Genomic DNA, 97,242 nt, shown 5'->3' with positions numbered 1-97,242 from the left:
GTGAGGTGGTAGGCATGTACTGCCCGCCCAGGAAGAAGGCCCGGCCAGGGAGAGAGGTCGAAGAGGAAGAGGGGGATTTTGAGCCCCTCGACGCCGTTGAGGAGGCCTACGAGGACTGGGACGAGGAAGAGGGGTGGGACGAAGAGGAAGAAGAGTGGGAGGACGAGGAAGACTACGACGAGGACTGGGATGACGAAGACTGAAATCCTCCCACTCTTTTTTCATGCTGTCAGGATTCGTCCTGTTGCTTGGTGATGCTGGCTTCAGGATGTGATATGACCAGAGGGTTTCCATCGACTTAACACCTCAAGGGCGGTTTTTGAAGGATGCCTTACGGTGTCAATCCTCTAAGGTGACGTGGTAACGTTCACGATTGAGTGACCTCCACGAGATATTACTACACTATAGAGTTTAAAAGGGTTCGGTGGACCCTTGGATGGTTAGGCCAAAAAGTATATAAACGAGTGAGATATATAGCAGTCTGGTAGTTATTATGAAAGTTCGGTACTGGCAGGTTGCAGTGCCGCTGGCGTTTGTAGCATTTTTGATAGCGGCACACTACTCTACTGCAGTGCCTCATTCTAGTACCGGCCCAGAGTATGTGGACTCAATGATGCCGGAGAGCCTTTTGAAGGAGGTACACTCCTTTAAGCCCCCGAACACCACGAAGATAATTGACCCCCCATGGATCAAGGAGCGTCTTAAGAATGGAACTCCCATAGCCCTGGAGTCCCTGACACCTGAGCAGATAGTAGAGAGGGGCCTCGGGATAATAAAAATCTCGATAGTCAGCCCAAAGGAGAGCACCATCTATGCAAAGCCCGGGGAGAAGATACCTGTTGAGGTCAGGATAACCTACCTGGGGGGTTCCAAAGCGCCGAATGAGATACAAGTTTACGTAAACAGCCCACATGGGATAAGGGAGCGTATTTTCGTTTGGAACGAGTACGTTAATAAGAAGAAGCTTCCGAAAGCCCTCGACACGCCCGATTTCAGGTGCCCGGCTGGATACGATGTACCCGTGGACATGCTGTTTGAGTTTGATAACAAGCCAATTACCCTAAAAAAGAACTCCAGCGTGGTCGTGAAGGGATACCTCAAGATTCCCGAGTTCATAAAAGGCGGGCAGTACTATATTTCACCAAGTGTCTCAATACCCCACGAATACTACGGCAGGAGTGTAGTGGGAACCGTCGAGGACTCTCGTCGGGTTACTGTAACTGGGGGTGGGGATGAATGAAAAAGCCCCTTGTACTTCTTGGAGTGATTTTCATTCTAATTTCCGCAACGGCGGGAGTAGTTTACAGCAGTAACGCCTACATAGGGGGTTATTATACTGGAGCTGTAACAACTACAAAAGTCGTGGAGATGCACACTACCTTTCAAGTAAACCCTAACGATATACCCTCTGGAAACAGGGTTTCTTCAGTGCTATCTGTCGCTGGAGGTTATTCAAGCCCCGATGGGATCGTTATTTCTAATTTCGTTTATCAAGCAGACTGGGAAGTCCATTCAGATGGAAAGTACATAATGCAGTGGAATATATGGGATTTGAGAACTGGGAGAGTATACTACTCATTTGGAGAGTACCTAGGGGAAGCCCCAATAGACCTTGCGGTGAGAATATCTATGTCTAGTACCACAGTAACTTTTACATTCATGGCTGACGGGGAAAAAGTGTGGGAAGTACCCATATCGAAGGGGGATATTGGTACACCAGATCAATTTTTCTTAGTTGGTACTGACGGCACTGCAAAGTTCTTCCAGTTCGGAACTGAGTCAATAGGAGAACCGGTAAGTGCTCCGTGGTCTGTCTATCAATACAGCATATACTACGATTCGACTTACGGGTATACATGGAGAACCACATACAGCACTCAAGGGAACGTTGCTGAGATAGTACCAGGTTATGTAATTGGAGGTTTAGAGTACCCAGGCGTTGACTTCAAGTATTATCCCTCCTCGTACCCATACGAGATGGGAACGCTGGAATGGTACTGGAAAGGCGGGAATTATGTACTGCCGCCAGACACATATCTGTTCGCCGGTCCATAGCTAATTTCTCTTAGATTTTGTATTATTTTGTCTTTCTTCTGGTTCATTTAATATCTGGCTTAGGGTTTAAAAAAGTTGTATTTAGATTTCACCATATAACCTTTAGTGGCTCAGGGCATTTTCCCAAAGTACTCATGAACGCACATCCTACCTATTTTACCCAAACAGTACCTCTTTTTTAACCACAACTTTTTAAACCCCTCTTCTTCCCCCACACGGGGTGAGAGTTTTGAAGGGCCGCCCGCGGAAGAGGAGACAGACAACCCTTAAAACCCTGGAAAAGGGGCGGCAGATGAAGCACAGGCCCGACCCGGGCAGGTGGTTCTACTCCTTTGTTCCTTTTAGGGCCTCAACGGGCGGGGCCGCGCCCTTGATCCCGCTCCTCACGATGAGCGTTGGCGGCGGTCCGGCCGATGTCGGGGCCGTGAACGCGGTGGGGAGTACGGCCTCAATGCTGGGTGGCCTCTTCTGGGGTAAGCTGAGCGACAGGCTGAACAGGAGGAAGGCCTTCCTCTTGGCGGGTTTTCTCGGCACCGCCGTGACCTCTATCCTCTTTGCCCTCGTAAAGAACGTCCCCCAGGTTATGCTTGTGAACGCCCTCTACACCTTCTTCATAGCCGCGACGATACCGGTTCCCATCCTCATAATAACCAAGGTCTTCCGCCTTGAGGACTGGGACTACGCGATAGGGAGGTTCAACGAGATAGGCGGCTGGGCGTGGGTGGCCGGCATGATCCTCGGCCTGGCGATGGCCCAGATCCTGAGCCTGAGGGAAATATTCGTTGTCTTGGGGATCATCGGTCTGCTGTCCTTTCCCTGGGGGGCCAAGACTATAAAGGAGGTTCCCCTGCACCTTGACAGGCGGGTCCTTGGAATGTACACCGGCTACGTGGTTGAGAAGTTCAGGTACCTGCCCAACATGATAACCCACCTGCCGAGGTTCTCCACAGGGGGCTTTGGGAGGCTCTACATTTCGACGGTTCTCTTCTGGGTCGGGGCTATGCTCTACTTCACCCAGTTCCCGGTTCTTCTGAAAAGCAGGGGACTGGGCGCGACTGAGCTCTACGTCATGAGCATAGCCAACTCCGCCGTTTCAGCCTACATGTACACCCGCGTGGGACTGAGGCTGAGGGAGAGCGGGGGCTATGGGGCTCTCAGGAGGGGCCTGGGCCTGAGGGGAGTTGCGTTCCTCTTACTGATGCTGTCGGGTTTTACTAAAGGATCCCTCTTCCTCATCTTAGCGTTTATCTCCTACTTCATAGCGGGCTACACGTGGTCGTACATAAGCGTCTCAACGTCCTCGATAATCTCCCACAGGGCACCGCCGGAGAAGCGCGGGTCTCTGATAGGCGCCTACAACCTTGTCAGCTCCCTGGGAGCTATAATCGGTAACCTGATGAGCGGGCTGATTGTTGAGGAGTTTGGATTTACCCCCAACTTCGCGCTGGCAGCGGGTACGGTACTCGCGGCCCTCCTCCCCATCCTCCGAGAACGTTAAAAGCCCTAACGCGCAACCGCAGATGGTGGGGACAATGTTCTGGCTGAAAACAAGGATAGTTGAGGGGAAGGGGAGTCTAAGCTCCCTATCAGGAGAACTCCGGGGGCACGAGCGCGTTCTTATCTTGGCTTCAAGATCAATGAAGAGACACGGCTTCCTGAAAGAGGCGGAGGACTACGTGGAGGAAGCGGGAGCGGAGGTCTTCTCAATCCCCGGAGTTCCATCCGAGCCGAGCGTTGAGACTGTCGAGGAGCTCCTCCCCAAGGTCCGGGGAGAGTTCAGGCCCGATGCCCTCGTTGCCCTCGGCGGCGGTAGCGTCATCGACACCGCCAAGGCCCTAAAGGTCTTCTACGACGCTCTGGAGCTCAGCTTTGATGAGATAGCTTTCATAGACCGCTTTTCGAAGCCCAAGCCGGTTCCCAAGCTCAGAACTCCGCTCATAGCAATACCCTCGACGAGCGGCGCGGGAAGTGAAGTCTCTGCCGCGGCAGTCCTCAAGAGGGGTGGCGCAAAGTACAACATCGTGAGCCCGGAGGTGGCACCGGAAGCAGCGATCCTCGACCCGAGGCTGCCCGAGACGATGCCTGCAGAAGTTGCCAGGAACTCGGGGTTAGACGTCCTCGTTCACGGGGTGGAGGCCTACACGACGAAAGTTGCCAATCCCTTCAGCGACGCAATGGCAATAAGGGCGATAAAGACGGTTTTCGAGTGGCTTCCTAAGTCGGTTGATGGCGATCCGGAGGCAAGGGAGAAAGTTCACTACGCGGCAACAATGGCGGGAATAGCCTTCCTGAACGCGCGCCTCGGCCTGGCCCATGCAATGAGCCACAAGGCGGCGTGGATAGGGCCCCACGGCCTCCTCAACGCGGTTCTCATACCATACGTGATGGAGTTCAACGCGGGCAGAAGCGAGTACGCGAGGAGGCGCTATGGGGAGATAGCGGTGGAGCTCGGACTGAAAGGTGCCGAAGACCTAATCCAGGCGGTTAGAGAGCTCAACAGGAGGCTCAACGTCCCGAGCCTGGGGGAGCTGGTTGACGAGGAGAGGTTCACCTCAAGGCTGGAGGAAATGGCCGAGAGGGCCTACCGCGACGGGCTGATGGCCTTCAACCCTGTGGAGGCAAAGCCCGAGGAGATAAGGGAGCTCTATCTGAAGGCATTTTACGGCGAGTGAGCCTTGTCTTTCTCATGCTTTCAATTCTTCCAGCCCGGGGCTTGTGCAACGTTTAAAAAATCGGCAGCGATGTACGCGTGTCATTTCAATTCTCTTAGAGTCTTATTGCAACAGGAGCAGAAGAAGGGGAAGCAGAAGAGCTTAAGCGAGGTTTCAATTCTCTTAGAGTCTTATTGCAACAGATTGTCGAGTACATCAAGAAGAAGGGCAGAATGGGAGTTTCAATTCTCTTAGAGTCTTATTGCAACGCACAAGTGAAGCTCCCGGTCAAGGCGCCAAAGGGGTTTCAATTCTCTTAGAGTCTTATTGCAACAAGGGCGTTGCAGACGAAGAATGGGGCACTGTTTATCGTTTCAATTCTCTTAGAGTCTTATTGCAACGTCAGCAGGTAAGCGTATTGCAGCGGTATCGCAAAGGTTTCAATTCTCTTAGAGTCTTATTGCAACCTGCTGTGCAAACTCGACGAACTTCTGCACGTAGTCTGTTTCAATTCTCTTAGAGTCTTATTGCAACGCACAAGTGAAGCTCCCGGTCAAGGCGCCAAAGGGGTTTCAATTCTCTTAGAGTCTTATTGCAACATTTCCTGCCCCACGTGGTCGTAGCAAACCACGCCTGTTTCAATTCTCTTAGAGTCTTATTGCAACGAATTCCCTTCCCTTTTATTTCAAACTCTGTCGGTTCGTTTCAATTCTCTTAGAGTCTTATTGCAACCATCTCCATAGCCATCTTCGTCTTCATCAGCTCCTTCGTTTCAATTCTCTTAGAGTCTTATTGCAACAGCACGTGAAGAAGGCGTGAGCGTCGCCGAACTCGTCGTTTCAATTCTCTTAGAGTCTTATTGCAACTCTGCTCTTCCGCTTCTTGCGTTTCTTATTTTTCTCGTTTCAATTCTCTTAGAGTCTTATTGCAACGGCGGGGATTAGTGCGAGTTTGATGAAGCCTCTGATGAGTTTCAATTCTCTTAGAGTCTTATTGCAACCCGCCGTGGCAAGCTGCATGTGATAAGTTTGAGCCGCGTTTCAATTCTCTTAGAGTCTTATTGCAACCTGTATAAAAGTAGACCAGAAGGTAGCTATAGTGTAAGTTTCAATTCTCTTAGAGTCTTATTGCAACATGTGGACTTCGCCGTTCACTTCTTCTGGAGCATCTGTTTCAATTCTCTTAGAGTCTTATTGCAACAGAGCCGAGAGCTTGTTCATCACGATGTCTAACTCGGTTTCAATTCTCTTAGAGTCTTATTGCAACAATGCTGTTAGAGAAAAAGGCAGTAGAATTAGCCCAGTTTCAATTCTCTTAGAGTCTTATTGCAACAGGGCGGCTTTTTCCTCCTTTCGCCCTACAAAACAATAAGAACCCTCGGATCTTATAAGCTTTTCCTCAAAGGGGCCTCGGAAAAGCCCTGAGACAGCTGGATTTCCACCCGCTAAAAGACCGGGCTCGGCAGATAGAGCTACCCCGTAAGGGCCTTCCCCGAGTGCTCTTTTATGTGCGCGGGACTTCCGGGGGAAAGAGAGGCGCTTAAACCGATTGAAACAAGATTTGAGCTCTTTAATTCAAAAATATGCCGGTTTCCACAGGGATAACAGGTACTTCGCCCTTCCCCACTTCCCGTCCAGAACTTTGAAAAAATTTCGTTACATTTTATCCAGGATCATGTAACTTGTTATCAAATATTAACCGAGGGTTACTAAAGACCTCCAGAACCTCCACGGGAGAAGTTTTTCAGAAAGCTGTCTCCATAGGTGAGGTTTTGGGATGTGGGGCCATCTAAGCGTGATGCGGAAAGACCTAAAACCTCTGGGCCCTATCTCCAGTGGTGGTGGCATGTACATAGTCATCGTCTACGACGTCTCCGCCGAGCGGGTCAACAGGGTGAAGAAGTTCCTCAGGCAACACCTCCACTGGGTTCAGAACAGCGTCTTTGAGGGGGAGGTAACCAGGGCCGAGTTTGAGCGCATAAAAGCCGGACTGAGAGAGCTCACAGACGAGGAAGAGGACTCCCTTGTCATCTACAAACTCCGCTCGATGCCCGAGAGGGAGGTACTCGGCGTGGAGAAGAACCCTCTTGAGGACATCATTTAAACTCCCCTCACCCAACTCCCCCCATGAACCCCCTACTCCTTGCCGGTATCACGGGCCTCGCCTTCCTCGGCGGTTTCATCGGCTCCATGATGAGCGGGGGCAGTTTAGTGGTCTTCTTCATCCTCACGCTCCTCGGTCTCCCCGTTAAGACCGCCGTCGGGACGCTGAAGATGGTCATAGCTGGCTTAACCCTTGTCTCCTCCCTCGAATACCTCAGGGCGGGCGTTCTTGAGGTGAGGTTCGCCTCGGCTTTGATAGCCTCGGCCTGTACCGGGGCCCTAATCGGGAGCTCTGTTCTCCTCACGGTTCCCGATAAAGTTGCGGGGCTCATCGTTGCTGTTTTCCTCCTCATGGGTTCCTACTTCACGCTCCGCGGGAAGGGCACCGAAAAGCCCGTCCTGAGCGGTCTGCTTTCCCAGATCACCGTCGGCTTTGCTCTCGGCTTCTACATCGCCATCCTCGGCGAGGCCTCAACCCTCGTCACGATAACGGCCCTGGGCCTCTTCTTCAGGCTCGATATCCTGAGGGCCAACGCCACCGCGAAGCTCCTAATCTTCTTCACGAACCTGATTGCCTTCACTGGATATGCCCGCGGTGGGTCGGTTGAGTTCACCCTCGGCCTGCTCCTCCTCGTCCCAGTTGCCCTCGGCTCGTGGCTCGGCGCGAGGACTGCGGTGAGAATAGGTGGGCGGGCCTTGAAGGCTATCTTCCTATCGCTCGTCATTGCAACTTTCATCGGCCTTTTAGGAACGCTCCCCTGATTACTCCTCCTCGACGAGCCACTTCCTGTCTATTGCCCCGCATATCGGCCTGAAGGGACAGGAACGGCAGACCCACTTCTTGTTCCCGACGGTTGAAATCCACGTCGGAAACCTTCCGCGCTCAAGTTCCTCGACGGCCTCTATGACCCTCTCTGCCCGCTTTATGAACCTCCTGAAAAGCCCCTCATCGAAGGCCACCTCGAAGACCCTGAATTCGAGCCCGTTCCTGTCGAAGATGTAAATGTAGCCCCTCTCCTTCTCTAACATGCCCATGTAGGCGTTTATCTGCTCCACCCACTCCTTTGAGGGCTCCGCGTGTTCGAGGTCATGGTTCTTCTTTACTCTGGGGGAGTCGCGGTCTTTCTTCTCGAAGCCCATGAACTTGAACTCAAGGACGTAGGGCCCTTTAACGGCGTCCACCCTGCCGACGAGCTTCCAGCCGTCCCTCAGCTCGTACTCAACCGGAACTTCAAACTCCGCCCCTTTCACGACCTCCCCGAGCCATCCGTGAAGGGCTGAGCCTATCCTGGCCTCCCAGCTCTTCGACGGGCTGTAGGTGTTGAGGTATATTGAGAGGGCCGTCTTTCTGAGGCAGCGGCTGAGCGACGTCACCCATATCCTCCGCTCGACGGGAGGGTTTCCCGAGACCGCCCTGCGTATCCTCTCGTTGAACTCCTCTATCTCGGCTGGGTGGGGCATTTAGGTCACCTCAGAACCACGCCACCAGAGGCTCATAATCCTTAACCCCAACGAGGTGCTTTATCAGCTTGTAGGCCTCAAGTCTTACCAGCCTCTGCTTCGTGACGTTCTTCTTCAGGCCGGGATGCTTGACGCTCTTGGCCAGCTCGCGGTTGTAGTGCTCTAAGACGAGCCTCATCCCCTCTTTCGTTAGCAGGACGCCGTTGAGCTCGCTCCGGAAGTGCTCCCTCTTGATTATCCCCTGCTTCACGAGGCGAGTTGCTATTCTGTCCGCTATAATCGGCTTGAAGATTTCGCTCAGATCCAAAGCTAAGGAAAACCTTCGCTCACCGGGCTCGTGGAGGTAGCTCACCGTCGGGACCAGCTGGGTGTTGTAGAGCTCGCTCACGATGGTGGCATACAGGCGGGAGTTGAGGAAGCTTACCAGCGCGTTCATCTCGTTCCCCGGTGGCCTTCTGGTGCGTTTGACTATCTTAAAGCCCTCGGGCAGGTGCTCGTCCCAGCGGGTGTAGTACTCCTGCCTGATCCTCGCCTCGACGTTCATGACGTCGGTTATCTTTCCGGCCTCCTCCAGCTCCCCGAGGAGTCCCTCAAGCTCCTCAGCAAATCCTTTTGCGACCTTCCAGCGCTTCAGATTGCGCTCCATGTTGAGGGCCGAGCCTTTGACGAATAGCTTGGCGAGCCTCAGCCTCTTCTCCCCCCTCAGATAGTGCTCGGCCTGCTTTATCACGAGGTCTCCGGAGTGGAGCTTTTCCCTTGGATAAAACGAGCCGTCGTAGTAGCCGTAGTGGTTGAAGAAGTGAACCGCTATCCCTTTCTGGGCAAGGAAATGCAATGCTTGAGAGCTTATGTTCACGTGACCGTAGATGTAGATGTCGTATATCCCCTCAATTGCCAGGGGCTTCCTCCCGTTGGCGTTCTCGAAGTATAGGGTGTTCTCCCTCCGGAAGAGGTTTCCGTCCGAGAAGAGGGTGAGGGAGCGTTTTCTCATCTTCTTTCACCGTTGTGAGCGTTCTTTGCTTTCTTCTCTTTCTCTGGTCCTTCTTTTGGGAAGCCCTCAATTTCCCCAACGCATTCGTCAAAGCCCTCTATTATGGATTTCTCGATATCTTCGGGGAAAAGACGCTTTCCCAACCGTAGAGTTCTTCTTTTCACTCCCACCACCTCATACCCAGCACAGCTCGTAGTAGGCGCATTTTTTGCACTTCTTTGATTTGACCGGCTCCGGCGGAGCGGGCAGTGATTTCACCCTCTGGACCTCGCGTATGGCAGCTTCCACTTCCTCCTCGCGGCCGTCCAGCGTTATCTCCTTCGTCTCGTTGAGCTTCGGGTAGTGGAGAACCGCTTTCGCTTTGATGCCGAGCCGCTTGAGATAGTAGAGGTAATAGAGCGCCTGCATCTCGTGGGCCCTCTCCATTGATTTTCCGAGCTTGACCTCGTGCACCTCTATGACGTCCCCCTTCCGGATGAAGTCTATCTTTATGCTTCCTATCTGGACCTCCTTCTCCTCGTTCCCGTAACGTCTCTCGTGCAGGAACTTCCCGAGGTCGACCCACTCGTTCTCCCCTTCCATAGTGATGCCGTGTGAGAAATACCAGAGCTTGGTGGGGCAGATGAAGAGGTAGTTGATTTCCGTGCCGCCGATGAGGAGTTGGTCAAGGGGGTATTCCTCCATCTTTCAGCCCTCGCTTATCCTGAGTATCCAAAGCTCAAAGAGGGGATTTTCTATCAGGTATTTTCCGTTTTCCCGCACTATCAGCTCCTTTTCTTTAAGGGCCCTCAACGCCGCTTGGACCGTTGAAGTCCTTTCAAATCCATATCGGTTAAGGAAATCCCTTGAGTAAAGGTCGCTCTCGTTCCGCGCTATCGCAACGAGGAGCCTCCGCTGGTTAATCGTCAGGGAGTCCCACATTTCCTCAAAGAACTCTGCGGTTTCGTTGAGTATCTCTTCAAGGGCCTTCTCCAGGTCTCCCTCTGATATCTCTTTCTTCTTTGAGAGGAGGGCGTTCAACCACAGTCGGTAGCACAGCATCTGCGTGTAGTGGGGGTGTCCTTTGGTTATCCTCAGCACGGAATCTATCAGCTCGCTGTCGACCTCAAGCCCGCTCTCCCTGAATTTGTTTTCAATGAAGGGTCTGAACTTCTCCTCCGGGATTCTCCTGAGGACCATGTGCATCCCAAAGTTGTAGAAGGGACTGCTGGGAGACTGGAATATCTCGCGCATCATCCCCTGCTTGCTCCCCACGAAGACGTAGGTTACTTCCTTATGCTTCTGAAACTCGGCGCGCATCTTTGGGAGAACGTCTTTTCCGAGGTTACTCACCTCTTGGAATTCATCGAAAACGACCACGATTCTCTTCCCCGTGATCTCCGCGAGGCGCTTTGGTAACTTTAGAGCCTCTTCGAAGGCGGCGTTTTCCTCCCCCACTACGAACTCCACACCGAGTCTTTTTCCGATGATGATTCTGGGCGTCGTCGTTTTAAACAGTTTCCTCAGGAACTCCTCTACTCGGCCTTTCCACGTCCTTATCGCCGCTGAGCTTATTCTCTCGGCGAGCTCTTTCTTGGTGAGGACTCCCGAGCAGTCAACTTCTATCGGATACACGTTCTCCCCAAGTTCCTCCAGGGCAATGCTCACGAGGGAACTCTTCCCATAGCGCCTCGGTGAGTATATGATAACGTTCTGACCGCCCATTATGGCTATTTTGAGCTTTTCGAGCTCCTCTTCCCTGTCTGCGAAATGCTCCCTGCCCACTTTTCTCCCATAGACGAAGGGTGGCTTCATTACACCTCCACCTGTAACAGTATTTAGTGTAGTGAATTTTATAGTTTTTGGTATAATTACAGGATGTCCCCCGCAGACAGGGGCTCCTTTGAGAGGCCTGTTTCCGGGCTATACTCAAGCTCGGCAACGAGGACATGTTTTCCTATGCCCTTATCGCTGAGCCTGTGGAAGTTCTCTTTCTCAGCCCAGTAAAGCCAAATTGGTATTGGGACGAGATAGCGGTATGCTTCAATTCCCATTCCCCTGTTGAGAAGCTTGAGCACTTCACCAGCGTAGGTGCTTGGAATGGCCTCTACTCCGTTGAACATCTCATAGAATTTCCTCTCATCTTCTCCCCCCTTAAGAGGTTTCACGCTGTTAAAGACTTCCTTTGCAAGCTTTTTGTAGCCCTGAACCTTTTCGGTCAGTTTCTTCGAAATTTCTGAGTATGCAGTGCTGACGAGTTCTGGAATAAGCGATTCCTTTAGTTCCTTTCCATCGAGTTCTCTTAGAATCTTGACGCTCTCCTCTACCACTTGGTAGTCTTTGTAAATCTTCCTGTCGGCCTCAGAACCCTGAGTTAGGACGTAAACGTCCTCTATTTTTCCCTCACTCCATCCCCCTCTGTTCACCCTTCCAAAGCGCTGTATAAGTGCATCGAGAGGGGCGGGTTCCGTCAGTATCGTTGAGAAGCTCACGTCAAGCGAGACCTCTACTACTTGAGTAGCAACTACGAAGTCGTAATCCGTCATCCTCTCTAAGAGCGCCCTCTCCTTGCTCTCCCTGTCGCCGTGAGTGAACCTGCTGTGAAGTAGCAGGACTCTGAACCCGTTCTCTCTGAGGGCTTTGTAAGTGGCAACGGCTCTATCAACGCTGTTACAGGCTATGAGAGCAGACCTTGAGGTATCCTTTACCCTCTGATAGAGCCCCAGCTCTGGAATAAGCTCTTCAATGGAGTCCATGCTTCCATCAATGACGTGAACCCTATGGCGGGTGAATTGATCTGCCTCCTCGGGAGGAGCTTTTAACTCCCCAAAGGGCAGAGTTTCTTTAATTAAATCCTCCAAGAAGTCCGGCAGTGTAGCCGTCATTACCATGACTTTTGACTTCAGTGGGGCAACTTCCTCAAGCATTGCCAAGATTATGCCGAGGACGTTCGGTTCGTAGGCGTGTATCTCGTCAAAAATTAGGAGTGAGCCTGCCAGTTCCGTTTTTAGCATTTCGTGGAATCCGACACCAAAGAATGCCTTCATAAGCTGAAACGGCGTCGTGACTTTCAGAGGGGTGTATATTTTTCTGTAGAGGGAGCCGAGTCTCCTGTATTCCAAGGAAGAGGAGTAAAGATAGAAACCTGCTGAGCTATGGAGAACTCCTACTAATGAAGGGTCTGAGAACAGCCCTATGAGTCTCCTGTGCATTGCATTTATACTTGCCTTGTAGGGGAGGATGTAGAAAATCCTGCTCGCTATCTTTCCTTCACTTCTGAAGGCGTTTTTATTAGCCCATAGTAGCCCAGCCTCGGTTTTTCCATAGCCAGTGGGAGCCCTCAAAATGAGGTTTCCTACATGCTGTGAGGCCTTTATCTGGAGAGGGCGAAGCTTTTCGATTGGAATCTTGAGTTCAAGTCTTTCCCCGATGTCCGGAAGGAGCGCAATGGAAGTTTCACCCGCTGAAGCAAGGTGATCGGAGGCGTTTAAGAGACCCCGCATAAACGTCAGGGTGAGCCTTTCGTTATTGGTGTGCTCTTCGTACCACTCCTTCAGGGCCTGGAAGTCGAAGTCCCGGAGCCTTTCCCGCCAGTCAAGAGGGAGTTTAAACCTCTTGGGGGGCCGTTTAGTGCCGAAGTAGTACGCCTCCATGTTCGGAATCCTTGGTATGAACATCCGCTCCAGATATTCCGCCCTCTCCAGAAGCTCCTCTATCTTTTCGTAGAACTCCGGGGAAAGCTCCTCACCACCCAGCGGGAGAATAGGGTCGAGCTCGTCGAGGGTCTTGTGGTGCGTGAGTACCGCCAGCTCTATGATGTTCTTCTCCCGCTCCCCATAGTCCAAAAACTGGACGAACGGGACTGAGAGAAGCTCGTGGCGGTAGCCCCATCGCTTCCTCTGAAGTCCTGATTTCTGAAAACCTGAGGCACATTTACCGACATCGTGAAGGAGAACTGCATAGAAGGAAAGTTCAAAGATTCTTGGAGAAAGCTCTTCGAGCCAGTGAAATGAGTTTTTCAAGCTTTTCAGGACGTTGATGGCATCGAGGGTATGGCACTCAAGGAACTGGTGGGGATTGAACTTGGCGTAGCAGAGCTTCATTAGCTCCACCTGTGCAGGTAAACTCCGATGTCCAGCTCCGGATCATAGAGAGCCCTGGCAGTTTGTCTCCTTCTTTCCACAAGTGTCCCTGGAAACGGGAGAACTACGAAGGGCTTAACCAGCTTTGCCCTCCTTGGAACGCTGGAGTAGTCGTATTCGACGACGAGCGAGTGGATCATTCCGGGAAGACCGAGGTTTATCGGGATGACTGTGCCTCCCAGCGGGGCCTCTTTCTCCTCAAGTTCAACCGCTTTTATCTCCTCAACTGTTGCAACGTCGCTTGACCTTCCTAGGAGGAGCTGATAGCAGGGCCTCTTGAAGTGTTCTTTCCAGTAATCAGTGAGATACAGGTAGAGTTCCACGTTGTAGTGGAATTCACGTTTCATTATGTCCGTTTCGACTTTTCCGAGGGCGTATATTTTCTCAAGATCAACTCCTCTGCCACCGCTTTTGAAGACGTAGCCAACGTAGGGAAGCTCGCTCAGATATACTGGTTCTCCCTTTGCAGCCGAGAGTATCCCTTGAATTGTGGACGGCGGTGGAACTGGGAGTGTAGGCTGGTATCCCGACTGGAAAGTGGGAAAGCGGAAGGACGCAGTCCAGGCCTTAAGCTTCACCCTTATCATCGGCTCACCCGTAGTAGGCTTCGATTTCCTCCACGAACCCTTCGATGGCGTCTTTGACACTTCCCTTAACGATATCCAGTCCGTTGGCCTTAAGCTTCTCTTCGATGTCATTTATATCCCAGCCGAGGGACTTGATAAAGCCCTCATCATAGCCAATGTAGAGCTTTGCACCCTCTGGAATAACCTCTTTGAGGTCTTTGAGCCTCTTTGCAAGTGCCTCCGCGTCGAACTTTACCTCCCCGCTTTCTTCAAAAACGACGTCGCTTATGAAGGGGTTTATTCCTGCGTTGATGTTGAGTAGGAGGATGAACTTGGGAGTTACGTCGGTGTGGTACTGCGTCTGCTTTGCCCCGCCGGTGAGGAAGCGGAGGGCTTTTATCGTCTCGCTTGCGCGCTTCTTCCTAATGGGGGAGGGCATTATCCATTCCTTTTCTCTCTTCTCAACTCCAAGTTCTCTCGCAAGTTTTTCCATTTCTTCTATTTCCTTTACGATTTCTTCAGTTCCCCTCTTGGGTTTGCCGTTCTTATCCTTTGGAACGTCATCCCTCGTCAGCAGGTTCTTAAAGCCTGCCTTGCTGATTATCGTGAACCTTCCAACAGCGTCAAGGTCGAGGGAAAAGGCACCTTTGAGGACGGTGGAATAGAACTCCTGGCTGTAAGGAACAGGGTCGCCTTCGTGTCTGGATGCATAACCCTCATCAACTGTAAGGGAGTTCCTGTCGGGTAAGACGGAGATAAGCGGAGTGTTTTTTAACGGCGAGACCCTCGTTACGGTAACGTTAACTCCACCCTTCTTGAAGGCCCTCATGTAGCCGAAGACGTCATCGTCAGGATACTTGAGGGGATTTGCTGCGGTGAACACCTGTTTCTGCTCGCGGTAGAGCGGGGAAAGTTCCCAGTTAAAGTGCTCTCTCAACGTTGAGCGCCACCAGTACCTCCAGGCCTGTGGAGAAACATAGGGATAACGCCTTCCACCGCGCTTGAGAGTTTTCACCCTGGTAACGTTCCTGTCCGCGAGGCTCTCGTCTATACCGAGCATGTTAAGCGCCGAGTGTGGCGCGTCTATCAAAACCAAACCTGTCGCAAACCTCATTCTTCAACCCTCCTCAAATTCTTCTTCCTCTTCAGATTCTCCGGTCTCCTCGGGGGAGGCCTTCATTAGCCTGTCATGGAGCTTTTCGTAGATGCGGAAGAGGAGCAGGTTCTTGACAGTCTTCCATGATACGTTTAAGTCCTCGCCGTAGCTGGTGAGTATCCGTGCGAAGTCGTCGAAGCTCATCAGGGCTTCCGGTATTCCAAGCTCCTGCCTGTCCTTTTCAACCCTGATGAAGAAACTCTCAAACTGGTAGAGCTTCTCGGCCCTTTCAAGCTCCCTGACGCGCCTTGAGAGCTTGTTGTCTGGCAGTTTTTCTATCGTTTCTACAATCCTATCGGCAACTCCCTTAACAAACTCCAGAGCTTCTTTATCCAAACCCAACACCTCCGAACAGTAAAAGGAGAGGAGATTCCAGCTTGCGTTTGTCCGCCGGTTTGGACGGTCAATGAAGTAATTCAATATGCTCTCACCGTTCAGAAGCCTGCGGTACACATCGTTTTGACAGCTCTTTTCGATTTCCTCCGGTTTTTTGGCAAGCCTCTTTGCACAGCCCCTGTTCCAGCCCATTGAGACTATTCTGGCCCATCCATCTGAGTCACGCTGACTTGCCAAAGCAACGAATCTCACGACAGGGTTTGGGATATAAATAACATCTATCTCCTGCCCCTGATTGTTGTTGACAAAGTAATAGAGTGTTATTGAGGCCCCGCTTAGTTTACCTAACTCTATGTTCCTGCCTATTTCACTAAGCTTCTTGAAGAGAAAGTTCTCCGGCCTCTTAAAGTTCCTAGCAACTGAAGCAAGTTCACTCTTTTTCACATCATCAATGGCCTCTCTGTGGAACTCTAGCATAAGTTCGTAGGGGTAGGCATGGATTATCAGAATCCTTGAGAGGCGGTAAGCCACTAAAGGCATCATCTGGGCAAGGAAGAGACAGTGAGAGCATATGTTTGCACCATCTTTTCCCGAGGGGAAGTAGTTTGGGACACCTCCAGTTCCAACTAGGGGAAAGTCTGACCTATACACAGGTTTTGAACGTGCGTGTCTTCTTCCGCAGATTTCACACATTGGTGCATTTGGATCTTCATTCTCATAGAGGAGGGAAAGCAGATTTGTCTTTATAGCTTCTGGTGTGCGTTTCTTGGACATACTGGGATTGGCCATGAGGATCCCGCTGTTTGGAAGCATCATGGCGTGGATGTAACCTGAACTCCATTCTTTTCTTGAGTAGAGCCTTGAAGCGAATTTAATTGCTTCCTCAATATCCTCTTCTGTTAGCTCTTCCGGTCTGTTCTTCCCGCTGAGCAGAAGAAGAGCAACGAGGCCTGCGTCCGTAAAAGGATGCCCCGTCCAAGTAAATAACGGAGAGTGCTTGTCCCTCGGTGTAGAGATTTCTCCTGTCTTGGAGTTTTCCAGAAACGCATCAATCCTTCTTTCTTTCCCGATCTTTTCCACCTCCTCTCCAGCTCTTCTTCACCCTCGGCTTCCTCCCATCAACCTTCACCATCCCAAACCCAATTGAGTTCTTCTCCCCGAAACCGGCTAAATAACCAACCCTCAGAAGGCCCTCATCCCCCCTAACGCGGAAGACCAGATGCCACGCCCTCTGGTAGATCCCGGGCTTTACCTCGAAGCGCTTCGGCTTGGCGAGGTAAACCTTAACTTCAAGCTCACCGCTCTCGGGCGTTTTTCCCGTTAAAGCTGTGTACTTCTCGATGAGGTTCTCCCTGAGGTGGTCGTAGAACTCCGGGTCTGTAGGTGCCAGATCATAGCTCCTCGGCTTTCCAAAGAGTGGCCTTGTTGTTGAAACCGCTATCGGCGAAAGGGTAACCAGCTTCTTGCCGCTCAGCCTTTCGGGCTCGTAGAGGGCCCTGATCTCCCTCAGGATGAACCGCTCGCCCCATAGCTCAACCTCGGGTTCTTCGAGGAGTCCGCCTATGAAGGCCTCCGCTATCTCCGGGACAGCTGTGGAAAAGTAAAGGTAAGCCCCGCCGCGGCCGAGGAAGTAGGCTCTTCCCTCCAGGAACTCCCTCTCCTCCGTCATGAAGAGGGAGTACGTGAAGAACTTCGGGACTTTGGGATTGTGGAGCTTTAAGCTGAGTTCGGGGTCTTTCCGCTGGATTCTTTGGTAGATGAGTCCCTGGAGGTAGTGCAGGTGGTTGAAGGGAACCCTGTAGGGCTCTCTTCCCGGTAAGAGTCTTATTGCAAAACGCAAGGTCTCACCCCTCATCAGGAAAGTTACAGAATGTATTGGGCTCATTCCTTATAACGCTTTCTCCCGTCCGGAGTAGCGAAGGGCACACGAAAAAGGGTTGATTAGAGGAAAGAAGGCTGAGTAAAAAGTGAGAGCCTGAAATAGAAGGTTAGAGGGCTCAGAGGAGCATCCTCGCGTCAACGGCTATGGCCGAGTCCTCGTAGGCAAATATCGGGTTGATGTCGAGCTCCTTAATCTCGGGAAGCTCAAGGGCGAGCTCGCCGACCTTGACGACGATGTCCGCCAAGGCTTCTATATCCACCGGCTTCTCGCCGCGCGCGCCCGCTAAAATCGGGTAAGCCTTTATCTCCTTTATCATCTCAAGGGCCTCTTCCTTGGTTATCGGAGCGACGCGGAAGCTTACGTCCTTGAGGATCTCGACGAAGATTCCACCGAGACCGAACATCACTGCCGGGCCGAACTGCGGGTCGCGGATCATGCCGACTATGACCTCCTTCCCGAGCGGGAGGAGCTTGTAGATGATGACGCCCCAGAGGTCTGCGTCCGGCTTGTACTTCCTGGCGTTCTCCATTATCTCCCTGAAGGCCTTTCTTGCCTCTTCGTCGCTCTTGATGTTTATCTTGACGCCGCCGGCGTCGCTCTTGTGGATTATCTGCGGGGAGACTATCTTCATAACGACCGGGTAGCCGATCTCCCTTGAGAACTGAACCGCCTCTTCCTCGTTTGTCGCGACCTTGAAGTCCGGGACGGGGATTCCGTAGAGTTTGAGTATCTCCTTCGCCTCGGGCTCAACAAGGGACCTGTCTTCGGCCTTCGCCTTCTCAATTATCTCCTTGGCCTTTCCAACCCTGTCCATAGCAATCACCCCGTAAGCCTGACGGTTGTGAGTAGCCGGGGCCGGTTAAAAGGGTTTCCATCCGGAAACCGGGCCATCACTTCAGTTGAGATTGAAGCTGTCCCGGGGGTATAAATAGGTTGATGAACAAAGGAATTATGGTGGTGTGCCGTGAAGAAGGGTATTGTTGTTCTGGCCGCCGTGGGGGTAATCCTCCTCATGGTGGTGTTTCAGGGCTTCGAGCGGGGGCGCGCTGCGAAGGTCGATACGACGTTGGCGCTCTACGATTCAGCCCAGATAGGAGTTGTGAGCAGGGTTCTTAACCTGAGCCTTGAAAAGGGGGTCAACAGGGTTCCCTTAGAGGAGCTGGCCGGCCTCAACGTTGAGGAGATAACCATAAGGCCGCTCAATTCGAGCGTTGAGTTCCTGGGCCTCTACAGCTCCCAGTCGAGCGAGAACCTCTACGACTCCAACGTCGGCTCCAACGTGGAGGTGAAGCTGAGCTCTGGGGACGTAATAGACGGGAAGTTCCTCGGCCTGAAGAACGGAAAGCTGATAATTGAGGGGGAGAACGGCCTCTACGCCGTGAATCCTGAGGAGTTAGTCTACTTCAGGGCGTCGAGACTTGAGAAAAAGGGCGGGGTCTACGCAAGCTTCCTGGCGGAGAGGGCCGGCACCTACCCAGTTGAGGTGATCTACCGCGTTGGCGGGATGAGCTGGGAGACGAGGTACAAGCTTTACCTCAACGGGAGTACCGCGAGGCTTTTAGGCTTCGTCGTCATCAAGAACCCCACATCCCATGGCTTTGAGAACGCAAAGGTCGTGCTCGTGTCTGGAAACGTGAACCTCTACCAGGGCTCCCCAAGGGAGCTCTACGCTATGGGGGCCAAATCTGGGGAGGTCCAACCATCGCAGGAGCCAGAAAAGGTCGAGGCCTTCTACACTTACCAGTTCGGGGCCATAGACATCCAGCCCGCGAGCACCATGATGTTCCCCTACATATCTGCCCGGACAGGATTCCGGAGGGAGTACCTCTACGAGAGCTGGGCCTACGACAGGAGCGGGCCCGTTTACGAGTCCGTCTCATTCAAAACGGACAAGGTTCTCCCCGCGGGCGTGGTCGAGGTTTACAGCGAGGGCAGCGGTGGAACCATTCTGATAGGAGAGGGACGCATAGGGCACACGCCTAAAGGGGACACAGTGAGGATAGGAATCGGGAAGGACTACGACCTCAAGGGGACGACGAAGATCCTGAGCTACCAGAGGGGCAACGGATGGGCCCGCTACAAGGTTCAGATCAAGATAGAGAACTTCGGCGATGAAAACAGGACCGTGATCGTCAGGCACTACAAATACGGGGGGAAGATGCTGAGCTCAAGCGTGCAGCCCGCGGACGAGACGGGATCCTACGTTGAGTTCAGGCTCGACGTGCCTGTGGGGGGCTCCGCGGAGGTAACCTTCGAATACGAGACCGGCTGGTGAGCCGGCCCTTTTCTGTTTCCGATGGATAACCTTAATAAGCGTCCCCGCTTTTTAGCCTTAGGGTGAGAGATATGGCCGATGGTAAGTTCAAACAGGCTGAAGTCAACATAGGCATGGTCGGTCACGTTGATCACGGTAAAACCACACTGACGAAAGCCCTAACCGGAATCTGGACCGACACCCACAGCGAAGAGCTCAGGAGGGGCATCACGATAAAGATAGGCTTCGCCGACGCGGAGATAAGGAAGTGCCCGAACTGCGGCAGGTACTCAACTTCACCGATCTGCCCCTACTGCGGGCATGAAACCGAGTTCGAGAGGCGCGTTTCATTCATTGACGCACCGGGCCACGAGGCGCTGATGACCACGATGCTCGCAGGAGCTTCCCTGATGGACGGGGCGGTTCTGGTAATAGCCGCGAACGAGGGCGTAATGCCTCAGACCAGGGAGCACCTCATGGCCCTGCAGATAGTCGGCAACAGGAACATCGTCATAGCCCTCAACAAGATCGAACTGGTTGACAGGGAGAAGGTCATAGAGCGCTACCACGAGATTAAGGAGTTCGTTAGGGGAACGGTCGCCGAGAACGCCCCGATAATCCCGATTTCAGCGCTGCACGGTGCGAACGTTGATGTCCTCCTTGAGGCCATAGAGAGGTTCATACCAACGCCGAAGCGCGACCCGAGCAGGCCACCAAAGATGCTCGTCCTGAGGAGTTTCGACGTCAACAAGCCTGGAACCCCGCCGGAGAAGCTCGTCGGTGGCGTCGTGGGCGGCTCCATCGTCCAGGGCAAGCTCAAAGTGGGGGACGAGATCGAGATAAGGCCAGGTGTTCCCTACGAGGAGCACGGGCGGATAAAGTACGAGCCCATAACGACCGAGGTGGTCTCGCTCCAGGCCGGTGGAAGGTTTGTTGAGGAGGCCTACCCCGGCGGCCTCGTTGGCGTTGGGACGAAGCTCGACCCCTACCTCACGAAGGGCGACCTGATGGCCGGAAACGTCGTCGGAAAGCCCGGCCAGCTCCCGCCTGTCTGGGACGAGCTGACCCTTGAGGTTCACCTCCTTGAGAGGGTTGTAGGAACCGAGGAGGAACTGAAGGTCGAGCCGATAAAGAGGAAGGAGGTGCTCCTCCTGAACGTCGGGACGGCCAGGACGATGGGCCTCGTTACAGGCCTCGGAAAGGGCACCGCCGAGCTGAAGCTCCAGATACCAGTCTGCGCCGAACCCGGGGACAGGGTAGCGATAAGCAGGAAGATCGGTTCGAGATGGCGCCTCATAGGCTACGGCTTCATCAGGGACTGAACCCTTTCCTTTTCTTCCTTGGTGGTTCCTATGGAGAGGAAGGAGTGGCTCGTTATCCCTGACACGAACTTTCTCCTCGTGCCCGGTCAGTTCGGCGTTGACGTAATCTCCGAGCTTCACAGGATCCTGGACGTCCGCTTCAAGATCGCCGTTCCGGACGTCGTTCTGCGGGAGCTCGATCTCGTAGAGAGGAAGTCCCGCGGGAGGGATCTGCTCGCGGTGAGGATGGCGAAGAAGCTCGCGGAGAGGTTCGAGACCCTCAAGGTTGGTGAGTTCGGGAAGAGACCGACGGACGACCAGATCTTCGACTTCGCGGCAAAAAACGAGCACGTCATAGTCTGCACCAACGACAAGGATCTCAGGAGAAGGCTCCGCGAGAGGGGAATTCCGGTGGTTTACCTCCGCTCGAAGAAGGTACTGGAGCTTGAGGGCATGTTAGAGTGAGATGCTTACCTCCCGGAACCCCTCGGCGCCATGGGTCTCATCATGCCCCCCATTCTTGCGGCGTTTATTGTGAGCTCGCCAAAATGTTGCCTGCGGCAAGCTCCCCTTTCCCTGCTCAAGTTGCCCCAACGCCTGCGCTCTCCACTTCTTTTCGTTGATCCAGATGTAAGCTATTGCCTTTGTGCCCATGTGCCCTATTAAGCTGGGCGTTGGTTGCCTCAAGGGGCTCCAGCGGGCCCTGCCTTTTAGTCCCCTTTGATTTGGTTTCCCCGGTTTTATCACCGATGGTTAATAGAGAGGTTTTTAAGTAGAAGTGCCCTACTTTAATCTTGCCAGTTTGGTGGTGATCCCATGAGGAAGATAGTTGGCATGGTACTCCTGCTGGTTGCCCTTCTGTGGGGGGGGTACTTTGACGAGCGCCCTTAGAGTCCAGCCGGACGTTATCCTGAACCCCGACGTTGAGGTCAGGGACATAGCCTACCCGGACAGGATATGTGGAAACAGCGAGACCGCTTTCACCGTGCAGCTCTACAACGCCGGCCAGTTTACGGGCATCGGGACGGTTGAACTTTACATCGACGGCAATCTCGCGGGCTCTACCATCATCGATATCCAGCCCGGTGAACTCCTCAACGTACCCTTCCAGGTGAACGTTCCTCCCTCCGGCAACCACCAGGTAAAAGCAGTTTATGAGGGCAAGTTCTCGACGAGAACCAGGACTGAGACCTTTGAAGTCAACGACAACGACTGCGACGGCTGGCTCAACGAGATTGAGGAAGAGTACGGGACAAACCCCGACAACCCGGACACCGATGGCGACGGCGTTCTCGATCCCGACGACATGGATCCGCTGGGCAATCTGAAGGTTGAAATCGACATCTTCAGAATTCGCGGCCTGGACGCCCTACCGGATTCCGGCCTGGGATTCAGGATACATGGAAAGGCCATTGAGGGAATCGACGAACAGAACTTTTCAAAGACGATCTTCCTCAATCAAAACGAGAACGACTTTGAAAAGTACCTGCCCGCTGGGGAGAGTCCCCTGAGCAGCATTCAGGACCAGGTAATAGCAACTATAGAAGTTGACGTTCCCGACTACTGGGATTCTGTCACGGTGACTTTTAATGCCTCCATAGTTATGAGCGATCTCTCTGAAGTTCCCCTCGATATATCGCCCCAGCCGGACAAGAGGGAGGCCCTCCTATATTTCAACGTCCTCAAAGGAACATGGTCAGGAGACGATGCCCCGAACGATCACAACGTCCGCTACGGCTACGGTCACCTGAGCGGTGCCGGCGACGGCTCAGGCTCCTACAGTGAGGGATCGGGGGGCTATACGGAGCCCTTCTCAAAGTACTACGGTGACCTTGAGGCCCTCGGCTACAACCTGAGCGTCGTTAACATAACCAGCGTTCGCGGATGGGACGGATTGGACGAGATCGATTACCGCTCATCTAAGGGCCCGGTTAGAGTTTTAAAGCCCACCGAAGTCGTGGAGTTCACGCTCAAGCTCCCCGACGGGTCGATTAGGAGGGTTCTTCTGATAAACAAGCACGGGGCGAGGATAGTTCCGTTCAAGCCCCCGAGGGCACCGCAGGGGATAAAGACCGACGCACCGCTGGACGATCGCTTCAAAGCCGAGCTCGAGAAGATCAAAAACGGCTCCTTCCTGGTTAAGGGCAAATTCCTCACGGGGGCTCTGCCAGTTCCAAAAACCGCCGAGGTCTACACGGTTGACAGTCCCGATGAAGACGACGCGGAGATATGGTTCTTGGTTCGGATCATAGATGAGGACGGCGACAGCATACCCTACTACAGGGAACTCGGGCTCAACTACGATCTTGAGCAGAACGGCTACATCAAGAGGTTTGACCCGAGGAAGAACGACATGTACGGCGACTACGATGGGGACGGCGTTCCGAACAGTGCGGAGCTCTTCATAGGTAAGGACCCTGCAAAGCCCGACGTTCTTGGGATAAAGCTCAGCGTTGCAGTTGGCTGGGATGCCAACCAGACTTACCTTACCCAGCTCGTTAAGGGCTTCCAGAGGGCGAGCCAGGTTATCTACGATTATACGGACGGCTACGCGATGATAGCCGAGGTCAACATAACGAACAACGCTCCGGAGGGAAGCGAAAAGTGGAGGGAGTCGATGGTGAGGCTAACTTTGAACAAAACGAATCCCGTCACATATAACGGTTTCTGGTACTGGAAGTGGGTGAAAAACCTTGACGGAAAGGAGAACGGGTACATAATCTTCCCGTGGGACTGGTTTAACGATCCGTTGAACAAGGGCTGGTACGGTGGCATGGCTCACGAGCTCGGCCACTTCGTGTTTGGCATAGATGACGAGTACGGTGCGCCATTTTCATGGGATCCGAATCAAGATGGCAAAATGGATGGGTTCACCTACAATGACTTAAAGAATCTCCTCGCCAATGAATATGGTATAAAGTTCGAGAAGATGAAGACGGTAATGGAGGCCGGTGACTTGTGGACTGAGATAAGCACGCCAAGGGACTACGAGGTTTTCAAAGAACAGCTCGAAAACGTTTCAAGAGAATTAGAGAACAAGACCGGATACGGATTGCTGGAACTAATCAAAAACTACGGCGGACCCAAAGACCTAGCCTCCATTGAGGAGATAATGCCCACCCACTGGCAGAGTAACTACACAATTGATGGTCTCAAGCAGAATCATAAATCTGCTTGGGAGGTCGTGTTCGCACTTCTCGCAAAGGGACACACCTTAGGGCATAACTATGTCTACGATATAGATGCGGGCTTGTATTTGGATCTAGACTTTGACGGAAAAGAGGACGATCAATTACCAGCCAACTATACAGCCAAAACCGGCCCGTACACGGGAGTTGGATACTACATGATCGCCCGGTGGGGGTGAGAGGATGAAGCGTTTCCTTCCCTTGCTTTTTGTCTTTTTAATATTCCTCCAGCCGGTTAGTGCGTTTAATGCTCTCGAAAAACTCAACCAAAACCAGACTTATCTCTGCGTCTGTATTAGGGGAGAGGCGATTGCGAGGAATGGAACTCCTCCAATGAATCCATTTAACGATGTGTCAATATACAAGGCTTACATTATACTACCCTACAACGAGACACATGTGTGGACAATCTACTATTCCTCAAACGGGAGAAAAACCGAAGGACCAGACAAATATTACCCTCAAACTCCCAGAGTGCCTTTCAAGCTCTCTGAGTGGAATCTTTCGAAGATCCTTGAGGAGTACCAGTGGGGGGTTGAGAACTATCTCCCGAACGTTAGTGGGGGACACTGGTATAAGGGTTACTGGAACAGTACGATAACAAGGTGGTACGCGGAGATTAACGCGACTACGTTCAAAGTGATCCTCCACGGTGCTTATTGCGGCGAGTGTGAACAGTACATTACCTTCGAATGCTGGAGAGATGGGACTAATGTAACTTGCCAGTGGGGCAAGCCAGTGCTTAAGGTAATAACTCCTCCGTGGGCGCCGAAGGACACGACAACCAGTACAAGCACTAAAGCCAAGACCACGAGCACAACATCAAGAACCACAAGTGCACCGTCAAGCACTCAGAGCACTACATCCACCAAGGAGAGAAAACTCTGCGGGCCGGCCTTGATAGTTGGGCTGGCTTTGATTCCAGTACTCGTGAAGAGAAGGTAACCAGATCAGGGCTTTCTTTTTTATTCCCCTGTACCCTCATATCCTGGAATCTTCAAACTAAGGCCTCATCCTAAGACGTTGGCAATACAAAAACTTGTGTAACCCCGAACCTAAGAATTGGAAGAGTTTAAACCCCAACATTCAAAACCCTTAAAACCCCACTCCCCTACCCCCCTGGGTGAAGGCAATGTACACCGAGGAGGGACTGCTTGAGGAGATAAAAGCTATTCTCGAAGACGATGAGCTCTTTGAGCTTTACGAGAGGGCCTTTCGCGAGTACCACTACTACTTCGAGACCACCAACTACATAGTCCTCAACGTCTACGGCTTCAACGACCACGGGCCGGTGCACGTTCTCCTGACTACGAGGAGGGCCCTTGAGCTCCTCAGGATCGTCAAGAATGCCGGGATGAGGACAACCGCTGAAAAGCTCGGAAAGCCCCTACGCTGGAGCAAGTTCATAGTGGCCTTTGGCGCGCTCTTCCACGACATCGGCAACATGATACACAGGAACATACACTACGAGTTCAGCGTCTTCCTTGCGGAGCCGATAGTTGAGAAGCTCGTGAATGAGTTTGAGGAGCGCGACCCACTCCTTCTCAAGGCCCTCACTTTAAACGCCATCTACACCCACGACGAAGCGGTTCCGTGCACGACCATCGAGGGCTCGTTGGTCACCATAGCCGACGGCTGCGACATGGAAGCCGGTAGGAGCAGGCTGGCCTACAAGAAGGACAAGGTTGACATCCACGCGGTCTCGGCCCTAACCATAGAGAGGGTTGAGATCGGAGAGGGAGACGGGGAGCACCCGATACTCATAGAGATCTGGATGAAGCATCCGGCAGGGATCTTCCAGGTGGACGAGATACTGACGAAGAAGGTCAAGAGCTCGCTCCTCAGGGGGAGGGTTAAGCTGAGGATACACACGGGGATGCAGGGGGAGGTCGTGGAGAAGATCGTTTGAAATTTCACATTTTTTCTGAAAACCTTTGCATTTTAGGGAGGGAGGAGGTCAGTTTGCGATTATCGCATCCCGCCGTCTCTTTAGATCGCGCTTGGGTGATCTTAGGGAAAAGGTTATTTGATGGACTCCCAAGGTGATGCATGCTGCTTGAGGCGTACCTGGACCTGAAGTACCTCCTCAACAGGGGCTACCGAAAGAAGGGCGCCCTCGAATTCGTTGCCAACCACTACAGGCTGACGGGAAAGGAGAGGCACCTTCTCGCCAGGTGCGTTTTTCCAGACTCCTGGATAGAGGAGGTCAGGAGGAAACTGCTGAAACCCGGGGATCTAAGGGGCTTGGAGCTCGCCGTAGACGGCTTCAACGTTCTCATAACCACGGAGTCCCTCATTGAGGGGAGGGCCGTACTCTGCGAGGACGGCCTCCTCAGGGACTTAAAATATCAGGGAAAGTACCGGGTAAGCGGGAGGACTGGGCAAGTTGTAGAGACCGTTCTGAAAGGGTTGGCGGAGCTCAGGGTGGGGAGAGCGGTCTTCTTCTACGGAAAGAACGTGCCGAAGAGCGGACTCGTCAAAAAGCTCACCTTGGAGAAGATGGCAGAACTCGGACTGAACGGAGAGGTCGTTCTCGTGAGGAGCCCTGACTTCAAGCTGAAGTCCTTTGAGAACGTCGCCACGGCCGACGTTGGAATAATCTCAAAGGTCTCAGGGGTCTTTGATGTCCCGCTCTACCTCAGCGGGAAGGTCGGTAAACCGGTGGACTTCAGGGAGCTCATCTCCACATCCTGAAACCCACCTCTCCCCGCTTATACGTTTTTCGAAATGCTGCAGATTCATCTGAAACTTAGGAAAGGTTTAAGAGGATGGGCTTCATAAATTGATTAGTAAAAACTACCTCAAAGGTCGGAGGGAATAATATGAAAGAAATTGGAGGTATAGTGCTGGTTTTACTCTTGTTCGGTCTGGTCTTTGCCAGCGGTTGTCTCGGTGGCGGCTCTACCACCTCAACTTCTCCCTCGACTTCAAAAGGGGGAAGCTCAACGACCCATTCATCCGTTTCAAGCACGGGAACCGGCCAGACAACGAGCCCCACTCAGACGTCCACGGGAACATCATCGGAAACTACCGCCTCTTACACCACGACCACCACAACGGGAACCACCGGAACCGCCGGGGGCACGACGTCTCAATCCACAACGGGCACGGTAACGACCACGACAACTGCAACAACGACAACGAGCACGGCTCAGAGGGCCTACTGGAGCAGTCCCTGGGAGTACAGCCCCGTACAGGTCGGAAGCAACGTTTACAACGTCACCTACTATAAGATACGCTACAAGGTTCAGCCCAACCAGAGCGCCCCCGTCTACGAGTACATTGTGGAGAAGAGCTTTGGGAAGACCAAGGTTCGCGTGTACGGGATGGACATTTACGGCAGCAAGGTCGACTTGGGGGAGCACGAGGTCTACGAGTACAGGAGCGTTGTAACGCCCGTGAAAGCGAAGACGGTAAACGGAACGCTCATCCTGAAGGTGTGGTACAAGAAGAGCGTCGGGGACGCCTTCATCTACCCCTGGGACGTTGAGTGGGCCTCTTATATAAGCCCCTCCGGATCGCCGAACGCCAACAACTTCGTGGGTCTTGAGATCGACTACGAGGATAGGAACTTTACCCTTCTGAACGGGGCCGCCTTCCGGAGCGGTCTGTTCCCGTACTTTGAGGGTGATGGCAAGCTTATGAGCGACCTGGGCGGCGACCTCTCGAACCTCTACCTCGGCCTCTTCGCCGTTGTGCACCTCACGATATGGGATAGCTTCAAGTCCCACAACGTCTTTGAGCCGCAGAGCGGTTCTGTGACCGACAACAGCGGCCACACCATAACCTGGAGCTCAGAGCCGGACGGAACGGTAACCTTCTCAGGCATACCCTTCGACCTCGTTCAGTTCAACTGGAAGTACAGCGGGGTTCCCGAGGGGACGAGCATAACCGGGAGCGGAAAGTTCTCGCCCTCCCTCTTCCTGCCCGTGGAGGTTTCGGGCCACGTGACCTACAGGGACAGCAAGACGGGCAAGAGCACAACCGTGTACGGCTACATCAAGCTCGAAGACCTTAAGCTCGAAAAATCCGGCTGAGCCTTTTTTTCTTCCTAATAACGCAAGGGGATGGGCATGAGGGTAGGGGCGGCTTTGATCGTCCTGCTGCTCCTGTCGGCGGCTGCAGCGGCCGGCTGCTTGAGCGGTGGGGCGGGAGAAGGAAAAACAACCTCCCACGGGATGGTTCAGAGTACCGGCCCTTCGACATCAGCCTCACCGTCTGGGACTTCCGACTTTCCCTCCCACACGACGACTTCCAGTGCATCCACCGTCGCGCCGAGCTCAAGTGCAGCGGGGGGCAACGCCACCGAGACCCAGAGTACCCAGGCACCTGAAAGGTGGAGCATGGAACTCGTCTGGAACGCCTCGACCTCGGGCGTTCCCTTCATGGACATGAGCCCCGACGGGAGCCTTTCAGCGGCGGTTGACTTCGAGGGGGCGAAGCTATACCTCGTCAAACCCGACGGTGAGAGCGTCGCCTTCGACGTCCGGGGGGAAGACCCGGTTAAGCCGGTTATTGATGGCGTTGCCGTGAAGGACGGGGAGGCCTACGTCCTGGCAGATTACACTGAATTCGCCGGCCTGAGGATATATTCCTGGGAAGGAGAGAGGGGGGAGGAGAGGCACGGCTGGGCCGGCAGTGTGGCCGATGATATCGCCCGCTCGCCGAGCGGAAACCACGTCTGCTACCTCGTAACCCCCAACGCGGGAAAGCAGGAGCTCTACTGCGACGGGAAGAAGCTGACCCTGGGCTCCGACGAGTACGAGCTGCACTCGGTATCCGATTCGGGAGTGGTTGTCCTTGGAATCGGCGATAAGTCCCTTGTGGTAAAAGAGGGCGAGAGGCTCTTAGAGATCAACAGCGGGAGCGTTATAGCTTACAAGGACAGGCTCCTCGCGAGCGAGGACGGGAAGCTCAGGGTTTACTCGCTTAACGGGGACGTTCTGGCCGAGAAGGAAGGGTACACCTTCAAGATGACGACGCTGATGCGCTGGACTCTTGTCCCTACGGGGAAGTACCTCTTCAGGTACGAGCCCCTCGAGGAGGCCTCCGTCCTCACCTGGAACCTCACCGAGGTCAGAACCCTTCCCGGCTTCCCCTACTTCGCCAACGAGAACTTCGTCGTCATGGGCGATGGGAACACCCTCCACTGCTACTCCCTTAAGGACTTCCACGAGGTCTTCAGCGTTGAGGTGCCCGATACGGTCGGCTACGTCAGGCTCAGCAACGATGGGAAGGTTCTCCTGGTATCGGGAGACACCGGCGGCTTTTGGCTTTACCAGGCCGCCTACGAAAGCTGAAAGGGTGGTGGTAGTATGGGAAAACCCGGTTTGGCGATATTGCTGGTTGCGGTTGTTGTTTTCGGAGTTGTTGCCAGCGGATGCCTTGGCGGTGGCAATGGGGGCACATTCCGGAGTCCCTCTACCTCCAGCAGCTCTGAAAGTGCTTCTTCCACCAGCGGAAGCGGCGGGAGTTCTGGAGCTGGCGGAGGCAGCGAAACCACTGAATCCAGCGGTGCTGTGTCGGCAACCTGGGAGACCCCCTGGGACGCTTACGATCCGGTGATGGTCAACGGTGAGGGCTACTACATCACCTACATCAGGTACGCCTTCACAGTCAAAACCCCGGAGGGCACTAAGACCTACGAGGTAGAGAAGAGGAGGGGCTACGTCAAGACCCACATCTATTCGGACGAGAACGGGCAGAAGAAAGACCTCGGGGAGTTCAACCTCTTCGCCTACTACGAGAGAATGACCCCCCTGAACGGCAGCAATATGACGGGGCCCTTTGAGTATCTGATAGCCGTCAGGGGTAGAACCAAGGAGACCGATCAGTGGTTCCTCAACCCGCTTCCCAACTTGGGTGCCCTGGGAACAGGGGGGGCCGTGATCGCGGAGGCCCGGAGCGGCAGCAATTACTTCTACTGGAGCAATCCAGCCGCGCTGGGCCGCTATTCGGAGCTCCCCTACAAGGAGGGGGATCTGGATTCAGTCCTCGGCGACATCGGGGAGTACATCGGGCAGGCCTGGACTGCACTGTTGGGCTCGGGAGCCTGGAGCGGTTTGGAGGGCCACGACCTCATGAAGAAAGACCAGTACAGCTTCTCCTTCATGGGAATGGAGTACAGCTACAAGATAGAGCCCGATGGAACAGTTACCCTCGACGGGAAGACTTTCCGGGTGAGCAACGTGAAGTGGAGCTATTCCGCTATGGGGGCTACCCTCCAGGGGAGGGCAACGATAGCGCCGGCGCTGCCGGTTCCAATAGAGACTGAGGGCACTTTCGCCAGCTTGAGCACGGGAGCAAAAGGATACTCCAGGCTCAAACTCGAAGGTATAAAGTTAGAAAGGGAGTTCACGGGGATAGACGTCAGTATAGAGAAGCCGAATTCAGCCGGTGAGGGCGGGGGCGAAACGGGCAGTCAGAGTAGCACCGAGAGCCAGACAGAGACGGAAAGCCCCTCAGGAGGTTCTAACAACTGGAGGCTCGCCTGGGACGCTTCAAAGCCGCTGACGATAAACGGAAAAAGCTATACCGTCCGGGAGGTGACCTACGACATCACCTACAGACTGCCCGGGAACGACTTCCACTACACCCTCACGAAGGGCTACAAAGCTTTGGACAAGGGGTACGAGGTTTACGCCCTTGCAAAGCTCGATGACGGCTCAGAGTACGACTTCAGGGTCTACACCAACGAGCTTGGAGAGTACACCGGCTGGGTTCTCTGGGTCCCCTCGGTCTTCCAGCTCCTTGAGAGCGGTGAGGACTACACGAAGGAGACCATCAGTGGGCCGAGCTGCAGCTACGAGATCGACTCAGATGGAAACTTCCAGGGGGATCCCAACTGCGGCGCCCAGATACGCGGCCATCCCCTCGACGGGATATGGGACGTCTTCAACGGCTTCGCCGGCGGTGTCTACGGGGACGTCGTGGAGGTAACATCCCTGAGCGGCTCGGGAGGCGGCTATTCTGTCTCGAAGGACGGGAGTACGAAGCTCGGTTCCGTTACCTTCCAGCTCTACAACGTCACCTGGAGCGGCAGCTGGATGGGAGGGCCGGCCAACGGCTACACCCTCCTGGCCGAAGAGCTCCCGTTCCCGGTGGAGATAGCCGCTTCCTTCGGAAACTTTGAAGGGGGAGCGTACCTCCACGTTAAGCTGATCGACATAAAGTTAGAAAGCCAGTGAGTCCTTTCTCATTTTATGTCCTCGTCCTTCACAAGTCCCTTCGCGTAGGGACAGAGCTCCCTGAGGGGACACTCGTTGCACCTCGGTCTTATCGGCTTGCAGATGCTCCTCCCGTGGTCGACCATCGCGTGGTTCACGTATATCCACTTCCCCCGCGGGATGAGCTCTCGCAGGTACTCCTCGACCTTCTCGGGCTGAACCCTCGGTGGAGCCAGACCGAGGCGCTTGCTTATCCTGTTGACGTGCGTATCAACCGGAATCGCCTGTTTCCCAAAGCCATACGCTAAAACTATGTTGGCGCACTTCCTCCCTATTCCGGGCAGCTTCATGAGCTCGTGAACGTCGTCGGGAACCTTTCCGTTGTACTTCTCGAGGATTATCCGCGAGGCTTTAACGATCCACTCGCCCTTCGTCTTCCAGAGGCCGACCCCCCTCTTCCTGAGGAACTCCTGCATCTCCTCGACGGGCGTTTTTACTATCGTTTCGATGTCCCTGTATTTCCTAAAAAGCTCATCCCAGACGCGGTAGGTGACCTCATCGCGCATTCTCTGGGAGATTATGCAGTGAATCAGGGTCCTGTACGGGTCGCCTATGAGGAGCTTTTCTCTGGGGTGCGTCTTCATGAGGATTTCGACTATCCTCTCGGCCCTCCTCTTCTTCTCCTCCCAGCTCTCCTCGAAGGTGAAAAGGCTAAGGTCTAATGATTTTGACGCCCGAGCCATGGATTACCACCACCGAATCTTCGGTTACCCTAATTCCTTTAAGGGGCTTGAACTCCTCGCTATAAAGTTTTTGCCCCTCCTTGGAGAGCACGACGACCTTGTTTCCGAGGACGACGACAAAGCCCTTCCCGAAGGGGATGACGTCCTCAACTTCCTTCTCGAACTCGACGTTGACGGCATCGAGGTTCCCGGTCGAGAACTCGATTTTCGTCGAGCTCGTTACCTTGAGCGGAGAAGGCTCAGCTAAGAGAACCTTGAAGCGGAGCAGTTCTCCAATCAGCTCAATGACAACTTCCTCGCTGGTTTTAACATCCTTCCCGAGGAGCTTGCCCTTTATCACTTCCGCGAAGTCGGGGGTCAGTTCGGCCTCAAAGAGTGGCTTGAGAACCAGCCTCATGCCCATCACCTGAGGGAGTTGGGCGGGACCTTAATAAGGGTGGCGACCCAAAGGCTTTTAACCGATATGTCGCCCGATATATTGGGTGGTTCGATGGAGAAGCCCAACGTCAGGGGCACGCTCAAGCTCGTCATCCTCGACCTGCTTAGAGAGCCAAACCACGGCTACGGCGTGATGGCCGAGATGGAGAGGCTCTACGGAGTAAAGCTGAGCGCCGGGACGGTTTACCCAATCCTTGCATCGCTCAGGAGGAGCGGACTAATCGAAGTTGCCGGGAAGGGGAAGCGTGAGAGGAAGACCTACGTGATAACGGAGAAGGGGCTCGAATACCTTGAGAGGCACAGGGCTGAGCTTGAAGAGGCCAGGGGGAAGATGAGGGCCTACAAGCTCTTCCTTGAGCTTGGCGGTGAAGAACTCAAGGAGGCCTTCAGGGAGCTCTTCTCAAGGATCGAGGAGCTTGACGATAGCCAGCGGAGGGAGCTTGAGGAGCTCTTCAAGGACTGCGCCAGGCGAATAAAGCTCGTCCTCCTCGGTGAGTGAGATGGAAGTCCCGGACTGGAAGGACTACTACGAAAGAATGAAGGAGGCCTCCCCGCTGGTCATACACTACCCGATATGCGGCGGGGGCGACGAGTGCATTTCAGCGTGTCCTTTCAGCGGGGAAATATGGGAAGTCGTCCCGATGAAGGTGAGCCTCTTCGGGGTTGGATACAGGGTTCGCCTCAGGCCCTTCATGAAGAACCCGGAGGCCTGCAGAAGGTGTTACATCTGCGTTCAGGCCTGTCCGACCGGGGCGCTGAGACCAGCCGAAAGCCCGGTAAGGCATCCCGCTCTGACCTTCATCAAGAGCGCTTTGACGTTGCCCTTCAAGAAGAAGTATGGCCTTAGCTTTGTTTTCCGGAAGGAGCATGTTGAGAGGTTTAAAAGGAACAACTTCGGTGGCGGTAAGATTGAGGGCGGCACCGGGCTTCAGGATTAGGGAGAGCAAGAAAAGAGACGACTACCCGCCGAGTTTCCTGCCAAAGGTCTCGTAACTTATCCTGAAGGCCTCAAGGACTGGAAGCTTTTCACCCGCGAAGAAGCTGAGCATGGCCCCTCCACCAGTGGAGACGTGGCTTATCCCGGTTATGTTGTACCTGTAGATGCTCGCTATGCTGTGCCCCCCTCCGACGACGCTGAAAGCTTTGCTCTCGCCGATCGCCTTAAAGACCCCCACCGTCCCGAGGGCGAACTCCTCCCTCTCAAAGACCCCCATCGGGCCGTTGGCAACTATGGTTCCGGCGTTTAGGAGTATCCCCCGGTACTTCTCGACGGTTCTCGAACCTATGTCGAGGATAGGATATTTATCTAAGAGCTTCTTCTCGTCGCTGAGGAGGTCAATTTCAATCCTCTCACCCCTGTAGTCAACCGCGAAGTCAACGGGGGTTCTTATCATAGGATAGAACTCGTCGAGTATCCTCTCGGCCCAGTCAACGAGCTCAAGGAGGCCCTTTTTAGCCATGAACTCTATGTTCGCGTCGCCGAGGTTGAAGCCCTTCGCAAGGGTGAAGACCTGACCGACGAGACCGCCGGTTAGGATTAAGTCGGCCTTCTCCTTCCTCAGGACGTTCTCGACCACCCTCAGCGAGTCCTCGACCTTCGCTCCTCCGAGGACGTAAACCCTGGGGCTTTCGCCGTGCTCGTAGGCCCTCGTCAAAGCGCTGACCTCCTTCTCCATCAGAAATCCCATCGCCATCGGCTTCAAGCGTGCAAAGCCAACGAGAGAGGGCTGTGAGCGGTGAGACGCCGCGAAGGCGTCGTTGACGACGTAGTCTATGAGGGGCGCGAGTTTCCTCACGAAGAAAGTCCTCTCGCAGTCCTCAAGTGGCTTGTAGAAGACCTCCTCAGCTGAGAAGCGGAGGTTTTCCAGCATTATCGCCTCTCCCGCTTTGAGCGAGCTTATCCTTTCCCTCGCGAGCCTTCCAAAGATGTCCTCGACGTACTCGACTTCCTGACCGAGGAGACCGCTCAGTAACTCCGCGTGCTCCTCGGTGGTTACGTAGTCCCCCTTGTAGGGCCTGCTCTGGTGGGTGGCTATGACGAGCTTCGCGCCGTTGTCGAGGAGGTATTTGATCGTCGGAAGAACCGCCCGGAAGCGGGCGTCGTTGGTTATCCTGCCGTTCTCTACCGGTGAGTTGAGGTCTGCCCTCAGGAAGACGGTTCGGTTGGAGAAGTCGAAGTCGGTGAGCCTGAAGGTGCTTTTCATCCTGTTCCACCCGTAGTTTTTAGAGCAGGGTATGTTAAAAAGAGTTCCGAACACCCGGGGTGATAACCAGGGAAAAGAAAGAGATTTATAGGACGCCGCCGGATTAGTTACAACGTGGTGATTACGATGACGTGGAGCCAAAAGCTCGTGATGGCCGCATCCCGCGACGCTCTCATGGATGGAATCATCGGGCTTCTCAAGGAGATGGGCTTCAGGGACTACGAGAGGGCATCGGGTGCTGATTTTGACCTCGTAGCTATCAGGGTTGACCCAATAGCCGGGCCGGAGAAGCTCATCGTAAAACTCCACATGAGGGGGCTCGCCGGCCCCAAGGACGTTAGCGCCCTCGCCAGGCTCCTGAAGGAGCAGAAAGCCGATAAAGGGCTTTTGATTTCCCCAGCAGGTTTCACGCGTGATGTAGGGCCCCTCGTGAGTGAGAACTACCGGGGGAAGGTGACGGTCTGGGACGGCGAAAAGCTCGCCTCCATCTTCAACAAGTACTCGATAGGGGTCCCGGAGGGGCTCAAAGAGGCCGCCGCGGAAGTTGGAGGGGAGGAAAAGGGGGAGGAGAAGCCGGAGGAGATAGAGCTTGATGCCCCGCTGCTCTTCGATTTCTCAGCCGATGAGCTTATGAAGCGGGTCTCCCGGTACATCGCCTCCAAATACCCCGTGGAGCCCAGGGAGGTTGAGCTTGAATCACTGAAGGTCGAGCTCAGGGAGGCCTACGTGATCTCCTGGAGTATTGATGGGAGCGAGGAGAGGGGCAGGGCAGTTGTTTTCTCCCCCGATGATATCGTTCTGAAGGGGAGTGAGGACGAGAAGCTCTCCCGCGCCGTAAAAAAGGCCCTGATCAAAGACACTTCAAGGGTGAAGGCAACCGGGGTTGAGGTGAAGAGGCCCATCTCCGCGACCGATGCAGTCGTGCTCCTGAAGAACCTCGCCTCAAGAACTTTCTCCGTGAACGAGAACAGGGTGACAATCGTCGAGCTCAGGAAGGTCTACATCCCGGAAAGGGCCCTTCTAAAGCTTAAAATCGGCGACAACGAAGCCGAGGGCGAGGTAGATCTGAAAAAGATGGAGATGAGCGTCGAAGTTGAGCCCCTCCCCGAGGCCTACTTCATGGGGAAGGCAAGGGAGATACTCAAGGAGGAGACGGGGGAGGGGCCGGTTGAGGTGGAGATGGAGAAGGGCCAGAAGAAGATCAAGCTGAGGGGGCGGACGGAGAGGTTCTCCTTCCTGATGGCGTTTAATCCCTACACCGGGAGGCTCCTGGGCGTTCAGACCGAGATGACGGAGGAGGCCCTTGAGGCCCTTCTCAGAGAGGCTTTCCCGACTGGGAAGGTGCTGGGCGTTGATAGGGATAAGAAGACAGCCACGGCTGACGTCCTCGTTGGCGGTGCTGTAAAGGTCGTGAAGGTAGATCTGAGGAACGGAAAAGTGGAAGAGGCCGGCCGCCTTCCCGCCCCGAACATAGCCTTTGTGAGGGCGAGGGAGACGGTTATTCGGAACTTCCCGATATCCGACGTCACGCTGGACTCGTATCGCGTCGTCAACCACAAGTACCTCGAACTCGAACTGACCGGCGAGGACGGCAGGGCGGTTGTTAAGATAGACGGAAAGACCGGGGAAGTCCTCGACTACCTCGTTGAGGTATCCGAGAAGAAGGCGCGGGAGCTCGTTAAGGAGAGGTACCCGGGATATGAGATCGTCTCGATCTCGGAATCGAAGGACGAGTACATCGTAAGCGCCATAGACGAGACCAGTGAGGTTAGGTTGAGGCTGAGCAAGGACGGAAAGACGATTGAGGAGGAGGACAGGATACTGCGGCGTCAGCTTGCGGAGAAGATAGCTGAGGAGAGGGCGAGGGAGATCGACCCTGAGGCGAGGGTCGAGGGGATCGAGCTGAGGAACGACTGGGTCGCAACCTTCATCGGCGTCCGGAAGGTTGGGAAGCTCGTGCTCGCAAGGGGCACCGGGGAGCTCCTGAAGGTGGAGTCGGAGCTGACGGAGAGGGCAATAGAGGAGGAGTACCACAAGAGGCTGAGGGAGAAGTACAACGAGGAGAGCCCGCGTACCGAGAGGCTGACCCATTACAAGGACAGGAACTACGTTCACATAAAGGTCTCCGGGAGGGACAGGCTCTACTACGCGAGGATAGACACGAGAACCGGCGAGGTTCTGAGCGAGGACACCGTCCCCAAGAGGGGCCTGACCGCGAGGATAAGGCAGATGCAGCTCGAGGGCAGGTACAGGTAGTTATCCAATTTTTCCCCGTTTTTTCGTCGGGCTGTGGGGAAGCTTTATATGGCCTTTGACGAAGGTTTTTCGGTGGTACCATGAGCGGAAAGGTGATACACGACACGATCCACGGGAGCATGAAGATAGACGGCGTCATCCTCGACCTCGTTAAGACGCCCGAGTTCCAGAGGCTCAGGAACATAAGGCAGCTCGGCCTCGCCTACCTCGTCTACCCGGGTGCAAATCACACTCGCTTTGAGCACTCCCTCGGGGCGTGGCAGACCGCCAAAAGGCTTGCCTCAGAGCTAGAACTCGGCGACGAGGGGGTTGTCCTGGAGGTGGGCGCCCTCCTGCACGACATAGGGCACGGCCCCTTCAGCCATACCTTCGAGACCATCTACAAGCATTACACGGCGGAACACGATCACATGAGGCTCGGCCAGGAGATAGTACTTGGAAAGACGGACATAACAGACGGAAACGGTGGGGGCAGGATTCCGGAGATCCTGGAGGGGTACGGCATAGAACCCCGGGAAGTTGCGGACCTCATACTCGGGAAGAGCGGGGAGCCCTACCTCGGTCAGGCCCTCCACGGGGACGTTGACGTTGATCAGCTCGACTACCTGAGGAGGGACGCCCACTACACCGGCGTTGCCCACGGCATAATCGACCTTGAGAGGCTCCTGAAGGTTCTGACGATCCACAACGGTGAGCTCGTGGTCGAGGAGAAGGGCATAGAGGCCGTCGAGGGCATGATGGTGGCCAGATCGCTCATGTACTCCCGCGTTTACTTCCACCACACGGTGAAGATAGCCGAGGGCATGCTCACGAGGGCGCTGGAGTTCGCCATGGAGGAGGGGCACCTCTGGGACTTCTGGAAGATGATAGACTGCAGGGTGCTCGTTGAGCTCGAAGACCTCGAGGGGCTTCCCGCTGAGATGGTTAGGCGGATAAAGTACAGGGAGCTTTACAAGGCCGCTGTTTTGGCAGGCGCCGATGAACTCAGCCCGGACGAGAAGAGGGAGCTCCTGACGGCGTACAGAAACGTGAAGAGAAGGCAGGAGATAGAACGCGCCCTGGCGGACGCCGTTGGGGCGCGGGAGGGTGAGGTGATCCTCGATTTCAGCATAGCCGACCTGATGCTCAGCGAGCCCCGGCTTAAGGCGACCGAGATAAATGTCCTCATGGAGGACGGCCGGCTGGAGCCGCTGACGAAGGTCACCCCCCTGGCGAACGCCCTAAAGAGGCGTCAGACCCCCCGCTGGGCCGTTCTCATCGCATCCCCCGAGAGGTACGTGGAGGCAATAAGGGGGAGCTGGAGGAGGGTGCTCTTTGGGTGAGGCCGGTCCCGCTTTGCTTCCCCCTTTTAGGTTTCAAACCTTGCCTCAGATGGCGCCAAAACAGTCCCAAACCGGCCGTCCCACAGGGGAAATGCTTATAAGCCCGCCCACGAGCTTTCAAAAAAGGAAAGACGGGTGGTCGGCTTGCTGATAAAGGAGTGGACCTTTGCTAACGCTTTTATCCTTGCGGTGCTGATAATCAGCCTGTATCCCGGCTTTGGGGGTAACATGGTGGAAGCTAAAGGGACAGGGGGAATTACTTACGTAACGGTGCCGGCGGAGCTTTCGAGGGTTCTCTACGGATTCTGGCCCTACTGGACTTCGAGCTCTTACGCGCCTGACTGGAGGGAAGTGACGCACGTTGCTTTCTTCGACATCCCCGTGAGTTCAGATGGGAGCATAGACACGAGCCACATAGGGGACTATTACTACTCGGTCAGGAACGAGGCCCACTCCCACGGGGCCAGGGTTCTGCTGACGTTCACCTGCTTTGACCACGACACCCAGGACCGCGTTTTGGCCTACCACAAGGTTGCCCTCGTGAGGAACATAGTCTCGGCCGTTGAGGAGTACGGGGCCGACGGCGCGGTTATAGACTTCGAGTTCATAAGGAGCACGAACTCCCTGACCGGAAAGTCCAACTCATACTATGTCGAGTGGTTCTTCAACTACCTTCATGATGAGCTCAAGAAGGTGAACCCAATGTACGAGGTCGCCGTGGCGGTTACGGGGAGCGTGGAGGACGTTTTCAGGAACTCCCGCCTGGCGAGGTACCTCGACTACGTCTTCCTCATGGGCTACGACTATCACTGGGCCGGGGCGCCCAATACTGGCGCCGTCGCCCCCTTCGACGACCCGAACCAGTTCGACGTCCTCGACTCCATCGGCATTCTCCTGAAGTACTACCCGAGGGAAAAGATAGTGCTCGGTGCACCGCTCTACGGCTACGACTGGCCCGCGTCTTCGGCCTCCCCCGGGGCCTCAACCCTCGGTTTGGGGAGCGCCGTCCTGGTCAAGTACGCGGTTCCAAACGCCCAGAAGTACGGCAGGCACTGGGACGGCAGCTCACACAGCCCCTACTACTATTACAAGGGCTCCGACGGTCACTGGCACCAGTGCTGGTACGACGATGATCAGTCCATAGGGATAAAGTTCGACTACGCCAACAGGGCGGGCCTGGCGGGCGGCGGCTTCTGGGCCCTCGGCTACGAGGGCACCTCAGACGTCTGGACCAGTATCTGGGAGACGGTGAACCTGAGTTTAGCGGTTCCAAGGGGTCTGAGGGTAACCGAGGGAGACGACGGCATGGGGTACTCCATAGGCTCCCACTCCGGGTTCTCTCCTGCTGGAACAGGGGAGGTGGACGTCAGGGTGAGCAACCCTGGTGATGAGTCAGAGGGAACGGCCCTCGCGGCACTGCTGCTTCCCGTCGGCGCAGGCGGGAAAGTTAAGGCCTACGGCTGGGGCTTCAGCGATGCAGCCGTACCCGCTGGCTCAACGACGACGGTGCCTGTGAGGGTTAGGGTTCTCGGGAGCATTGGAGCTGGCACCTACAACCTCACCGTTTACAGGCTCTGGGACGGTCTCAACCGCTCGGAAGTCAAGGCCACCCCCGTTGCCTGGACGCTCGTGGACGTCTCCCCGAGGTTCTCCTACTCGATCAGTGTGCCACAGGTTGTTACCGAGGGCTCAAGGTTCGAGGTAAACGTAACTGTCTCAAACACGGGCGACCCCGTCATCCACAACGTAACGGTGACCCTATCCCTCCCTGGGGAGCTCTCCACTGACAACCCGCCGGAGGAGTCCCTCGCCTACCTCGACCCCGCAACGGACCACCTGCTCTACGGGCTCGGTGTCAACCACACCTTCTCCTGGAACGTCACCGCGACGACTCCCGGGCTGGGGGTTATTGAGGTAACTGTTCACACTAATGATGGGGGCTCCGTGACGATCTCCCGCCAGATCTCAGTCCAGCCTAAGAACCCTCCGCGGGTCGTCATAAACGAGATAATGTACTGGCCTTCCCAGGGGGACGACGGCTACGGTGAGTGGGTCGAGCTCTACAACCCCAACGACTTTGAGGTTGACGTCAGCGGCTGGTGGCTGGGGAGCGGGAGCGGGGGCTACACATTCCCCACTGGAACCGTGATCCCAGCAAAGGGCTTTCTCGTCGTTGCCAAGGACTCGGACTGGCTCATCGGCAGGTACTCCACCGAGCCGCGCTTTGACGGCTCCGCGGTATACGGGAACGCATCCTTTATCCTGGACGACGGCGGGGGGAGCGTGAGCCTTAAGAGCGCCGGCGGCGCGGTGGTGGACTCTGTAACGTACAGCCCGTCCTGGGGAGGAAGCGGAGACGGAAAGAGCATCGAGAGAAAGGACCCTGCAGGGGACTCAAACGACCCCTCAAACTGGGCTGAGAGCGCCGTTGACGGGGGCACGCCGACCTATCAGAACAGCGTTGCGGTGCCCTTCTTCGGAGGTCTCTGGATTGTCGGCCTGGCCATCCTCGCGGCCCTCACCCTCTACCGGAGGAGGTGAGCCCTCCCATCTCCCTCAGCCTCTTTTTGAGCTCGCTGATGAGGTTAATGAGCTCGTCAACGTCCCTTATCTCGTCCAAGCTCTCCTTGGGAATCAGCGGAACCTCGCCGACAATTTCGGTCCTCGTCTTCTTGAGTATGAACATCCCGTCGGAGTTGACTATCCTCCCGACCTCGGCCACCATCTCGGCTCTCTTAACCGTTGAGCGCGTTTTCCTCTCGTCTATACCCGTCAGTATGGTGAGGTGGTTCTCCTTTGAGAGGGCGTTGAAGGGCGCCCGCTTAACCTTGACGACGCCGAGGCCGAGGTTCTCAAGCCTCGTGAAGACCTCCTTTTCAAGGGGATTCTCGGGCTTTGAGCTCAGGTCAGCCTCGACCTCCGCCCTGAGGACGTTTATGGGCTCGGCCACAGGTTCGTCGAAGAGCTCCTCCATCCTTATCGCTACGTCGAGCGATACCGCCTGCTCGCCCCTTTCGTAGTTGAGGAGGCTCTTCCTTGAGACGCCGAGCAGGCCCGCGAGCTCGTTCACTGAATAGCCGTGCTTCTCCCTGAGGCTCTTCAGGAGCTCGCCGTTCACGCGGACGTAGAGCCCGCCCCTCTCGGCGAATATCGCGGGGAGCTCCCCTTCGAGGAGAACCCTGGAGAGCGTCCTCGGACTCAGTGTGTAAACCCCGAAGCGCTCGTAGACGACGCCCTCCTCCAGCTCCGCGTTCTTCGTCTTCAGGCCGACTATCATCGGTGTGGCGTTGAAGAGCTTTGCGAGCCTCTTCAGGTCTTCCGCCTGCTCCTCACCCACCGTGTCTACGTTGGTCACGACCTTGACGAAAAGGAGGAATAGGCTTGAGCTCGCGGCGATATCGAAGCAGCCGCCCCTGAGCTCCACGCGGCTCGTCTTAAAGCCCGCCGTACGGAAGATCCTCTCGACGGCCTTCACGAGTTTTTCCCGTTCCATCAATGTTTAAATAGGGAAACGGGCTTTTAAAGTTACGGTGGTGGGATGAGACCTGCGGTTATGGAGGGGCAGAGGGTCTCCCTGGCGGTTCTGCTTAGGGACGACCTGCCGGTGGTGTGGCGGTGGTACAACGACAGGAGGGTGAGGGCATATCTCAGCCGCCCGTATGACGTGCTGTTCTACGAGGACGAGGTCGAGTGGTACGAGAGAATAAGGAGGGAGAGGGAGAGGCACAGGGTCTTCGCGGTCGTCACGAGGGAGCAGAAGAGGCTGGTCGGTGTCGTCGGGCTGCACGACATCGAGCCCACCAGCGGGACGGCGGAGATAGGCTACTTCATAGGCCCTGAGTACTGGAACAGGGGCTACGGGACCGAGGCCGTTTCCTTAGCTGTGGATTACGCCTTCACATGGCTCAATCTTCGAAAGCTCTTCGCCCGCGTTTACGAACCCAACAGGCCTTCCATAGCGATCCTTGAGAGCAACGGCTTCAGGAGGGCCGGGAGGTTGAGGAGGCATCAGTACGTTCCGGGGGAGGGGTTCGTCGATGTCCTGATCTACGAGCGTTTTAGGGACGGCGAGGGCGTTGTGTGATGGTTTTCGCCAGGAAGTACATGGGTGAGGGGAAGGTTTAAGCCCGGTCAGTTTCACTCTTTTTTGGGATAAAGATGGCAGAGGGAAAGGTGAGAGTGGGGTTTATAGTCAATCCCATAGCTGGTATGGGCGGCAGGGTGGCCCTCAAGGGGACGGACGGCGTCGTGGAGGAGGCCATAAAGAGGGGTGCAAGGCCCGTTGCCCCCGACGTGGCGCGCCTCTTCCTGAACGAGCTGAGCCACTTTGAAGAATCAGAGAAAATGCGGTTCCTCACCGGTCCGGGGCCATTGGGGGAGGACTACCTGCGGGAGTTCGGTTTTCCCTTTGAGGTCATCCGGCATAGAAAGATCAGCTACCGCGAGGTGGAGGACCTTAGAATACCCGACACGACATCGGAGGACACAAAGAAACTCGCGGGCAAAATGGCGGAAGAAGTTGACGTATTGGTCTTCGCCGGGGGGGATGGGACGGCCAGGGACGTTTATTCAGTTGTTGACGGGCGCGTTCCAATCCTCGGCGTTCCCACAGGGGTTAAAATGTTCTCCGGAGTGTTCGCCGCGTCCCCTGAGAGTGCCGCTTTGCTCCTCGTTGAGTTCGCCCGCGGAAGGGCAAGGCTTGAGGAGAGGGACGTGATGGACCTCGATGAGGCTGCCTTCAGGCGGGACGAGATAAGGCCGAAGCACTACGGCAGGGCCATCACCCCCGTGGTCGAGCTCCTCGTCCAGGGTGCAAAAGAGGCCCAGAGGGTGGACGAGGGCGAGACCCTTGAGGCCATAGCGGATGCCGTTGCGGAGGAAATACTCGAGGAGGATGGCGTGTACTTCCTCGGCGCCGGTTCTACCGTAAAGCGGATAAAGGACCGTCTCGGCATAGCCGGAACTCTATTGGGCGTGGACGTTGTGGAGGTCGAAAATGGAAAGGCGAGACTCCTCGTCAAGGACGCGGCGGAAAAGGATCTCCTCCGCTTTGTTGACAGGAACCCAAAGATAGTGGTCACCATCATCGGCGGCCTGAACTTCCTCTTCGGCAGGGGCAACCAGCAGTTCTCCGCGGAAGTCCTGAGGAGGATTCCAAAGGAGAACATCGTCGTCGTGGCGGCTCCCTCCAAGGTCGAGAAAGGCCTCATAAGGGTTTATACCGGGGATAAGGAGGTGGATGGGAAGCTCAGGGGCTACATCCGCGTCCGCGTCAGCCCCTGGATGGAGAAGATGGTGAAGGTCGTTTAGAAAGGCCTTTATACCTTCCCTCCCAAACTCCCGTGGTGGTTGGATGAAGTACAGCAGAATAGCCGTCGGGATTTTGAAGAATGAGGAGGAGATCCTCTACGACCCTGTCTACCACGGGAGAACCCTGAAGGTCTTCGGGATGGACGAGTGGCCGGTAAAGTTCATGGAGTACATATCCGGGAAGTACGGCGAGATAGGCTACGAGAGGGTTGTGTTTGACACAACCGGGAAGCTGAGGGTTGGAGAGGTTATAACCGTAGAGGACGGGAAGGAGGCCGGCCTCGACCCGATAAAGATGGCCCTCAAAGGCTACTTCGACCCCTACACCGCCGCGACGGTGATCGAGACCATCTACGGCCTCGACAGGTTCCTGACGGAGAAGCTCTACGCGGACATCTTAAGGGATCGGATTGAGAGCGTTGAGGACGCCCTGAGAAGAAAGGAGAAGTACTCGGAGGTCATTGCTGAAACGTACACGGAGCTGGACGAGGCGCTCTACTCCGGCGATCCCCCTAAGTTAGGCGGCAGCTTCACCCTGAACCTCGGGAAGGTTTACAGCATAACAACCGCCAGCAACGCCTTCCTGATAGTTGCCGCGGCCGTTGAGAAGAGGAGGGAGACCATGGTGGGGGTAAGCGACGCAGGGGTTCTCTCGTACACCGACACCGCCAGCGCAGCGCTTCCCCTCCTGACGAAGCCGATGAGGGCGAGGGTGACCGTTTTAGCGACCCAATACGCCCTCGACAGCGTGATGAAACTCGGAGGGCCGAGCCTGATACTCTACCACGACCCCGACGTTCAGGCTGCCATCTATGAGGCCAATGGAGTCCCCCCTGGCCCCATGAGGAAGCACGTGCACAAGGAGGAGGGGGCCTTCGTATACCGCACCCCCGAGACCGTGGACGTTAGAACCGGCCTCCTCGAATTCTGACTTTTTCCTTTACACATTTATGTCCCGTAATGCTTAAAAGATGTCCCATTAACGTTGCCCACGGAGGTGAGCTAATGCTCAAAGTTGAGAACCTTCACGTTTCGGTTGATGACAAGGAGATCCTGAGGGGTGTTGACCTCTCCGTGGGGCAGGGGGAGTTCCACGTCGTCATGGGTCCCAACGGCTCGGGGAAGTCGACGCTGGCCCTCACCTTGGCAGGCCACCCGCGCTATAAGGTCACAAAAGGCACGCTGCTCTTCGATGGCGAGAGCATACTGAACCTCGGGCCGGATGAGAGGGCAAGGAAGGGCATCCTCTTAGCTTTTCAGGTTCCGCCCGAGGTGGAGGGGGTGAAGATAATCGAGTTCCTCCAGCAGGTTCTCGTCGAGCTTAAGGGAATCGACCCGGCGGAGGCTTACGATGCCATCGTTAAGAAGGCGGGGGAGCTGTGGTTCAAGGAGGATGACCTTCACCGCTACGTCAACGTCGGCTTCTCCGGTGGAGAGAGGAAGAGGCTTGAACTTCTCCAGGCCCTTCTCATAGAACCGAAGCTCCTCATACTCGACGAGCCGGACAGCGGCGTCGACGTTGACTCGCTCAGCATCATAAGCAGGAAGATAGAGGAGCTGAACAGGGCGGGAACCGCCGTGCTCCTCATCACGCACTACGGCAGGATCTTAGAGCACCTCGACCCGGGGACGTTCAGGGTTCACGTCATGAAGGACGGCAGGATAGTGATGGAGCGCGGCGGCGAGTTCGTGAACGAAATAGAGGAGAGGGGATTCCAGGCCATATTCGAGGAGTGTGGTTGCGATGAGTGAGACCATAACCCTTGCCGACGCCAAGGCGGTGATCGAGAACCAGATTGAAGAGCTCGCGAGGAGGAACAGGGAGCCGGAGTGGATGACTAAGATAAGGTACAGGGCCCTTGAAGCCTTTGAGAGGGCACCCCACAACGACCCCGTCATAAGCGAGGAGCAGCTTCTCCACTTCATAGCCAAGCCCGAGGTGGAGGGCATTCCAGAGCACATAGAGAGCCTCGAAGACCTGCCGGCCGAACTGAAGGCCCTCCTCGACAGGCTTGGTATAGAGGAGGTCGAGCAGAAGTACGTCGCTGGTTTAGCCGTTCAGACCGATACGGGGGTCATCTACAACCAGTTCCTCCAGGAGTGGGCGAAGAAGGGGTTAACCGTCCTCCCGACTGAAGAGGCCGTCAGGAGGTACCCGGATCTCGTGAAGGAGCACTTCCTTCGGCTCTTCCGCGTTGACGAGAGCAAGCTTACAGCATACCACACCGCAGTATGGAACGGGGGAATCTTCCTCCACGTCAAAGAAGGGTTGAAGGTTCCCTTCCCCCTTCACCTGTTCTTCCTCATCCAGGAGAGCGCTTTGGCCCAGGCGCCGCACATAATCATAATCGCCGAGCCGAACACGGAGTTTCACCTGATAGAGGGCTGCACAGCCCCGATACTCGTCAGACACTCGCTCCACCTCGACATGACGGAGGCCTACTTCGGCGAGAACGCTAAGGGCCAGCTGACCGTCCTCCAGAACTGGCCGGAATACGTCCACACGAGGCCTATGACGAGGGCTAAAATAGGGAAGAACGCGCGCTTCATAAACACCACCGTCGGGCTGGGGACCGGGAAGAGCAACACCGCCAACCCGAAGTACTGGGTTGATGAAAACGGCTACGTTGAGCTGAACGGAATCCTCCTCGGCCAGAAGGACTGGTACGTCGACCTCGGCGGTGAGATGTACCTCCAGGGTAAAGGCGCAGCCGGGATAAACGCGAGCAAGGCGGTGATAATGGACGAGAGCACCGTCATAACACGCGGCATCATAACGGCTGAAGCGCCGAAGACGAAGGGCCACATAAGCTGCGACGCACTCCTCCTGAGCGATAAGTCGAGGATGGAGACGTATCCGGGGCTGGTGAGCAGGGTTGACGACGCCGAACTGAGCCACGAAGCAGCGATAGGCAAGATACGCGAGGAGGAGCTCTTCTACCTCATGAGCCGCGGCCTGAGCGAGGAGAAGGCAACCCAGCTGATCGTCAAGGGCTTCCTTGAGCCGATGCTCAAGGACATACCGATGGAGTTCCTCGTGGAGATAAGGAAGATAATCGAGTTGGCCGTCAGCGGGGGCATGTGACCCCCTTTCGGTGGTTTTTGTGTATCGAAAGAAGTACAACCGGCTGGCGAGGCACTATGACCTGCTTGAAAGGCCCTTGGACAGATTCTTCGAACCCCTCAGGGAGAGGGCGGTTTCCTTAGCCGAGGGCAGGACGCTGGAGGTCGGCGTCGGGACTGGCAAGACCCTGAGGTACTATCCACGGGGCATCGAACTGTACGCCGTTGACGGCAGCGAGGCCATGCTTGAGGTCGCCCGAGAGAAAGCTAAGAAGCTCGGACTGGAGGTCATTTTCCAGCGTGCTGATGTCGAGAGGCTGCCTTTCCCGGATGGGTTCTTCGACACGGTCGTTTCCTCCTTCACATTCTGCACGGTGCCTGATCCGGAGAGGGGCATGGGGGAGCTCCATCGAGTCCTCAAGCCAGGGGGTAGGGCGGTTTTCCTTGAGCACACGAGGAGCGAGAGCCGGACCATCAACGCCCTCTTCCTCCGCCCCCTCGGTTTGCTCCTCGGTTTCCTTCTAAGCGATAACCCTCTGAGGGACACCCACCGCCTGATAGGAGAGTTCTTTGAGGTGGAAAGGGAGGAGACCTACTACCACGGTATCGTCAGGCTCATAGTCGCTAAAAAACCCTCCGCCACCTAAACCATGGGTTGGCAACCTTTGGATTTAAAAACGGATAAAAGAGCCCCCCGGGAACCGGTTATCATGGGGTCGAGAAAAGCACTGGTCTACCTCACCGTGACGGTTATCATCTCGGTGGGCCTCAGCTCGGTTTTCCTGGCCCTCCTCGGAATGCCCGATTTCATCCCAAAATTCCTCGCCCTCTCGTTGAGCGACTCCATAAACCCCTGCACCTTTGCCGTCTACACGATGCTCCTGATAGCACTTTCGGTTCGCGGACTCGGGGGCAGGGCCTTCTACCTCGTCGGCATCTCCTTCATCTCGGCCGTCTACATCTCCTACTACACCCTCGGCCTCGGTCTGGCCTTTCTCGCTGGAAGGGTCCCGCTGAGGTGGGCGGCCTACTTCGCCATCGCCTTCGGCGCCTACACGGTTCTGACAGGCATATACGAGAGGTCAAGGGTCGGGGGAAAGAGAACCCTGAGGAGGCTGGCCTTTTCAAAGGGAGGGAGTGTAGTTGGGGCCATGCTCCTCGGGTTTTTCGTTTCTACAACCCTGCTCCCCTGTTCGGCTGGCCCGTACATAGTCTACGCGGCGATAATCTCCAGGAGCCCCGGGATGGTTCCGGTTCTCCTGGCGCTCTACAACGCGGTTTTCATTCTCCCCCTCCTTCTGATACTGCTCGCCTTCGGGAGCCTGAGGGAGAGGAAGGATGTTTCGAGGGTCATGGTGCGGCACTCCGGGGAGCTGTCGGTGGTTTCGGGGGTTTTGATAGCGGCTATCGGTTTCTGGCTCCTCCGCTGAACGAAAGGTTTAAAAATGCCCCCAGGGAGGTATAGGTCGAGCGCTCGGGCAGTGCCGGGGTAGCTTAGCCTGGTCAGAGCGCTCGGCTCATAGGGCCGCTTCCCCTCGGGGGAGCCTGAGAAACCGAGAGGTCCGGGGTTCAAAGCCCCGCCCCGGCACCATCTAAACCTCCAAATACGGCCCTTTTCTCTCCGCCGCCTTTCTCTTCATCTCCCTGAAGGCCCTGAAGTACTCGTCCTCTTCGATCCACTCCCTTATGAGGTCGTCGAGCCGCCTGCCCAGCGAAATCGGTGTTGTGGAGACGAAGATCACCCTCCCGAGTTTCATCGGCCTTACCTTCGAGATCACGAACTTTATGGTCTCGTTGTCGCCGTGGATCACGAGGAACTTCCTCTCGTGCCAGTTCCCTCTTCCGAGGGGCTTTTTCTCGATTACCTCCCCGAGAGTCCAGTTAAGGCAGTCCTTCGGGATCTCGTGGACTCCTATCCCAGAGAGGGCTGAGCGGAGCAGTTCAACCTCCTCCCCGCTGAAGCCGATAAGGAACACCTCGCCATTCATCCCGAGCACCCAAGATAGTGGGTTGGGCTCCTTAAAAGCCTCCCCCGAAAACTTTTTAAGCATGTAAAGGAAGCTTTACGTAAAGGAAACTTTACGCGGTGATGGGAATGAAGCGTTGGAAGCGTGAAGTTTTCTTACTCATCCTCCTGTCCGCTGTGACCTATGTTGCATATCTCATATGGCTCTACCGGGCGAGCGGGGGGAGCATGGTCGTGAGCTATGAAATGCCGGAGTGGACGTTCCCGTTTTTAGTTGGAGCGGTAATCTTCGCCATCGCTTTCGGTGGGGGTTTTGCTGGGCTCGCGCTCACGAACCCGGATCTGTCAAAGGAGAAAGCCGGTGTTCTGCAGCTGTTCCTGATATCTCTCCTTCTCGGCGCCGCATCGACTATTATAGCCTTCTGGATGACCGGTTTTCTGTCCATACAGCTGACTCTGGTTCTCTTAACAGTAGCACTCGCCCCTATATTGCTCGTGGCGAGGGCAAAACGTGAAAAGCTCACGCCCAGCGTTCCGGTAACGGATGAGAGGGAGAAACTGATAGACATAAAGAGCAGGGCCCTGGCCGGGGACATCCTGATGACCGCGGTGGTGATACTCATGCTGCTCGCCACCTACGATAAATCCTGGGAACCGGGTCTCCAGGGCCTCTTTTTGGGCCTCCTGGCCCTGTGGGCGGTCTCGTGGCTTGCCGCGAGGGTTTGTCACGGGAGGAGGATGTGAATGAGCTGGACGGCTCTCGTGGCACTCGTTGCTGGCTTTTTTGGAGGTATTCTCGGCTACCTGCTCACAAGGGGAGTTGTGAAGAGCGTAGGTGTCCCCATGGACGAGAGGGGCAACGAGATAGCCAAGCTCGCTGCCGCGAGAACCCTCGAACTAGTCCTTCTGACAGATGTTGTCTTTCTTTACTACTCCATCATTGCGGCAAAAGATGCCCCCTGTACTGAAATTCTCTCCGCTCTGCTGGCCCTGATGATCTTCGGCAATCTAACGTTGAGGGTCTACTATGGGCAAAAAATGTGAGGTGTCATCATGAAAAACAGGCTCCGCGAGCTCAGGGAGGAGAGGGGCTTAACTCAGGAGGAGCTTGCAAAAGCGCTGGGTGTTACCAGACAGACGATAATAGCCATCGAGAAGGGCCGCTACAATCCCTCCCTAAAGCTCGCCTTCAGGATGGCAAGGTTTTTTAACGTCGGGATTGAGGATATCTTCATCTATGAGGGCGAGAACGATGAGGGCCGCTGAGGGGCCCGCCGGCCCGGTTCGTTCTGGCGGTGCTCCGCTGTTTACGGGAGAGGGGTGATGGAAGTGCCGGCGGTCAGGGTCGAGGGGCTTGAGAAGGACTACGGTAAAGTCAGGGCCCTGAAGGGGATAAGCTTCCAGATTGGGGAGGGCGAGATCTTCGGGCTCATCGGGCCGAACGGGGCCGGAAAGAGCACCACTCTCAAGATACTCGCCACGCTTCTGAAGCCGACCGCGGGAAAGGCTGAGGTCTTCGGTCACGATGTGGTCGAGGAGGCCGGGAAAGTTAGGGGGATGATAAGCTACCTGCCGGAGGAGGCCGGGGCCTACAAGAACCTGACGGGGAGGGAATACCTTGAGTTCATGGCGAAGCTCTACGCAAAGGGGGGAAGAAACGCTGACGAGATGCTGGAGCTCGGAGTGGAGCTGAGCGGCCTCGGAGAGAGGCTCGATGACAAGGTCTCGACCTACTCCAAGGGCATGACGAGAAGGCTGCTCTTGGCGAGGGCCCTGATGGTGAAGCCCAAACTGGCCATACTCGACGAGCCCGCAAGCGGCCTCGACATAATAAACGCCTACACGATAAGGAAGACGATAAAGGCCCTATCGGCGAGTGAGGGGGTTACCTTCCTCATATCGAGCCACAACATGCTGGAGGTGGAGTACCTCTGTCACAGGGTCGCCCTCATCAGCGGGGGCAGGATAGTCGAGGCAGGCACGCCGGCGGAGCTGAAGGAGAGGTACGAGGCCGAGAACCTCGAAGAGGTGTTTATGAGGGCGATTGGCTTGGAGGGGGGTCAGAAGTGAGCGATTTCTGGGTTCTCTTTGCCAAGGAGCTCAAAAACCTCCTCAGGGATAAGAAGCTAATCTTCGGGCTCGTGGTAGTGCCCCTCATCATCTACCCCGCCCTGGGGAAGGGGATGGGCATTGGGATAGAGAAGGCGCGGGGGGAGACCCACGTTGCGATAGCCAACTTCGACTCCGGCGACTACGGTTCACTCCTCATAAAGGCCCTGAACAGCTCCCCGAACGTTACTGTAACGTTAGTGGAGGCGGGGGATGTGGCGGCCGCGCTGGAAAGGGCCAGTAACCTGAAGCAGAACGTTCTCGTGGTAATCCCGCCAGGCTTCAGCGAAAGCATAGCCGAGAACAGGAGCGCTATCGTCTACGTCTATGGGATATTCAGCTCCCTGGGCACGGGGATGAAGGAGAGCGTCAGCGAGGGCAGGATAAACGCCATCATCCAGGCCCTGTCGAGGGGTATAGCCGAGATAAAGGTGAGGAAACTGGGCTTCAGCGAGCCCTCCGCCCTGCTCAGCCCCATCCAGGCGAGGAGCCTGTCCTACGTCAGGGGCCGGCTCGTGAACGTCTCCCCCTCAGCTGTGTCCGCTATACTCGCCTCCCAGTCCGTGACCCTTCCGATAGTGGTCTTCCTGATGGTCACACTGACAGCCCAGATAGCGGCCGGGGCAATAGCGAGCGAGAAGGAGAACAAGACCCTTGAGACGCTCCTAACCCTCCCCGTAAAGAGGACGACGATAGTTGCGTCGAAGATAGGCGGAACCGCGGTCATGGGGCTCATAGCAGCCCTGACCTACACCTTTGGGATGAGGAGCTACATCGGCTCCTCCTTCGGGGGCTCGAATGTCAGCCTCGGCGACCTCGGGATAAGGATAACCCCCCAGGGGATCCTCCTCTTCGGGGTGGTGGTATTTCTGACGGTGGCGTTCGCGCTCTCGCTCGCGATGCTTCTGGCCATATTCTCTGAGGACGTCCAGAGCGCCAACACGGTGGTCAGTTCAGTCATACTGCCGCTGGCCTTCCCATCTTTCATCCTGATGTACACCGACCTCTCCTCCCTCCCCAAGGCAGCCGCCTACGCCCTGCTCTCTGACCCCTTCACCCACCCCATTGTGGCGTACCAGTGGATGCTCGCTGGCGAATACGCGAGGATTGCGTGGAGCATAGGTTACCTCTCCGCCGCTGCCCTGGCTCTCCTCTACCTCACCGCGAGGGCGTTCTCAGGCGAGAAGATCCTGACGGCGAAGATGGGTTGGGGGAGGAGAAGGCGGTAGTCACTCTATCGGCACGCCGTCCTTAGTCCTCGGGGCGAGCCACTTCATAAGTCTCTGGGGGTCTTTCGTTTTTATGACGATGGTTATCGGGCCGAGGGGGCATTCTTCATTGAAGTTCACCACCCCAGCATAGGCGGCCTGCTTGTTCACCCTGATTATGATCTCCTCGCCGAAGTAGCCCTCCTCAAGAAAGTCCCTTGCCGTGTCGAGTATCGCCTGCCCCCGGAAGAGCTCGTAGAGCCTCTGCAGGGCTTTTTTACTCCTCGTCTTTCCGGTGAGGAGAACGCGGTCGCCCTTCTCAAAGGCCTCGAACTCAAGCTCTGGGATCAGGTTGAGCATGGCCCTCTTCACCTTCTCCACCTCCTCGGTCGGGTAAACGTAGGCCTCGACCTCAACCTCCTCGAACAGCTCCATCTTTCACACCGCTTTCGCTTGGGCCGAGGGCTTATAAGGGCAGCGGGTGCGGCGTTAGCTCAGCCGCTTGACACTAGGAGTATCCCGACCACCGCTAAGGCCAGGCCTTCAACTATCCGCCTGCCCGGCTTCTCCCTAAGAAAAGCCACTGCGAGGCCCGATGCCAAGATGGGGTTTATCGCCGAGACCGGCGCCGATATCTGGGAGCCAACTTCGGCTGTGGCGTAAACGAAGAGTATCTGGCCTAGGTAGAGCCCGCTAAAAGCCGCTCCGGCAATTATCAGGATCTCCCTCCGGGTCACGCGCATGATCTCCCCGAGGTTGCCCGGGACGAAGACGGAGACCCCCACCGTCGCCGAGAACATCCTGAGCGCCGAGAGGGTCAGGGGGTTGAAGTAGGGGGTGAGCCAGTCCATTATGATTATCCCCATGCTCCACGAAAGGGGGGCGAGAAGAGCGAATATAAACCCCTTAAGATCCGCGTGCTCGGCTTCTTCCGCCCTCTTAACCACCACAACCGCGAGCACGATCAGGCTTGCCCCAAGGTAGACCCTGTAGTCAGCGCTCCTTCCGAGGATGGTGACCGCCCAGACAACCGTCCAGAGGGGGTAGGTGGAGGTTATGGGCACGGTTCTTGAAACGCCCATCCTCTTAAGTGCATGGAAGTAGAAGTAATCCCCTACCACGAACCCGAACTGGGAGGAGAGAAAGGCCATCAGAATCCTCCAGGGGCCGGCGCTGGTAATCCCTCCAAATCCGCCCGTCACCACGAGGGTCACGGCGTAGAAAACTGAGACGGTGTACAGCCGGAGCACGTTGGCTGAGGAGGGGCTTAGGGAGCGCATACCCGCTTTTATGAGTACCGTTGCGAAGGCCCATCCAAACGCCGAGAGGAGGGCCGCACCAATGCCGGCCACGGTGTCCATGGCCCTTGGGATGCAGTTCAGCTTAAAAACTTAGCGTTTCGATGGTCATTGGAACTGGGAACAGGTATATAAGCCGGGAATCCATTCCCTGAACGTGATGACCTCGGCAGTTGCTGACGGCAGGATGATGACGATCTTGAGTGCTGATTGAAAATGGAAGGGGCTATGAGCACGGTGTTGCAGACGCCTGGATGGCAGGGGTGCTCGTGGGGGTTTGGCCTTCATTGCTGCTGAGGTCTCAAAGAAGAACCCAAAAGGGATGGCAACCGGGGCGCTGGCCGGCTTAGGCAGGCAAAAGTCAGCCCTTCAGAAAAGCTTCCACGAGGTTCCTCGCCTCGTTCAGGGCTTCAAGTGGAATGCCCTTCGGGAGCCCGCCGATTTCCCCCTTGACATCCTTTAGAACGCCCTCACCCGCACCCAAGAACATGCCCTCGCTGACTATGCCCCTGAAGCTGACTGGGGGCAGCAGGGCCACCGCCACACGGTTCCCCTCCTTCACGCTCAGGTCGTTGGTGACCACCGTCACGGCCCTGTCGCCGATGTTGACGTTGGTAACGAGGAGCCTGTCGGCGTTGGGGTGCCTTCCGACGCTCATAACTTCGCCGACTTTGATGTCCACCCCTATAACCGGGTCGTTTATCTTGCCCAAGGCGAGCCTCCTATCGAGGCCGAGTATCGTGTTGAGGAAGAACTTTATGCGCGCGACCGCCTCCTCAACCCTCTCCTTCTCGCCCCTATCGGCCAGGCTCAGGAACCTTTCGTGCCAGTCCTCACCCCCTAAGGCCTCCACTATTCCTTTAGCTCTCTCCTTCAGCTCCCTCATCTGGGGCGTCTCGATGAGCTCCTCGGGCCCGATGTAGGAGTAGCGCATGGCCTCTATCTCCGGTATCATCCCCTTGGCGAGCTGAACGGCCCGTTTCTTGTCCCACTTGCCCTTGAACCTTGCGCCCTCCAAGGTCTTTAAAAAGAGCTCAACGCTTTTCTCTGCCACCAGCAACCTGTAGTCCCTGCTCGTATCCCACATGAGCCTCACCGCCAATCTCCTGGAGAACCCTGCTCTTAATGGTTTCGCTGGGTATCCCCATGGCTATCGTCCTGGCTAAGAACTCCTCACCCGACCTGTAGTAGGCAACTGCTATCCTCGCCAAGAGCCCTGAGATCAGCCTTTCGCTGGATATGAGGTTCGCGAGGCGGGAGGCAAGCTGGGGGTAGCCGAGCTTCACGAAGTCCACGGCGATGCTGAAGAGCTCTTCCTCCCCAACGCCGGGGAAGGCCGTTAGCAGGGAGTAGGCGTCCTCGAAAACCTGCCTTCCAGCCTCCGAATGGCCGTTGGCGTAGAGCCAGAAGGAGACCTCTAAGAAGGCCATGCCCCTGAGCTCCTTGGGGAGGTACCTCGCTATAAGAACCGCGTCGTCAACCCTGTTCTCCGCGAGGATCCGGCGGAGGATCCTGACGTCCCCTTCAATAGCGCGCTTTATGAGCTCCGCCTTTCGCTTGGAGATCGAGGAGGACAGGTTTCTTCCAACGTACTCGTAGACCTCCGCGGCGAGATGGAGATGGGCAACCGCCCACTCGGGATCGTCTATTCCCTCCACCCCGCCCGTGATGAGGTCGGCGATCTTGGATAGGAGGGGCATTGTGTTGGTTTCGCCACTCATAAGGGCTTCCACAGCCTTAACGAAGAGATCGTAGGCGTCCTCGTAGAAGCCGGCCCGGAGCAGGTTAAGGGCAACCCCCGAAAGGGCCTCCGCCCTGGAGGATGGAAGGCCTATCCTCTCCGCTGTCTCCATGGCCTCCGAGAACATCTTCACGGCTTTACCCTCTTCTCCCCGCTGGAAGAGGGCTTCAGCTATGAGGGACAGTATTATGGCCTTTTCCTTTCTGTCCCTCGCCAAGTACCTCGCGGACAGGAGTTCGTCCCTCACGATGTTGTAATCCATTCCCCAGGGCACGAGCTTGAAGAGCTCACAGAGCAGCTCGGTACGTATGATCGGGTCATCCTCCTCCCGGAGTACTTTGATGGCCCTCTCAACCTCACCCCTTCTCACGTAGTTCTCGAGGTTCTCCACCAGGATACGCCTCACCCCCCTTGCTCTGATTAGAAGGGGCGCTTATTGGGGCTTCCGGGGGTTCGGTTTTAGAATCACTCCGAGAGCCCATTCCATCTTCAATCCTCTTGATAGTTCTAAGGGCCTTATCCCTAATAAGGATATCGCCTATCCTCCCGGCTATCTCAGTTGCTTCCTCCACGCGCCCCCTCTTGGCCAGCTGGACCGCGATGTTGCCTATGAGCTCCGAGCTCCTCTTTTCGTCCTTGATGAGGCCCGAGAGCACGAGGGCCTCCTCAAACCGCCCTATCCTGAGAAAGCGGTAGGCTGTGGCCTCAAGCTCCCCATCGCTCACAGGGAGCTTTCCGACGAGGATCATTTCCACCCCGTCGTTGAAGACCTCCCTCGCGAGGCCTTCCATCTCGTGAACCACCAGCCAGTAGGCGATCCTAAGCATCGAGACGGCCCTGTCCGGGGACGAGAGAAATCGGGCCATTCTGACTGCGTTCTCTATGTCGCCTTTTTCGAGGAGCTCCCATACGGCCGCTGAACCCCTCCTGAGCACGTCTTCCGCAAGTTTCATCCTGTCGCTCACTTCCCTTCCCTGGAGCTTGAAGCCCGCGGTCAGGTACACATCCCTCGCAAGGGCGTAGAAATCGAGGGCCCTCTCGTTGTTGACCTCTTCCGCCGACTCCTCAACAGTCTTCGCGAGCTTGACGAGGGCCGAGACGACCTCAGAGTACAGGGCCCTGGAAGACTGAACCGCCTCGAAGGCCTCCCTCAGGGCTTCCAGCCCATCGGAGTACCTGCCGGAGAGGGTAAGGTTCCTGCCGATCACCATAAGAACTTCTCCCCTCAACATCGGCGAGGGCATCGAGCCGGCGAGCTCTAATGCGAGCGAGAAGTACCTCTCAGCGTCCCTCTCCTGCTCCAGGGAGTAGAATGCCATGCCGACGTAGGAGGCTGCTATAGCCCTTCCGTAGGGGGAGCGAACCTGGGAAAATGAGTCGAGGAGCGCTGGCGTAAACTCCTCCCGTCGGGACTTTGATACGATCTCAGCAATCATTATCGTGCGCTGAAGGGGGTCGTTGGCCTTCAGGGCCTCGGCAAACGCCCCTCGGTAGTTCCCAAGTTTCAGGAAGTCCCTGAACCTCTTCACGCCCATCTCCAGAGCCATAACGGGCTTATACTACAAAAACGTTTCGGGGATCAGCGCCACAGGACGGCCCCCTCAAAGTTTGCGATGACCTCGTTCACAACGCTCCAGGTCATTAGGGGCTCCCCGTAGATGCTGACCTTTTCGCCGGGTACCTCACCCCTGAAGTCCCCGTGGGGAAATGCCCCCACGATCACCACAGGATTTTCCTCCCTTGAGAGGGCCTCCCCGAGCTCCCGGGGCGTCATAGCCCTTCCACTCTCGTGCATAACGAAAGCTCTCCCCCCTATTCCTTCGACAAGCTCCTTCAGTCCCATTCTCTCTATCCGGAGGAGCTCAAGACCCCTTGGAACCGCCCCCTTGGAGAAGAGGTCCTCGATGAGGCCCACGAAGCGGTTGTAGTTCCTCGGTATCCTCGTCTCCCCTTTGATGTGGATCACCTCATCGTTTCTCGTGTGCACGTACACCCTCAGAAGGCCCTCCCTGTTCGCTATGCTCTCAAGGGCGTTGAGGAGGGACACGTGGACTATGTCGGGCCTGCCCCTTCTGTCCCCCTCCGGAAGGTCTCTGAGGGCTGCTTGGTGGTACGTGCTGTCGAGGAGAACAGACGTGGGTTTTTTGCCTCTCCTTCGGGCGTGCCTCAGCACGGCCGGGTGGCCGGCTATGGTAGGGGGGACGAGCTCAAGCTCCGCCTCCGCCAGTATCAGATGGAGCACCCTCCCACCTCCTCAGCTCCACTCCCCTCTCGGAGAGCTCCCCCTCTATCCTCGTGAAGGTGTCTATCCTCATTCCCAATACCTCGGGCGGGATCACCCCGAAGATGCAGCCCTTCTCCGCGACTATCCGGGCTGTAATGGCCGCAACCGAGCCAGTGAGCCGGGCCATGGAGGTAAGGCCGTCTCTCTCCTCATCGTAGACCGTGTACCCTATCTCGTACGGCCTTCCCTCGAGAGCCCCCCTTCCCCTGACGAGGAGCACCGAGAAGTCGGGGCTGTCGTACTCCATCAGCGGCGATATCGTGTCGAGCGTGCAGTTCAGGTGCTCCCCCTTTAGGAAGCCGAGCTCCCAGAGGACTCTCATCCTTTCTAAGTGCCCGGGCCAGCGCAGCGTCCACTCCTCAAGTTTCTCGGCCCTGACGCTCTCCAGCAGGCTCCGGAGGCCGTCGCTGGGGAACGCCTCGAACTCAAAGCCGAGAACATTCATCCTCCTTATCTCGGAGAGGGGTTCAACGCTCGTGATCTTTCCGTCCCTGATGAGCCTCGCCGGCCTCGTGTACTCCGCGATCAGATCCTCGGGCGACCAGGTGAGCCGATAGTAGAGGGGCGGCCTCGGATCCTTTGGGAGCCCGCCGACCGCGATCTCCCCTTCTTCGAGTGTGTCGAGCTCGTTCCATACCCTGCCCATGAGGATGTGACTCAACCCCGGGGCGAACCCGGCGTCGAATATCACCGTGACCTCGGCTTTCTCCGCTTCATCCCTGAGTTCGAGGGGATCCCTCGGCGTAAATGAGACGTCAACCATGTCAACTCCCGCCCTTATGGCGGCCCTTATCGAGTCGTAGCCGAGCTTCCCGGGGAGGACCCCCACCACGAGGTCAAAGCCCTTCATGGCACTCACGAGCCCGTTAAAGTCCCGCGCGTCAACTCTGAGAGTTTCCACGATGCCGCTGAGACGTTTAAGGGCGCTTTCACTCGCGTCCGCCACGTAAACCTCAAACTCATCCCTCATGTCCAGAGCCACGGCCCTTCCGACGTTCCCGGCCCCGAGTACGAGAACCTTCATCAAAACCACCGAAGCCATTAAGACGCCAGGAATAAAAACTATTCCATGAACTCCCCGAGCCTGTCGTCTATATCGAGGACTTCCCTGATGTTTCGTATCTTGAGGAAGTTGTCCCTCTCGAAGAGGAGCGCGACGTCGTGCTTGTACGGGGAGGCTTTCTGGACGAGGAGGGTGTTGTCGTCGGTTACGTAGGTGAACCTGCTTGGGCTGTCGTCTATCCACACGATGGGCTCGTCCGGGTGGAGATCCCTCACGCTCTCGAACTTCTGGAGCATGTCCCCGGTTCCCTTGAAGGTCACGATGGAGTCGAACTCGTCGTACCAGTTGGTTTTCTTCAGGAATATGACCTTCCCCCCCGGGTAGGTGTGCTCGCCGGAGAAGCTGACCACCAGCCTTCCCCTCTTCCGCAGGGTTCTGACAACCCTCCTCGCGTTCGGGAAGTCCTTTATAAAGGTCGGCATCAGGCGGTAGTACTCGTGTATCGTGCCCTGGGCGACCAGCTCGTGTATCACGCCGAGGTGCCTGTAGGTGAGCTTTCCCTTGATGAAGAGGAAGAGGGCGCGGTAGTACTCGTCGTACAGCTCGCTCTCGATGACCGCCGGTATGGTCCGCTCTATCGCAAGCCGGAGGGCCTTTTCAACCGCCTCGTGGCTGTCCACCAGGGTGCCGTCAAAATCGAACAGGTACACCGTCATTTCCGATTGGATTCTGGCGAGCGCTTATATAACGCTTTCCCTGTGCAAAAATTTTAAAAGCCCGTGGCTGTGCATTAATTACGGAATTTTTGCAAGGGGCAGGTTTATAAATCGGGAGGCCCAATGGGGGGAGGTGATGCTCAATGGTTTACCGGAAGAGAACTGGACGGAAGAATCAGAACGATCACGGGGAGGAGATAATCCGCGTGCCCTTACCGGACAGGAGAAGCGGACAGCTCTTCGGGGTCATAGAGCAGGCCCTCGGCTCAGGCTGGATGGACGTCCGGTGCGAGGACGGGAACGTGAGGCGCTGCAGGATCCCGGGGAAGCTCAAGAGGCGGATGTGGATGCGCGTCGGGGATGTCGTTATAGTCCAGCCCTGGCCCGTCCAGAGCGACAAGAGGGGGGACATAGTCTACCGCTACACGAGGACACAGGTTGACTGGCTCCTCAGGAAGGGCAAGATAAGCCACGATTTCCTGACCGGCGGGGAGTCCCTCTTCTGAGCCATCTACGTGATGTAAGATGCGTGGGGACTGGGTTGAACGCGAGATCGAGAGGATGATGGGGCTCAGGGAGAGGCGCAGGAAGGACAGCGAGCTTTACAAAGTGCTCAACGAAGTCTTTGACAGGACTACGGTGGAGAGCCTGGCCTTCCTCCACAGACGGGGAAAGATATCCGAGCTCCAGGGTGTCGTGAGCACTGGAAAGGAGGCAAACGTCTTCGCCGGCTTCGATTCCCGCGGCAGCAGGATAGCAGTGAAGGTATACAGGACTTACACAACGGAGTTCAGGAGGATGTGGGAGTACCTAGCCGCCGATCCGAGGATGGGCTACCTGCCGAAGGACGTTCGGAAGCTCGTCTTTCAGTGGACGAGGAGGGAGTTCAAGAACCTCCAGAGGGCGATAAAGCACGGCGTCCGCGTCCCCAAGCCTTTAGCCTTCAGGAACAATGTCCTCGTCATGGAGTTCATAGGCGATGAAGGCCCCGCTCCAAGGCTGAAGGACGCGGAGGGAGGGCTTTCAAAGGCCGAGCTGGAGGGGCTGTACTCCCACCTTATTGAAGTCGTGGAGCGCCTCTGGAGGGAAGGCGAGATGGTGCACGGTGATCTGAGCGAGTACAACGTCCTGCTCTGGGATGAGCCCGTCGTTATAGACTGGTCGCAGGCCACGGTCAGGAGGAACAGGATGAGCGTGCAGCTTTTGAAGCGGGATTTGAGGAACATCATAGGTTATTTCGCGAGGAAGGGGATTGATGTTGACGATTACGATGAAAAGCTCCGCGAGCTCCTGGAGGTGTGATGGGATGGATGAGTTTGAGAGGCTCCTGAAGAAGTACGAGCGCGTTGATGAAGGCTCCGAAGGGAGGGGGGAGCACGGGATAGACAACTTCAGCCCCTCCGACCAGGAGGAGTTCCTCCGCATTCCAAAGGAGAGGATAGGCGTTCTGATTGGGAAGAACGGCCAGACCAAGGCCGAGATTGAAAGGCGAACCGAGACGAAGGTTGAAGTGGACAGCGAAACCGGTGAGGTGTTCATAACCGCTAAAAAGGATAGCAGCGACCCCCTCTCAGTGTGGAAGGCGCGCGACGTCGTGATGGCTATAGGCAGGGGCTTCTCCCCGGAAAGGGCCTTCAGGCTGCTCAACGAGGGGGAGACCCTTGAGGTGATCAACCTGACCGACATCATCGTTGGCAACGAGCGGAACGCCCTCCCCAGGGTGAGGGGGAGGATAATCGGGAGAAAGGGCAGGACCCGGGAGCTCATCGAGGAGCTGAGCGGAACCGAGATAAGCGTCTACGGGAAGACCGTCGCAATAATAGGGAACCCCATTCAGGTTGAGGTTGCCAAAACGGCCGTTGAAAAGCTCGTTAGGGGCTCCCCCCACGGGGTCGTCTACAAATACCTCGAAAGGCGCAGGAAGGACCTCGAACTTGAGAGCTCCGCCTATTACGAGCTCATAGAAAGCGGTCTTCCGCCCGAGAAGGAAAAGGATGAGGAGGAGTGAAGATGACCGAGGCGAGCCAGCTCTTCAAGGAGTTTAAGATACAGAGCGTCAGCGAGTTCTTCAGACGGAACGCGGCGATGTTGGGCTACACGGGCAAGGTCCGCTCCCTGACGACCCTCGTCCACGAGGCAGTGACGAACGCCCTCGACGCCTGCGAGGAAGCTGGAATTCCCCCGTACGTGCGCGTTGAGATCGAAGAACTCGGAAGCGAGCACTACAGGGTTGTGATCGAGGACAACGGACCCGGCATTCCTGAGAAGTACATAAGCCACGTCTTCGGAAAGATGCTCGCCGGGACCAAGGCCCACAGGAACATCCAGAGCCGCGGTCAGCAGGGCCTCGGTATAAGCGGTGCCGTCATGTTCGCCCAGATAACGAGCGGGAAGGCAACGCGCGTCGTGACCTCAACAGGCGGTGAGATAGTCGAGGCATGGGTTAAGATAGACGTTGACCGAAACGAGGGCAAGATCATCAAAAAGGAGAGGCACCCGAACCCCAAAGGCTGGCGCGGGACGAGGATAGAGCTTGAGGTGAAGAACGTCCGCTACATCCGCTCAAGGCAGGGCGTTTATTGGTACCTGAAGCTGACCGCCATAGCGAACCCCCACGTCCACATAGAGCTGGTAGAACCGGACGGAAGGCTCATAGTCTTCCCGCGTTCGAGTGAGGAGATACCAGACCCGCCTGTCGAGATGAAGCCCCATCCTAGGGGCGTCCTCACGGACGACGTCTACAGGATGGCCAAGAAGACGAGACGCGCCACCGTCAAGAGGTTTCTCGTGGGCGAGTTCTCAAGGATAAGCGACAAGAAGGTGGACGAGCTCATCGAGTACATCGCCGCGCTGAGGCTCATCAAGACCGAGAAGGATCAAAAGGTGAGAGAGCAGCTCTACGAGAGACTTGTGAAGGGGGAGGTAAAGGCTGTCCTGAGGTCTTTCAGGGGGTACACCAAGGTCGTTAAGAGCGTGGCCAAGATCATGGAGAAGCCGCCGGAGAAGCTCAGCTGGCACGAGGCCGAGGAGATAGTCACGGCCTTCAAGTACATGAAGTTCTTAGCCCCGCCGACCCACGGCCTCAGGCCTATAGGTGAGGAGAACATAACCAAGGGACTGAGGGGGATCCTGAAGCCGGAGTTCGTGACGGCAGTGACGAGGTCTCCGAAGGTCTACTCCGGTGGAATTCCCTTCCAGGTGGAGGTCGGGATAGCCTACGGGGGCGAGATCCCGAGCGGTTTCGATGTTTTCAGGTACGCCAACAGGGTTCCACTCCTCTTCGACGCGGGTTCGTGCGTGACCACCATAGCGGCGCGCTCGATAGAGTGGAAGCGCTACAAAGTGGACGACCCGGACAGGACTCCGCTCATTCTGATGGTGAACGTGATCAGCGTTCACGTCCCCTACACCGGCACCGGAAAGCAGAGCATAGCCAACGTCGAGGAGATATACAACGAGATACGCCTGGCCATAATGGACGCGGCCAGGAGGCTCCAGACCTACCTGAGCGGCAAGCACAGGAGGCTCCACCAGGCCAAGAGGAAGAAGACATTTCAGAGGTACGTCCCGGAGATAGCCAAGGCCCTGAGCATCCTGACCGGGGAGCCCGAGGAGAGGGTGAGTGAGTACTTCATCAGCTTTATAGAGAACCACTTCTCGACCAAGGAGGGAACCGCGGAGGTGAGCGAGAATGCCTAAAGGCAGGGCCATACACCGCGAGAAGCCGAAGGAGCGCTTTTCCTACGACCCGAGGAAGGTGCTGGCCAGGCTTGAGGAGTACGGGCGGAGGATCCTCCAGGACATCAAGTCGGGCAAGAACCCGCACTTCGACATCCCGATGAGGGGCCTCAGCAACGTCTACTTCGACGAGAGCAAGGGGCTCATACGGATGGGGGAAAAGCTGTCGAGGAGGTACTTCCTCAACGTGGCCCACGCGAGGAAGTTCATGCAGACCCTCATAATAATGGCCTACGTCAAGAGGCTCGTTTCCGAGAGGAAGCACGCGAGCCTCCGTGAGGCTTACTACGCCAACAAACACACCATCCCCGGAACAAAGGAGAACACCTTCGAGGATCAGAGCGAAAGCGACCACATTATAGAGGATTTAGAGAGGATGATGGGCGTACTGAGGGAGGAGATGCACATAACGGCGGACAGGCGCGGCTACATCTACGGGGACATCGTCATAAGGGACGGCGAGGATGAGTTCAACGCGAGCAGGTTAGGGATGGGCGGCTGGGCCGTTCCTGGAACCGTCGAGCACATCCAGTTCCCGGAGATAAACGTGGACTACGCATTGGTGGTCGAGACCGCGGCAATGGCAGACCGCCTTATCGAGGAAAAGTTCCCGAAGAAGGAAAACGCCCTCATAATAGCGACCCAGGGTCAGGCATCGCGCGGCGTCAGAAGGCTGATCCACAGGCTCCACTACGAGGAGGGCTTACCGATTATAGTCTTCACCGATGGCGACCCGTACGGTTGGTACATCTACTCCACCATCAAGCAGGGCTCCATAAACCTCGCCTACCTCAGCGACAAGCTCGCCACGCCGGAGGCCAGGTTCGTGGGCATGACCATGGGCGACATAAGGCGCTACGGCCTTGAGAACGTCACCGAGAAGCTCAAGGGCATCCCCCCCAACAAGAAGGGCGGGCCAACCGGCGACTACAAGAGGATAATAGAGGAGATGAACTACCCCTGGTTCCAGAACAGGGAGTGGCAGGGACAGCTCAAGATGGCCCTGAGGATGGGTGTGAGGATCGAGCAGCAGGCCCTGGCAAACAAATCCCTTGAGTTCGTGGCGAAGAGATACCTCCCTGAGAAGATAAACAACGGTGATCTGCTCCCATGACAACGACCGAAGAGCTCGTCGCCCAGGTCAACAAGCTGCTCGATGACGTTGGTATAGACATGGCCGGCCTATTCGAGGATTTTGACGTAGTCCAGGTTTCCCGCGTCCTGAACAGAAACCTTCACGTGCTCAGAGACCTTGAAAGGGAACTTGGGAGGCGGGTTGGGGAGACCCTGCTGCCGGCCGCGGGGATAGACAGGAAGAGCAGGGATCCGCACATCCAGTGGCTGTACCGAAAGAAGCGCAACAGATTGCTGGCCATCGAGAGGCTGCGCTCCGCGATAACCGCACACAGAATGGCCCTCGCCATAATATCAACCAACTACGAGTTTATCTCAGGAAAGGAAAGGCTAAGGGCAGAGGATCTCGGTAGGGTCAAGTCCGGTGATGTCAGGACCGTTCCGAGGAAGACCGCTATCGGGAGGCTTGCCGTGCTCCCCCATCTCGCCTATTCCGGGGACGTTCTGAGGCTCCTCGCGGGGGAGAACTTGGAGGTTAGGGAGGCGTTCAAGCTCATCAAGGGAAAGCTCCGCGAGAGGGGAACCGTTCAGATGAAGGGCATGAGGATAGAGGTCGAGTACTGGGAGGGCAACAGGCTGAAGAGGGACCGCCTCGACCTGCCCGCTGACACGGACGTTGAGCTCGAACTCAGGAGGAGGTACGGGAGGAGGTTCAGGTGGAGGGTTCTCAGCTTCGTGAAGACTAAGGGCACCTTAGTAAACAACCACTACACAGTGGACAACTTAGCCCTCGCCTACGCGACCCTTGATCCTGGGAAGGGGGCGGAGAAGCTCGCCCTCGACATCTTCAGGTACTACTTCCTAACATCACCCAATGAGAGGGAGTCACTCGGCCTCTACCCCGGTATAAAGAGGTGCGTGGACTGCCACTACTCCCTGCTGGATCTTCCCTTCAAGGGGGAGCCCGACTACAGAACCGGCTACGGGAGCATGTTACTCATCAGAAAGTGCGAGATGGAGGGGATGCTGACCGGGAAGAGGGCGGACATCGGCGGGATCCCCAACTACCTCTTGGGGGGAGTTCTCCTATACGGGATGACGGAGTGGGACGAGGGGAAAGTCGCCAAGATCCTTGAGATACCGGAGGACGAGCTCGTTGAGGCCATAAAGAGGTTCGTGCTCTCGGGCCTTCAGAGGGTGCTCTTCAGCGATGCCGGCAAGTTTGAGAAGTTCCTGCCCAAGAGTGAGAGGGCCAAACGCTTCCTCGCCCTCCTGCAGGGGTGATCCCATGAGGGTGGAGATAAAGGCCCGGGACAACTTCGAGCTCCTGAGGAAGATCGATGAAAGCCTGGACGAGGATGTGATGGAAGTCTACATAAACAGGAGGCCCACCAAGGAGATAGTGGTCCACATCCTTGAGAGGGCCCCGAACGTCAGGAAAATATCCTGCCCCCCGAGCCTCTACCCAAAGGTCTCTAAGAAGATAGTTGACGCACTCTCAAAGGTTGGTGTTGAGCTCGTGCCGGAGGGCTATCCGAGGGGGCGTCCGAGGAAGTACGGGAGGAAGACCCTCGACGAGATAGAGAACCTCCTCAGACAGGGGAAGGGGCCCAAAGAGATAAGCAAACGCCTAAGGATACCCCTCAGAACCGTGTACTACCTTATTGAGAAGAGCAGGGCCTGGGAGTCCAAGTAGATCGCGCTCGTTTGGAGCTGAACTGGAGGGATGGAGATGGAGTTTGAGACACAGGAGGAAGCTCCTCTCATCAGGGAGCCGCTCAGGCGCGTCGGGATAACCAACCTGAGGAGCGTAGCCAAGATAAACTGGAAGGGGAAGGTTTACACATTCCTGCCCCTGTTCGAGGTCACGATAGACCTCCCGGCCGAGAAAAAGGGCATACACATGAGCCGCCTCGTTGAGAGCATAACGGGGGCGATAAGCGAGGCAGTCGAGGAAGAGGTCATGGAGGCCCACACTTCCCTTGAGGAGCTCGGAAGGTGCATAATCAAGCGCCTTGAGGAGAAGCACCCTCACAGGCGCGCGGAGGTCAGGATAAAGACCCACCTCATAATCCCGAGGAAGACGCCCGCGAGCGGTAGAACCAGTTACGAGCCTTACGACGTCGAGGTCGCCATCATCAAGAACGAGGACGGCTCCTTTGAAAAGCTCCTCCGCGTTAAGGTTACTGGCAACACGGTCTGCCCCCACGCTATGGCCAACAACAACGGAAAAACCCACATCCAGCGCGCGATAGGTGAGCTGGAGGTCAGGGCGCCCTTTGAGGTGGAGATACCTCTGGAGGAGATGGTGGACGTTGTCGAGGGCTCCTTCAGCAGTCCAACCTACACCCTCCTCAAGACCCCCGACGAGAACGCCGTCGTTCGGAGGATGTTTGAAAACCCCAAGTTCGTAGAGGACGTCGCGAGGGAGATCTTTTCCAAGGCCAAAGAGCGCTTTAAGGGGAAGATCCACGTCAAGGTGGTAAGCCAGGAGAGCATCCACAAGCACGACGTTATAGCCGAGACTTGGAGTTAGCCAGAGTTTTCCATAAATTTAAGCACGTCCCCACTGGTTTTCCGAGGGTCCGGGGATGGGCGCCTTAAGCCCCTCCCCTGGAGTACTGGGCCATGTAGGCTATCCTCTCAAGGAGCTCGTTGAAGCCCTCAAAGGTCACCAGCGAGAGGGGTATTGCGTCCTGGCCGAGCCTCTTCTTTATGAGCCCCCTCAGCTCCTCGACCCTCTCCCTGGGGACGAGGTCCACCTTGTTTACGACGACTATTATAGGCTTCCCATAGCGCATCTTGAGGAGGTGGTGGAGCTTCTCCATGCCCCTGTGCAGGCCGACGGTAGCGTCCACCATGTGGATCACGATGTCAGCTGAGGCTATCTCCCGGATGAGCTCTTTAAACCTCTCCTCGCTCAGAACCTTTCCCCTGAGCTCCATCCTCGGGTCGAAGAGACCGGCCGTGTCCACGAGGACGAACTCGTCCGCACCGCCCAGCGGGTTCTTCATGCCCTTCGGTATCCTCAGCTTTCCGAAGTACCTCTTTATCGTCCCCTTGGTCGTCCCGGGCAGGCTCTCGACCTCGCTGACCCTCGCTCCCACGAGGGCGTTCATGAGGGTCGATTTGCCGACGTTCTCAGCCCCTGTTATAACGACCTTTATCACCCGCACCACCCAAAACCTTTATTTTCCCTACGTCGATAACCACTCCCAGGGATATAAAGGTAGTGCGGGTGGGAGCATGGTTAGAAGGGTCAAATTCGGCCATCATTTTTACTATGTTGTTACAATTGAAGACCTAAAGGACAGCAAAATGAGGGGCAAGAACATCGTCCTTGAGGGGGAGATAGAGACTAAACCCCTTATAGAGTTCCTCCCTATGGAGCTCCCGAGCTGGAGGACGACCTTTAAGCTTCACGGCCTCTCCATCGAGTTCGCGGGCAGCCCCTGCCTCGGAAAGGGCGACAGGGTGAAGGTCTACGGTCGCTTCGTCGGGGACGGCATCATAGCCACGGCCATAGAGACAGAGAGGGCCCTCTTCACAACGGAGGAGTGAGCATGCTCGACCTTTTCCTCGAACTCGGAAACCTGAAGAGACTCCCGAGGGCCGGGTGGCTTCTCAGGGGTATTGTTAGTCCGGAGAGCATAGCCGACCACTCCTTCAGGACGGCAATCATAACCCTCTTTCTGGCCGATGAGCTCGTTAAGAGGGGGGTTGGGATAAACGTCGAGAGGGCGGTTAAGATAGCCCTCCTCCACGACATCGGGGAGGCGAGGATAACCGACGTTCCGCTGACTGCCCAGGGCTACCTCGATAAAGGGAAAGCCGAGAGGAAAGCAGTTAGGGAGCTCCTCCTTAAGAGCCCCCTCCCGGGGGAATACTTCAAGCTGTGGAGGGAGTACGAGGAGGAGTCAACGCCAGAGGGAAGGCTCGTGAAGTTCGCCGACAGGCTTGAGATGCTCATTCAGGCCTACGAATACGAGAGGGCCGGCTTTCTCAATCTCGATGAGTTCTGGAAGGCCGTTGAAGGGTTAAGGGAGAGCGAGTTCTATTCCCACTTCAAGGACATCGTGGAGGAGCTTGTGGAGAGGAGGAATCTTGTGAAACAGCAATGTTTACGTTAAAACAATTTGTTTGCTGAAAACATTTAAATGTACTTTTTCCGTTCTCATCAATGGTGGTTCCGGTGAAACTGGGCGCGTTTTTCCTGCTCATCCTGCTCGGTCTCTCGGTTGTCTCGGTAGGTTGCATAGGGAGCCCCTCCCAAAAAGGAGCCATGAAGGAGGAAACCCTGATAATTTTCCACGCCGGCTCGCTCAGCGTTCCCCTCCAGCAGCTTGAGAAGGAGTTCTCCAGCTACACCGAGAAGAACCTCGGCATTAGGGTTGCCTTCCGGGACGAGGCCAGCGGAAGCGTCAAGGCCTGCAGGAAAGTCACAGACCTCGGAAAGAAAGCAGACATTGTGGCGACTGCTGACTACACCCTGATTCCCCAGCTTCTCGTTCCGAACTACACTGACTTCTACGTCCTCTTCGCCACGAACGAGATAGTGATAGCGTTCACGGACAAGAGCAAGTACGCGGATGAGATAAACCCGACCAACTGGTACGAAATTCTCGCAAAGCCAGGCGTAACCTTTGGCTTTTCTGATCCAAATCAGGACCCCTGTGGCTACCGCTCTGTCATGGTGATGAAGCTGGCAGACCTCTACTACGGAAAGCCCGTATTCGAGACCCTTGTCGAGAAGAACACCAACATATACGCCAACGGAACCCACATCTACGCCCCCAGGGAGATCGAGATAAAGGGCGACAAGGTTGTCATAAGGCCGAAGGAAACCGATTTAACCGGCCTCGTCGAGAGTGGCAGCTTGGACTACTTCTTCATCTACAAGAGCGTCGCTGAGCAGCACCACCTCCGCTACATCACCCTGCCAGATGAGATAAACCTCGGGGACTTCGGCAAGGCCGATTACTACGCTCGGGTAAGCATAACCCTCGGCTCTACCGGAAAGACGGTAAGGGCAAAGCCCATAGTCTACGGCGTCACCGTCCTTAAGGACGCCCCCCACAGGGATCTGGCACTCAAGTTCCTCAAGTTCTGGCTTGGCAAGGAAGGTAAGGAGGTCTTCGAGGAAAACCACCAGGACTTTCTCAACCCGCCGGTGGCCTTTGGGAACGTTCCCGAGGAGATAAAGCCCCTGGTGAAGGTGAAGGAGTGAGATTTTTATCCCAATTCCCCGTTAATTTCCCCTATTTTCCCTGCTCTACAGTGAAGACCCGATAATCAAAGAGCTTTCGGAGTCTTTCCCTAACTTCATCCGCCTTCTCCTCTGAGAGGACTCCGACCTTGAAGTGAACCTCCCTCTTGGACACAGAGAACACCATGTAAGGCTTTACAAGACTGGGACGCATGAAGGCATCGCCGTAAAGGCACACATCACTGGGCTCTATGAAAACGTTGTACTCCCTGAACCCGCTTGAAAGGTTGGAAGTTATCTGGCAGACGACCACGCTGTTGCTAATCCGGTTGAAGTCTGAGTTCGAGAGCACCAGAACGGGCCGGAGCTTTTTCTTTGACGAGTCCGAAAAGGGAAACTCGAGAAGGACTACCTCCCACTGTCTCAGCCCTCTTGGAGCCTCACACCTCGGGCTCATACCTCACACCCGTGATTTTATCCCAGTACTCATCCGCCTCGCTCTCCCAGTCTTCAGCGAGAAGGGGCTCGATAGTCCTCTTTGCAAGGCGGACGAACTCCTCATCTGAGGCCTCCTCGATAAGGGCCCTCTTCCTTACGAGAAAATCGCGGAGGGCCTCCTTGATGACCTCGCTCCTGTTTGAGTAGTATCCTGCATTGACTAGGCGGTCTATTTCTGCCGCGAGGGCCGGTGGTATCCTCGCGGTAATCTTAACGCTGGTTCCCATATGGCTCACCGATGGTTCCATATGTCCGACAAACATAAAAGTTTTGCCCCTACAAAGGTCCCGATACCACCCATGGCAATGGGGAGGAAATCTTGTTGAACATTCTAGTTTAACACCCCCGAAAATCATAAATAACTTTCCTCAAAGCGTTTAGGGATGAGGCGCGACTACATCCTCTACCTCTTCGCAACCCTCGGGACTTTCCTTATTCTCTACATAGCCCTGCCCATAGCGGTCATCTTCCTCAAGCAGGCCTCTGACGCCGGTATGCTCGTAAAGACCCTCCACGACCCCCTCGTCCTCGAAGCCCTCAGGAACTCCCTCGCAACGGCGACGGCGACAGCTTTAATAGCCCTTCTCTTCGGTGTTCCCCTCGGCTACGTTCTAGCTAGGGAAGAGTTCCCGGGAAAGAGCTTTGTGCAGGCCCTCATTGACGTCCCCATCGTTATCCCCCACTCGGTCGTGGGCATAATGCTCCTCGTGACCTTTTCAAGGGCCATCCTCGACAACTACCTCGGCATAATCTCCGCCATGCTCTTTGTCTCCGCCCCCTTCACTATAAACGCCTCAAGGGACGGCTTTTCAGCGGTAGACGAGAAGCTTGAGGGCGTTGCCAGAACCCTCGGAGCGTCCCGGCTGAGGGCCTTCGCCTCGGTAGCCCTGCCCCTCGCCTTCCCGAGCATAGCGAGCGGTGCGATAATGACGTGGGCGAGAGCGGTCAGCGAGGTCGGTGCAATACTCGTTGTTGCCTACTACCCGAAGACGGCCCAGGTTCTCATCCTTGAGTACTTCAACAACTACGGCCTCAGGTCATCGCGCCCAATAGCGGTTTTGATGGTCTCACTGAGCCTCGGAATCTTCGTGCTCCTGCGCTGGCTCGTCGGGAGGGCCAAAAATGCTTGAGGATAAAGCTTTAAGTGGGCTAAACATTCAATAATAAAAGGGGATGCTCATGATAACATCTCTTACAATTGAGAATTTTAGGGGTATAATGGAATTGAAACTCAACAATCTTGGCCAAGTTAATGTTATTGCTGGTAAAAACAACGCGGGCAAGTCGAGTGTACTTGAGGGGTTATCCCTTCTTTTGGGTGCCTTCGGGGGAATTCAATCATTCAGGAGTCTCCTTCAGGAGATTCTGATGTGGAGGGGGTGGTACGGGCCTCAGGCAGTAGAAGATTTGTTCCACATAGGGGCCGAATTTGTGAGGATTGAGGCGGTGCAGAATGGTATCCCCTGGATACTCACATTAAAAAAAGAGGTCAAAGGCATTAATGCATTACCAACTTTTCACATTGTGCTGAGAGAGGTTGATGAAAAGTCACCAAAATTAGATACCGGATTTCAAATGCACAATCTCGTTGATTCGAGTGTGCTGTCTTCGTTCCTGCTCTCCTCAAAGTTTGACCCCAATCTAAATTTTGAGTTTGTAACTCCCTTCACCCTTCGTAAGTTTGGATACGTTGAGAGCCTTTATTCTTACGCATACGAGAAGAAAGTCGTGAAGGACAGCTTGAGAATTCTTAGAGAGGCTTATCCAGAGGTCGAAGGTTTCAGCCCATTATTTAAAGCAAATAAGTGGATACTTCACGTTGAAACAGAATACGGCGTTTATCCCTATTACCTGATGGGGGAGGGATTCAAAAACGCCATGATTATAGCCTTCCTGTCGTCACTTTTGAGAGGGGGATACCTCCTCATAGATTCGGCTGAGGCCTTCCACCATCCCAAGTCTTTGAGGGTCATAGCTAAAACCCTCCTTAAAGGGGCAAAAGAGAACAACGTTCAGGTATTCCTAACGACCCATAGTCTTGAGTTAATGGACCTCCTCCTAAGTGAAGGCCTCAAGAAAAACATTGATGGGCGAGTCATTTATATGAGACGGGAAGACGGGGACGTTAAGGCGTCAATAGAGACCTTCGAGGAGTCAAGGGAGCTTAGGGAAACCCTTGGAGTCGACTTGAGGGGATGAGATATGGAAGTGAGGATTTTGCTCTTGGAAGGCAGGACTGATGTTAGCTTCTTTCTTCCCCTGATAGAACACTTCTACAGGTTCAGAGAAAACAGAGAGGTATGTGAAATCCTGCCCTTTTCGAGAGATAACGACATCTCAAGACCCATCTGCCTAACTAAGGGTGAAACCCTGTTAGTCGTATTACATGCCAATGGAAAAGATAAAATCAAAAGGGCTCTTAGTGCAATCTTTAAGGGCTTGAACAGGTTCGAGGAGTTGCCTGCTCTCATGGGGGTAGCTAGAGACGTTGATACCGAGGAGGATGTCTTAAACTGGGCCAAGAGCACTTTAAGAAAGTTTGAGTCGGAGGTGAAGGATGGCTATCTCCTTGTAAATGGGGTAAAAGTTGTTCCCTTTGGTGTTGGGAACGTCACCATTGATGAACAAAACCTCGAAGCCAAAAAAGAACTTGAGCTTCTGATAGCCCTCCTCGCCAGAAAAGAGAGCACCCTCTCAAAGCTCGAAGGTTCGATAGGCCAACTAACTGTAGAGCTGGGAAGAAAGCTCATGCCGAAAGACATCATGCATCTCTTGGCAATCGCTAAAAACTATACAGGAGACTCACTTTCGGGCTTATATAGAAACTTTATCGAGGAAATGATCAGGAAAAACCCTAAAGTTGTGAAAGAATTTTTAAATGAATCCGGTTTGAAAACGTTTCTCGATTTCCTCACTGGGTGAGAACATGCTTAACGTGCAAAATGTCTCCAGGGACTACGGCGACTTCCACTTAAGGGGCGTTTCATTCACGGTCTCGAAGGGCGAGTACTTCATAATTCTCGGGCCGAGCGGTGCCGGGAAGACCGTTCTCCTTGAGGTGATAGCCGGCCTCATAAGCCCTGACTCCGGCAGGATACTCCTGAACGGGGTTGACGTTACCGGATGGCCACCGGAGAAGAGGGGTCTGGCCTACGTCCCCCAGAGCTACGCCCTCTTCCCAAACATGAGCGTTTACGACAACATAGCCTTTGGCCTCAAACTCAGGAAGCTCCCGAAGGCTGAAATAGAGAGGAGAGTTGGGGAGATAGTTGAAGTTCTCGGCATCGAGAGCCTCCTGAAGAGGAAGCCCAGAACGCTGAGCGGTGGCGAGCAGCAGCGCGTTGCCCTCGCGAGGGCACTCGTCATCGAGCCCCCGCTGATACTCCTAGACGAGCCCTTCGCAAACCTCGACGTCCAGACGAGGGGTAGGCTCATCAACGAGATGAAGCGCTGGAGGAAAGAGCTCGGCTTCACGACCTTGCACGTTACCCACTCCTTCGAGGAGGCCGTCAGCCTGGGCGACCGCGTCGGGGTAATGCTCGACGGAAGACTCGTTCAGGTGGGGGACGTTAGGGATGTCTTTTCGAGGCCGAAATGCGAGAGGGTTGCGAGGTTCCTCGGCTTCGAGAACATCATAGAGGGAACCGCTTTTGGAAGGAAGCTAAGGATCAACGGCATCGAGATAGAGCTCCCGGTGGAGGCCGAGGGGAAAGTCCGCGTCGGCCTCCGCCCGGAAGACGTGATAATCTCCACCCAACCGATGAAAACCTCCGTCAGGAACGTCCTGAGGGCGAGGGTTGAGGGAGTTGAGGAGCTCGGGCCCGTTGTGAGGCTCCGCCTCAACGCCTCGGGCCTGTCCATTTCGGCCTTCATAACGCGCTCCTCTCTCATTGAGCTTGGAATAAGAACTGGGAAGGAGGTCTACGCGGGGTTCAAGGCGAGCGCCCTCCACGTCTTCTGAGCTTGTCCTTTATCTCCACGGGGAGGTTCTCATAGACCTCTTTTAGGCCATCTATCAGTTCAACGAGTTCTTTGGCCGTTAGCGTCGTCGTTTTCGGCCCTATCTCAAGGATAACCGCGTCGTATTCCTCTGGAGAAACCTCCTCAAGCTCGTCGAGGTGCTCGCTCCTCCTCGGGATTACGTTCACCTCGCCTATCATCCGGCCCTCCCTGATGTGGGCTTCCCTCTCCTCTATGGGCACCTCCTTTGGACAATCGTATCTCTCAACGAAGATTTTGATGTCAACAACAGGGGTTCCGTTCTTGGCATCTATCCAGTCTATGTAGAGCTTTCCGTCGCTTATGCAGTGAATCCTGACGGTGTAAAGGGCTATCGGGTTGGGCCTGTAGGGGGAGCGGGTCGCGAAGACCCCGGTCAGAGGGTTCTTCGGGTTGCCGTGGGGGTGAACCTTCAGGATTTTCCTCCTCGGCCCCTCGCTTTCGTGGAACCAGAGGATTAGTTTTATCCAGTCGTCCTCGCGGAGGCCGTCCACAGCTTCCCTGAACTCTGGGAGGATCTCGATGAAGGTTTCACTATTGTCCTTCCTCACATAGCCAACTGGAACTACTTTGAAGGGCTCGAAGTCCAAGAGAGCCACCGGTTCATCATCCCTCAAGCCATATCTCAAGCCTCTGCTTTCCCCTTCCGAGGCTGGAGCGCTTGAGCTTCCTCAAATGTCCTATCTCTTTTATGTCCCTGACGTGGGTTCCACCGCAGGGGATGACCTCGAAGTCCCTTATCTGGGTGTAGCGCGTTTCCCCTTCCCACCAAATCTTCATCTCGCCACCCTCATCGACGTAGCGGTTGAAGGCCTCGATGATTTTCTCCTTGTATTTGTTGACGTTCTCCGGGTAGAGTATGTCGTAGCGGCCCTTCTCGGCGCTCATCCCGCTCCCGTAGAGCTCCCACTTCCCGGGAAGGACTTCGTTGAGGACGTGCTCTAAAAGATGCATCGCACTGTGGATCCTCATGAGCTTGTACCTGTAGTCCCAGTCTATTCTGAGCTCGACCTCATCGCCGGGCCTGAACTTCTCCGGCTCGGCAACGACGTGCCAGACGTTTCCGGCATCGTCTTTGTAAACGTCGAGGACTTCAGCGCCGCTTATCGTCCCCCTGTCGTGCGGCTGGCCACCGCCGGTCGGGTAGAAAATTGTCTGGTCGAGCAGGAGTGCGTTGCCCCTGGCCTCTAAGACCTTCGCTTTGGCCTCCTTCAGATAGGCGTCCTCGTAGTAGAGCTTCCTCGTCACGTTCATCACCCCGGAATAGTTGGCGGGCACCATTTAAATGGATATCGAAAAGGTGAAAAGGGAAGCCGCTCAGCGGCGTCTCCTGCGGAGGAAGATCGGAACGATGGCGAGGCCTATGAGCGCGGCGGGCCCGCAGATGCCGCGGCCTTTTTTAGTGGTGGAGCCACTCAGAGAACTGCTTGAAGAAGACCCAGGGGATTCGGAAGAGGACACCGAGGGGAGGTGAATCGAGGCCGTTGTTATGGACGAGGGAGCCGACGATGAGCTGGACGCTGTCGTCCCGCTGGCGGTTGAGGTTACGGTGGGCTCGCAGGATGGGAGGTAAACTGCCTTAACGTTCGAGGAGCTGACTACGGCTTTGGGAGTTACTGCCAACGTCTCACTGGGGGAGACCTGGGCGCTGCCCTCCTTCACGGCGGCCTTTACATCAGAGACCTTTGCCTCTGTGCCAACGCCGCACTTGAAGGGAGGATGCTTAATTTCGAACCCTCCGTTTCCCCCAAGCCTGATGACCCATGCCTCAGCGCCAGAGCCGGGGATGTATGTCCGGCCGGCTATAAGGATGTCACCGTTTGGGGCAAAGGTAACTCCATTGGCAGTATCGTCGTGTTTTTCTCCGTATGTTTTCTCCCATTCCACGTTTCCCTCGCTGTCTAACTTGAGAACCCAGATGTCCTTTCCCCCTGCCCCGAAGCTGTAGGTGCCCCCAGCCACGATTATGTCCCCACTGGGACTCAGAGAGACTGCATTTGCGTAATCATCCTTCTTTCCCCCGTAGGCCTTCTCCCACTTAGCATTTCCATCCCCATCAAGCCGGAGAACCCAGACGTCAGAGGCGCCGGCACCGAAGCTCGACGTGTCTCCGGCAACGATGATGTCACCGTTCGGGGCAATGGCAACCGCGTTGGCTTCGTCACTCCCCTTTCCACCGTAGGTTTTCTGCCAGATAACGCTTCCGTTTCCCTTCAAACGGAGGATCCATGCGTCCCAATCGCCTGCGCCGAAGCTCTCGGTGTAGCCCGAAACGACGATGTTCCCGCCCGGGGTTAGGGTGACCCCGTAGGCTTCGTCGTCCCCCGTTCCCCCATATGTCATCTGCCACTTTACGTCCCCACTGGGGCTTAGTCTCATGACCCAGACATCCGCGTTGCCTGCCCCAAAGCTTGAGGTGCTTCCAGCCGTTATGATGTCACCGTTCGGAGCAATGGCGACGGCGTTTGTGTACTCATCATCCTCTCCGCCGTAGGTTCTCTGCCACTTCACGTTCCCCCTGCCGTCGAGTCTTATGACCAACGTATCCCATCCCCCATTTCCAAAGCTTGAGGTGTCCCCGACTACCACTATGTCACCGTTCGGGGCAATGGCAACCGCGTTGGCGTAATCGTCATCGCTTCCACCGAAGGTTTTCTGCCAGATAATACTACCGTTTCCACTCAAACGGAGAACCCAGACGTCAGAGCCCCCAGCACCGAAGCCGAAGGTGTTTCCCGCAATTATAATGTCACCGTTCGGGGCAATGGCGATCGCATTGGCGTCGCTGATGGTAACCCTGTTTGCCCCGTTGCTACTTACTCCCCCATACACTGCCGCCCAGGTTGTGCTGGGTTCACCCAGATGACCGGCCTCAACCAACTTTGGGGCGGTCAAAAGGCTGAGCACCAGCAGAAAAGCCCACGACAGTGCGAGCAAGGCTCTTCTGCACCCCATTATATGGCCCCCTTGCGCAATCCATAGTGGAACAATACCGTGCTTGGCTTAATAACACTATCCCAACAGGACCCCCTATCAAGAAGGCGGGAATTTCAAAAGAAAATGCAGTTCTGAAGTGTGCTATTAATCCCCTGTCAATGGGAGCAAAGGGAATATGAAAGGGCAAAAGCTACCAGCCGCTCCTTCCACGTCCTCTGCCCATTCCCCTTCCGCGGCCCCTTCCTCTGCCCATTCCGGGGCCGTAGCCGCCGTAACCACCCATTCCACCGCCTTCAGGCCCCATAACCGGGCCTGAGAGCTCTCCTCTAAGGAAGGCCTCAACGGCCTCCCTTACCGTCATGGTCGCTGGCGCGGAGACCATCCTTATCCCGGCAGCCTGAAGGGCGCCGTAGGAGTTCGGCCCGAACTCACCGGAGATTACGACATCGGCGCCCTGATCAATAACGAACTGGGCCGCGGTGACTCCAGCACCTCTCGGCTGAGTGTAGCCGGGGTTCGGGAGCACTTGGACGTTGGTTATCGTGCCGTTCTGCACGTCGACTATCGTAAAGGTTGGAGTTCTCCCAAAGGCCGGGTTCACCCTGTCGTCGAGACCCCCGGTTAAGGTTGGAACTATGATCCTCATCCTATCACCTCCGCAAAAATTAGGACGACCGAACTTAAAAAAGTTTGCATACGCTCAGAACGGCCCGAACGCTCTGGGGCGCGCCCTGATGAGCTTCCATAGTAGGAGGAGCACCAGCAGACCGAGGGCGTACGGAAGGGCCACGAGAAAGAGCTTCAGCAGAAAGTAGAGGACGCCAAGCAGTATGAGAATCTCGACCAGCCAGTAAACCCCGCGGAGGGGGTAGAACCCTCTCCCCCTGCCGTAGCCTCTACCCATCCCCCTTGGCATTTTTTAGCCCCCTGATGCCATACAGATCAAAAGGGGAAAAAGAGCTCACCACCAGCCGAAGAACCTTGCGAGCCACGCTCTCCTGCTCGGCTGACCTGTCCACGGGCAGTAGCCGAGCCTCGCTCCCCAGCCTCTGCCCCTTCCCCATCCTCTTCCGAATCCTCTTCCCCTGCCCCAGCCTCTTCCCCAGCCGAAGCCATAAGCCGGAGCGGGGTACGGACCGTAGGCCGGCGTTGGAGCAGTCGGAGCAGTGGGGGGCACTGGAGCGGTTGGTGCAGCCGGTGCAGGCAGGGTGAACTCGCGGGCAGTTCCACTGACGACTGCCTTTATCGCCTCCTCAACCGGAGTTCCAGGGGCGACCTGGTAGAGCTTCATGCCCGCTGCCTGTATCGCTCCGAGGGCGTTCGGGCCCACCTGTGGTGCTATTATCGCCTCAACGCCCTCGTTGATGAGCGTCTGAACCGCTATTGGACCGGCTCCTCCGCCGGCCATCGTAGCCCCGTTCTGGATGACCTTCTCGTTGATAACGTTGCCCTTCTCGTCCACCTCCGCTATGTAGAAGGCTGGGGCACGTGCAAAGACCGGTGCAACGGTGTCGTTCCTACCTCCACCATTCGTCGGAACCGCGACCCTCATACATATCACCTCCATTATTTTGTGCATATGCACACCATTTAAACTTTTCGGCATCCCTAACCCTTATAAGCCCCGGACTGGATGGCGTGGCGGTGGTGCCTATGACGAGGTGTCTCAGGGTCGCCTTTGGAATGGAGGATGAGGGGCATTTAATTGACGCGCACTACGGTGACTCAGAGTTCTTCGCGGTCTATGAGGTCTGCGAGGACGGGAGGATTAAACTCCTCGAAAAGAGGCCCAACAAAGCCAAGGACTTTGAGGAGGAACATGGGGATCCGAGGAAGTTCAAGGCCGTCGTGAGCCAGCTCCTCGACGTTGACGTCCTCGCCGCCTTCAGAATGGGTCCAAACTTCCTGAGGATAAGGGACAGAACCAACAAGGTGGCCTTCTTCACGAGGACGAGGGATCTAAAGCTCGCCCTTCAGAGGGTCGTGGAAAACTTTAGCTCGCTCTGGGAGCAGGTTCGGGACAAGAGGGAGAGAATAGGGGAGGCCATGCTCGAAGGCTGACCCTTTACCTCCTGAGGGTTGCGACGAGCTTTCTCTCGTCCAGGAGCATTTCCATTGCGTCTTTTACATCCCTGACGGCGATGTCGCTGGCGAGGAGTGCATCCACCGTTGCTCCTTCTGGCCCGATTACGCAGAAGGCAAGCTCAGCGGCTTCGAGCATCGCCACGTCGTTGTTGCCGTTTCCAACGGCGGCGTATGGGCTGTAGGTTCCTGCTATCTTTGCCTTCTCAACCCCGTCCCTCACCCTCTCGATCCTTACGGGAAGGCCTTCCATCTCCTCACCTAGGGTTCCAAAGGTGTCGGAGCTGAGGATCACGACGGTGTACCTTTCGCAGAGCTTCCTGAGGAGTTCCTTCACCTCCTTACTCACCCTCCCAGCTTCACCGAGGGTTCCGTTGAGGTCGAAGAGAACCGCGCTAAACTTAACCATGCCGTAGTTTGGAACCTCAACCTCCATTGAGACCACCGTTCACCGTCTGCCCTATCTTTAAAAAGGCTTTACGTACAACTTCAAAAAAGGTTAAAAAGACTATTCGGTAGTAGAACAGGGGGAAATGCATGGGGGCGAGACCTTCACTGAAAGGACTCAAAGGGTCTCTGGGGGCTCTGCATGATAAGGAGGTGCTAATAAGGCTTGACGTGTTCCTCCTGCTCTACTTCGGCTGGATGGCCTTCACCTTCATGTACTCATTTGTTGAGAAATACAGCAGGGACGTGACTGGGGCGCTCCTGAGGCTACCCTTCACCTCAAGGCCATTCGTACTCTCCCTCATCAGCTTTGTCCACTCAGTGCCCCCCCTCTACTACCTCATGAAGGGAACCTACTACATAGGCTTTACGGGCTCCATAGCCCTAACGGTGTTCTTCGTTCTCATGTACTGGCGCGACCTGCCCCTTTCGGACGAGCTCGCCGCCCGGTACCTGCTCGCATACGTCACGTGCGGCGGCGCCTACATGCTCTTCCACGTCTACGCTCCCCACCACGTTTACCACATAAGCGTTTTCTCCCCTGGTTCAACGTACCTAACGCAGGAGGAGTTCGTCCTCCCCTCACTTCACAACACGATAGCGGCCCTTAACATCCTGACCCTGTGGAAGTACAGGAAAAATATCTGGGGCGCAGCTTTGATAGCCCTCAACACCCTCGTTCCCTTCTCAACCCTCTTTCTCGGCCACCACTGGCTCTACGATGCCCTGGCCGGCATAGTGCTCGCCGCCCTCATCGGGAACGTCACGGAGGGCCACAGGATCAAAGTCCATGAGAGCCTGAAGGGCATCAACGTCAAGGGGATTCAGCTGGCCACGGCGATAGGTTTCCTCGTCAGCGTTTACGTGCTCCTCATAGCCCTTACCATGCCGAAGCCCTGAGCGGGAAAAGCTTATAAAGCATCCCCCCATTTTTCAATCGGCCTTTGCCGGGGTAGCCTAGCTCGGTAGGGCGGGGGACTCGTAATCCCCAGGTCCCGGGTTCAAATCCCGGTCCCGGCTCCATTTTCCATCGCCACGTTTTTATAGCCCTTTAAACAACATCCAGCGGTGATCCCGTGCACCCCCTGGAGAGCGCCATGAAGGTTAAGGGCGGCAGCAGGTTCTCCCGCCGGGAGCTCATCGGCCTCCTGTCCTTCACCCTCCGCTTGATGAGTCCCTCCGAGGCCAAAACCTCGATAAGGAAGTGGATCGAAGAGGGGCTCCTCGTGGAGGAAGAAGGGGAGCTCGTCGTCGTTGAGGAGAAGCTCGGTGAGGCCCCGGACGTTTTTGAGGAAATGCTGGATTACGTTTCTTCCCAGCTGGGATGGTCCAGGGAGGAGACCCTTGAGGAGGCGGAGAGGCTCTCCGAGCGGTACGGCAACCTTGACGTTAAGCTCCTCCTGTACCTCCTCGGCCTCGACAGGGGGCTTGACATGTCGGCCTTCAGGGACAGGCTTGAGCTGTGAGGGGACTGGAAAGCCTTTTGAGCTTTCGAAGGTACGGTGAATTGGTGGGGACGATGCCAGGAGAAGCGCTCATAGTTGTTGACATGCAGAGGGACTTCATGCCTGGAGGAGCCCTTCCGGTGCCCGGTGCGGACGGGATTATACCGGTTGTCGAGGAGTGCATACGGAAGTTCAAGTCCCGGGGAGCCCTCGTTGTGGCCACGAGGGACTGGCACCCGCCCGACCACATGAGCTTCAGGGAGAGGGGAGGGCCCTGGCCGAGACACTGCGTCAGGGGCACGGCGGGAGCGGAGTTCGTCGTTGAGCTTCCCGAGGACGCCATCGTGGTATCAAAGGCCACGGAACCGGATAGGGAAGCCTACTCGGGTTTTGAAGGCACCGGGCTGAGCGGGATCCTCAGGGGAAAGGGTGTCGTGAGGGTCTACGTCTGCGGCGTTGCGACGGAGTACTGCGTTAGGGCGACGGCACTCGACGCAGTGAAGGAGGGCTTTGAGACCTACCTCATCAGGGACGCCGTTAAGGGCATAAACCCGGCCGACGAGGAAAAGGCGCTTGAAGAGCTTCAATCCGCCGGCGTTAAGCTCGTTGACTGCTCCTCAGTCTGAAGGGCATGCCTTTCCTTCCACTCTTTTATCAAAACGAGGGCCATGCTCAGGATTATCGGGCCGAGGAGGATGCCCTTTAGTCCAAAGGCCCAGGCCCCCCCAAGCATCCCAACGAAGACCAAGGTTTCGTCCAGATCGGCGTCCCTGGCCACAAGCATCGGCCTTATTGTGTAATCTGGGAGGGGGGAGACGAGGGCGAAGCCGTAGATTGATATGCCGACTGCCCTTATGATGCTCCCGTGGATCACGAAGTACACCGCCGCGGCCACCCAGAGCATCCAGCCTTCGAGGAGGGGGACGAAGCTGAAGACGAAGGTCAGGAAGCCCGCGACCACCGCGGTGTACACGTCTGAAACCCCGAAAAGGAGGTAGCCGATGGTCATGAGAACGCTCTTGGCGAGGTTGAGGAGGAGCCAGGCCCTTACGAGGGCGCTCATTGTCCTGTCGAGCCTTCCCACCGCTTCCTCCAAGAGGTTCTTTCGCTCCGGTGGGGCGAGGCTCATTATGAAGGGCAGCACCCTGTCGCTGTAGACGAGGGAGTAGTAAAAGGTGAAGACCAGGACCGTGAGCTGGAGGAGGTAGCCTGGTATGGAGAAGGTGAATGAAGATACGTAATCAGAAACGCGGGGCAGGAGCTGCGTCCTCGTATCGAAGACAAACTTTCCGATGGACGGCGGCAGGTTCAGGGCCGTCAGCCAGTTCATTACGTCACTCAGGCTGTGGTAGAAGGTCTGGAGGAGGTTCACCGAGACGAGGGCCATGAGCGCGAAGAGGAGACCGCCGATGAAGAGCATGAGAACCGTCAGAGCAATGGCGGAGTAGTAATCCCCTATCCTGCCCTTCAGCAATCGGTGGATCGGGTAGACCAGGTAGGCCAAGACTACCCCGAAGAATATGGCGGTGACCAGGGGCTCCACGGTCTTCCAGGATACGTAGAGGATCACCAGCACGACCGCCGCCCACGTTGCTTTCCCCAGTTTTTCCCTGTTCATCGCCACCGTTAGGTTTTTTACACTCTTGGAGTTATAAAGCTAAGGTGGACAAGGTGGGAGCCTCGGACGGTGTGTTCCGGAACCTCTTGGAAATGGCTGAGAGAAAGCTTGAAGAACCATCGGGTGAGCTTGAGGCACTCAGCATGCTCATCGTGGCCGCCGTTTACAGGGAGACGGGCCGTTTGATGTCCCCCGCGGTGGCGCGTGAGTCCTTCAAAATAAGGTTCCCTGAAAGGCGGGCCCTCCTGCTCCCCCTGGAGGAGGAAGTTGGGGGAGAGCCTGCCCGTGAGAGCGCTGAGGAGCTTCTTAGATACCTCAAATCCGGGCTTTGAGATGGGTGATGCTCTATGAGGATAATCGCAGCCGATACCGGTGGCGCCCTGCTCGACGATGCCTACAACCCGGTGGGGCTTATAGCGACGGTGGCCGTCCTCGTTGAGAAGCCCTACAGGACGGCGACGCTCAGCGAGGTCAGGTACGCCGATCCCTTCAACTACGACATGAGCGGAAGGCAGGCCGTGAGGGACGAGGCCTTTCTCGCGGTTGAACTCGCGATGAAGTTGAGACCGGATGTGATCCACCTCGACTCGACGATAGGCGGCATAGAGGTCAGGAAGCTCGACGAGCCGACAATAGACGCTTTGACCATAACCGACCGCGGAAAGGAGGTGTGGAAGGACCTCGCTAAGGATCTCCAGCCACTGGCAAAGAGGCTCTGGGAAGAAACGGGTATCGAGATGGTAGCCATCGGGAAATCGAGCGTCCCGGTGCGGATAGCGGAGATTTACTCCGGTTTGTACACGGCCAAGTGGGCCATCGAGCGCGCAAGGAATGAAGGCAGGATCGTTGTTGGACTTCCCAGATACATGGGCGTCGAGCTCCGCCCCGGAAAGATCTACGGCGAGAGCCTCGATCCGCGCGAGGGCGGTCTCTTCGGGGAGATTGAGGCAAAAACTGAGGGAATCGGCTGGGAGCTGTATCCAAACCCGCTCGTGAGAAGGTACATGGTCTTGGAAGTATGGAGGGAATGAGAGAGATTTAACCCTCCCCACTTAGTGTTGATTGCCACGTTCGATGCTGACTTTGAAGCCCTAAAAATAGTAAGGGGCTAAGCCCCCCTCTTCAGCTCGCTCGGGAACTTTATGGCGTCGAAGGGGCACGTCTGGTTGCAGACGCCGCAGCCGGTGCAGAGGAGTTCGTCTATCCTGACCTTGTTAGTCTCGGGGTCGTAGATTAGCGCCGGACATCCAGTCAGGAGTATGCACGCTTTACAGCCCGTACACCTGTCCTCGACGACTATTGGCTTCTCCCCGATCTCCCCGCGTCTTATCACCGGGATGACGCACTCGCGTCTCGCTATCACCACTGCAGGCCCCTCGACCTTCATGGCCTCCTCTATCGCCTCCCTTGTCTCCTTGAGGTTGTAGGGGTCGACCGTTTTCACGTACTTGACACCGAGCGCTTTAACCAGCGCCTCGATGTCTATCTCGTTGAACTTCCTGCCCGTCTCGCTTCCGCCGGTTCCCGGGTGCGGCTGGTGGCCGGTCATCGCGGTTGTCCTGTTGTCGAGGATCATTACCAAAACGTTCAGGTTCTTGTAGACGGCGTCTATCAGGGGAGGTATCCCGTTGTGGAAGAACGTTGAATCCCCGATCGTCGCTATGATCTTCTTGTCCATGACGATGCTCTGGCCGTTCGCCAGGCTGATGCTCGCGCCCATGACGAACTCCGTCCAGATGGCCTCAAGGGGTGGGAGGAGCGATAACGCGTAGCAGCCTATGTCGCCGTGTATCGGAACTTTATAGCGGCCGAGCTTCAGGTCCCTGAGGGCATCTAACGCGGCCCTGTAGCTCCCGCGATGGGGGCAGCCGGGGCACATCACTGGCGGTCTCTTTGGTGCCAAGCTTTCCGCCAGCTTTATCTCCTCCGGCTTCTCGTAGGCCTCTTCCGCCTCACCAATGAGTCTGAGAAGGGCGTTTTTCACAAGACTGGGCGTTAGCTCTCCCTCAAGGGGTAGATGCCCAGTCCTCTTGCCGTAAATCGGGACGTTTAAGCCGGCTTCGTAGGCCGCGACCTTAACCTCCTCCTCAAGGAACGGAGCCCCCTCGTCCACAACGATCGCGTAGTCAAGGCCCTTCAGGAACTCAACGACCAGCTTCCTCGGGAGCGGGTGTGGAGTTGAGAGCTTGAGTACCCTGAACTCAGCGTTAACCTCCGGCAGGACCTCCTTCACGTAGTTGTAGGGTGCGCCTTCGACGATTATTCCGATTTTGGCGTCTTCTTTCCCCTCGGTCCAGTTGAAGGGCATCGAATTGAACTCCTCCTCTATCTTAGCTAAGGTCTCGTTGAGCCACCTATGGCGCTTTCTGTTGCCCTCCATGCTGGCCCTTACGTATCTCTCAATGTCCTTCTTGAAGACCGGCTTCCTGTCGAGCTCGATGAACTCGCCGACCTCCACATCGGCCGTCGTGTGGTTAACCCTCGTCGTCGTTCGGAAGATCACCGGAACCTTATAGCGCTCGCTCAGTTCGTAGGCGTACTTTATCAGGTCGTGGGCCTCCTGGGGGTCAGCTGGTTCAAGAACTGGCAGCAGGGAGAGTTTTCCATAGTAGCGGTCGTCCTGCTCCGTTTGGGATGTGTGGGGGCCTGGATCGTCCGCCACGAGGACAACGAGACCTCCCTCAACTCCCGAGTAAGCCAAACTCATGAGGGGATCGGCGGCGACGTTTAAACCCACGCACTTCATCGTGACGAGCGCCCTTAAGCCGGTGTAGGCAACCCCTGCGGCCTCCTCCAGGGCAACCTTCTCGTTGGGCGCCCACTCTGCGAAGACCTCCGGGTGGAGATGGGCTATCGTCTCTACGACCTCCGTTGAGGGCGTTCCAGGGTAGCCTGTTGCGAAGACGACACCGCTCTCAAGGGCGCCGTAGGCTATCGCCTCGTTGCCCATGAGGAGCTTTCTCTCCCGTTTTTTAAGATGACGGGATGACGCGGTCAAAGGGCTCTCGGCCGCTTCCATGATGACCACCACAGGGATTTGGGGAGAGGGTATAAAACTTGTGGCTCGGAAAAAGTTGTTCAAGGCCGAAAAATATTCAAAACAGCGGCCGCTCCCGGGGGGGCCACCGGCTGGTCATCGAGGAGGGCCGGAAAAAGATAAGCCTTTTAACCTTTCGACCTCTTTTTTATCGGGTGCCCCACATGGTTGCGATAATAGTTCACGGCGGTGCCGGGACGATAAGGAAGGAGGACAGAATTCCAAAGGTCATAGCTGGCGTCAGGGAAGCCCTCTTAGCCGGCTGGAGAGAGCTTAAGCGCGGCTCCGCCCTCGATGCCGTTGAGGAAGCGGTTAAATCCCTTGAGGACAATCCCCTCTTCAACGCCGGAACCGGGAGCGTTTTGACGCTCGACGGCAGGGTTGAGATGGACGCTGCAATAATGCGCGGGAAGACCCTTGAGGCAGGCGCGGTAGCTGGGATCTGGGGGGTTAAGAACCCGATAAGCGTCGCCAGGAAGGTGATGGAGAGAACCGACCACGTGCTCCTAACTGGCGAGGGTGCCGTAAAGTTCGCCCGCCTGCTCGGCTTTGAGGAGTACGACCCAGTAACCGAGGAGCGGTTGAAGCAGTGGGAGGAGCTGAGGAAAAAGCTCCTTGAGAAGGGAGAAACCAGGCACTGGAAGAAGCTCAACGAGCTGATAAAGGAGTACCCCGAACTGCTCAGGAGCACGGTTGGGGCGGTGGCCTTCGACGGCGAGGAGGTGGTTGCGGGCACATCAACGGGCGGCGTTTTCCTCAAGGTCTTCGGCAGGGTCGGCGATACTCCAATAATAGGTGGCGGAACCTACGCCAACGAAGTTGCCGGAGCTTCATGCACGGGGCTCGGCGAGGTGGCGATAAAGCTCGCTTTAGCTAAAAGCGCCACCGACTTCGTTCGCCTGGGCATGGACGCTCAGGCCGCGAGTGAGGCCGCTATAAGCCTCGCAACGAAGTACTTTGGCAGGGACACGATGGGCATCATAATGGTTGACTCGAACGGAAACGTCGGCTTTGCCAAGAACACGAGGCATATGAGCCACGCCTTCATGAGGGAAGGCATGAAGGAACCGGAGGCTGGTGTTTAGTGGAGAACTGGCTCAAGGGCGTCTGGCTCCTCAACCTCTCGCTCTTCTTTTTCTTCTTGGGGATAAGCGTTTTGACCCCTGTGGTCTCCCCCTTCCTGGTCAGCCTTCGGGCCGAGCCTTTTCTCGTCGGCCTCATAACGGGCGTTACCTCCGGCCTTTCCCTCCTCTCAAAGCCAATCGGGGGGGCTGTCGGGGACAGGGGCTACCGCTTCCACGCCCTCGTCGGTGGGAACCTGCTCGGTGCCTTAGCAGGAACCCTCTACGCCCTCTCGGCAGTCTCCGGCAACATCTACCTGTTTGCGGTAGGAAGGGCAATCCACGGCTTTTCAATGGGCTTCTTCTTCCCGCCCAGCCTCTCAACTGCCGTTGACCTGGCCCCTCCCGGTAGGGTCGGCGAAACCCTCGGCTGGCGCGGTATGATGTTCTCCCTCGGGAACATAATAGGGCCGGCGCTTGGGGGCTACATCTCTGACGCCCTGGGCTTTTCGGCGGCTTTTTCATTTACCGCCGTTTTCTCTCTTTTAGGGGCCGCCTTTGCCTTTGAGGCGTGGAAGAAAGCCGGGACTTCCCTTGATGGGGAAAACGGCATATCTGGGGAGGGGGCGAGCTACAGGGCGCTCCTTACGGCCACTTTCATCGGCGTGTCCCTGGCGCTGTTCTTCTTCTCAGTCAGCTACTCGGGCGTTACAACTTTTCTGCCCGCCTACTACAAGGTTCTCAGGCTCCCCCAGAGGGTCTTCGGCTACTACATGATGGTTTTAGGCACGTTCTCGCTGGCAACCCGCATGGCCGGTGGAAAGGGGACCGACAGGTGGGGGCCGCTCCCGGTTGCGACCACGGGGATGCTCATAGTTATCGGGGGCTATGCCTCCCTCTACCTCTACCCCCTTCCGCTGCGGTCGTACCTGAGCGCGGCCATAATAGGGGCCGGCTTTGGCCTTTCCGTCCCGGCGATGCAGGTGATGGCGATAGGAAACCTGCCCCAGAGGATAAGGACGATGGGCTCGGGCGTCTACACGATGTTCCTCGACCTCGGCACCTTAGCAGGTCAGGTCTCCCTCGGCTACGTCGCCCAGCTCAGGGGTTATGCCGGCGTCTTCCCCCTGCTCCCGGCCATAGCGGTGGTGGCACTTTTAACACTCCACCTTCCCCGTTTCGTTGGGGGTGAAGGAAATGGTTGAAATGGTTAGGGTTTCCTACGGCACCGCGATAGCCATGGGTCTCGTAAGGGCGAAGCTCCTTGCTAAGCCGACGACGGCTTACCTCATGACCTACTGGCCCGGGAAGTGCCTGAACGACTGTGCCTTCTGCGCCCAGGCGCGCTCAAGCAGAGCCAACTGGGAAAAGCTCTCCCGCGTCACGTGGCCGGCCTTTGAGCTTGATGAGGTAATCGAGAACCTGCCCAAGGGCAACTTCTCAAGACTCTGCCTCCAGACGGTTGATTATCCGAGGATGCAGGGGGATGTGATTGAGCTGCTCTCCGAGCTATCTGCCCTGGGGCTCCCCGCTTCCCTCTCAATAACCCCGGTTGGGAGGGGACTCCTTGAGGAGTTCAGAGAGTTTGGCGTTGACTACATAGGCGTCGGCCTCGACGTGGCGAGCGAGAGGCTCTTCAATGAGATAAAGCCCGACCTGAGCTGGGGGGAAATCTGGAGGTTTATCGGCGACGTTGTTAGGGTCTTCGGAACTGGAAGGGCGCTCGTTCACATCATCGTCGGCCTCGGTGAGACGGACAGGGAGCTCGTAGAGGCAATGAGAAAGGTTTATAGGATTGGCGGGGACGTTTCCCTCTTCGCATTCACACCGATCAGGGGAACGAGGCTTGAAAAGGCGAAGCCCCCTTCCATGGAGCGCTACCGCAGGATACAGCTGGCAAGGTGGCTCTTAGAGAAGGGAATGGGAGATGCCATAGTCTTCGAGGGAGACTCCATAGCGGGCTTTTCGCTCTCTGAGGAAGAGCTTTCGAGGATTCCCGCCGAGGTTTTCTCGACCCACGGCTGTCCCGGCTGCAACAGGCCCTACTACAACGAGAGGCCGGGGAAGGAGCCCTACAACTACCCCTTCCGGCCCAAAAGGGAAGAGGTCGAGCTCACCCTGAGAGGGCTCTTATTACCTCGTTGAACTCCTCAAGGGAAAAGCTCTCCTCAACTCTTTCTCCCCTTGCGAGTCTTATCAGCGCCTTTACAAAGCGGTGGAGCTCCTCATCTTCTTCAATCAGTTTCAGAGTGCTCTCCATGTTCTCGGTCAGATCGGAGAGCCTCCCGCGCACTTTCATTATCTCAAGGATCCCGCCGAGCCTCTTGAGGCCGAGGCGGTAGTGGTCGTTGCTCGGGGCCCGGGATATGGCCTGGAGGGCGCACTTAACTGCCCCGCGGTAGTTGTCCTCCTGCACGAATATGTCCGCGAGGCGGAAGCAGGCCTCGAAGTAGAACTCGGGCTCGGCTTTAAAGCTCTCGTGAAGAATTTCGTCGAGCTTCCTCTTGGCGGTCTCAAGGTCGTTCCTGTTCTCGGCCTCTATGGCCTCCCGGAACAGCCTCACGATTCTCTCCCTTCTGTTAAGGGGCTCGTACTTAATCACCATCTCCCTCACCCCTGCTCTCCGTCCAAGCTGATTCAAACTCGGGCCAGACCTCCTCGAAGGAAACCCTAACCCCCCATCTCCTCCTGAAGGCGTTGAGTATGACCGTTACGTCCCTCTTCAGGAGTTCGTAGCTCTCCGGGTGGGCCGTCGGGAGGTACTGGGCCCAGTCGATTATCATAATCCCGCCGTCCCTCAGCAGGACGACGTTGAACTCGCTTAAGTCCGAATGCACTATTCCGAAGCGGACGACTTTCAGGTATTCTTCCAGCACCTTATCGAGGACTTTTCTGGCCTCCTCCCTGCTTAAATCCGTGTCGCGGAGCTCTGCGAGCTCATTCCCGTCGATGAATTCCATCACGATGGCGTGCCTGTTCCAGGCTATTGGTTTGGGGACGCTCGCTATCGGGCTCAAGAGCACCAGGGCGTCGTACTCCTTCCTCGCTATGAGCCTCGAAACGTAGAGCCAGCTCGTGTGGTGCTTGTCGCGGAAGACGTTAGAGTGATAGCCGGCTTTCCTCGATGCGGTTCTCCCGCCTATTCTGTTGAATTTAACCGCGACCCTCTCCCCCGAGGGCGTTATCCCGACGTAAACGTCCGCGTCTTTCCCGACGCCTATCTGGGCCGTGCTCATCGCCTCGATGACCCCTTTCTTAGATAGAGCCTTTATCGCGAGGGCATCGTAGCCGTGTATCGTGAGCTGGTAGCCGATGTAGCCTATGTCGCTCCTCCGCCTCACCAGGGACCAGTTGTCGAGCTTCCCCAGCCTGAAGGAAGCTGTCTCAACGTCCACCCTTGCGAACTTCGCTATCTCCTCGAGGGGCACCCACATGTAGCGCCTCATCTTGAGCTCAACGGCCCTGAGCAACCTGAAGTCGAGGTCTTTGAGGTTTGGATAGGCTTCGAGGGCCAACAGTTTGCTCACCATCTTCCTCCCCATCGGATCGCTGGATTCATTTATAAACATAACACCCGGTGCCGCATGAACCGAACCACCGCAATTCTCTTAAGTCCTCCCACTCATCCCCACCGGAGGTGGGGGTATGGAGCTAAGCTATCAGGAAAAACTCACGCTCATAAAACTTGGAGAGCTCAAGAAGGCTAAATTCAAGGAACTGGTGGAGAAGACGGGCCTTGAGCAGGTAGCGGTTATGAGGGCAGCTCTCGGTCTTCAGGCGAAGGGTTTAGCAAAGCTCCACGAGAGGAGCGAGAAGGTCGTTAAGCTCACCGAGACCGGAAGGGAGTACGCTAAAATCGGTCTTCCCGAGTGGAGAGCCCTGAAGGTTCTGAGGGAAAAGGGCAAAGCTACGCTCGATGACCTCAGGGAGGTTCTCAGCGAGGATGAGTTGAAGCCCATCGTAGGCCTCCTCAGGAGGGAAGGCTGGGCGAGCGTTAGGAAAGAGGACGGAAAGCTCGTTCTGGAGGTTACCGAGAAGGGGCTCAAAGCTGAGGAGAGGCCCATTGATAGGGCACTAAAACTTCTGGCAGAGAAGGGAAGCGTGCCCGCGAAGGAGATAGAAAAGCTCGTCCCGCTCAAGGAGCTCAAGAGGAGGAAGATTGGAGGGGAGGAAACCGTAACCGAGAGAACCGTCGAGATAACCCCCGCCGGGGAGGAGCTGGTAAGGAAGGGCATCGAGCTGAAGAAAGAGGTTTCCGTTTTAACGCCCGAGCTCATAAAGTCGGGGAAATGGCGCGAGGTTGAGTTCAGGCGCTTTGATATCAGGGCCCCCGTGAGGAGGATTTATCCGGGCAAGAAGCAACCCTATAGGGCTTTCCTCGACAAGATAAGGAGAAGGCTCATAGAGATGGGCTTCATCGAGATGACCGTTGAGAGCCTCATAGAAACCCAGTTCTGGAACTTCGACGCTCTCTTCCAGCCGCAAAACCACCCCGCCCGCGAGTGGACAGACACCTACCAGCTCAAGTACCCGAAGAGCGGTTACCTACCCGAGAAGGAGCTCGTTGAGAGGGTTAAGACCGCCCATGAACGCGGTTTGGCCGGTTCCCGTGGCTGGGGCTATACTTGGTCTCCTGAGAGGGCCATGCTCCTGATGCCAAGGGCTCACGGAACCGCCCTAAGCGGGAGACAGCTCGCTAAAGGCGTTGAAATACCGGGCAAGTACTTCACGATTCAGCGCGTTTTCAGGCCAGATGTTTTAGACAGGACCCACCTCATCGAGTTCAACCAGGTGGACGGCTTCGTCGTAGGCGAGGATTTAACCTTCAGGCACCTCCTGGGGATTCTGAAGCGCTTCGCGGTGGAGATAGCGGGAGCGAAGAAAGTCAAGTTCCTGCCCGACTACTATCCATTTACGGAACCAAGCGTCCAGATGAGCGCCTACCATCCAGAGCTCGGCTGGGTCGAGTTTGGCGGTGCCGGGATATTCCGCGAGGAGATGACCAAGGCTTTGGGCATAGACGCACCGGTAATAGCGTGGGGAATAGGAATTGACAGATTGGCCATGTTCAAGCTCGGCATTGACGACATCCGCTACCTCTTCAGCTACGATTTGAGGTGGCTCCGGGAAGCGAAGCTGGTGTGGTGAGGTGATGTTCATGCCGAAGTTCGACGTTTCGAAGTCCGACCTTGAAAGGCTCATCGGGAAGAGCTTCACCGTCGAGGAGTGGGAAGACCTCTTCCTCTATGCGAAATGCGAGCTCGACGACTTCTGGGAGGAGAACGGGGAGATATACTTCAAGGCCGACTCAAAGGACACCAACAGGCCCGACCTCTGGAGTGCAGAAGGGATAGCGAGGCAGATCAAGTGGGCGCTCGGAATGGAGAAGGGTCTTCCGAGGTATAAAGTGGAGAAGAGCGACGTTGTGGTTTACGTTGACGAAAAGCTGAAGGATATACGTCCCTACGGTGTCTACGCCATAGTTGAAGGCCTAAAACTCGATGAAGAAGCGTTAAAGCAGATGATAAACCTCCAGGAGAAAGTTGCCTTAACCTTCGGAAGGCGTAGAAGGGAGGTAGCGATTGGCATCTTTGACTTCGACAGAGTGAAGCCTCCAATCTATTACAGGGCAGCAGAAAAGACTGAAAAGTTCGTCCCCCTCGGCTTCACCGAGGAGCTAACGCTTGAGGAAATTCTTGAGAAGCACGAGAAGGGGAAAGAGTACGGGCATCTGATAAAACACAAGCCCTACTACCCGCTCCTCGTCGACAGCGAGGGCAAAGTACTCTCGATGCCGCCGATTATCAACTCCGAGATAACAGGAAGGGTAACGACCGAAACTAAGAACGTCTTCGTTGACGTGACCGGGTGGGATCTGAGGAAGATCATGCTGGCTTTGAACGTCGTCGTTACTGCTTTATCTGAACGCGGTGGAAAAATCAGGAGCGTGAAGGTAATCTACCCCGACTTCGAGATTGAAACACCAGACCTGACGCCAAAGCCCTTCGAGGTCGAGCTGGACTACATAAGGAAGTTAGCAGGCCTTGAGCTGAGCGACGGGGAAATAAAGGAGCTCCTTGAGAGGATGATGTACGGGGTTAAACTCGAAGATGGAAGGGCAAAGCTCCTTTATCCGGCCTTCCGCGACGATATAATGCACGCGAGGGACGTTTTGGAGGATGTCCTAATAGCATACGGCTACAACGAGATCGAGCCGGAAGAGCCTAAGCTTGCCGTTCAGGGCAGGGGGGACAAGTTCACTGACTTTGAGGATGCCGTGAGGGAACTCATGGTCGGCTTTGGCCTGCAGGAGGTAATGACCTTCAACCTGACCAACAGGGAGGCCCAGTTTTCAAAGATGCATCTCCCCTGCGGGGAGCACCCTGAGGAGTGCGCGGACTACTTCAACCACCCGCCGACTGAGCTCGTCGAGATAGAGAACCCGGTAAGTCCGAAGTGGTCGGCCCTGAGGAACTGGCTTTTGCCGAGCCTGCTCGACTTTCTGAGCCAGAACACCCACGAAGAATACCCGCAGAAAATCTTTGAAGTCGGGAAGGCGACGCTGATAGATGAGAGCAGAGAAACAAAAACGGTGAGCGAGAGCAAATTAGCGGTTGCTCTGGCACATCCGCGCGTTACCTTCACGGAGGCCAAGGAAATACTCGACTCGGTAATGAGGCACCTCGGCTTTGAGTACGAGCTTGAAGAGGTCGAACACCCGAGCTTCATTCCCGGCAGGGCTGGAAAAATAGTCGTCGGAGGGGAGGTGATAGGGGTTATCGGGGAGGTTCATCCGACAGTCCTTGAGAACTGGGGCTTAGAGATGTCCGTCGCTACCTTTGAGCTCTTCCTGAGGCCCCTCTACACCGACCCCTACCTATGAGCCCTCTCCCAGATTTTTCTTTACCCTTTCATACATCAGCTCGAAGTTCGTCAGGTTTATCAAGAGTTCGGCATCAGGTACCTCCACCATCGCTGACCACCCTCTAAAGTTCGGGCGGGGGGTTATCAATCTTTTGGCAGAAAGGCTGAAAAAGTGCTAAATAATGCAGAAGATTTCTGGAAAATTTGAATAAATGACAACAAAAATCAATCTTCCCTAACGGCAGAGAGCAGTCCCTTCCATCTCTCCCTCGTTCTCTTCCAGCAGCCGGGGGGCATAAGCTCGCCCTCGGGGCAGTAGCCGAGCTGTATACAGCGTGGCCCGAGCTTCGCCCACTTTATTATCGGCCTAAGCTCTTCGTTCTTCGCTATCTCCTCTAACATCTTCCATGCAACTTCCCTTATCTCCCACTGGGCCCTCTCGCAGGCCCTCAGACCGAGGAAGTGCTTCAGCTCGCGGAGGTTCATCGTGACAACTATCTTCGTCCTCACAGCCTGGGGTAGGATGAAGCGCGCGTCCTCTTTTGGAACCCCCTCCTGGACGGACTTAACGTAGAGATCCCTAGCGTCTCTCATCAGGTCGTACCAGCGGTACGCTAAAAATGGATCCTCCAAAACGCTTTCGGGTATTGTGAACTCATACTCTGCGAGTCTCCTGCGTATGGCGCTCTGAATCCTCCCCCTAAGCTCTGGAAGAACGGCAAGGACCTTGAGTAGGTTGGCTCTCCTTGTCAGGAATGGATCAGCATCTCTGTAGAGGATTCTTAGCAGTTCTTCGGAACTCCTGCCCTTGGTGTAGCGGAGGTATCCAACCTCTCTGTTTTCATAGTATCTCAATGCACCCTCGGGAAGCCCCAGCTCAGACAGCATAAACATCGTATCTTCAAGGGCCTTCTTGCTCGAGCTAACGAACGTCACCTCAGCCCTCTGGAAAGTACCGTCCTTGAAGACCACCTTAATGTACCCGTCCCCATCCAGGTAGCCCCTGAGAAAGTGGGGCCAGAGGTCTTTGGACATCCCTTTGATAACCCTCTCAAAACTTAGGGTTTTCGCCTTTCTCTCTGAAACTCCCCACCTCTTGAGGTCTTCGATTAGCTTCTTGTTTCCAACCCATAGCCTGACGGTGTTCCTGCCCTTTTGAGCCCTTACCCGTATTCCACGTCCAATATGCTCTGCTATCTCTATTAGGAGGGTTTTTTCGAGGTTTTTCTGATCAATTATAAGGGCATTCCTTGCCTCGTTGATGCTGCCGTCTGCCATGATAAAACCTAAGATATAAGCCCTGTCCGGATCGCTGATATCCTCGAAGAAGTTCTCATTCACGATCCTTCCGTTGTAAGCTTCCCCAGCTTTCCGCGGGCTGACGCCATACGCCCTTAGTATTGAGAGAACCGAAGTGGGGTGAAGCCCTACTATCTTCGCTATTTGCCACGACGAGAGGCCATCTTCAAGGTACCATTTGACGATCTCCTCTTCCTGGTTTATGCTGAGCTTGCAGTGCGGGTTTCTCTTTTCCCCTGAGGGCTCGGGAAGTTTGTATTCCTTTAAATCTACAGAAGACACGAATTGATACCGCTGTGACTGTTGGGTATAGCTTGCGAGCCTATGTCTAACTAGTTGATGGCTGCAAACGCGAGAACATCCCTCAATGGCAAAGGTCAGCGTCGCGTGCTCAAGGATTGACTCGTGGCCGTAGCCGAGAACCCTCGGGAGGTGCATCTCGACGTCCTTCTCGCTCATCCGCTCAAAGGCCCCGGTTTCCCAGCCCTCCCAGTAGCTTATCAGTGCCGCCCAGGTGACAGTTTCAAGGGGTCTCTTTGTATAGTTGACAAGGGTTATCCGGATTTTATCATCCATGCCTGCCACAGGGAATAGGGGGACGTGGAGTTTATTAGGTTTTTGAGGGATTAAGGGATAGACTTCGATATTTTAAGACCTTCTTTTGAGACTTCATTAGAGCCTCTCAACCAGTTATTTTCAGCACGTCCCCCTCACCTCCCTCTGCAACGAGGAGGTAAATGTTGGCGCTGTCCTTGGTTTCCAGCACGAGCAGAAAGTTGCGACCCTTCTTAAAGAGAACGCCGTTGGGAAGCGCCTTGATCCTGTGGTACCCGGAACCCTCAAGCGAGTTCACGTAGTCGTCTATGTACTTCCCGGGGCTCTGGGGGTAGTCAAGACGGAAGGCCTCGGTTATTCTGGACTCTTCGGGTGTTTCTCCGTACTTCAATTTCGAGATTATAATGGATGTCTCCTTAGGGTACACGTAGAGTGCCAGATACACCCTCCCGGAAAGCGTTATGTTTGAGGGAGAAACGCCGGGGAGAATTAGACCGGTCCAGTTCTCGGAAAAGCCTTCGAGCGCCTTAAAGTAGCATGTTGGCCTCTTTTTCGTCCAGTTTGAGGGTTCAAAGTTAAAGATGCCAGCGAGCACGTGCATCGGGCTCCCGTTTACAATCTCGTCAACGGCCACACCTTTAAATCTCGCCCAGGGCGGAAAGCCCGGCCCGCTGACGATTGGTGGTTTGACTCCACTCACGTTCACGGATACCGTTGAGAAACACTGGACATCCCCGTGATACCGGATGGCTTCCACTGTTACCGCCAACAGCACCAGCAGCAACAGAACTATGGCGTGGGATCTTCTCATTGAACCACCTTCCTGGGCACCGTCTCAATTAAAGCAGAGCGGTAAAGTCCTTAAAAGGATTTCACAAACGTTCGCTCTGAGCGGAAGCGTTGGCACCCCAGGCGCAACAGGAGGCACCGAGGCATAGCGGGTATCAGTCCAGGTCGTTTGCGCCATTACCTTTGGAAAATCCCTCCAGCTCTAAATCCAAAGAATTTCAGAATAGGGCCATCCAATACGACGAAAGGGTTATTAAACTCCCTCCCCAGCCTTAGACGGTGATGCACATGGTGGTTAGCCTTGCCGGAAGGGACGTCCTCTGCCTTCAAGACTTCACGAGGGAGGAGCTTGAGACGATTCTCAAGACGGCCGAGATGATGAAGATATGGAACAAGATTGGAAAGCCGCACCGCGTTCTTGAGGGGAAGACTCTGGCAATGATTTTCCAGAAGCCGTCAACGAGAACGAGGATTTCATTCGAGGTTGGCATCTATCAGCTCGGTGGCTACGGCCTCTACCTCAACGCCCAGGATTTACAGCTCCGTAGGGGGGAGACGATTGCCGACACGGCTAGAGTTCTCAGCAGGTACGTAGACGGGATAATGGCGAGGGTTTACGCCCACAAAGATGTTGAAGACCTCGCCAAGTACGCGAGCGTTCCCGTCATAAACGGTTTAAGCGACTTCAGTCATCCATGCCAGGCTTTAGCGGACTACCAGACAATACTCGAAAAGAAGGGTCGCATAGCGGGCCTTAAAATCGTCTACGTCGGCGATGGGAACAACGTGGCACATTCACTCATGATAGCGGGCACAAAGCTCGGGGCAAACGTTGTAGTTGCAACACCCGAGGGCTACGAGCCTGACGAGAGGGTTATCAAGTGGGCCGAGAAGAACGCGGCCGAGAGCGGTGGTTCCTTTGAGCTCCTCCACGACCCGGCTAAAGCCGTTAAAGACGCCGACGTCATCTACACCGACGTCTGGGCGAGCATGGGACAGGAGGCAGAAGCAGAGCAGAGGAGAAAGATATTCAGGCCCTTCCAGGTCAACAAGGAGCTTGTAAAGCACGCTAAACCTGATTACATCTTCATGCACTGCCTCCCGGCCCACAGGGGCGAGGAAGTTACTGACGACGTCATAGACAGTCCGAACAGCGTAGTCTTCGACCAGGCAGAGAACCGCTTGCACGCCCAGAAAGCGGTTATGGCCCTCGTCATGGGCGGGATTAAGGTTTGAGGGTTTTTCTCCCTCACTTTGTTTTCCATCTAACCCTTGGCCTGCCCTGAAAGCCCGTTTTCATAGATGGTGCGGTTGGTGAAAGTCAATTTTCATAAAAACGGCGGTTTATGAAAGTGAGCTTTCATAATTTGGGCTTTTTGTAAAAGTCCACTTTCACAAACGGCGAATCTTTTAAACCCGCCAACTCAAAACATGCTCCTTTCCCTCGACTACTCAAACCTTCGCGGAGCGGCATTACGCCCTTTATCCCCTTAGAGTTACCACTTGTAGCGAACGAATAACGTTCTCTTTTCTCCATTGCCTGGCCCCAACTGCTAAAATCCTGTGAGGTTGAACCTGAAACTGGAGAAAAGGAAAAAAAGGCTCACAATTGCGCTCAGGCCCACTCGAAGGCAGCACCCCAACCGGGGATAATTGTGTACGTTAGGTAATACCTGCGAGGGAAGTATCCTCCGTAGAAAGG

Annotated in this window: 101 protein-coding genes, 2 tRNA genes, 2 pseudogenes and 1 CRISPR repeat array; of the genes and pseudogenes, 63 read left to right on the top strand and 42 right to left on the bottom strand. The window is 55.8% G+C overall.

Annotation, left to right across the window (positions count from 1 at the left end; translation table 11 throughout):
* From MVB78_RS10870 to MVB78_RS10840, 7 genes are all read left to right on the top strand, one after another.
* Positions 1-203, top strand: a 203-nt coding sequence (locus tag MVB78_RS10870) for a hypothetical protein (RefSeq protein WP_297491306.1), incomplete at its 5' end; no start/stop codon positions are given.
* A gap of 290 nt (positions 204-493) precedes the next feature.
* Positions 494-1,240 carry a hypothetical protein gene (locus MVB78_RS10865; RefSeq protein WP_297491304.1) on the top strand — a complete coding sequence of 249 codons (747 nt, stop codon included), beginning with the start codon at positions 494-496 and terminating at the stop codon, positions 1,238-1,240.
* Positions 1,237-2,055, top strand: a complete 819-nt coding sequence (locus tag MVB78_RS10860; RefSeq protein WP_297491301.1) for a hypothetical protein — start codon at positions 1,237-1,239, stop codon at positions 2,053-2,055. The genes MVB78_RS10865 and MVB78_RS10860 overlap by 4 nt, the downstream gene beginning before the upstream one ends.
* Before the next feature lie 220 nt (positions 2,056-2,275).
* Positions 2,276-3,553 carry an MFS transporter gene (locus MVB78_RS10855; protein ID WP_297491299.1) on the top strand — a complete coding sequence of 426 codons (1,278 nt, stop codon included), beginning with the start codon at positions 2,276-2,278 and terminating at the stop codon, positions 3,551-3,553.
* A gap of 34 nt (positions 3,554-3,587) precedes the next feature.
* Entirely contained in the window at positions 3,588-4,727 is a 1,140-nt protein-coding gene (locus MVB78_RS10850) for an iron-containing alcohol dehydrogenase (RefSeq protein ID WP_297491384.1), read from the top strand.
* Between the two features lie 82 nt (positions 4,728-4,809).
* Positions 4,810-6,038: a CRISPR direct-repeat array (repeat unit 29 nt; unit sequence TTTCAATTCTCTTAGAGTCTTATTGCAAC).
* Between the two features lie 513 nt (positions 6,039-6,551).
* Positions 6,552-6,809 carry a CRISPR-associated endonuclease Cas2 gene (cas2, locus tag MVB78_RS10845; protein WP_297491297.1) on the top strand — a complete coding sequence of 86 codons (258 nt, stop codon included), beginning with the start codon at positions 6,552-6,554 and terminating at the stop codon, positions 6,807-6,809.
* Between the two features lie 23 nt (positions 6,810-6,832).
* The gene (locus MVB78_RS10840) at positions 6,833-7,570 is read left to right on the top strand and encodes a sulfite exporter TauE/SafE family protein (protein ID WP_297491295.1); all 738 of its coding nucleotides are present in this window, start codon (positions 6,833-6,835) and stop codon (positions 7,568-7,570) included.
* Here the strand turns inward: MVB78_RS10840 and MVB78_RS10835 are convergent, their stop codons facing one another.
* From MVB78_RS10835 to MVB78_RS10785, 11 genes are all read right to left on the bottom strand, one after another.
* Positions 7,571-8,269 (bottom strand): PD-(D/E)XK nuclease family protein, encoded by a 699-nt coding sequence (locus MVB78_RS10835; RefSeq protein WP_297491292.1) that lies wholly within the window; start codon positions 8,267-8,269, stop codon positions 7,571-7,573.
* Between the two features lie 10 nt (positions 8,270-8,279).
* Positions 8,280-9,260, bottom strand: coding sequence for a type I-B CRISPR-associated endonuclease Cas1b (gene cas1b, locus MVB78_RS10830; RefSeq protein ID WP_297491290.1), 981 nt, complete (start codon positions 9,258-9,260; stop codon positions 8,280-8,282).
* Positions 9,257-9,430, bottom strand: coding sequence for a hypothetical protein (locus MVB78_RS10825; RefSeq protein ID WP_297491286.1), 174 nt, complete (start codon positions 9,428-9,430; stop codon positions 9,257-9,259). The genes cas1b and MVB78_RS10825 overlap by 4 nt, the downstream gene beginning before the upstream one ends.
* Before the next feature lie 4 nt (positions 9,431-9,434).
* Positions 9,435-9,944 (bottom strand): CRISPR-associated protein Cas4, encoded by a 510-nt coding sequence (gene cas4, locus MVB78_RS10820; protein WP_297491284.1) that lies wholly within the window; start codon positions 9,942-9,944, stop codon positions 9,435-9,437.
* 3 nt (positions 9,945-9,947) lie between these two features.
* Entirely contained in the window at positions 9,948-11,054 is a 1,107-nt protein-coding gene (locus tag MVB78_RS10815) for an ATP-binding protein (RefSeq protein WP_297491281.1), read from the bottom strand.
* Positions 11,055-11,110: 56 nt separating this feature from the next.
* Positions 11,111-13,342: a CRISPR-associated helicase Cas3' gene (cas3, locus tag MVB78_RS10810; protein ID WP_297491278.1), complete on the bottom strand. Its 2,232-nt coding sequence runs from the start codon at positions 13,340-13,342 to the stop codon at positions 11,111-11,113.
* The gene (gene cas5b, locus MVB78_RS10805) at positions 13,342-13,968 is read right to left on the bottom strand and encodes a type I-B CRISPR-associated protein Cas5b (protein WP_297491275.1); all 627 of its coding nucleotides are present in this window, start codon (positions 13,966-13,968) and stop codon (positions 13,342-13,344) included. The genes cas3 and cas5b overlap by 1 nt, the downstream gene beginning before the upstream one ends.
* 4 nt (positions 13,969-13,972) lie before the next feature.
* Positions 13,973-15,061 carry a type I-B CRISPR-associated protein Cas7/Cst2/DevR gene (gene cas7i, locus MVB78_RS10800; protein ID WP_297491272.1) on the bottom strand — a complete coding sequence of 363 codons (1,089 nt, stop codon included), beginning with the start codon at positions 15,059-15,061 and terminating at the stop codon, positions 13,973-13,975.
* 3 nt (positions 15,062-15,064) lie between these two features.
* Positions 15,065-16,480 carry a type I-B CRISPR-associated protein Cas8b1/Cst1 gene (gene cas8a1, locus MVB78_RS10795; protein WP_297491381.1) on the bottom strand — a complete coding sequence of 472 codons (1,416 nt, stop codon included), beginning with the start codon at positions 16,478-16,480 and terminating at the stop codon, positions 15,065-15,067.
* A 7-nt stretch (positions 16,481-16,487) separates the two neighbouring features.
* Entirely contained in the window at positions 16,488-17,324 is an 837-nt protein-coding gene (cas6, locus tag MVB78_RS10790; protein ID WP_297491270.1) for a CRISPR-associated endoribonuclease Cas6, read from the bottom strand.
* 112 nt (positions 17,325-17,436) lie between these two features.
* On the bottom strand, positions 17,437-18,135 hold the full coding sequence (locus MVB78_RS10785; protein ID WP_297491267.1) for an acetate--CoA ligase family protein: 699 nt from the start codon (positions 18,133-18,135) through the stop codon (positions 17,437-17,439).
* Between the two features lie 150 nt (positions 18,136-18,285).
* On the opposite strand from MVB78_RS10785, the gene MVB78_RS10780 reads away from it, so the two are divergent.
* The 10 genes from MVB78_RS10780 (at position 18,286) to MVB78_RS10735 (ending at position 31,251) form a co-directional block, all read left to right on the top strand.
* Entirely contained in the window at positions 18,286-19,596 is a 1,311-nt protein-coding gene (locus MVB78_RS10780) for a DUF4139 domain-containing protein (RefSeq protein ID WP_297491264.1), read from the top strand.
* Between the two features lie 71 nt (positions 19,597-19,667).
* Positions 19,668-20,897 (top strand): translation initiation factor IF-2 subunit gamma, encoded by a 1,230-nt coding sequence (gene eif2g / locus MVB78_RS10775; protein WP_297491379.1) that lies wholly within the window; start codon positions 19,668-19,670, stop codon positions 20,895-20,897.
* Between the two features lie 30 nt (positions 20,898-20,927).
* On the top strand, positions 20,928-21,341 hold the full coding sequence (locus MVB78_RS10770; protein WP_297491262.1) for a PIN domain-containing protein: 414 nt from the start codon (positions 20,928-20,930) through the stop codon (positions 21,339-21,341).
* 409 nt (positions 21,342-21,750) lie between these two features.
* Positions 21,751-24,243 carry a CARDB domain-containing protein gene (locus tag MVB78_RS10765; protein WP_297491260.1) on the top strand — a complete coding sequence of 831 codons (2,493 nt, stop codon included), beginning with the start codon at positions 21,751-21,753 and terminating at the stop codon, positions 24,241-24,243.
* A gap of 4 nt (positions 24,244-24,247) precedes the next feature.
* The gene (locus MVB78_RS10760) at positions 24,248-25,009 is read left to right on the top strand and encodes a CGP-CTERM sorting domain-containing protein (protein ID WP_297491258.1); all 762 of its coding nucleotides are present in this window, start codon (positions 24,248-24,250) and stop codon (positions 25,007-25,009) included.
* 187 nt (positions 25,010-25,196) lie between these two features.
* Positions 25,197-25,973, top strand: a complete 777-nt coding sequence (locus MVB78_RS10755; protein WP_297491376.1) for an HD domain-containing protein — start codon at positions 25,197-25,199, stop codon at positions 25,971-25,973.
* A 140-nt stretch (positions 25,974-26,113) separates the two neighbouring features.
* Positions 26,114-26,758: a DUF434 domain-containing protein gene (locus MVB78_RS10750; RefSeq protein ID WP_297491256.1), complete on the top strand. Its 645-nt coding sequence runs from the start codon at positions 26,114-26,116 to the stop codon at positions 26,756-26,758.
* 128 nt (positions 26,759-26,886) lie between these two features.
* The gene (locus MVB78_RS10745; protein ID WP_297491254.1) at positions 26,887-28,101 is read left to right on the top strand and encodes a hypothetical protein; all 1,215 of its coding nucleotides are present in this window, start codon (positions 26,887-26,889) and stop codon (positions 28,099-28,101) included.
* Between the two features lie 30 nt (positions 28,102-28,131).
* Positions 28,132-29,364: a hypothetical protein gene (locus MVB78_RS10740; RefSeq protein ID WP_297491252.1), complete on the top strand. Its 1,233-nt coding sequence runs from the start codon at positions 28,132-28,134 to the stop codon at positions 29,362-29,364.
* 15 nt (positions 29,365-29,379) lie between these two features.
* Entirely contained in the window at positions 29,380-31,251 is a 1,872-nt protein-coding gene (locus tag MVB78_RS10735) for a hypothetical protein (RefSeq protein WP_297491250.1), read from the top strand.
* Between the two features lie 8 nt (positions 31,252-31,259).
* On the opposite strand, the gene nth is transcribed toward MVB78_RS10735, so the two are convergent.
* Both nth and MVB78_RS10725 read right to left on the bottom strand, forming a co-directional pair.
* Entirely contained in the window at positions 31,260-31,973 is a 714-nt protein-coding gene (gene nth, locus MVB78_RS10730) for an endonuclease III (protein ID WP_297491248.1), read from the bottom strand.
* Positions 31,942-32,376 (bottom strand): ATPase, encoded by a 435-nt coding sequence (locus tag MVB78_RS10725; protein ID WP_367271012.1) that lies wholly within the window; start codon positions 32,374-32,376, stop codon positions 31,942-31,944. The genes nth and MVB78_RS10725 overlap by 32 nt, the downstream gene beginning before the upstream one ends.
* Before the next feature lie 75 nt (positions 32,377-32,451).
* On the opposite strand from MVB78_RS10725, the gene MVB78_RS10720 reads away from it, so the two are divergent.
* Both MVB78_RS10720 and MVB78_RS10715 read left to right on the top strand, forming a co-directional pair.
* Positions 32,452-32,910 (top strand): PadR family transcriptional regulator, encoded by a 459-nt coding sequence (locus MVB78_RS10720; RefSeq protein ID WP_367271011.1) that lies wholly within the window; start codon positions 32,452-32,454, stop codon positions 32,908-32,910.
* 1 nt (position 32,911) lies between these two features.
* Positions 32,912-33,349 carry a ferredoxin family protein gene (locus tag MVB78_RS10715; protein WP_297491368.1) on the top strand — a complete coding sequence of 146 codons (438 nt, stop codon included), beginning with the start codon at positions 32,912-32,914 and terminating at the stop codon, positions 33,347-33,349.
* Positions 33,350-33,370: 21 nt separating this feature from the next.
* Here MVB78_RS10715 and MVB78_RS10710 read toward each other — a convergent pair whose 3' ends face one another.
* The gene (locus MVB78_RS10710; protein ID WP_297491244.1) at positions 33,371-34,615 is read right to left on the bottom strand and encodes a phosphoglycerate kinase; all 1,245 of its coding nucleotides are present in this window, start codon (positions 34,613-34,615) and stop codon (positions 33,371-33,373) included.
* Between the two features lie 126 nt (positions 34,616-34,741).
* On the opposite strand from MVB78_RS10710, the gene MVB78_RS10705 reads away from it, so the two are divergent.
* The 3 genes from MVB78_RS10705 to MVB78_RS10695 all read left to right on the top strand — a co-directional run bounded on the left by MVB78_RS10705 (position 34,742) and on the right by MVB78_RS10695 (position 40,734).
* Positions 34,742-36,871 carry a restriction endonuclease gene (locus MVB78_RS10705; protein ID WP_297491364.1) on the top strand — a complete coding sequence of 710 codons (2,130 nt, stop codon included), beginning with the start codon at positions 34,742-34,744 and terminating at the stop codon, positions 36,869-36,871.
* An 80-nt stretch (positions 36,872-36,951) separates the two neighbouring features.
* On the top strand, positions 36,952-38,193 hold the full coding sequence (locus MVB78_RS10700; protein WP_297491242.1) for an HD domain-containing protein: 1,242 nt from the start codon (positions 36,952-36,954) through the stop codon (positions 38,191-38,193).
* Positions 38,194-38,337: 144 nt separating this feature from the next.
* Complete coding sequence (locus MVB78_RS10695) at positions 38,338-40,734, top strand: glycosyl hydrolase family 18 protein (RefSeq protein WP_297491239.1); 2,397 nt, start codon at positions 38,338-38,340, stop codon at positions 40,732-40,734.
* Here the strand turns inward: MVB78_RS10695 and MVB78_RS10690 are convergent.
* Positions 40,712-41,686, bottom strand: coding sequence for a transcriptional regulator (locus MVB78_RS10690; protein ID WP_297491236.1), 975 nt, complete (start codon positions 41,684-41,686; stop codon positions 40,712-40,714). The two genes, MVB78_RS10695 and MVB78_RS10690, sit on opposite strands and share 23 nt — an antisense overlap.
* Before the next feature lie 45 nt (positions 41,687-41,731).
* On the opposite strand from MVB78_RS10690, the gene MVB78_RS10685 reads away from it, so the two are divergent.
* From MVB78_RS10685 to MVB78_RS10650, 8 genes are all read left to right on the top strand, one after another.
* Entirely contained in the window at positions 41,732-42,277 is a 546-nt protein-coding gene (locus MVB78_RS10685) for a GNAT family protein (RefSeq protein ID WP_297491234.1), read from the top strand.
* 89 nt (positions 42,278-42,366) lie between these two features.
* The gene (locus MVB78_RS10680) at positions 42,367-43,503 is read left to right on the top strand and encodes an ATP-NAD kinase family protein (RefSeq protein WP_297491233.1); all 1,137 of its coding nucleotides are present in this window, start codon (positions 42,367-42,369) and stop codon (positions 43,501-43,503) included.
* 43 nt (positions 43,504-43,546) lie between these two features.
* Entirely contained in the window at positions 43,547-44,434 is an 888-nt protein-coding gene (locus tag MVB78_RS10675) for a hypothetical protein (protein WP_297491231.1), read from the top strand.
* 74 nt (positions 44,435-44,508) lie between these two features.
* Positions 44,509-45,255 carry a Fe-S cluster assembly ATPase SufC gene (sufC, locus tag MVB78_RS10670; RefSeq protein ID WP_297491228.1) on the top strand — a complete coding sequence of 249 codons (747 nt, stop codon included), beginning with the start codon at positions 44,509-44,511 and terminating at the stop codon, positions 45,253-45,255.
* On the top strand, positions 45,248-46,588 hold the full coding sequence (locus tag MVB78_RS10665; RefSeq protein ID WP_297491226.1) for a SufD family Fe-S cluster assembly protein: 1,341 nt from the start codon (positions 45,248-45,250) through the stop codon (positions 46,586-46,588). The genes sufC and MVB78_RS10665 overlap by 8 nt, the downstream gene beginning before the upstream one ends.
* Before the next feature lie 19 nt (positions 46,589-46,607).
* Positions 46,608-47,213, top strand: coding sequence for a class I SAM-dependent methyltransferase (locus MVB78_RS10660; RefSeq protein ID WP_297491223.1), 606 nt, complete (start codon positions 46,608-46,610; stop codon positions 47,211-47,213).
* Between the two features lie 63 nt (positions 47,214-47,276).
* The gene (locus tag MVB78_RS10655; RefSeq protein WP_297491221.1) at positions 47,277-47,996 is read left to right on the top strand and encodes a cytochrome c biogenesis protein CcdA; all 720 of its coding nucleotides are present in this window, start codon (positions 47,277-47,279) and stop codon (positions 47,994-47,996) included.
* 53 nt (positions 47,997-48,049) lie between these two features.
* A tRNA-Met gene (locus MVB78_RS10650) sits at positions 48,050-48,157 on the top strand.
* A gap of 1 nt (position 48,158) precedes the next feature.
* On the opposite strand, the gene MVB78_RS10645 is transcribed toward MVB78_RS10650, so the two are convergent.
* The gene (locus tag MVB78_RS10645; RefSeq protein WP_297491361.1) at positions 48,159-48,554 is read right to left on the bottom strand and encodes a DUF3783 domain-containing protein; all 396 of its coding nucleotides are present in this window, start codon (positions 48,552-48,554) and stop codon (positions 48,159-48,161) included.
* A gap of 101 nt (positions 48,555-48,655) precedes the next feature.
* Here MVB78_RS10645 and MVB78_RS10640 point away from each other — a divergent pair, with 101 nt between their 5' ends.
* The 5 genes from MVB78_RS10640 to MVB78_RS10620 all read left to right on the top strand — a co-directional run bounded on the left by MVB78_RS10640 (position 48,656) and on the right by MVB78_RS10620 (position 51,870).
* On the top strand, positions 48,656-49,276 hold the full coding sequence (locus MVB78_RS10640; protein WP_297491219.1) for a hypothetical protein: 621 nt from the start codon (positions 48,656-48,658) through the stop codon (positions 49,274-49,276).
* Positions 49,277-49,576: a DUF2178 domain-containing protein gene (locus MVB78_RS10635; RefSeq protein WP_297491217.1), complete on the top strand. Its 300-nt coding sequence runs from the start codon at positions 49,277-49,279 to the stop codon at positions 49,574-49,576.
* Between the two features lie 9 nt (positions 49,577-49,585).
* Positions 49,586-49,798, top strand: a complete 213-nt coding sequence (locus tag MVB78_RS10630; protein WP_297491214.1) for a helix-turn-helix transcriptional regulator — start codon at positions 49,586-49,588, stop codon at positions 49,796-49,798.
* A gap of 63 nt (positions 49,799-49,861) precedes the next feature.
* A complete protein-coding gene (locus tag MVB78_RS10625) occupies positions 49,862-50,602 on the top strand; it encodes an ABC transporter ATP-binding protein (protein ID WP_297491359.1) in 741 nt (246 codons plus the stop codon).
* Positions 50,599-51,870, top strand: coding sequence for an ABC transporter permease (locus MVB78_RS10620; protein WP_297491211.1), 1,272 nt, complete (start codon positions 50,599-50,601; stop codon positions 51,868-51,870). The genes MVB78_RS10625 and MVB78_RS10620 overlap by 4 nt, the downstream gene beginning before the upstream one ends.
* On the opposite strand, the gene MVB78_RS10615 is transcribed toward MVB78_RS10620, so the two are convergent.
* The 8 genes from MVB78_RS10615 to MVB78_RS10580 all read right to left on the bottom strand — a co-directional run bounded on the left by MVB78_RS10615 (position 51,871) and on the right by MVB78_RS10580 (position 58,891).
* Positions 51,871-52,284: an RNA-binding domain-containing protein gene (locus MVB78_RS10615; RefSeq protein ID WP_297491210.1), complete on the bottom strand. Its 414-nt coding sequence runs from the start codon at positions 52,282-52,284 to the stop codon at positions 51,871-51,873.
* Positions 52,285-52,343: 59 nt separating this feature from the next.
* On the bottom strand, positions 52,344-53,210 hold the full coding sequence (locus MVB78_RS10610; protein ID WP_297491208.1) for a DMT family transporter: 867 nt from the start codon (positions 53,208-53,210) through the stop codon (positions 52,344-52,346).
* A 298-nt stretch (positions 53,211-53,508) separates the two neighbouring features.
* Entirely contained in the window at positions 53,509-54,234 is a 726-nt protein-coding gene (locus MVB78_RS10605; RefSeq protein WP_297491357.1) for a tRNA-binding protein, read from the bottom strand.
* Positions 54,182-55,279, bottom strand: a complete 1,098-nt coding sequence (locus MVB78_RS10600) for a tetratricopeptide repeat protein (protein WP_297491206.1) — start codon at positions 55,277-55,279, stop codon at positions 54,182-54,184. The genes MVB78_RS10605 and MVB78_RS10600 overlap by 53 nt, the downstream gene beginning before the upstream one ends.
* Positions 55,245-56,423, bottom strand: a complete 1,179-nt coding sequence (locus MVB78_RS10595; protein ID WP_297491203.1) for a tetratricopeptide repeat protein — start codon at positions 56,421-56,423, stop codon at positions 55,245-55,247. The genes MVB78_RS10600 and MVB78_RS10595 overlap by 35 nt, the downstream gene beginning before the upstream one ends.
* Before the next feature lie 44 nt (positions 56,424-56,467).
* Positions 56,468-57,130, bottom strand: coding sequence for a 16S rRNA methyltransferase (locus tag MVB78_RS10590; protein ID WP_297491201.1), 663 nt, complete (start codon positions 57,128-57,130; stop codon positions 56,468-56,470).
* Positions 57,096-58,196, bottom strand: a complete 1,101-nt coding sequence (locus MVB78_RS10585; protein WP_297491343.1) for a saccharopine dehydrogenase C-terminal domain-containing protein — start codon at positions 58,194-58,196, stop codon at positions 57,096-57,098. The genes MVB78_RS10590 and MVB78_RS10585 overlap by 35 nt, the downstream gene beginning before the upstream one ends.
* 38 nt (positions 58,197-58,234) lie before the next feature.
* Positions 58,235-58,891, bottom strand: coding sequence for an HAD family hydrolase (locus MVB78_RS10580; RefSeq protein WP_297491199.1), 657 nt, complete (start codon positions 58,889-58,891; stop codon positions 58,235-58,237).
* Positions 58,892-59,034: 143 nt separating this feature from the next.
* Between MVB78_RS10580 and eif1A the strand changes: the two genes are divergently transcribed.
* From eif1A to MVB78_RS10540, 8 genes are read left to right on the top strand one after another with little or no spacing between them, the layout of a single operon-like run.
* Entirely contained in the window at positions 59,035-59,397 is a 363-nt protein-coding gene (eif1A, locus tag MVB78_RS10575) for a translation initiation factor eIF-1A (RefSeq protein WP_297491197.1), read from the top strand.
* Positions 59,398-59,416: 19 nt separating this feature from the next.
* Positions 59,417-60,193 carry a serine protein kinase RIO gene (locus MVB78_RS10570; RefSeq protein ID WP_297491194.1) on the top strand — a complete coding sequence of 259 codons (777 nt, stop codon included), beginning with the start codon at positions 59,417-59,419 and terminating at the stop codon, positions 60,191-60,193.
* 4 nt (positions 60,194-60,197) lie between these two features.
* Entirely contained in the window at positions 60,198-60,899 is a 702-nt protein-coding gene (locus MVB78_RS10565; RefSeq protein WP_297491192.1) for a KH domain-containing protein, read from the top strand.
* A gap of 2 nt (positions 60,900-60,901) precedes the next feature.
* Positions 60,902-62,590: a DNA topoisomerase VI subunit B gene (gene top6B / locus MVB78_RS10560; protein ID WP_297491190.1), complete on the top strand. Its 1,689-nt coding sequence runs from the start codon at positions 60,902-60,904 to the stop codon at positions 62,588-62,590.
* A complete protein-coding gene (locus MVB78_RS10555; protein ID WP_297491187.1) occupies positions 62,583-63,743 on the top strand; it encodes a DNA topoisomerase IV subunit A in 1,161 nt (386 codons plus the stop codon). The genes top6B and MVB78_RS10555 overlap by 8 nt, the downstream gene beginning before the upstream one ends.
* A complete protein-coding gene (locus MVB78_RS10550) occupies positions 63,740-64,987 on the top strand; it encodes a DUF530 family protein (protein ID WP_297491184.1) in 1,248 nt (415 codons plus the stop codon). The genes MVB78_RS10555 and MVB78_RS10550 overlap by 4 nt, the downstream gene beginning before the upstream one ends.
* Positions 64,988-64,991: 4 nt before the next feature.
* Positions 64,992-65,399 (top strand): DUF1699 family protein, encoded by a 408-nt coding sequence (locus MVB78_RS10545; protein WP_297491181.1) that lies wholly within the window; start codon positions 64,992-64,994, stop codon positions 65,397-65,399.
* 36 nt (positions 65,400-65,435) lie between these two features.
* Positions 65,436-66,239, top strand: coding sequence for a GTP cyclohydrolase IV (locus MVB78_RS10540; RefSeq protein ID WP_297491178.1), 804 nt, complete (start codon positions 65,436-65,438; stop codon positions 66,237-66,239).
* Between the two features lie 64 nt (positions 66,240-66,303).
* Here MVB78_RS10540 and MVB78_RS10535 read toward each other — a convergent pair whose 3' ends face one another.
* Positions 66,304-66,873, bottom strand: coding sequence for an Era-like GTP-binding protein (locus tag MVB78_RS10535; protein WP_297491175.1), 570 nt, complete (start codon positions 66,871-66,873; stop codon positions 66,304-66,306).
* A gap of 76 nt (positions 66,874-66,949) precedes the next feature.
* On the opposite strand from MVB78_RS10535, the gene MVB78_RS10530 reads away from it, so the two are divergent.
* Genes MVB78_RS10530 through wtpA form a run of 3 tightly spaced genes read left to right on the top strand, consistent with a single transcriptional unit; the run spans position 66,950 to position 68,930 of the window.
* A complete protein-coding gene (locus MVB78_RS10530; RefSeq protein WP_297491171.1) occupies positions 66,950-67,264 on the top strand; it encodes a GTP-binding protein in 315 nt (104 codons plus the stop codon).
* Positions 67,265-67,266: 2 nt separating this feature from the next.
* The gene (locus MVB78_RS10525) at positions 67,267-67,833 is read left to right on the top strand and encodes an HD family hydrolase (protein WP_297491169.1); all 567 of its coding nucleotides are present in this window, start codon (positions 67,267-67,269) and stop codon (positions 67,831-67,833) included.
* Between the two features lie 50 nt (positions 67,834-67,883).
* Entirely contained in the window at positions 67,884-68,930 is a 1,047-nt protein-coding gene (gene wtpA, locus MVB78_RS10520; protein ID WP_297491165.1) for a tungstate ABC transporter substrate-binding protein WtpA, read from the top strand.
* Positions 68,931-68,961: 31 nt separating this feature from the next.
* Here the strand turns inward: wtpA and MVB78_RS10515 are convergent, their stop codons facing one another.
* Together MVB78_RS10515 and MVB78_RS10510 are read right to left on the bottom strand one after the other, a co-directional pair.
* Positions 68,962-69,366 carry a type II toxin-antitoxin system PemK/MazF family toxin gene (locus tag MVB78_RS10515; protein ID WP_297491162.1) on the bottom strand — a complete coding sequence of 135 codons (405 nt, stop codon included), beginning with the start codon at positions 69,364-69,366 and terminating at the stop codon, positions 68,962-68,964.
* Positions 69,350-69,634 carry a ribbon-helix-helix domain-containing protein gene (locus MVB78_RS10510; RefSeq protein ID WP_297491340.1) on the bottom strand — a complete coding sequence of 95 codons (285 nt, stop codon included), beginning with the start codon at positions 69,632-69,634 and terminating at the stop codon, positions 69,350-69,352. The genes MVB78_RS10515 and MVB78_RS10510 overlap by 17 nt, the downstream gene beginning before the upstream one ends.
* A 156-nt stretch (positions 69,635-69,790) precedes the next feature.
* Here MVB78_RS10510 and wtpB point away from each other — a divergent pair, with 156 nt between their 5' ends.
* The 4 genes from wtpB to wtpC are packed head-to-tail and all read left to right on the top strand — an operon-like array spanning position 69,791 to position 73,368.
* Positions 69,791-70,537 carry a tungstate ABC transporter permease WtpB gene (wtpB, locus tag MVB78_RS10505; protein WP_297491159.1) on the top strand — a complete coding sequence of 249 codons (747 nt, stop codon included), beginning with the start codon at positions 69,791-69,793 and terminating at the stop codon, positions 70,535-70,537.
* A 43-nt stretch (positions 70,538-70,580) separates the two neighbouring features.
* Positions 70,581-71,606 (top strand): ATP/GTP-binding protein, encoded by a 1,026-nt coding sequence (locus MVB78_RS10500; RefSeq protein ID WP_297491156.1) that lies wholly within the window; start codon positions 70,581-70,583, stop codon positions 71,604-71,606.
* 3 nt (positions 71,607-71,609) lie between these two features.
* Entirely contained in the window at positions 71,610-72,329 is a 720-nt protein-coding gene (locus tag MVB78_RS10495; RefSeq protein WP_297491154.1) for a DUF3226 domain-containing protein, read from the top strand.
* A gap of 4 nt (positions 72,330-72,333) precedes the next feature.
* The gene (wtpC, locus tag MVB78_RS10490; protein ID WP_297491152.1) at positions 72,334-73,368 is read left to right on the top strand and encodes a tungstate ABC transporter ATP-binding protein WtpC; all 1,035 of its coding nucleotides are present in this window, start codon (positions 72,334-72,336) and stop codon (positions 73,366-73,368) included.
* Here wtpC and tsaA read toward each other — a convergent pair.
* The 6 genes from tsaA to MVB78_RS10460 all read right to left on the bottom strand — a co-directional run bounded on the left by tsaA (position 73,340) and on the right by MVB78_RS10460 (position 77,895).
* A complete protein-coding gene (gene tsaA / locus MVB78_RS10485) occupies positions 73,340-73,996 on the bottom strand; it encodes a tRNA (N6-threonylcarbamoyladenosine(37)-N6)-methyltransferase TrmO (protein WP_297491149.1) in 657 nt (218 codons plus the stop codon). The genes wtpC and tsaA overlap by 29 nt on opposite strands.
* Before the next feature lie 16 nt (positions 73,997-74,012).
* Positions 74,013-74,654 carry an alanyl-tRNA editing protein gene (locus MVB78_RS10480; RefSeq protein ID WP_297491338.1) on the bottom strand — a complete coding sequence of 214 codons (642 nt, stop codon included), beginning with the start codon at positions 74,652-74,654 and terminating at the stop codon, positions 74,013-74,015.
* Positions 74,655-74,723: 69 nt separating this feature from the next.
* A complete protein-coding gene (locus MVB78_RS10475) occupies positions 74,724-76,361 on the bottom strand; it encodes a CGP-CTERM sorting domain-containing protein (protein ID WP_297491146.1) in 1,638 nt (545 codons plus the stop codon).
* A gap of 172 nt (positions 76,362-76,533) precedes the next feature.
* Positions 76,534-76,989, bottom strand: coding sequence for a NifB/NifX family molybdenum-iron cluster-binding protein (locus MVB78_RS10470; protein WP_297491143.1), 456 nt, complete (start codon positions 76,987-76,989; stop codon positions 76,534-76,536).
* A 54-nt stretch (positions 76,990-77,043) separates the two neighbouring features.
* Positions 77,044-77,259 (bottom strand): hypothetical protein, encoded by a 216-nt coding sequence (locus MVB78_RS10465; RefSeq protein ID WP_297491141.1) that lies wholly within the window; start codon positions 77,257-77,259, stop codon positions 77,044-77,046.
* A 45-nt stretch (positions 77,260-77,304) separates the two neighbouring features.
* Positions 77,305-77,895: a NifB/NifX family molybdenum-iron cluster-binding protein gene (locus MVB78_RS10460; RefSeq protein ID WP_297491336.1), complete on the bottom strand. Its 591-nt coding sequence runs from the start codon at positions 77,893-77,895 to the stop codon at positions 77,305-77,307.
* 101 nt (positions 77,896-77,996) lie between these two features.
* Here MVB78_RS10460 and MVB78_RS10455 point away from each other — a divergent pair, with 101 nt between their 5' ends.
* Positions 77,997-78,404 (top strand): NifB/NifX family molybdenum-iron cluster-binding protein, encoded by a 408-nt coding sequence (locus MVB78_RS10455; RefSeq protein ID WP_297491333.1) that lies wholly within the window; start codon positions 77,997-77,999, stop codon positions 78,402-78,404.
* A gap of 4 nt (positions 78,405-78,408) precedes the next feature.
* Here MVB78_RS10455 and MVB78_RS10450 read toward each other — a convergent pair whose 3' ends face one another.
* Positions 78,409-78,861, bottom strand: coding sequence for an HAD family hydrolase (locus tag MVB78_RS10450; protein WP_297491330.1), 453 nt, complete (start codon positions 78,859-78,861; stop codon positions 78,409-78,411).
* A gap of 164 nt (positions 78,862-79,025) precedes the next feature.
* Here MVB78_RS10450 and MVB78_RS10445 point away from each other — a divergent pair, with 164 nt between their 5' ends.
* From MVB78_RS10445 to MVB78_RS10430, 4 genes are all read left to right on the top strand, one after another.
* Positions 79,026-79,772 (top strand): phosphatase PAP2 family protein, encoded by a 747-nt coding sequence (locus MVB78_RS10445; RefSeq protein WP_297491139.1) that lies wholly within the window; start codon positions 79,026-79,028, stop codon positions 79,770-79,772.
* A gap of 46 nt (positions 79,773-79,818) precedes the next feature.
* A tRNA-Thr gene (locus tag MVB78_RS10440) sits at positions 79,819-79,895 on the top strand.
* A 53-nt stretch (positions 79,896-79,948) separates the two neighbouring features.
* Positions 79,949-80,338, top strand: a complete 390-nt coding sequence (locus MVB78_RS10435) for a DUF2240 family protein (protein WP_297491137.1) — start codon at positions 79,949-79,951, stop codon at positions 80,336-80,338.
* Between the two features lie 53 nt (positions 80,339-80,391).
* Positions 80,392-80,943, top strand: a complete 552-nt coding sequence (locus MVB78_RS10430) for a nicotinamidase (protein WP_297491328.1) — start codon at positions 80,392-80,394, stop codon at positions 80,941-80,943.
* Here MVB78_RS10430 and MVB78_RS10425 read toward each other — a convergent pair.
* Positions 80,901-81,935: an AI-2E family transporter gene (locus tag MVB78_RS10425; protein WP_297491327.1), complete on the bottom strand. Its 1,035-nt coding sequence runs from the start codon at positions 81,933-81,935 to the stop codon at positions 80,901-80,903. The two genes, MVB78_RS10430 and MVB78_RS10425, sit on opposite strands and share 43 nt — an antisense overlap.
* A 44-nt stretch (positions 81,936-81,979) precedes the next feature.
* Here MVB78_RS10425 and MVB78_RS10420 point away from each other — a divergent pair, with 44 nt between their 5' ends.
* Both MVB78_RS10420 and MVB78_RS10415 read left to right on the top strand, forming a co-directional pair.
* Complete coding sequence (locus tag MVB78_RS10420; protein WP_297491135.1) at positions 81,980-82,267, top strand: hypothetical protein; 288 nt, start codon at positions 81,980-81,982, stop codon at positions 82,265-82,267.
* Positions 82,268-82,282: 15 nt separating this feature from the next.
* Positions 82,283-82,966 (top strand): DUF4152 family protein, encoded by a 684-nt coding sequence (locus MVB78_RS10415; RefSeq protein WP_297491131.1) that lies wholly within the window; start codon positions 82,283-82,285, stop codon positions 82,964-82,966.
* A 77-nt stretch (positions 82,967-83,043) separates the two neighbouring features.
* Here the strand turns inward: MVB78_RS10415 and iorA are convergent, their stop codons facing one another.
* Complete coding sequence (iorA, locus tag MVB78_RS10410; RefSeq protein WP_297491324.1) at positions 83,044-84,954, bottom strand: indolepyruvate ferredoxin oxidoreductase subunit alpha; 1,911 nt, start codon at positions 84,952-84,954, stop codon at positions 83,044-83,046.
* Between the two features lie 182 nt (positions 84,955-85,136).
* On the opposite strand from iorA, the gene MVB78_RS10405 reads away from it, so the two are divergent.
* Genes MVB78_RS10405 through MVB78_RS10395 form a run of 3 tightly spaced genes read left to right on the top strand, consistent with a single transcriptional unit; the run spans position 85,137 to position 88,178 of the window.
* On the top strand, positions 85,137-86,057 hold the full coding sequence (locus MVB78_RS10405) for an isoaspartyl peptidase/L-asparaginase family protein (RefSeq protein ID WP_297491321.1): 921 nt from the start codon (positions 85,137-85,139) through the stop codon (positions 86,055-86,057).
* Positions 86,057-87,238 (top strand): MFS transporter, encoded by a 1,182-nt coding sequence (locus MVB78_RS10400; protein ID WP_297491129.1) that lies wholly within the window; start codon positions 86,057-86,059, stop codon positions 87,236-87,238. Before MVB78_RS10405 ends, MVB78_RS10400 begins: the two co-directional genes overlap by 1 nt.
* Positions 87,231-88,178 (top strand): radical SAM protein, encoded by a 948-nt coding sequence (locus MVB78_RS10395; protein ID WP_297491126.1) that lies wholly within the window; start codon positions 87,231-87,233, stop codon positions 88,176-88,178. Before MVB78_RS10400 ends, MVB78_RS10395 begins: the two co-directional genes overlap by 8 nt.
* Here the strand turns inward: MVB78_RS10395 and MVB78_RS10390 are convergent.
* Together MVB78_RS10390 and MVB78_RS10385 are read right to left on the bottom strand one after the other, a co-directional pair.
* Positions 88,147-88,638 carry a hypothetical protein gene (locus MVB78_RS10390; protein ID WP_297491122.1) on the bottom strand — a complete coding sequence of 164 codons (492 nt, stop codon included), beginning with the start codon at positions 88,636-88,638 and terminating at the stop codon, positions 88,147-88,149. The two genes, MVB78_RS10395 and MVB78_RS10390, sit on opposite strands and share 32 nt — an antisense overlap.
* Positions 88,628-89,563, bottom strand: coding sequence for a serine/threonine-protein kinase RIO2 (locus MVB78_RS10385; RefSeq protein WP_297491318.1), 936 nt, complete (start codon positions 89,561-89,563; stop codon positions 88,628-88,630). Before MVB78_RS10385 ends, MVB78_RS10390 begins: the two co-directional genes overlap by 11 nt.
* Positions 89,564-89,678: 115 nt before the next feature.
* Here MVB78_RS10385 and MVB78_RS10380 point away from each other — a divergent pair, with 115 nt between their 5' ends.
* Positions 89,679-91,181 (top strand): phenylalanine--tRNA ligase subunit alpha, encoded by a 1,503-nt coding sequence (locus tag MVB78_RS10380; RefSeq protein WP_297491119.1) that lies wholly within the window; start codon positions 89,679-89,681, stop codon positions 91,179-91,181.
* 10 nt (positions 91,182-91,191) lie between these two features.
* On the top strand, positions 91,192-92,916 hold the full coding sequence (gene pheT, locus MVB78_RS10375) for a phenylalanine--tRNA ligase subunit beta (protein ID WP_297491316.1): 1,725 nt from the start codon (positions 91,192-91,194) through the stop codon (positions 92,914-92,916).
* 206 nt (positions 92,917-93,122) lie between these two features.
* On the opposite strand, the gene thyX is transcribed toward pheT, so the two are convergent.
* The 4 genes and pseudogenes from thyX to MVB78_RS10355 form a co-directional block, all read right to left on the bottom strand.
* Complete coding sequence (thyX, locus tag MVB78_RS10370; protein WP_366940160.1) at positions 93,123-93,578, bottom strand: FAD-dependent thymidylate synthase; 456 nt, start codon at positions 93,576-93,578, stop codon at positions 93,123-93,125.
* Between the two features lie 120 nt (positions 93,579-93,698).
* Positions 93,699-93,932: pseudogene (locus tag MVB78_RS10365) on the bottom strand (LAGLIDADG family homing endonuclease); the annotation flags it as partial.
* Positions 93,933-94,439: 507 nt separating this feature from the next.
* A pseudogene (locus tag MVB78_RS10360) lies at positions 94,440-94,772 on the bottom strand (FAD-dependent thymidylate synthase); the annotation flags it as partial.
* 106 nt (positions 94,773-94,878) lie between these two features.
* The gene (locus MVB78_RS10355; protein ID WP_297491117.1) at positions 94,879-95,562 is read right to left on the bottom strand and encodes a hypothetical protein; all 684 of its coding nucleotides are present in this window, start codon (positions 95,560-95,562) and stop codon (positions 94,879-94,881) included.
* A 266-nt stretch (positions 95,563-95,828) separates the two neighbouring features.
* On the opposite strand from MVB78_RS10355, the gene argF reads away from it, so the two are divergent.
* Positions 95,829-96,776, top strand: coding sequence for an ornithine carbamoyltransferase (argF, locus tag MVB78_RS10350; RefSeq protein WP_297491309.1), 948 nt, complete (start codon positions 95,829-95,831; stop codon positions 96,774-96,776).
* Positions 96,777-97,242 lie beyond the last annotated feature (466 nt).

It is taken from the genome of Thermococcus sp., from assembly GCF_026991495.1.
Classification (GTDB): Archaea; Methanobacteriota_B; Thermococci; order Thermococcales; family Thermococcaceae; genus Thermococcus.
Note: the sequence above shows the minus strand (reverse complement) of the source record. Positions and strands in the feature narration are given on the sequence as shown.

What these genes read in the sequence shown, in the direction of transcription:
- wtpC (WP_297491152.1), top strand. Translation starts at nt 72,334, where the DNA reads ATGCTTAACGTGCAAAATGTCTCCAGGGACTACGGCGACTTCCACTTA.
- MVB78_RS10710 (WP_297491244.1), bottom strand. Translation starts at nt 34,615, where the DNA reads ATGAAAAGCACCTTCAGGCTCACCGACTTCGACTTCTCCAACCGAACC.
- MVB78_RS10835 (WP_297491292.1), bottom strand. Translation starts at nt 8,269, where the DNA reads ATGCCCCACCCAGCCGAGATAGAGGAGTTCAACGAGAGGATACGCAGG.
- MVB78_RS10815 (WP_297491281.1), bottom strand. Translation starts at nt 11,054, where the DNA reads ATGAAGCCACCCTTCGTCTATGGGAGAAAAGTGGGCAGGGAGCATTTC.
- MVB78_RS10565 (WP_297491192.1), top strand. Translation starts at nt 60,198, where the DNA reads ATGGATGAGTTTGAGAGGCTCCTGAAGAAGTACGAGCGCGTTGATGAA.
- MVB78_RS10770 (WP_297491262.1), top strand. Translation starts at nt 20,928, where the DNA reads ATGGAGAGGAAGGAGTGGCTCGTTATCCCTGACACGAACTTTCTCCTC.
- cas1b (WP_297491290.1), bottom strand. Translation starts at nt 9,260, where the DNA reads ATGAGAAAACGCTCCCTCACCCTCTTCTCGGACGGAAACCTCTTCCGG.
- cas2 (WP_297491297.1), top strand. Translation starts at nt 6,552, where the DNA reads ATGTACATAGTCATCGTCTACGACGTCTCCGCCGAGCGGGTCAACAGG.
- MVB78_RS10760 (WP_297491258.1), top strand. Translation starts at nt 24,248, where the DNA reads ATGAAGCGTTTCCTTCCCTTGCTTTTTGTCTTTTTAATATTCCTCCAG.
- MVB78_RS10635 (WP_297491217.1), top strand. Translation starts at nt 49,277, where the DNA reads ATGAGCTGGACGGCTCTCGTGGCACTCGTTGCTGGCTTTTTTGGAGGT.
- MVB78_RS10530 (WP_297491171.1), top strand. Translation starts at nt 66,950, where the DNA reads ATGGTTAGAAGGGTCAAATTCGGCCATCATTTTTACTATGTTGTTACA.
- cas4 (WP_297491284.1), bottom strand. Translation starts at nt 9,944, where the DNA reads ATGGAGGAATACCCCCTTGACCAACTCCTCATCGGCGGCACGGAAATC.
- MVB78_RS10415 (WP_297491131.1), top strand. Translation starts at nt 82,283, where the DNA reads ATGAGGATAATCGCAGCCGATACCGGTGGCGCCCTGCTCGACGATGCC.
- MVB78_RS10865 (WP_297491304.1), top strand. Translation starts at nt 494, where the DNA reads ATGAAAGTTCGGTACTGGCAGGTTGCAGTGCCGCTGGCGTTTGTAGCA.
- MVB78_RS10725 (WP_367271012.1), bottom strand. Translation starts at nt 32,376, where the DNA reads ATGGGCATGAGGCTGGTTCTCAAGCCACTCTTTGAGGCCGAACTGACC.
- pheT (WP_297491316.1), top strand. Translation starts at nt 91,192, where the DNA reads ATGCCGAAGTTCGACGTTTCGAAGTCCGACCTTGAAAGGCTCATCGGG.
- wtpA (WP_297491165.1), top strand. Translation starts at nt 67,884, where the DNA reads ATGGTGGTTCCGGTGAAACTGGGCGCGTTTTTCCTGCTCATCCTGCTC.
- MVB78_RS10755 (WP_297491376.1), top strand. Translation starts at nt 25,197, where the DNA reads ATGTACACCGAGGAGGGACTGCTTGAGGAGATAAAAGCTATTCTCGAA.
- MVB78_RS10785 (WP_297491267.1), bottom strand. Translation starts at nt 18,135, where the DNA reads ATGGACAGGGTTGGAAAGGCCAAGGAGATAATTGAGAAGGCGAAGGCC.
- MVB78_RS10735 (WP_297491250.1), top strand. Translation starts at nt 29,380, where the DNA reads ATGGGAAAACCCGGTTTGGCGATATTGCTGGTTGCGGTTGTTGTTTTC.
- MVB78_RS10405 (WP_297491321.1), top strand. Translation starts at nt 85,137, where the DNA reads ATGGTTGCGATAATAGTTCACGGCGGTGCCGGGACGATAAGGAAGGAG.
- MVB78_RS10585 (WP_297491343.1), bottom strand. Translation starts at nt 58,196, where the DNA reads ATGAAGGTTCTCGTACTCGGGGCCGGGAACGTCGGAAGGGCCGTGGCT.
- MVB78_RS10470 (WP_297491143.1), bottom strand. Translation starts at nt 76,989, where the DNA reads ATGAGGATCATAGTTCCAACCTTAACCGGGGGTCTCGACGACAGGGTG.
- MVB78_RS10615 (WP_297491210.1), bottom strand. Translation starts at nt 52,284, where the DNA reads ATGGAGCTGTTCGAGGAGGTTGAGGTCGAGGCCTACGTTTACCCGACC.
- MVB78_RS10570 (WP_297491194.1), top strand. Translation starts at nt 59,417, where the DNA reads ATGCGTGGGGACTGGGTTGAACGCGAGATCGAGAGGATGATGGGGCTC.
- eif2g (WP_297491379.1), top strand. Translation starts at nt 19,668, where the DNA reads ATGGCCGATGGTAAGTTCAAACAGGCTGAAGTCAACATAGGCATGGTC.
- wtpB (WP_297491159.1), top strand. Translation starts at nt 69,791, where the DNA reads ATGAGGCGCGACTACATCCTCTACCTCTTCGCAACCCTCGGGACTTTC.
- MVB78_RS10630 (WP_297491214.1), top strand. Translation starts at nt 49,586, where the DNA reads ATGAAAAACAGGCTCCGCGAGCTCAGGGAGGAGAGGGGCTTAACTCAG.
- MVB78_RS10640 (WP_297491219.1), top strand. Translation starts at nt 48,656, where the DNA reads ATGGGAATGAAGCGTTGGAAGCGTGAAGTTTTCTTACTCATCCTCCTG.
- cas3 (WP_297491278.1), bottom strand. Translation starts at nt 13,342, where the DNA reads ATGAAGCTCTGCTACGCCAAGTTCAATCCCCACCAGTTCCTTGAGTGC.
- MVB78_RS10380 (WP_297491119.1), top strand. Translation starts at nt 89,679, where the DNA reads ATGGAGCTAAGCTATCAGGAAAAACTCACGCTCATAAAACTTGGAGAG.
- MVB78_RS10500 (WP_297491156.1), top strand. Translation starts at nt 70,581, where the DNA reads ATGCTCATGATAACATCTCTTACAATTGAGAATTTTAGGGGTATAATG.
- nth (WP_297491248.1), bottom strand. Translation starts at nt 31,973, where the DNA reads ATGGCTCGGGCGTCAAAATCATTAGACCTTAGCCTTTTCACCTTCGAG.
- iorA (WP_297491324.1), bottom strand. Translation starts at nt 84,954, where the DNA reads ATGGAAGCGGCCGAGAGCCCTTTGACCGCGTCATCCCGTCATCTTAAA.
- MVB78_RS10745 (WP_297491254.1), top strand. Translation starts at nt 26,887, where the DNA reads ATGAAAGAAATTGGAGGTATAGTGCTGGTTTTACTCTTGTTCGGTCTG.
- MVB78_RS10595 (WP_297491203.1), bottom strand. Translation starts at nt 56,423, where the DNA reads ATGGGCGTGAAGAGGTTCAGGGACTTCCTGAAACTTGGGAACTACCGA.
- MVB78_RS10390 (WP_297491122.1), bottom strand. Translation starts at nt 88,638, where the DNA reads ATGGTGATTAAGTACGAGCCCCTTAACAGAAGGGAGAGAATCGTGAGG.
- cas7i (WP_297491272.1), bottom strand. Translation starts at nt 15,061, where the DNA reads ATGAGGTTTGCGACAGGTTTGGTTTTGATAGACGCGCCACACTCGGCG.
- MVB78_RS10465 (WP_297491141.1), bottom strand. Translation starts at nt 77,259, where the DNA reads ATGCCAAGGGGGATGGGTAGAGGCTACGGCAGGGGGAGAGGGTTCTAC.
- MVB78_RS10840 (WP_297491295.1), top strand. Translation starts at nt 6,833, where the DNA reads ATGAACCCCCTACTCCTTGCCGGTATCACGGGCCTCGCCTTCCTCGGC.
- cas6 (WP_297491270.1), bottom strand. Translation starts at nt 17,324, where the DNA reads ATGAGCCCAATACATTCTGTAACTTTCCTGATGAGGGGTGAGACCTTG.
- argF (WP_297491309.1), top strand. Translation starts at nt 95,829, where the DNA reads ATGGTGGTTAGCCTTGCCGGAAGGGACGTCCTCTGCCTTCAAGACTTC.
- sufC (WP_297491228.1), top strand. Translation starts at nt 44,509, where the DNA reads ATGCTCAAAGTTGAGAACCTTCACGTTTCGGTTGATGACAAGGAGATC.
- MVB78_RS10580 (WP_297491199.1), bottom strand. Translation starts at nt 58,891, where the DNA reads ATGACGGTGTACCTGTTCGATTTTGACGGCACCCTGGTGGACAGCCAC.
- top6B (WP_297491190.1), top strand. Translation starts at nt 60,902, where the DNA reads ATGACCGAGGCGAGCCAGCTCTTCAAGGAGTTTAAGATACAGAGCGTC.
- MVB78_RS10675 (WP_297491231.1), top strand. Translation starts at nt 43,547, where the DNA reads ATGAAGTACAGCAGAATAGCCGTCGGGATTTTGAAGAATGAGGAGGAG.
- MVB78_RS10425 (WP_297491327.1), bottom strand. Translation starts at nt 81,935, where the DNA reads ATGAACAGGGAAAAACTGGGGAAAGCAACGTGGGCGGCGGTCGTGCTG.
- MVB78_RS10355 (WP_297491117.1), bottom strand. Translation starts at nt 95,562, where the DNA reads ATGAGAAGATCCCACGCCATAGTTCTGTTGCTGCTGGTGCTGTTGGCG.
- MVB78_RS10700 (WP_297491242.1), top strand. Translation starts at nt 36,952, where the DNA reads ATGAGCGGAAAGGTGATACACGACACGATCCACGGGAGCATGAAGATA.
- MVB78_RS10460 (WP_297491336.1), bottom strand. Translation starts at nt 77,895, where the DNA reads ATGAGGGTCGCGGTTCCGACGAATGGTGGAGGTAGGAACGACACCGTT.
- eif1A (WP_297491197.1), top strand. Translation starts at nt 59,035, where the DNA reads ATGGTTTACCGGAAGAGAACTGGACGGAAGAATCAGAACGATCACGGG.
- MVB78_RS10655 (WP_297491221.1), top strand. Translation starts at nt 47,277, where the DNA reads ATGGGGTCGAGAAAAGCACTGGTCTACCTCACCGTGACGGTTATCATC.
- MVB78_RS10605 (WP_297491357.1), bottom strand. Translation starts at nt 54,234, where the DNA reads ATGTGGGATACGAGCAGGGACTACAGGTTGCTGGTGGCAGAGAAAAGC.
- MVB78_RS10610 (WP_297491208.1), bottom strand. Translation starts at nt 53,210, where the DNA reads ATGGACACCGTGGCCGGCATTGGTGCGGCCCTCCTCTCGGCGTTTGGA.
- MVB78_RS10665 (WP_297491226.1), top strand. Translation starts at nt 45,248, where the DNA reads ATGAGTGAGACCATAACCCTTGCCGACGCCAAGGCGGTGATCGAGAAC.
- MVB78_RS10740 (WP_297491252.1), top strand. Translation starts at nt 28,132, where the DNA reads ATGGGCATGAGGGTAGGGGCGGCTTTGATCGTCCTGCTGCTCCTGTCG.
- MVB78_RS10540 (WP_297491178.1), top strand. Translation starts at nt 65,436, where the DNA reads ATGGAGTTTGAGACACAGGAGGAAGCTCCTCTCATCAGGGAGCCGCTC.
- cas5b (WP_297491275.1), bottom strand. Translation starts at nt 13,968, where the DNA reads ATGATAAGGGTGAAGCTTAAGGCCTGGACTGCGTCCTTCCGCTTTCCC.
- MVB78_RS10395 (WP_297491126.1), top strand. Translation starts at nt 87,231, where the DNA reads ATGGTTGAAATGGTTAGGGTTTCCTACGGCACCGCGATAGCCATGGGT.
- MVB78_RS10715 (WP_297491368.1), top strand. Translation starts at nt 32,912, where the DNA reads ATGGAAGTCCCGGACTGGAAGGACTACTACGAAAGAATGAAGGAGGCC.
- MVB78_RS10430 (WP_297491328.1), top strand. Translation starts at nt 80,392, where the DNA reads ATGCCAGGAGAAGCGCTCATAGTTGTTGACATGCAGAGGGACTTCATG.
- MVB78_RS10690 (WP_297491236.1), bottom strand. Translation starts at nt 41,686, where the DNA reads ATGGAACGGGAAAAACTCGTGAAGGCCGTCGAGAGGATCTTCCGTACG.
- MVB78_RS10555 (WP_297491187.1), top strand. Translation starts at nt 62,583, where the DNA reads ATGCCTAAAGGCAGGGCCATACACCGCGAGAAGCCGAAGGAGCGCTTT.
- MVB78_RS10510 (WP_297491340.1), bottom strand. Translation starts at nt 69,634, where the DNA reads ATGGGAACCAGCGTTAAGATTACCGCGAGGATACCACCGGCCCTCGCG.
- MVB78_RS10550 (WP_297491184.1), top strand. Translation starts at nt 63,740, where the DNA reads ATGACAACGACCGAAGAGCTCGTCGCCCAGGTCAACAAGCTGCTCGAT.
- MVB78_RS10545 (WP_297491181.1), top strand. Translation starts at nt 64,992, where the DNA reads ATGAGGGTGGAGATAAAGGCCCGGGACAACTTCGAGCTCCTGAGGAAG.
- MVB78_RS10515 (WP_297491162.1), bottom strand. Translation starts at nt 69,366, where the DNA reads ATGAGCCCGAGGTGTGAGGCTCCAAGAGGGCTGAGACAGTGGGAGGTA.
- MVB78_RS10705 (WP_297491364.1), top strand. Translation starts at nt 34,742, where the DNA reads ATGACGTGGAGCCAAAAGCTCGTGATGGCCGCATCCCGCGACGCTCTC.
- MVB78_RS10450 (WP_297491330.1), bottom strand. Translation starts at nt 78,861, where the DNA reads ATGGAGGTTGAGGTTCCAAACTACGGCATGGTTAAGTTTAGCGCGGTT.
- MVB78_RS10385 (WP_297491318.1), bottom strand. Translation starts at nt 89,563, where the DNA reads ATGGTGAGCAAACTGTTGGCCCTCGAAGCCTATCCAAACCTCAAAGAC.
- MVB78_RS10685 (WP_297491234.1), top strand. Translation starts at nt 41,732, where the DNA reads ATGAGACCTGCGGTTATGGAGGGGCAGAGGGTCTCCCTGGCGGTTCTG.
- MVB78_RS10475 (WP_297491146.1), bottom strand. Translation starts at nt 76,361, where the DNA reads ATGGGGTGCAGAAGAGCCTTGCTCGCACTGTCGTGGGCTTTTCTGCTG.
- MVB78_RS10750 (WP_297491256.1), top strand. Translation starts at nt 26,114, where the DNA reads ATGCTGCTTGAGGCGTACCTGGACCTGAAGTACCTCCTCAACAGGGGC.
- MVB78_RS10860 (WP_297491301.1), top strand. Translation starts at nt 1,237, where the DNA reads ATGAAAAAGCCCCTTGTACTTCTTGGAGTGATTTTCATTCTAATTTCC.
- MVB78_RS10455 (WP_297491333.1), top strand. Translation starts at nt 77,997, where the DNA reads ATGACGAGGTGTCTCAGGGTCGCCTTTGGAATGGAGGATGAGGGGCAT.
- MVB78_RS10645 (WP_297491361.1), bottom strand. Translation starts at nt 48,554, where the DNA reads ATGAATGGCGAGGTGTTCCTTATCGGCTTCAGCGGGGAGGAGGTTGAA.
- MVB78_RS10850 (WP_297491384.1), top strand. Translation starts at nt 3,588, where the DNA reads ATGTTCTGGCTGAAAACAAGGATAGTTGAGGGGAAGGGGAGTCTAAGC.
- MVB78_RS10495 (WP_297491154.1), top strand. Translation starts at nt 71,610, where the DNA reads ATGGAAGTGAGGATTTTGCTCTTGGAAGGCAGGACTGATGTTAGCTTC.
- MVB78_RS10525 (WP_297491169.1), top strand. Translation starts at nt 67,267, where the DNA reads ATGCTCGACCTTTTCCTCGAACTCGGAAACCTGAAGAGACTCCCGAGG.